The organism is Polynucleobacter sp. AP-Melu-500A-A1, assembly GCF_018882125.1.
Classification (GTDB): Bacteria; Pseudomonadota; Gammaproteobacteria; order Burkholderiales; family Burkholderiaceae; genus Polynucleobacter.
In genome coordinates this window covers 113,159-224,077 of sequence record NZ_JACVOZ010000001.1, presented here as the reverse complement: position 1 = coordinate 224,077, position 110,919 = coordinate 113,159, and the positions used below count along the sequence as shown (strand labels likewise).

The 110,919-nt window shown below is 44.2% G+C and carries 125 protein-coding genes, 1 tRNA gene, 1 pseudogene and 2 riboswitches (1 of these 129 running past the window's edge); of the genes and pseudogenes, 86 read left to right on the top strand and 41 right to left on the bottom strand.

All coding sequences use genetic code 11. From position 1 onward, the window contains the following. Nucleotides 1-118 precede the first annotated feature (118 nt). Nucleotides 119-194 (top strand) — tRNA-Phe (locus ICN38_RS01225). A 71-nt stretch (nt 195-265) separates the two neighbouring features. On the opposite strand, the gene ICN38_RS01220 is transcribed toward ICN38_RS01225, so the two are convergent. Next, entirely contained in the window at nt 266-1,444 is a 1,179-nt protein-coding gene (locus tag ICN38_RS01220; RefSeq protein WP_216254100.1) for an integrase core domain-containing protein, read from the bottom strand. 182 nt (nt 1,445-1,626) lie between these two features. Between ICN38_RS01220 and ICN38_RS01215 the strand changes: the two genes are divergently transcribed. The 5 genes from ICN38_RS01215 to ICN38_RS01195 all read left to right on the top strand — a co-directional run bounded on the left by ICN38_RS01215 (nt 1,627) and on the right by ICN38_RS01195 (nt 3,842). Next, nucleotides 1,627-1,869, top strand: a complete 243-nt coding sequence (locus ICN38_RS01215; protein WP_216254097.1) for a type II toxin-antitoxin system Phd/YefM family antitoxin — start codon at nt 1,627-1,629, stop codon at nt 1,867-1,869. Next, a complete protein-coding gene (locus ICN38_RS01210; RefSeq protein WP_370624345.1) occupies nt 1,863-2,129 on the top strand; it encodes a Txe/YoeB family addiction module toxin in 267 nt (88 codons plus the stop codon). Before ICN38_RS01215 ends, ICN38_RS01210 begins: the two co-directional genes overlap by 7 nt. Nucleotides 2,130-2,392: 263 nt before the next feature. After that, complete coding sequence (locus ICN38_RS01205; protein ID WP_216254092.1) at nt 2,393-2,722, top strand: helix-turn-helix transcriptional regulator; 330 nt, start codon at nt 2,393-2,395, stop codon at nt 2,720-2,722. Next, nucleotides 2,719-3,198 (top strand): arsenate reductase ArsC, encoded by a 480-nt coding sequence (locus ICN38_RS01200; RefSeq protein ID WP_216254089.1) that lies wholly within the window; start codon nt 2,719-2,721, stop codon nt 3,196-3,198. The genes ICN38_RS01205 and ICN38_RS01200 overlap by 4 nt, the downstream gene beginning before the upstream one ends. Continuing rightward, a complete protein-coding gene (locus ICN38_RS01195) occupies nt 3,195-3,842 on the top strand; it encodes an MIP/aquaporin family protein (RefSeq protein WP_216254086.1) in 648 nt (215 codons plus the stop codon). The genes ICN38_RS01200 and ICN38_RS01195 overlap by 4 nt, the downstream gene beginning before the upstream one ends. A 126-nt stretch (nt 3,843-3,968) precedes the next feature. Here the strand turns inward: ICN38_RS01195 and ICN38_RS01190 are convergent, their stop codons facing one another. Beyond that, nucleotides 3,969-4,445, bottom strand: a complete 477-nt coding sequence (locus ICN38_RS01190) for a Dps family protein (protein WP_216254084.1) — start codon at nt 4,443-4,445, stop codon at nt 3,969-3,971. A gap of 303 nt (nt 4,446-4,748) precedes the next feature. Here ICN38_RS01190 and ICN38_RS01185 point away from each other — a divergent pair, with 303 nt between their 5' ends. From ICN38_RS01185 to ICN38_RS01175, 3 genes are all read left to right on the top strand, one after another. Continuing rightward, nucleotides 4,749-5,168 carry a CHRD domain-containing protein gene (locus ICN38_RS01185; protein WP_216254081.1) on the top strand — a complete coding sequence of 140 codons (420 nt, stop codon included), beginning with the start codon at nt 4,749-4,751 and terminating at the stop codon, nt 5,166-5,168. 193 nt (nt 5,169-5,361) lie between these two features. After that, on the top strand, nt 5,362-5,802 hold the full coding sequence (locus ICN38_RS01180; RefSeq protein WP_216254078.1) for a CBS domain-containing protein: 441 nt from the start codon (nt 5,362-5,364) through the stop codon (nt 5,800-5,802). A 404-nt stretch (nt 5,803-6,206) separates the two neighbouring features. Then, the gene (locus ICN38_RS01175; RefSeq protein ID WP_216254077.1) at nt 6,207-7,061 is read left to right on the top strand and encodes a delta-class carbonic anhydrase; all 855 of its coding nucleotides are present in this window, start codon (nt 6,207-6,209) and stop codon (nt 7,059-7,061) included. Between the two features lie 97 nt (nt 7,062-7,158). Here ICN38_RS01175 and ICN38_RS01170 read toward each other — a convergent pair whose 3' ends face one another. Next, nucleotides 7,159-7,824: a cupin domain-containing protein gene (locus tag ICN38_RS01170; protein WP_216254074.1), complete on the bottom strand. Its 666-nt coding sequence runs from the start codon at nt 7,822-7,824 to the stop codon at nt 7,159-7,161. Between the two features lie 180 nt (nt 7,825-8,004). On the opposite strand from ICN38_RS01170, the gene ICN38_RS01165 reads away from it, so the two are divergent. The 3 genes from ICN38_RS01165 to ICN38_RS01155 all read left to right on the top strand — a co-directional run bounded on the left by ICN38_RS01165 (nt 8,005) and on the right by ICN38_RS01155 (nt 10,405). After that, nucleotides 8,005-8,961: a sodium-dependent bicarbonate transport family permease gene (locus tag ICN38_RS01165; RefSeq protein WP_216254072.1), complete on the top strand. Its 957-nt coding sequence runs from the start codon at nt 8,005-8,007 to the stop codon at nt 8,959-8,961. A gap of 149 nt (nt 8,962-9,110) precedes the next feature. Further along, a complete protein-coding gene (locus ICN38_RS01160; protein ID WP_255562660.1) occupies nt 9,111-9,509 on the top strand; it encodes a BLUF domain-containing protein in 399 nt (132 codons plus the stop codon). Nucleotides 9,510-9,916: 407 nt separating this feature from the next. Next, entirely contained in the window at nt 9,917-10,405 is a 489-nt protein-coding gene (locus ICN38_RS01155) for a RidA family protein (RefSeq protein WP_216254067.1), read from the top strand. Nucleotides 10,406-10,455: 50 nt separating this feature from the next. On the opposite strand, the gene ICN38_RS01150 is transcribed toward ICN38_RS01155, so the two are convergent. After that, nucleotides 10,456-11,220: a hypothetical protein gene (locus tag ICN38_RS01150; protein ID WP_216254065.1), complete on the bottom strand. Its 765-nt coding sequence runs from the start codon at nt 11,218-11,220 to the stop codon at nt 10,456-10,458. Nucleotides 11,221-11,348: 128 nt separating this feature from the next. Beyond that, nucleotides 11,349-13,502: a catalase/peroxidase HPI gene (katG, locus tag ICN38_RS01145; RefSeq protein WP_216254063.1), complete on the bottom strand. Its 2,154-nt coding sequence runs from the start codon at nt 13,500-13,502 to the stop codon at nt 11,349-11,351. 266 nt (nt 13,503-13,768) lie between these two features. On the opposite strand from katG, the gene ICN38_RS01140 reads away from it, so the two are divergent. The 15 genes from ICN38_RS01140 to ICN38_RS01070 all read left to right on the top strand — a co-directional run bounded on the left by ICN38_RS01140 (nt 13,769) and on the right by ICN38_RS01070 (nt 24,313). After that, nucleotides 13,769-14,449 (top strand): glycosyltransferase family A protein, encoded by a 681-nt coding sequence (locus ICN38_RS01140; RefSeq protein WP_216254060.1) that lies wholly within the window; start codon nt 13,769-13,771, stop codon nt 14,447-14,449. A 23-nt stretch (nt 14,450-14,472) separates the two neighbouring features. Continuing rightward, nucleotides 14,473-15,057 carry a histidine phosphatase family protein gene (locus tag ICN38_RS01135; RefSeq protein ID WP_216254056.1) on the top strand — a complete coding sequence of 195 codons (585 nt, stop codon included), beginning with the start codon at nt 14,473-14,475 and terminating at the stop codon, nt 15,055-15,057. Nucleotides 15,058-15,084: 27 nt separating this feature from the next. Continuing rightward, nucleotides 15,085-15,585, top strand: a complete 501-nt coding sequence (locus ICN38_RS01130; protein WP_216254053.1) for a DUF2165 family protein — start codon at nt 15,085-15,087, stop codon at nt 15,583-15,585. 504 nt (nt 15,586-16,089) lie between these two features. Beyond that, a complete protein-coding gene (locus ICN38_RS01125; protein ID WP_216254050.1) occupies nt 16,090-16,773 on the top strand; it encodes a haloacid dehalogenase type II in 684 nt (227 codons plus the stop codon). A 25-nt stretch (nt 16,774-16,798) separates the two neighbouring features. Next, nucleotides 16,799-17,374 (top strand): SRPBCC family protein, encoded by a 576-nt coding sequence (locus ICN38_RS01120; RefSeq protein ID WP_216254047.1) that lies wholly within the window; start codon nt 16,799-16,801, stop codon nt 17,372-17,374. 47 nt (nt 17,375-17,421) lie between these two features. Beyond that, nucleotides 17,422-18,204 carry a glutathione S-transferase family protein gene (locus tag ICN38_RS01115; RefSeq protein WP_216254045.1) on the top strand — a complete coding sequence of 261 codons (783 nt, stop codon included), beginning with the start codon at nt 17,422-17,424 and terminating at the stop codon, nt 18,202-18,204. Nucleotides 18,205-18,250: 46 nt separating this feature from the next. Next, nucleotides 18,251-18,805: a peroxiredoxin gene (locus ICN38_RS01110; RefSeq protein WP_216254042.1), complete on the top strand. Its 555-nt coding sequence runs from the start codon at nt 18,251-18,253 to the stop codon at nt 18,803-18,805. Between the two features lie 73 nt (nt 18,806-18,878). Then, on the top strand, nt 18,879-19,325 hold the full coding sequence (locus tag ICN38_RS01105; RefSeq protein ID WP_216254039.1) for a tetratricopeptide repeat protein: 447 nt from the start codon (nt 18,879-18,881) through the stop codon (nt 19,323-19,325). 8 nt (nt 19,326-19,333) lie between these two features. Further along, nucleotides 19,334-20,278: a lipid A biosynthesis acyltransferase gene (locus tag ICN38_RS01100; protein ID WP_370624357.1), complete on the top strand. Its 945-nt coding sequence runs from the start codon at nt 19,334-19,336 to the stop codon at nt 20,276-20,278. A 496-nt stretch (nt 20,279-20,774) separates the two neighbouring features. Further along, nucleotides 20,775-21,299, top strand: coding sequence for a superoxide dismutase family protein (locus ICN38_RS01095; protein ID WP_216254037.1), 525 nt, complete (start codon nt 20,775-20,777; stop codon nt 21,297-21,299). A gap of 176 nt (nt 21,300-21,475) precedes the next feature. After that, complete coding sequence (locus ICN38_RS01090) at nt 21,476-21,907, top strand: nuclear transport factor 2 family protein (RefSeq protein ID WP_216254036.1); 432 nt, start codon at nt 21,476-21,478, stop codon at nt 21,905-21,907. A gap of 84 nt (nt 21,908-21,991) precedes the next feature. Beyond that, nucleotides 21,992-22,249: an EF-hand domain-containing protein gene (locus tag ICN38_RS01085; RefSeq protein WP_216254034.1), complete on the top strand. Its 258-nt coding sequence runs from the start codon at nt 21,992-21,994 to the stop codon at nt 22,247-22,249. A gap of 430 nt (nt 22,250-22,679) precedes the next feature. After that, a complete protein-coding gene (locus ICN38_RS01080) occupies nt 22,680-22,985 on the top strand; it encodes an EF-hand domain-containing protein (RefSeq protein WP_216254032.1) in 306 nt (101 codons plus the stop codon). A gap of 94 nt (nt 22,986-23,079) precedes the next feature. Beyond that, entirely contained in the window at nt 23,080-23,463 is a 384-nt protein-coding gene (locus ICN38_RS01075) for a nuclear transport factor 2 family protein (protein ID WP_216254030.1), read from the top strand. 19 nt (nt 23,464-23,482) lie between these two features. Then, nucleotides 23,483-24,313, top strand: coding sequence for a DUF5522 domain-containing protein (locus ICN38_RS01070; protein ID WP_216254028.1), 831 nt, complete (start codon nt 23,483-23,485; stop codon nt 24,311-24,313). Between the two features lie 37 nt (nt 24,314-24,350). Here ICN38_RS01070 and ICN38_RS01065 read toward each other — a convergent pair whose 3' ends face one another. Further along, nucleotides 24,351-25,052: an outer membrane beta-barrel protein gene (locus ICN38_RS01065; protein WP_216254027.1), complete on the bottom strand. Its 702-nt coding sequence runs from the start codon at nt 25,050-25,052 to the stop codon at nt 24,351-24,353. Between the two features lie 137 nt (nt 25,053-25,189). Between ICN38_RS01065 and ICN38_RS01060 the strand changes: the two genes are divergently transcribed. Further along, nucleotides 25,190-26,467: a glutamate carboxypeptidase gene (locus ICN38_RS01060; protein WP_216254024.1), complete on the top strand. Its 1,278-nt coding sequence runs from the start codon at nt 25,190-25,192 to the stop codon at nt 26,465-26,467. A gap of 37 nt (nt 26,468-26,504) precedes the next feature. Here ICN38_RS01060 and ICN38_RS01055 read toward each other — a convergent pair whose 3' ends face one another. Beyond that, nucleotides 26,505-27,278, bottom strand: a complete 774-nt coding sequence (locus ICN38_RS01055; RefSeq protein WP_216254021.1) for an amidohydrolase — start codon at nt 27,276-27,278, stop codon at nt 26,505-26,507. Nucleotides 27,279-27,330: 52 nt separating this feature from the next. Here ICN38_RS01055 and ICN38_RS01050 point away from each other — a divergent pair, with 52 nt between their 5' ends. From ICN38_RS01050 to ICN38_RS01035, 4 genes are all read left to right on the top strand, one after another. After that, nucleotides 27,331-28,293, top strand: a complete 963-nt coding sequence (locus ICN38_RS01050; protein ID WP_216254018.1) for a tripartite tricarboxylate transporter substrate binding protein — start codon at nt 27,331-27,333, stop codon at nt 28,291-28,293. 27 nt (nt 28,294-28,320) lie between these two features. Further along, a complete protein-coding gene (locus ICN38_RS01045) occupies nt 28,321-29,115 on the top strand; it encodes a substrate-binding domain-containing protein (RefSeq protein ID WP_216254014.1) in 795 nt (264 codons plus the stop codon). A 22-nt stretch (nt 29,116-29,137) separates the two neighbouring features. Next, nucleotides 29,138-29,533 carry a VOC family protein gene (locus ICN38_RS01040; RefSeq protein ID WP_216254011.1) on the top strand — a complete coding sequence of 132 codons (396 nt, stop codon included), beginning with the start codon at nt 29,138-29,140 and terminating at the stop codon, nt 29,531-29,533. A gap of 149 nt (nt 29,534-29,682) precedes the next feature. Beyond that, a riboswitch (glycine riboswitch) is annotated at nt 29,683-29,786 on the top strand. 173 nt (nt 29,787-29,959) lie between these two features. Further along, on the top strand, nt 29,960-30,151 hold the full coding sequence (locus ICN38_RS01035; RefSeq protein WP_216254009.1) for a hypothetical protein: 192 nt from the start codon (nt 29,960-29,962) through the stop codon (nt 30,149-30,151). A 61-nt stretch (nt 30,152-30,212) separates the two neighbouring features. Here the strand turns inward: ICN38_RS01035 and ICN38_RS01030 are convergent, their stop codons facing one another. The 3 genes from ICN38_RS01030 to ICN38_RS01020 are packed head-to-tail and all read right to left on the bottom strand — an operon-like array spanning nt 30,213 to nt 31,780. Beyond that, entirely contained in the window at nt 30,213-30,857 is a 645-nt protein-coding gene (locus tag ICN38_RS01030) for a histidine phosphatase family protein (protein ID WP_216254006.1), read from the bottom strand. Nucleotides 30,858-30,878: 21 nt separating this feature from the next. After that, nucleotides 30,879-31,274 carry a GNAT family N-acetyltransferase gene (locus ICN38_RS01025; protein ID WP_216254003.1) on the bottom strand — a complete coding sequence of 132 codons (396 nt, stop codon included), beginning with the start codon at nt 31,272-31,274 and terminating at the stop codon, nt 30,879-30,881. Beyond that, nucleotides 31,271-31,780 carry an MOSC domain-containing protein gene (locus ICN38_RS01020; RefSeq protein ID WP_255562659.1) on the bottom strand — a complete coding sequence of 170 codons (510 nt, stop codon included), beginning with the start codon at nt 31,778-31,780 and terminating at the stop codon, nt 31,271-31,273. Before ICN38_RS01020 ends, ICN38_RS01025 begins: the two co-directional genes overlap by 4 nt. Before the next feature lie 77 nt (nt 31,781-31,857). Here ICN38_RS01020 and ICN38_RS01015 point away from each other — a divergent pair, with 77 nt between their 5' ends. Further along, the gene (locus ICN38_RS01015) at nt 31,858-32,730 is read left to right on the top strand and encodes a DMT family transporter (protein WP_216253999.1); all 873 of its coding nucleotides are present in this window, start codon (nt 31,858-31,860) and stop codon (nt 32,728-32,730) included. 60 nt (nt 32,731-32,790) lie between these two features. On the opposite strand, the gene ICN38_RS01010 is transcribed toward ICN38_RS01015, so the two are convergent. Continuing rightward, nucleotides 32,791-32,973, bottom strand: a complete 183-nt coding sequence (locus ICN38_RS01010; protein ID WP_216253995.1) for a hypothetical protein — start codon at nt 32,971-32,973, stop codon at nt 32,791-32,793. Nucleotides 32,974-33,104: 131 nt separating this feature from the next. On the opposite strand from ICN38_RS01010, the gene ICN38_RS01005 reads away from it, so the two are divergent. From ICN38_RS01005 to ICN38_RS00995, 3 genes are read left to right on the top strand one after another with little or no spacing between them, the layout of a single operon-like run. Continuing rightward, the gene (locus ICN38_RS01005; protein ID WP_216253992.1) at nt 33,105-33,461 is read left to right on the top strand and encodes a DMT family protein; all 357 of its coding nucleotides are present in this window, start codon (nt 33,105-33,107) and stop codon (nt 33,459-33,461) included. Further along, complete coding sequence (locus tag ICN38_RS01000; protein WP_216253989.1) at nt 33,458-33,682, top strand: DUF2798 domain-containing protein; 225 nt, start codon at nt 33,458-33,460, stop codon at nt 33,680-33,682. Before ICN38_RS01005 ends, ICN38_RS01000 begins: the two co-directional genes overlap by 4 nt. After that, nucleotides 33,679-33,918 (top strand): hypothetical protein, encoded by a 240-nt coding sequence (locus ICN38_RS00995; RefSeq protein ID WP_216253987.1) that lies wholly within the window; start codon nt 33,679-33,681, stop codon nt 33,916-33,918. The genes ICN38_RS01000 and ICN38_RS00995 overlap by 4 nt, the downstream gene beginning before the upstream one ends. Here ICN38_RS00995 and ICN38_RS00990 read toward each other — a convergent pair. Continuing rightward, a complete protein-coding gene (locus tag ICN38_RS00990; RefSeq protein ID WP_216255136.1) occupies nt 33,915-35,543 on the bottom strand; it encodes a peptide chain release factor 3 in 1,629 nt (542 codons plus the stop codon). The two genes, ICN38_RS00995 and ICN38_RS00990, sit on opposite strands and share 4 nt — an antisense overlap. Before the next feature lie 57 nt (nt 35,544-35,600). Then, a complete protein-coding gene (locus tag ICN38_RS00985) occupies nt 35,601-36,338 on the bottom strand; it encodes a pseudouridine synthase (RefSeq protein ID WP_216255132.1) in 738 nt (245 codons plus the stop codon). A 100-nt stretch (nt 36,339-36,438) separates the two neighbouring features. On the opposite strand from ICN38_RS00985, the gene ICN38_RS00980 reads away from it, so the two are divergent. Both ICN38_RS00980 and ICN38_RS00975 read left to right on the top strand, forming a co-directional pair. Further along, complete coding sequence (locus ICN38_RS00980; RefSeq protein WP_216253985.1) at nt 36,439-37,767, top strand: dicarboxylate/amino acid:cation symporter; 1,329 nt, start codon at nt 36,439-36,441, stop codon at nt 37,765-37,767. Nucleotides 37,768-37,787: 20 nt separating this feature from the next. Continuing rightward, entirely contained in the window at nt 37,788-38,411 is a 624-nt protein-coding gene (locus ICN38_RS00975) for a carboxymuconolactone decarboxylase family protein (protein ID WP_216253984.1), read from the top strand. A 5-nt stretch (nt 38,412-38,416) separates the two neighbouring features. Here ICN38_RS00975 and ICN38_RS00970 read toward each other — a convergent pair whose 3' ends face one another. The 4 genes from ICN38_RS00970 to can are packed head-to-tail and all read right to left on the bottom strand — an operon-like array spanning nt 38,417 to nt 42,201. After that, nucleotides 38,417-39,835 carry a protein kinase gene (locus ICN38_RS00970; RefSeq protein ID WP_216253982.1) on the bottom strand — a complete coding sequence of 473 codons (1,419 nt, stop codon included), beginning with the start codon at nt 39,833-39,835 and terminating at the stop codon, nt 38,417-38,419. Nucleotides 39,836-39,849: 14 nt separating this feature from the next. After that, nucleotides 39,850-40,602 carry a metallophosphoesterase gene (locus ICN38_RS00965; RefSeq protein ID WP_216253979.1) on the bottom strand — a complete coding sequence of 251 codons (753 nt, stop codon included), beginning with the start codon at nt 40,600-40,602 and terminating at the stop codon, nt 39,850-39,852. 38 nt (nt 40,603-40,640) lie between these two features. Beyond that, nucleotides 40,641-41,504 carry a lipid A biosynthesis acyltransferase gene (locus ICN38_RS00960; RefSeq protein ID WP_255562685.1) on the bottom strand — a complete coding sequence of 288 codons (864 nt, stop codon included), beginning with the start codon at nt 41,502-41,504 and terminating at the stop codon, nt 40,641-40,643. Between the two features lie 31 nt (nt 41,505-41,535). Next, nucleotides 41,536-42,201 carry a carbonate dehydratase gene (gene can / locus ICN38_RS00955; RefSeq protein WP_216253973.1) on the bottom strand — a complete coding sequence of 222 codons (666 nt, stop codon included), beginning with the start codon at nt 42,199-42,201 and terminating at the stop codon, nt 41,536-41,538. 22 nt (nt 42,202-42,223) lie between these two features. Here can and ICN38_RS00950 point away from each other — a divergent pair, with 22 nt between their 5' ends. The 3 genes from ICN38_RS00950 to ICN38_RS00940 all read left to right on the top strand — a co-directional run bounded on the left by ICN38_RS00950 (nt 42,224) and on the right by ICN38_RS00940 (nt 43,425). Beyond that, nucleotides 42,224-42,520 carry a DUF167 domain-containing protein gene (locus ICN38_RS00950; protein ID WP_216253970.1) on the top strand — a complete coding sequence of 99 codons (297 nt, stop codon included), beginning with the start codon at nt 42,224-42,226 and terminating at the stop codon, nt 42,518-42,520. Nucleotides 42,521-42,662: 142 nt separating this feature from the next. Continuing rightward, nucleotides 42,663-43,028 carry a hypothetical protein gene (locus ICN38_RS00945; protein ID WP_216253968.1) on the top strand — a complete coding sequence of 122 codons (366 nt, stop codon included), beginning with the start codon at nt 42,663-42,665 and terminating at the stop codon, nt 43,026-43,028. A gap of 112 nt (nt 43,029-43,140) precedes the next feature. Next, on the top strand, nt 43,141-43,425 hold the full coding sequence (locus ICN38_RS00940) for an HU family DNA-binding protein (protein ID WP_216253964.1): 285 nt from the start codon (nt 43,141-43,143) through the stop codon (nt 43,423-43,425). 66 nt (nt 43,426-43,491) lie between these two features. Here ICN38_RS00940 and rodA read toward each other — a convergent pair whose 3' ends face one another. Genes rodA through ICN38_RS00915 form a run of 5 tightly spaced genes read right to left on the bottom strand, consistent with a single transcriptional unit; the run spans nt 43,492 to nt 49,056 of the window. Next, nucleotides 43,492-44,643 (bottom strand): rod shape-determining protein RodA, encoded by a 1,152-nt coding sequence (gene rodA, locus ICN38_RS00935; protein WP_216253961.1) that lies wholly within the window; start codon nt 44,641-44,643, stop codon nt 43,492-43,494. After that, nucleotides 44,625-46,532 (bottom strand): penicillin-binding protein 2, encoded by a 1,908-nt coding sequence (gene mrdA / locus ICN38_RS00930; RefSeq protein ID WP_216253957.1) that lies wholly within the window; start codon nt 46,530-46,532, stop codon nt 44,625-44,627. The genes rodA and mrdA overlap by 19 nt, the downstream gene beginning before the upstream one ends. Before the next feature lie 8 nt (nt 46,533-46,540). Next, nucleotides 46,541-47,065, bottom strand: coding sequence for a rod shape-determining protein MreD (mreD, locus tag ICN38_RS00925; RefSeq protein WP_216253955.1), 525 nt, complete (start codon nt 47,063-47,065; stop codon nt 46,541-46,543). Continuing rightward, the gene (gene mreC / locus ICN38_RS00920; protein ID WP_216253953.1) at nt 47,062-47,988 is read right to left on the bottom strand and encodes a rod shape-determining protein MreC; all 927 of its coding nucleotides are present in this window, start codon (nt 47,986-47,988) and stop codon (nt 47,062-47,064) included. The genes mreD and mreC overlap by 4 nt, the downstream gene beginning before the upstream one ends. Before the next feature lie 24 nt (nt 47,989-48,012). After that, nucleotides 48,013-49,056: a rod shape-determining protein gene (locus tag ICN38_RS00915; RefSeq protein ID WP_216253951.1), complete on the bottom strand. Its 1,044-nt coding sequence runs from the start codon at nt 49,054-49,056 to the stop codon at nt 48,013-48,015. A gap of 61 nt (nt 49,057-49,117) precedes the next feature. Between ICN38_RS00915 and gatC the strand changes: the two genes are divergently transcribed. The 12 genes from gatC (at nt 49,118) to ICN38_RS00855 (ending at nt 60,432) form a co-directional block, all read left to right on the top strand. After that, the gene (gene gatC, locus ICN38_RS00910) at nt 49,118-49,411 is read left to right on the top strand and encodes an Asp-tRNA(Asn)/Glu-tRNA(Gln) amidotransferase subunit GatC (protein ID WP_216253950.1); all 294 of its coding nucleotides are present in this window, start codon (nt 49,118-49,120) and stop codon (nt 49,409-49,411) included. Continuing rightward, the gene (gatA, locus tag ICN38_RS00905) at nt 49,408-50,925 is read left to right on the top strand and encodes an Asp-tRNA(Asn)/Glu-tRNA(Gln) amidotransferase subunit GatA (protein ID WP_216253948.1); all 1,518 of its coding nucleotides are present in this window, start codon (nt 49,408-49,410) and stop codon (nt 50,923-50,925) included. Before gatC ends, gatA begins: the two co-directional genes overlap by 4 nt. Beyond that, the gene (gatB, locus tag ICN38_RS00900; RefSeq protein WP_216255130.1) at nt 50,922-52,394 is read left to right on the top strand and encodes an Asp-tRNA(Asn)/Glu-tRNA(Gln) amidotransferase subunit GatB; all 1,473 of its coding nucleotides are present in this window, start codon (nt 50,922-50,924) and stop codon (nt 52,392-52,394) included. The genes gatA and gatB overlap by 4 nt, the downstream gene beginning before the upstream one ends. 33 nt (nt 52,395-52,427) lie before the next feature. Beyond that, nucleotides 52,428-53,102, top strand: coding sequence for a DUF484 family protein (locus ICN38_RS00895; RefSeq protein ID WP_216253946.1), 675 nt, complete (start codon nt 52,428-52,430; stop codon nt 53,100-53,102). Then, nucleotides 53,083-54,084 (top strand): tyrosine recombinase XerC, encoded by a 1,002-nt coding sequence (locus ICN38_RS00890; RefSeq protein WP_216253944.1) that lies wholly within the window; start codon nt 53,083-53,085, stop codon nt 54,082-54,084. The genes ICN38_RS00895 and ICN38_RS00890 overlap by 20 nt, the downstream gene beginning before the upstream one ends. A 66-nt stretch (nt 54,085-54,150) precedes the next feature. Further along, nucleotides 54,151-55,206: a GTP-binding protein gene (locus ICN38_RS00885; RefSeq protein ID WP_216255127.1), complete on the top strand. Its 1,056-nt coding sequence runs from the start codon at nt 54,151-54,153 to the stop codon at nt 55,204-55,206. Nucleotides 55,207-55,436: 230 nt separating this feature from the next. Beyond that, nucleotides 55,437-55,814 (top strand): RNA polymerase-binding protein DksA, encoded by a 378-nt coding sequence (gene dksA / locus ICN38_RS00880; RefSeq protein ID WP_216255123.1) that lies wholly within the window; start codon nt 55,437-55,439, stop codon nt 55,812-55,814. 14 nt (nt 55,815-55,828) lie between these two features. Continuing rightward, nucleotides 55,829-56,731, top strand: a complete 903-nt coding sequence (gene argB, locus ICN38_RS00875) for an acetylglutamate kinase (RefSeq protein ID WP_216253941.1) — start codon at nt 55,829-55,831, stop codon at nt 56,729-56,731. A 9-nt stretch (nt 56,732-56,740) separates the two neighbouring features. Next, a complete protein-coding gene (gene slmA, locus ICN38_RS00870) occupies nt 56,741-57,391 on the top strand; it encodes a nucleoid occlusion factor SlmA (RefSeq protein ID WP_216253938.1) in 651 nt (216 codons plus the stop codon). Next, a complete protein-coding gene (locus tag ICN38_RS00865) occupies nt 57,388-58,527 on the top strand; it encodes a homoserine O-acetyltransferase (RefSeq protein WP_216253936.1) in 1,140 nt (379 codons plus the stop codon). Before slmA ends, ICN38_RS00865 begins: the two co-directional genes overlap by 4 nt. Next, nucleotides 58,524-59,117 carry a methionine biosynthesis protein MetW gene (gene metW, locus ICN38_RS00860; protein WP_216253933.1) on the top strand — a complete coding sequence of 198 codons (594 nt, stop codon included), beginning with the start codon at nt 58,524-58,526 and terminating at the stop codon, nt 59,115-59,117. Before ICN38_RS00865 ends, metW begins: the two co-directional genes overlap by 4 nt. Further along, complete coding sequence (locus ICN38_RS00855) at nt 59,110-60,432, top strand: AmpG family muropeptide MFS transporter (RefSeq protein ID WP_370624344.1); 1,323 nt, start codon at nt 59,110-59,112, stop codon at nt 60,430-60,432. The genes metW and ICN38_RS00855 overlap by 8 nt, the downstream gene beginning before the upstream one ends. Before the next feature lie 4 nt (nt 60,433-60,436). Here ICN38_RS00855 and ICN38_RS00850 read toward each other — a convergent pair whose 3' ends face one another. Next, nucleotides 60,437-61,225 (bottom strand): exodeoxyribonuclease III, encoded by a 789-nt coding sequence (locus ICN38_RS00850; protein ID WP_216253930.1) that lies wholly within the window; start codon nt 61,223-61,225, stop codon nt 60,437-60,439. Between the two features lie 8 nt (nt 61,226-61,233). On the opposite strand from ICN38_RS00850, the gene pyrE reads away from it, so the two are divergent. Continuing rightward, on the top strand, nt 61,234-61,902 hold the full coding sequence (pyrE, locus tag ICN38_RS00845) for an orotate phosphoribosyltransferase (protein ID WP_216253928.1): 669 nt from the start codon (nt 61,234-61,236) through the stop codon (nt 61,900-61,902). Here the strand turns inward: pyrE and dapF are convergent. From dapF to ICN38_RS00830, 3 genes are read right to left on the bottom strand one after another with little or no spacing between them, the layout of a single operon-like run. Next, nucleotides 61,899-62,753: a diaminopimelate epimerase gene (gene dapF, locus ICN38_RS00840; RefSeq protein ID WP_216255117.1), complete on the bottom strand. Its 855-nt coding sequence runs from the start codon at nt 62,751-62,753 to the stop codon at nt 61,899-61,901. The two genes, pyrE and dapF, sit on opposite strands and share 4 nt — an antisense overlap. Nucleotides 62,754-62,809: 56 nt before the next feature. Then, a complete protein-coding gene (locus ICN38_RS00835; RefSeq protein WP_216253926.1) occupies nt 62,810-63,709 on the bottom strand; it encodes a lipid A biosynthesis acyltransferase in 900 nt (299 codons plus the stop codon). A gap of 21 nt (nt 63,710-63,730) precedes the next feature. After that, the gene (locus tag ICN38_RS00830; RefSeq protein ID WP_370624343.1) at nt 63,731-64,591 is read right to left on the bottom strand and encodes a lysophospholipid acyltransferase family protein; all 861 of its coding nucleotides are present in this window, start codon (nt 64,589-64,591) and stop codon (nt 63,731-63,733) included. Between the two features lie 202 nt (nt 64,592-64,793). Here ICN38_RS00830 and metK point away from each other — a divergent pair, with 202 nt between their 5' ends. The 3 genes from metK (at nt 64,794) to metF (ending at nt 68,504) form a co-directional block, all read left to right on the top strand. Beyond that, nucleotides 64,794-65,960 carry a methionine adenosyltransferase gene (gene metK, locus ICN38_RS00825; RefSeq protein WP_216253922.1) on the top strand — a complete coding sequence of 389 codons (1,167 nt, stop codon included), beginning with the start codon at nt 64,794-64,796 and terminating at the stop codon, nt 65,958-65,960. 67 nt (nt 65,961-66,027) lie between these two features. After that, nucleotides 66,028-66,133: riboswitch (S-adenosyl-L-homocysteine riboswitch) on the top strand. Nucleotides 66,134-66,194: 61 nt separating this feature from the next. Beyond that, a complete protein-coding gene (gene ahcY / locus ICN38_RS00820) occupies nt 66,195-67,640 on the top strand; it encodes an adenosylhomocysteinase (RefSeq protein WP_216253918.1) in 1,446 nt (481 codons plus the stop codon). Between the two features lie 27 nt (nt 67,641-67,667). Then, nucleotides 67,668-68,504 carry a methylenetetrahydrofolate reductase [NAD(P)H] gene (gene metF / locus ICN38_RS00815; RefSeq protein ID WP_216253916.1) on the top strand — a complete coding sequence of 279 codons (837 nt, stop codon included), beginning with the start codon at nt 67,668-67,670 and terminating at the stop codon, nt 68,502-68,504. Here metF and ICN38_RS00810 read toward each other — a convergent pair. After that, nucleotides 68,487-69,110: a 5-formyltetrahydrofolate cyclo-ligase gene (locus tag ICN38_RS00810; RefSeq protein WP_216862678.1), complete on the bottom strand. Its 624-nt coding sequence runs from the start codon at nt 69,108-69,110 to the stop codon at nt 68,487-68,489. The two genes, metF and ICN38_RS00810, sit on opposite strands and share 18 nt — an antisense overlap. A 139-nt stretch (nt 69,111-69,249) precedes the next feature. Here ICN38_RS00810 and ICN38_RS00805 point away from each other — a divergent pair, with 139 nt between their 5' ends. From ICN38_RS00805 to ICN38_RS00795, 3 genes are read left to right on the top strand one after another with little or no spacing between them, the layout of a single operon-like run. Continuing rightward, nucleotides 69,250-71,154, top strand: a complete 1,905-nt coding sequence (locus ICN38_RS00805; protein WP_255562657.1) for a lytic transglycosylase domain-containing protein — start codon at nt 69,250-69,252, stop codon at nt 71,152-71,154. Between the two features lie 27 nt (nt 71,155-71,181). Next, on the top strand, nt 71,182-72,090 hold the full coding sequence (locus tag ICN38_RS00800; protein WP_216253910.1) for a complex I NDUFA9 subunit family protein: 909 nt from the start codon (nt 71,182-71,184) through the stop codon (nt 72,088-72,090). After that, nucleotides 72,090-73,226, top strand: a complete 1,137-nt coding sequence (locus ICN38_RS00795; RefSeq protein WP_216253906.1) for a polynucleotide adenylyltransferase — start codon at nt 72,090-72,092, stop codon at nt 73,224-73,226. Before ICN38_RS00800 ends, ICN38_RS00795 begins: the two co-directional genes overlap by 1 nt. Here the strand turns inward: ICN38_RS00795 and ICN38_RS00790 are convergent. Further along, nucleotides 73,223-74,410 (bottom strand): class I SAM-dependent methyltransferase, encoded by a 1,188-nt coding sequence (locus ICN38_RS00790; protein WP_216253902.1) that lies wholly within the window; start codon nt 74,408-74,410, stop codon nt 73,223-73,225. The genes ICN38_RS00795 and ICN38_RS00790 overlap by 4 nt on opposite strands. Nucleotides 74,411-74,435: 25 nt before the next feature. Here ICN38_RS00790 and ICN38_RS00785 point away from each other — a divergent pair, with 25 nt between their 5' ends. From ICN38_RS00785 to ICN38_RS00750, 8 genes are all read left to right on the top strand, one after another. After that, nucleotides 74,436-75,254: an SDR family oxidoreductase gene (locus ICN38_RS00785; protein ID WP_216253898.1), complete on the top strand. Its 819-nt coding sequence runs from the start codon at nt 74,436-74,438 to the stop codon at nt 75,252-75,254. Between the two features lie 20 nt (nt 75,255-75,274). Continuing rightward, on the top strand, nt 75,275-75,670 hold the full coding sequence (locus ICN38_RS00780; RefSeq protein ID WP_216253894.1) for a dihydroneopterin aldolase: 396 nt from the start codon (nt 75,275-75,277) through the stop codon (nt 75,668-75,670). Nucleotides 75,671-75,699: 29 nt separating this feature from the next. After that, complete coding sequence (gene ttcA / locus ICN38_RS00775; protein ID WP_216253892.1) at nt 75,700-76,608, top strand: tRNA 2-thiocytidine(32) synthetase TtcA; 909 nt, start codon at nt 75,700-75,702, stop codon at nt 76,606-76,608. Further along, nucleotides 76,605-78,092: a bifunctional UDP-N-acetylglucosamine diphosphorylase/glucosamine-1-phosphate N-acetyltransferase GlmU gene (gene glmU, locus ICN38_RS00770; protein WP_216253889.1), complete on the top strand. Its 1,488-nt coding sequence runs from the start codon at nt 76,605-76,607 to the stop codon at nt 78,090-78,092. Before ttcA ends, glmU begins: the two co-directional genes overlap by 4 nt. Continuing rightward, nucleotides 78,092-79,924, top strand: coding sequence for a glutamine--fructose-6-phosphate transaminase (isomerizing) (glmS, locus tag ICN38_RS00765; RefSeq protein WP_216253886.1), 1,833 nt, complete (start codon nt 78,092-78,094; stop codon nt 79,922-79,924). The genes glmU and glmS overlap by 1 nt, the downstream gene beginning before the upstream one ends. A gap of 129 nt (nt 79,925-80,053) precedes the next feature. Further along, nucleotides 80,054-81,595, top strand: coding sequence for an efflux transporter outer membrane subunit (locus ICN38_RS00760; protein ID WP_216253884.1), 1,542 nt, complete (start codon nt 80,054-80,056; stop codon nt 81,593-81,595). A 169-nt stretch (nt 81,596-81,764) separates the two neighbouring features. Next, entirely contained in the window at nt 81,765-82,904 is a 1,140-nt protein-coding gene (locus tag ICN38_RS00755; RefSeq protein ID WP_216255110.1) for an efflux RND transporter periplasmic adaptor subunit, read from the top strand. 7 nt (nt 82,905-82,911) lie between these two features. Continuing rightward, on the top strand, nt 82,912-85,947 hold the full coding sequence (locus ICN38_RS00750; RefSeq protein ID WP_216253881.1) for an efflux RND transporter permease subunit: 3,036 nt from the start codon (nt 82,912-82,914) through the stop codon (nt 85,945-85,947). A gap of 5 nt (nt 85,948-85,952) precedes the next feature. On the opposite strand, the gene ICN38_RS00745 is transcribed toward ICN38_RS00750, so the two are convergent. From ICN38_RS00745 to ICN38_RS00735, 3 genes are read right to left on the bottom strand one after another with little or no spacing between them, the layout of a single operon-like run. Further along, nucleotides 85,953-86,615 carry a glutathione S-transferase family protein gene (locus ICN38_RS00745; protein ID WP_216253879.1) on the bottom strand — a complete coding sequence of 221 codons (663 nt, stop codon included), beginning with the start codon at nt 86,613-86,615 and terminating at the stop codon, nt 85,953-85,955. 28 nt (nt 86,616-86,643) lie between these two features. Next, on the bottom strand, nt 86,644-87,144 hold the full coding sequence (locus ICN38_RS00740) for a flavin reductase family protein (RefSeq protein WP_216253877.1): 501 nt from the start codon (nt 87,142-87,144) through the stop codon (nt 86,644-86,646). Between the two features lie 7 nt (nt 87,145-87,151). Further along, a complete protein-coding gene (locus ICN38_RS00735) occupies nt 87,152-87,436 on the bottom strand; it encodes a hypothetical protein (RefSeq protein WP_216253875.1) in 285 nt (94 codons plus the stop codon). A gap of 87 nt (nt 87,437-87,523) precedes the next feature. Between ICN38_RS00735 and ICN38_RS00730 the strand changes: the two genes are divergently transcribed. Both ICN38_RS00730 and ICN38_RS00725 read left to right on the top strand, forming a co-directional pair. Continuing rightward, on the top strand, nt 87,524-88,507 hold the full coding sequence (locus tag ICN38_RS00730) for an MDR family oxidoreductase (protein ID WP_216253872.1): 984 nt from the start codon (nt 87,524-87,526) through the stop codon (nt 88,505-88,507). 22 nt (nt 88,508-88,529) lie between these two features. Beyond that, nucleotides 88,530-89,615, top strand: coding sequence for an MBL fold metallo-hydrolase (locus ICN38_RS00725; protein ID WP_216253868.1), 1,086 nt, complete (start codon nt 88,530-88,532; stop codon nt 89,613-89,615). Here the strand turns inward: ICN38_RS00725 and ICN38_RS00720 are convergent. Further along, on the bottom strand, nt 89,527-89,973 hold the full coding sequence (locus ICN38_RS00720; RefSeq protein WP_216253865.1) for a PhaM family polyhydroxyalkanoate granule multifunctional regulatory protein: 447 nt from the start codon (nt 89,971-89,973) through the stop codon (nt 89,527-89,529). The two genes, ICN38_RS00725 and ICN38_RS00720, sit on opposite strands and share 89 nt — an antisense overlap. A gap of 76 nt (nt 89,974-90,049) precedes the next feature. Between ICN38_RS00720 and ICN38_RS00715 the strand changes: the two genes are divergently transcribed. Together ICN38_RS00715 and metH are read left to right on the top strand one after the other, a co-directional pair. Continuing rightward, entirely contained in the window at nt 90,050-91,114 is a 1,065-nt protein-coding gene (locus ICN38_RS00715; protein ID WP_216253862.1) for a homocysteine S-methyltransferase family protein, read from the top strand. Further along, entirely contained in the window at nt 91,111-93,864 is a 2,754-nt protein-coding gene (metH, locus tag ICN38_RS00710; protein ID WP_216253857.1) for a methionine synthase, read from the top strand. The genes ICN38_RS00715 and metH overlap by 4 nt, the downstream gene beginning before the upstream one ends. On the opposite strand, the gene ICN38_RS00705 is transcribed toward metH, so the two are convergent. After that, entirely contained in the window at nt 93,861-94,178 is a 318-nt protein-coding gene (locus ICN38_RS00705; RefSeq protein ID WP_216253855.1) for a DUF1840 domain-containing protein, read from the bottom strand. The genes metH and ICN38_RS00705 overlap by 4 nt on opposite strands. Nucleotides 94,179-94,213: 35 nt before the next feature. On the opposite strand from ICN38_RS00705, the gene argS reads away from it, so the two are divergent. From argS to ICN38_RS00690, 3 genes are read left to right on the top strand one after another with little or no spacing between them, the layout of a single operon-like run. Beyond that, entirely contained in the window at nt 94,214-95,941 is a 1,728-nt protein-coding gene (gene argS, locus ICN38_RS00700) for an arginine--tRNA ligase (protein WP_216253853.1), read from the top strand. 35 nt (nt 95,942-95,976) lie between these two features. Beyond that, a complete protein-coding gene (locus ICN38_RS00695; protein ID WP_216253851.1) occupies nt 95,977-96,582 on the top strand; it encodes an SPOR domain-containing protein in 606 nt (201 codons plus the stop codon). Further along, nucleotides 96,579-97,223 (top strand): thiol:disulfide interchange protein DsbA/DsbL, encoded by a 645-nt coding sequence (locus tag ICN38_RS00690; RefSeq protein WP_216253848.1) that lies wholly within the window; start codon nt 96,579-96,581, stop codon nt 97,221-97,223. The genes ICN38_RS00695 and ICN38_RS00690 overlap by 4 nt, the downstream gene beginning before the upstream one ends. A 3-nt stretch (nt 97,224-97,226) precedes the next feature. On the opposite strand, the gene ICN38_RS00685 is transcribed toward ICN38_RS00690, so the two are convergent. From ICN38_RS00685 to ICN38_RS00665, 5 genes are read right to left on the bottom strand one after another with little or no spacing between them, the layout of a single operon-like run. Then, on the bottom strand, nt 97,227-98,003 hold the full coding sequence (locus tag ICN38_RS00685; RefSeq protein ID WP_216253846.1) for an SDR family oxidoreductase: 777 nt from the start codon (nt 98,001-98,003) through the stop codon (nt 97,227-97,229). Then, nucleotides 98,000-99,289 (bottom strand): cyclopropane-fatty-acyl-phospholipid synthase family protein, encoded by a 1,290-nt coding sequence (locus ICN38_RS00680; protein WP_216253844.1) that lies wholly within the window; start codon nt 99,287-99,289, stop codon nt 98,000-98,002. The genes ICN38_RS00685 and ICN38_RS00680 overlap by 4 nt, the downstream gene beginning before the upstream one ends. After that, nucleotides 99,286-100,071 carry a DUF1365 domain-containing protein gene (locus ICN38_RS00675; RefSeq protein WP_216253842.1) on the bottom strand — a complete coding sequence of 262 codons (786 nt, stop codon included), beginning with the start codon at nt 100,069-100,071 and terminating at the stop codon, nt 99,286-99,288. The genes ICN38_RS00680 and ICN38_RS00675 overlap by 4 nt, the downstream gene beginning before the upstream one ends. Next, complete coding sequence (locus tag ICN38_RS00670; protein WP_216253841.1) at nt 100,072-101,460, bottom strand: FAD-dependent oxidoreductase; 1,389 nt, start codon at nt 101,458-101,460, stop codon at nt 100,072-100,074. Then, nucleotides 101,457-102,023, bottom strand: coding sequence for a glutathione peroxidase (locus tag ICN38_RS00665; RefSeq protein WP_216253838.1), 567 nt, complete (start codon nt 102,021-102,023; stop codon nt 101,457-101,459). Before ICN38_RS00665 ends, ICN38_RS00670 begins: the two co-directional genes overlap by 4 nt. Nucleotides 102,024-102,120: 97 nt before the next feature. On the opposite strand from ICN38_RS00665, the gene rfaE2 reads away from it, so the two are divergent. Then, nucleotides 102,121-102,609 (top strand): D-glycero-beta-D-manno-heptose 1-phosphate adenylyltransferase, encoded by a 489-nt coding sequence (gene rfaE2 / locus ICN38_RS00660; RefSeq protein ID WP_216253835.1) that lies wholly within the window; start codon nt 102,121-102,123, stop codon nt 102,607-102,609. Here the strand turns inward: rfaE2 and ICN38_RS00655 are convergent. Both ICN38_RS00655 and ICN38_RS00650 read right to left on the bottom strand, forming a co-directional pair. Further along, the gene (locus ICN38_RS00655) at nt 102,606-103,418 is read right to left on the bottom strand and encodes a type III pantothenate kinase (protein WP_216253831.1); all 813 of its coding nucleotides are present in this window, start codon (nt 103,416-103,418) and stop codon (nt 102,606-102,608) included. The genes rfaE2 and ICN38_RS00655 overlap by 4 nt on opposite strands. Beyond that, the gene (locus tag ICN38_RS00650; RefSeq protein WP_216253827.1) at nt 103,415-104,215 is read right to left on the bottom strand and encodes a biotin--[acetyl-CoA-carboxylase] ligase; all 801 of its coding nucleotides are present in this window, start codon (nt 104,213-104,215) and stop codon (nt 103,415-103,417) included. Before ICN38_RS00650 ends, ICN38_RS00655 begins: the two co-directional genes overlap by 4 nt. A 37-nt stretch (nt 104,216-104,252) precedes the next feature. Here ICN38_RS00650 and ICN38_RS00645 point away from each other — a divergent pair, with 37 nt between their 5' ends. The 7 genes and pseudogenes from ICN38_RS00645 to ICN38_RS00615 all read left to right on the top strand — a co-directional run bounded on the left by ICN38_RS00645 (nt 104,253) and on the right by ICN38_RS00615 (nt 108,940). Beyond that, nucleotides 104,253-105,347 carry a VanZ family protein gene (locus ICN38_RS00645; RefSeq protein ID WP_216253825.1) on the top strand — a complete coding sequence of 365 codons (1,095 nt, stop codon included), beginning with the start codon at nt 104,253-104,255 and terminating at the stop codon, nt 105,345-105,347. Between the two features lie 16 nt (nt 105,348-105,363). Next, nucleotides 105,364-105,672, top strand: coding sequence for a ferredoxin (locus ICN38_RS00640; RefSeq protein WP_216253822.1), 309 nt, complete (start codon nt 105,364-105,366; stop codon nt 105,670-105,672). A 22-nt stretch (nt 105,673-105,694) separates the two neighbouring features. Beyond that, on the top strand, nt 105,695-106,411 hold the full coding sequence (locus ICN38_RS00635) for an alpha/beta hydrolase (protein WP_216253819.1): 717 nt from the start codon (nt 105,695-105,697) through the stop codon (nt 106,409-106,411). Nucleotides 106,412-106,431: 20 nt separating this feature from the next. Next, nucleotides 106,432-106,698, top strand: coding sequence for a YbeD family protein (locus ICN38_RS00630; RefSeq protein WP_216253817.1), 267 nt, complete (start codon nt 106,432-106,434; stop codon nt 106,696-106,698). A gap of 10 nt (nt 106,699-106,708) precedes the next feature. Then, a complete protein-coding gene (gene lipB, locus ICN38_RS00625) occupies nt 106,709-107,353 on the top strand; it encodes a lipoyl(octanoyl) transferase LipB (RefSeq protein ID WP_216253815.1) in 645 nt (214 codons plus the stop codon). Between the two features lie 53 nt (nt 107,354-107,406). Beyond that, nucleotides 107,407-108,360 (top strand): annotated as a pseudogene (gene lipA / locus ICN38_RS00620) (lipoyl synthase); the annotation flags it as partial. Beyond that, nucleotides 108,323-108,940, top strand: a complete 618-nt coding sequence (locus ICN38_RS00615) for a hypothetical protein (protein WP_255562656.1) — start codon at nt 108,323-108,325, stop codon at nt 108,938-108,940. The pseudogene lipA and the gene ICN38_RS00615, both read left to right, overlap by 38 nt. Before the next feature lie 12 nt (nt 108,941-108,952). On the opposite strand, the gene ICN38_RS00610 is transcribed toward ICN38_RS00615, so the two are convergent. Beyond that, nucleotides 108,953-109,210: an accessory factor UbiK family protein gene (locus ICN38_RS00610; protein WP_216253811.1), complete on the bottom strand. Its 258-nt coding sequence runs from the start codon at nt 109,208-109,210 to the stop codon at nt 108,953-108,955. A gap of 264 nt (nt 109,211-109,474) precedes the next feature. Between ICN38_RS00610 and ICN38_RS00605 the strand changes: the two genes are divergently transcribed. The 3 genes in view from ICN38_RS00605 to ICN38_RS00595 are tightly spaced (at most 25 nt apart) and all read left to right on the top strand, a layout consistent with a single transcriptional unit that may run on beyond the window. Further along, complete coding sequence (locus ICN38_RS00605; RefSeq protein WP_370624342.1) at nt 109,475-110,338, top strand: TorF family putative porin; 864 nt, start codon at nt 109,475-109,477, stop codon at nt 110,336-110,338. A gap of 25 nt (nt 110,339-110,363) precedes the next feature. Beyond that, entirely contained in the window at nt 110,364-110,702 is a 339-nt protein-coding gene (locus tag ICN38_RS00600; RefSeq protein WP_011903792.1) for a P-II family nitrogen regulator, read from the top strand. Between the two features lie 13 nt (nt 110,703-110,715). Further along, a protein-coding gene (locus tag ICN38_RS00595; protein ID WP_216253807.1) for an ammonium transporter crosses the window boundary here: on the top strand, nt 110,716-110,919 show its 5' end (the start). Its footprint extends 1,260 nt past the window's final position; the window shows 204 of its 1,464 coding nt (coding positions 1-204); its start codon is at nt 110,716-110,718; its stop codon lies off the right edge, out of view.

The following is a 110,919-nucleotide window of genomic DNA, read 5'->3' as shown; positions in this document are numbered from 1 at the left end:
TTAAGCCGGCGTATCCCGCTTCAATCTTCAGAGGACCTCTAAGACTTGAGGTACAGCAAACTTAGTCTCAAGCGATTTTCCAGCCTAAAACACAGTTTCATTTATAATTCCCAGTCTTGGCCTGGTAGCTCAGTCGGTAGAGCAGAGGATTGAAAATCCTTGTGTCGGTGGTTCGATTCCGCCCCGGGCCACCAAGAATCACAAGGTACGTACCGGACACATGCTTTACGTCCGGTACCGACCACATGGTTTACACATTTACCAATCACATCCCCAATACTTTGGGACCAAATGGGTTTTCTAGGGCTTGTACCCTTGAAGACTCCATATCAAAGTAAGCCATATCGTAATCCATAAAGCTCACTAACCACACGTCTTCTTCGACTTGTCGCAGGCCCACGTCATGACCAGCGAACACAGTACTAAAGTGAATCTTCTTGCCATCAAGACAGATGCGCCCACAGTTGGTCACGGTCACTGTTTTGTCGTGGAAGGGGTAACTGACATCTGGCAACCCTTCATATTTTCGACTTGATGGGGTATAGAGCTGCGCAGGTTTTTTCATCTCCAAGGCTTGATGGGGTCGCTCAAAGTTGTACTCATAGATAAAGTCTTCGAACTTATCTTGTTGTTGCAACATCGTTTTGGCTGGGGGTTTAGTAGTCGCTTGCTTGAGTGTTAAATGCATGCGTTCATGCCGACCATTTTGCTGGGGATTACCGGGCTTAATGCGCTCAATGCCAATACCTAAGCGTAACCACCACACTGACAAACTGCTCAGGCCATAAAGCGCATTAGCGCAGGCAAACGGCACCCCATTGTCTGAGCGGATACTGCCCGGCAGCCCATACTCCTTAAAGAGTTGCTCAAAGACCGTAAAGGCTCCGGCTTCTTTGGTACTCTCTAAGCCCTCACAACAAATCAAAAAGCGCGAGGCATAGTCGGTGACCGTTAAAGGATAACAATACTGCTTATTGCCGAGCATAAACTCCCCTTTGTAATCCACGCACCATAGGGCATTAGGGGATTGCGTATTGCTTAATGCGGTACCTTCAAGCTTGCCATACCGGCGCCGTTTCTTTTTGACTAAACCATGGCGATCCAGAACTGCGTGCACCGTACTCTTAGCGGGCAGTGCCAACTCAGGATAGTGGGTGTGGATGCGGTCGCGCAGTTTAGGAGCACCCCAGGTGGGGAACTCTTTTTTCAGATTCACGATCAATTGCTCGACCTGGAAGGGCAAGCGGTTGGCTTGCCGAAAGGGTCGTCTACTGCGATCCGTAAAGGCTTCTAAACCACTGTCTTTATAGCGATCAATGATCTTATGGCCAGTGACTCTGGAGATTCCGAACTCCTGGCACAGGGTAGTAATTTTCTCGCCATCGAGGTAACGAGACACAAAACGTAGCTTTTCATCCATCTTCGTACTTTCATTCCACGGCATAGAGTGGTCCCTCCTATGCCAAAAACTGTAAAGTATGTGTCCGGTATAAAGTGTTAACTATGTGTCGAGTCGTACAAATAATGCCCTGCTTCGTGCGGGGCATTTTCTTTTAGTCGGGTGGATGAGATGGTCACTTGACAAAGCGTACGCTTTTGCGTACTCTATTGAAAAGGAGTGAAATCATGACCACATTAACCGCAAGTGAAGCTCGAGCAGGTCTCTACCGTTTAATTGATCAAGCGGCAGAGTCACACAAGCCAGTAGTCATTTCTGGTAAGCGAGCAAATGCTGTTTTAGTTTCTGAAGAAGACTGGAGCGCTATCCAAGAAACCTTATATCTATTAGCAGTTCCAGGAATGCGTGAGTCAATTAAAGAGTCAATGGCTGAGCCTATTACTAAAAGTAAAAGGGCATTGAAGTGGTGACTTGGAATTTAGCTTATTCCAAATATGCCATTAAGGATGCTAAAAAACTATCTGCCGCAGGCCTTAAAGATAAAGCTCAGGCTTTACTGGATATTTTAGAAGTAGACCCTCTCCAAAATCCGCCGCCTTATGAGAAGTTAGTTGGTGATCTAAAGGGGGCTTACTCACGCAGAATTAATATCCAACATCGCTTAGTTTATGAAATTTTGCGCAAGGAGAAGACGGTTCGAGTCTTAAGAATGTGGACTCACTACGAATGAAGTGGGCATTAGCCTAAAGCAGAGTCAAGCACCCCCAGGCCCTGGTTCGATTCCGCCCCGGGCCATCTAGCAACTGAATAGCTCACTTGTTGGGCTATTTTCTTTTTGGGCATTGCAGGGTTAGGCACCATCGGCCTCGGATATCCTGATTAAGAATCGTCCTTTAAAAGGACATATTCATTAGACATCTTTGTACTGGCCATGTCGTTTTAAACGACATCATTTGTCACAATTGTGAAATATATTTCCATATAATTGGAAATATGAAAAACACTCAAGCCATTTCGGCATTCCTCGCTCTGGGGCAAGAAACCCGCTTAAATGTATTTCGCCTCATTGTTCAGCGCGGAGATATTGGCTTAACGCCAAGTGAAATTATTGAAAAACTGGGCATTCCTAATGCCACACTGAGCTTTCACTTAAAAGATTTAGTTGATGCCGAACTCTTATTGGTGGAGCGCCAAAGTCGTCATTTGATCTATCGCCCTAATGCTGAACAAGTTCAAAAATTAAGTGAATTTTTATTAGAAAACTGCTGTGATGGCAAGTCTTGTATTTCCATTAAATCTGTGAAGAAGGTAAAAGCCAAATGAAGCAATACAACATTCTCTTTTTGTGTACTCACAACTCAGCCCGATCAGTATTGGGTGAGGCGTTAGCTTCTACCCATCCTAGCGGATTATTTGTTGGGTATTCAGCAGGCTCTAGTCCTGGCACTTTAGTTAATCCATTTGCGGCAGAGTTGACCAAAGAAATAGGCTACGATCAAAGTAAGTTGAGAAGTAAAAGCTGGGACGAATACGGCTTGCCCGATGCGCCTAAGATGGATTTCATTATTACCGTTTGTGACAATGCGGCTGGTGAGGTATGCCCATTCTGGCCTGGTAATCCAGCAACAGCACATTGGGGATTTCCTGACCCATCACAAGTTCAGGGCTCTGACGAAGACAAGAGAAGAGCATTTAAAGATGTGATGATTGGGCTTAAAAAGCGTATTGATCTTTTAGCGGACATGCCTTTAGAAACTTTAGATTCAATGAGCTTAAAAGAAATTCATACAAAAGCATGAGAAGTTATGTAAGTGAGTTTGTAGGCACAGCTTTGCTATTAGCAATAGTGGCAGGCTCAGGCTTTATGGGTGAATCATTGGGTGCTGGTAATGCCGCAGTCGCTTTATTGGGAAACAGCATTGCTACAGGAGCAGGTTTATATGCCTTGATTACTTTGTTGGGGCCTATCTCAGGGGCTCATTTCAATCCCGTAGTTACTTTGATGTTTTGGAAGTTAGGGCATCTAGATCTCAAGAAGATGTGGGGTTATTGGGCATGCCAATTTGCGGGAGCTATTTGTGGAATATGGCTTACACACTTGATGTTTAGCTTACCAATTATTCAAGAATCAACTAAGGTCAGAACTGGTTTGGGAATTTGGGCGAGTGAATTCATATCAACTCTCGTATTGCTCGCAGTAATTCATATTGGCGATAAAGAAGCTAAAGATCGAGTGCCAATGCTTGTAGCCTTGACCGTTACGGCTGGCTATTGGTTTACCTCTTCCACCTTCTTTGCTAATCCTGCCGTTGCTTTAGCAAGAAGCTTCACAAACACATTTGTAGGTATCGCTCCTGGGGATGTATTGGGTTTCGTAATAGCTGAAGTATTAGCAGCCATAGTAATGGTTGGATTATTTTGTCGCTCTAAAAAATTACCCTGAAATAGAGTCAGGCATCCTAGGCCCTGGTCGATTCTGTCCCGTCCACTAAACTTTAAGGAGCCTTGCTTTATCTGGGGAATTTTTTATATTGATGCTGACTTATCGTTTAAAACAACATCAACAGATTTACTCTTCTAATAAACTTCTTAGCATCCAAGCAGTTTTCTCATGAATGTCTTGTCGTTGAGTGAGTAGGTCAGCAGTGGGTTGGTCATTTGCTTTTTCAACCAATGGGAAAAGTTTGCGAGCAGTTTTTGCTGTTGCTTCTTGTGCTTTAACCAGATGCTTAACCATATCCATTGCCTTTGGCACCCCCTCAACCTCTTTTATCGAGGCGAGCTTAGCAAATTCTTTATAAGTCCCTGGAGCTGGCTCCCCGAGCGCCCTGATACGCTCAGCTATCAGATCAAGCGCCGCCCATTGCTCGGTATATTGAGTCATGAACATGGTGTGAAGCGTATTAAACATGGGACCCTTCACATTCCAATGAAAGTTATGAGTCATCAAATATAGGGAGTAGCTGTCAGCCAGAAGTTCTGATAATCCTTTGGTAATGGCTTTTCGATCTTTTTCGCTAATCCCAATATCTATTTTTGTGCTCATATCATGCCCTTGCTTTTTAGATGAATTTATCCAACTATTATGTACCATTCTATAGCTAAAAGATGTGTTGTTGTTGGCTTGCTTGTAGAGCTATTTTCATTCATGGCTTTGCAAAGTTAGGCGCCATTGGTCTCGGATATCCACATCAAGAATTGTATTTAGTCCAAATGTCTGGCTATCAATGGCTATCAAGAATCCAAATAGCTCAGTTATTCGGCTATTTTTCCAATTTCACTACTCGACATATCTTAGCAACGTAGTTGTGATAGTCTTAATTTAGTAGTTAACTTAAGGGAGATATAGATGAAGATAAAGCTTGCTTTAGCTAAAGTTATTTTGGGATTAAGTATTGCTGTCGGCCCATTAGCCGCTTCAGCTCAATCAATCAAGGTAACCCTCACTGGAGCTCAAGAAGTTCCTCCAGTAATGACTTCTGCCTCAGGGCAAGGGTCAATTATGGTTAGTCCAGATGGTTCAGTATCAGGAACAATTACCACTACTGGTATTGAAGGAACCATGGCTCATATTCATGAAGCGCCAATGGGACAAAATGGTCCCGTCATCGTGCCATTTACCAAGACTTCAGATAATGTTTGGTCAGCTCCCGCTGGTGCCAAATTAACAGATGCTCAGCTCCAGAGCTTGAAGAGCGGTAATCTTTATCTCAATGTTCATAGCGCTGGCAATAAGCCTGGCGAAATTAGGGCTCAACTTAAACCTTAAGGATTGGGTATTCTGGGTTCTGATCGATTCTGCCTAGAGCCACCAAGAAACTCTAAAACCACCTCCGGGTGGTTTTTATTTATCCATCACTCAATTTAGTTTTGGCGAGAATAGCGACTCAGAATACAATTATTTTTATTCAAGTTAAAAAACCAAAAGTAAAGATTTCATTTAATTTTTATAGGCTATTTTTATGACAATAGTTAAACAAGTTATTGAACAAAAAAATAACACTATCCACTCTGTATGCTCAAAGGATTCTGTTGAAAAAGTTTTGACGCTGATGCGTGATCATCGAGTAAGAGCTATTCTAGTTATTGATGATGGTAATTTGGTAGGCATTGTTTCGCAAGGAGATTGCGCGATAAAAGTACTGTTGCCGCACAATAATCCGAAACAAGTGACTGTTTCAAAAATAATGACCATGAACCCGCTAACTGTAAAACCGTCTAATTCATTAGAGGAGTGTATGGCAATCATGGTTCACAAACATATCAGGCACCTTCCCGTAGTAGTAGAAGAAAATAAAGTGGTTGGAGTTATCTCTGTTGGAGATCTGGTAAAAAGTATCATTGAGCTTCAAGGCAGTCAAATCAAGTTTTTAGAAACTTATATTAATGGTCATGGTGTTTAGGGTTTAGAAGAGAGAATTCTTCTACCTTGGTCGATTTCGCCAAGAAGCACCAAAACCACCTTCGGGTGGTTTTTCCATTTTCTGATTAAGATCTAGAAAATATCTTTAGGATCAGCAAATGAGCCAGTAAAACATCACTGCTTCACTTAAGGCCGCGGTAATTGCTTGGGCGTTTATGGGTTTGCTAGGGATCCCCTTGGCCGTGTACTTTGATTTGCTGGAAGGCTGGCGTTGACCTCCTTATAACGCCATTTACGATCAGATGATTAGGAGCACTAAAACCACCTTCGGGTGGTTTTTAATTTGGGCTTGGGTTATTCTAATCTGGGTCAAATAAAAGGGTAATTAATTTATTGGCCTTCGTCGTTATTGGCAACCAATCTAACTTATATGGAAACTCAAAAATGGGTACAAAATTTTTAGCATTTGTTATTTCATTATCAGCTGTTAGCTTTTCAGCATTCGCACTAGAAGCTAGTGTGGCGGCTACCGAGGCCACCCTTGCATCTCAAAATTCCGCCTTAAGTACCAATACAAATGGAAAAGGTTACGGCCCACAATCGCCTCGCGACTTAAGCTCTAAAACTGGCTCAAATAAGCGCCTTTTTAATCCCGCTCCTGCTCACAACAATTTAAATCTATGCAATATTCATACACATAAAAATGCGGAGCACAAGGGTGGGCAATTTACCCAATTTGCCGGATACGGCGATGGTAAAGGTTTTGAATCTGGATATAAATTTTCTGGAAAACTTTCTGCTGCTGAATCAAAGCCTTTAGCTCAACAAGTTTGCAAAAGTGAGCATGGAGGCTTAGAAGTTGGTGACACAATTGAGGTTCATTATGTGCATAGCTCTGCACAGGTAAAGCCTGGCCCAACTTTAGGTTCTTGCTTGAGCGAGTCAATTATTAATCCTCAACTACGAGTTGAGGCGCAGGTTTATGTATTGGTAAATGACCCTGCGGCACTGGACTTTGTAAAGCTTACAAAAATAGGCGAGCTCAATGGATACCAACAGGCACCAAATATCCCCAAAAATGCTGGCGCACCTATTAACTATGCTGGCTCAACTACAGGCCCTACGTACAATGAAAAAGGATCTCCAATACAAGTTTCATGGAGCGTTCATCCAAAAGTTTTGAAGGTGAATGCAGAATCTGTTGGCAAATGGTGCGAGGGGAATGAATTCAAGGAAGACCATGCTCATGGAGTAAGAAATCTTGTTAAGGATCCAGAGCTTCTCTCTAAAATTAAATAAATTACTCCACTATGCGTCAGGCATCCTGGGCAATAGTTTGGTTCCGCCTCGGGCCACTAAGAAACACTAAACCACCTTCGGGTGGTTTTTTATTAAATCAAAGTGGATTATTGAGATGGCCAGTTTTTACATAGATAAGTGCGCCCTCTGATTTGGTGAAGGGTGCGTGTTTGCTATAGCGAGGACTTCTTATCCAAGTTCCAGCGGGATATGAACCATGCTCATCATGAAATACCCCTTTGAGAACAAATATTTCTTCTCCACCTGGATGAACATGTGGATTAAAAATTGTATTTGGTGCCCAATGAACTAAAGCTGTTCCAACACCATCAAATTCATGAAGTGGCATTACAGATAGTCCCGGAACTAGGCCAGGATGCCATGTGGCTGTAGTTGTATCTATTCTGACGATTGAATCATCTTGGGCATTAAATTGCCGTAGTTTTACAAATAAGATGCAACCTTCTTTTGAGTATGGAGCATGTTTACTATTGGGTGGATTGCGAATGTAGGTGCCGGTCGGATAGTCGCCATGCTCATCAGAAAATGTACCCTCAAGAACTAGAATTTCTTCTCCGCCACCATGAATATGTTCAGCGAAAGACGATTCTGGACTGTATTTAACCAGTGAGCTGGCTCGCGCAATTTCATCGCCAATTCGATCAAGGTATTTTCTTTCAATGCCTGGTAAGGGCGACAGGCTCCAGCCTAGGTCCAAGGTATTAATTACCGCCTTTTGGGAAAAGTCCGAATTCATGTTCACTAATGCATTCACATAGAAAGTTACCAGCTTACTGGAAATAGCGTTAGGTATCCTAGACTTTGGTCAATTCCGTCTCGTGCCTAAGAAATACCGAAACTACCTACTTGGCTTTTTTCATTTACTCCTCGGCCTATGTGGGGCTAATACAAGAATTCCCAAAAAATCACCTAAGATGTAGGTATGGGTAATTTCTTAGATCCCGCAATTCTCTTTTTTGTCTTTGGCGCTTTTGCTGGGGCTGTGAAATCTAATCTAGAAATTCCTCAGCCCATTTCTAGATTTTTATCTTTATATCTCTTGATGGCTTTGGGTTTAAAAGGTGGCTTTGCGCTTCATAAATCAGGTTTTACTTTTGAGATTGGTTTAGCACTTGGGTTAGCAGTATTTCTGGCAATCATCATTCCTCTGATCGGATATTTGGTTCTCAGAACAAAACTCAATAGTTACGATGCTGCCGCAATTGCTGCCACTTATGGTTCAGTAAGTGCCGTTACATTCATAACCGCAACACAAGCGCTCAATCAATATGGCATTGCATTTGGCGGACATATGGCCGCTGCAATGGCTTTGATGGAGTCACCCGCAATTATTCTCGCTATTTTGTTAGCAAATAGAGCCAGAGCATCTGCCACCAATTCAAAACAGTCAGTAGGTATGTCAAAGATTCTTCACGAATCATTTACTGATGGTGCGCAGCTTCTTTTGTTGGGCTCCATGGTAGTTGGATTAGTGAGCGGTGATGCTGGCCAAAAAATAATGGCCCCTTTTTCAATTGATTTATTCAAGGGAATGCTCGCTTTCTTTTTGCTTGATATGGGTTTGATGGCTGCCAAGAACTTTGAGGGATTAAAAGGCAAACCCCCAATCACTATAATTTACGCAATTGGGGCACCTTTGGTTCATGCCGCGATCGCATTGGGCTTGTGTAAGTTGCTAGGCTTACCACTAGGCGATACAGTCTTATTGATGGTGCTCGCTGCCAGCGCTTCTTACATTGCTGTGCCAGCAGTATTAAGACACGCACTACCAGAAGTAAATCCGGCTTTATATATGGGGATGTCATTAGGAATTACCTTCCCTTTCAATATCATCTTGGGGATTCCGCTTTATACCTATATTGCTGAACTCACTTATTAGATAGGTTCTGCATCCTGGCCCGCTTCTGCCCCGGGCTACCAAGAAACACCAACACCATATTCTGGCGGTTTTTCATTTGGCACTACCTGCGGTGAGGGATTATTAGTGCTGCCGGTATTGATGGAGATACTTCTATATATTATGAGGATATGACCCAGTTAATCGAATTAACTTACGTGAGCGAACCTTCCCAAGAGATGTCTTTTCTAGGTCTGATGCGCTTGCTTTACCACTCCTATTTGAGGAATGCGAGCATGGGGATTACGGGCGCTTTGATTTTTGAAAATAATCGTTTTGGTCAAGTGATTGAAGGACCAAGGAGCCAAATTGAAGATTTATGGGCAAAAATTCAAAAAGATACTAGGCATAAAAATATTCGTCTTGTAGAGTCAAGGCCAATCGAGCATAGAAGCTTTAGTAAGTGGACTATGGTTTTTCAGGGTAGTGAAGAAGTGGCTAAAAAATTACCTGAAATAGCGGTAGCTGTTGAGAATGCGAATTTTCCTGTTGGGCACCCACTCCTAATTGCCTTGAGGGATCTGAAATAATCTATAGGCTCCATTTGTTGAGCCCTTTTCTTTTAAGGTTTGATCTCAATTGCTCAGAATCATCGTTTCACGCAATGTCTTTCTAAACGATATTTAATTCTTTGGGCCAATGAACCGACTATTCACCCTTACAGGTAAAAAATACGGTTACGGCTACTCCTTGATAGTGATGCCCAAGTTTAGTCAAGGCAAGGTTTGAAGATAAGATTATTCTTGGATAAGACATCCTTAGCCCTGAGTATTTCTGCCTTGGACCATCAAGAAATACCAAAACCACTTTCGGAAGATTTTTTTCTTTAATCCAGTGGGATGCATTTCCGAAGGGAATTGCCATACTTTGAACTGCAAAGTAGTAAGCTAGAACATAGATTCAAATCAAGCTAACAAATCTTACTTATGGGGATGATATGAAAATTTTAATAATTGCTTTTTCTGCCCTGACATTATTTTGCTTAAACGCTTCAGCTCAGCCTATTGCACTATCGCCAAATGGGGTTAAAACATTAGTCCCTGATGGAGCAATTAAAAGCACTGGAACATGGAGCTTGGGTACAAGGGCGGGAGACTTTGTTTTTGTCGCTGGAATGAGGGGCATAGACCCAAAAACCAATGCTTTAGTTGCCGGCGATGAAGCGAGAATCATGCAGGCCTTTGTGAACATGAAGCTAATAGCTGAATCGGAAGGTGCGACCCTTAAAGACGCGGTAAGATTGGTTGTTTACGTAACCGATATGTATCGCTTTAGGCCACTGGTTAATAAAGTCCAAGAACAACTCTGGGGTGCAGGCCCTTATCCCCCTAGAACTATTATTGAGGTTGATCGTTTAAATCAAGATGATATTTTAGAGGTAGAAGGCACTTTTTTTGCCCCGGTAAAAAATAGAAAACCTTTTTAGCCGTCTTTTGATTTGGCCTCTAGGCGCCAAGTAGCATGACGTTTAAGAACTTAGTATTTTGTAATTGACCTAGCAATAAACTGAACGATGACTTGCATAACAATTGCTATGAAAACTGAGCATAGAGCAGCTATCAAAATAGAGGTCTTAGGCAGCAAGAGCGTTAGGGTTAAAAAGAATGCCGCAAATGAATATAGGCCCTTGACCATTCCACGATAAACCTGTGTGACATGAGTGGGCCCTAAAGTATTGTGAGTAAAAACAGCGAGAACTAGTCCGATGACCGGAAAAACCGCAAGGATCCCGCTCCAAACTTCACCTAAAGCTGCAGCTAAGGTAGTTACAGAGAAAGTCAACAAAGCGCCAACTAACATGCGCCAGGGAAGATCATGTAATTTAGTCTTTGGAGGAGACGTCGGTTTTGTACGAGGAAGTAGAAACGGTGTAATGATAAGTGAGCAAATGGCAATCAGCAATGCAATACCAAGACTTGGTGTAGTCATGGCCAAAGTAAGCGCCAAAATGAACCATGCTACCAATGCAGAAAGTAATGCTAAGAACCAACCTAAGCGAATACAGGCCCAAGAGTAGACTAGTCCAAAAATAAGTAGACAGGCTGTGGCGGAGATTGCAGATATGGAAGTTAATACAGCAAACTCAGAACCCTGTTCAAGCGTAATGAAAATAATAATAGGGCCTGCCACAACTGGAAAAGCACCCATTAATCCTGCAACGCCAGAACCCCACTTACGACCAGCCAAGGTAATGAGGCCAATAAAGAGTGGAACTATAGTGAGCTTAAGAATGAGTAGCACTGATTAATTATAAGTAGTAATGCTTTTGATTTGACATCCCTGTATCGGTCGATGTCATTGATAACAAAAATTGTATTCAATAAAAAAGAGGTGGCATTGCCACCTCTAATGAGTACGTTCTGGCTTATTTAAATGAACATATCTGCGTTCATCACTTTAGTCCATGCTGCTACAAAATCTTCCACAAACTTTTCTTTATTGTCGTTTTGAGCATAAACCTCAGCGTAAGCACGAAGTACGGAGTTAGAGCCCAATACTAAATCAACCCTAGTTGCTGTCCATTGAGGTTTTCCAGTGCCTCGATGAACAATATCGTAGCTATTGCGCCCCGTTGGTTTCCATGTGTAATTCATGTCAGTCAAATTGACAAAAAAATCATTGCTCAAGACGCCTACCTTATTTGTAAGTACTCCTTCTTTAGTTCCGCCATGATTTGTTCCTAGCACTCTCATGCCGCCAATCAAAGCAGTCATCTCTTGGGCGGTGAGCCCCATCAATTGAGTGCGATCGAGTAACAATTCTTCAGGAGCTACCGCATAGTTTTCTTTTAACCAATTGCGATACCCATCTGCTAGGGGTTCTAATACCTTAAATGATTCCACATCAGTCATGGATTGTTTGGCATCACCGCGACCTGGAGTAAATGGCACCTTAATATTGAAACCACCATTTTTAGCAGCTTGTTCAACGCCAATATTTCCAGCCAGAACAATGATATCGGCAATGCTCGCGCCGGTTTTTTTAGCAATTGCCTCATAGATACTTAGTACCTTAGATAAACGCTTTGGCTCATTACCAATCCAATCTTTTTGTGGAGCCAGACGTATGCGAGCACCATTAGCGCCGCCTCGCTTATCCGATCCGCGGAAGGTGCGGGCGCTATCCCAGGCAGTAGCAATCATCTCGCTATTGGATAAGCCGCTAGATTTGATCTTGGCTTTTACTGACTTGGCATCATATTTTTTTGAACCTTTTGGTATTGGGTCCTGCCAGATCAAATTTTCTTTAGGCACATCTGGACCAAAGTACCTTGCTTTAGGGCCCATGTCGCGGTGAGTGAGTTTGAACCAAGCTCTGGCAAATGTTTCAGAAAAGAAGGCTTGATCTTTACTGAACTTCTCTAAGATTTTGCGATATTCAGGATCCATTTTCATGGCCATATCAGCATCAGTCATCATGGGCATAGTGGTAATCGAAGCATCTTCTACATCAACTGGCTTGTCTTTTTCTTGGATGTTGATAGGCTGATATTGCCAAGCGCCAGCTGGGCTTTTGGTTAACTCCCAGTCGTAATTGAGTAGTAATTTGAAGTAGCCGTTATCCCACTGCGTTGGGTTTGTTGTCCAAGCACCCTCAATGCCACTAGTTACCGTATCGCGACCAATACCGCGAGTCTTGTGATTTATCCAGCCAAGACCTTGTTCTTCAATTGGTGCAGCCTCCGGTGCTGGCCCCAAGTTTGCTGCATCACCATTACCATGAGCTTTACCAACGGTATGTCCACCAGCAGTTAGTGCAACCGTTTCTTCATCGTTCATGGCCATACGAGCAAATGTCACTCGAATATCATGTGCCGTTTTTAGTGGGTCAGGCGTGCCATCCACGCCTTCTGGATTGACATAAATTAATCCCATCATGACCGCGGCTAAGGGATTGGCTAAATCACGCTCACCTGAATAGCGACTACCCTCGCCCCCGCTTTTTTGGAGCCACTCTTTTTCTGAGCCCCAGTAAATATCTTTTTCCGGATGCCAAATATCTTCACGCCCAAATGAGAAGCCAAAGGTTTTGAGGCCCATGGACTCATAGGCGACGGTGCCAGCCAGAATCATGAGATCTGCCCAACTGATCTTGTTGCCATACTTCTTTTTGATTGGCCATAAGAGACGACGAGCTTTATCTAAGTTCGTATTATCTGGCCAAGAGTTGAGTGGTGCAAAACGTTGATTGCCTGTGCCTGCACCGCCCCTTCCATCGGCAATACGGTAAGTTCCGGCAGAGTGCCAAGCCATTCGAATCATCAGACCACCATAATGGCCCCAATCAGCCGGCCACCAATCCTGACTCACAGTCAGTAATTTTTTGACATCTTTTTTGAGTGCCTTGACATCGAGTTTTTTTAACTCTTTTCGATAACTAAAGGATGGCCCTAATGGATTTGTCTTCGTATCTTGCTGGTGAAGAATATCAAGATTAAGCGACTTAGGCCACCAAGCCATTGGGCTATTACCAAGCTCTGTATTTGCCCCATTGGCAACTGGGCATGTCCCGTTTGTTGTCATTTGAATCTCCTTTGAAGTAAGTCATTTCTTTCGCTGTTTCAGCTTAACTGATCTAGCCGAAATTGGTTAATTCTGATGCTAACCTTATTTTGTTACATCTATACGCCCTGCCACGAAGCTGTTTATTATGTTGATTATTGAGGATCTTGATTGGCTTTGGTCAATCACACTCTAGCCCACCAAGAAACAACAAAATCACCCTTGGGGAGCTATTTTTTTGGTCTGGCCTAGTTTTATGGGGATCAATGTCATAGATTCATGCTCTAATGCCACTCACTATGATTACTGTCGTTATTGCTTCCTATAGGTATGGACACCTTGCAGCCCATTGCATTGAGTCACTGCTATCCCAAACTGTTCCTCCAACAAGGATTTTATTTGTTGATGATGGCGGCTTAGATTGCAATCATTTACCAGCCCTGTATCCTGAAATTGAATATATTTTGAGGCAGAAAAATTTAGGAGTGGTGGATAACTTTCAAGACATACTTTCTCAGATCAACACAGAATATGTACTATTTATAGGTGCTGACAATTGGTTGCGCTCAGATGCAATTGAGTTGCTTTCAAATGCGAGCGCCGATATTGTTACCTATGATATTGTTGTTACGGGCGAATTAAAAGAAGAAATCTTAGATCGAGTACCTGGCGAGACTATCTCTTATCAGGGTGACTTGTATTGGGATCGTCAAGACCAGCACCATGGGTCAATGATGTATCGCACTGCTCTCGGCCAAAAAATAGGCTATAAGAAAAGATACAAAGATGGTATTCATCCCCAAGAAGATTGGAATCTATGGGATAAGATGCTTGAACAAGGCGCAACAGTTACGAGCCTCAAAGAGGGACTTTTATTCTACAGAAGACATCGGGAAAATTTTTTGAAATATTCCCATGAAACTTCGCAGCCATATAAATTTGAGGCAAGCTCAGTTCTTCAAGAGTGAGTAAGTTATAGAATTACATTCAAATGAATCGATTAATTCAAACAATCTTTACCTTAAGTCTTGCGTTTAGCGGTTTAATATTTTCGCAACAAGCAAATGCTGTTTTAGTAGATGATCTAAAAGATGGTCAGCATGTATTGTTGATGAGGCATGCTGATGCTCCTGGAATTGGAGACCCCCCTGGGTATGTCATTAGTCAATGTTCCAGTCAGCGCAACTTGGGTGAGTACGGTAAAAAGCAAGCTAAGGCTATAGGGATATGGTTAACTAGCCAAGGTATTCAAAAGGCAGACGTGTTTAGTAGTCCGTGGTGTAGATGTTTGGATACGGCGAATCTACTCAATAAAGGCACGGTAAAAATTGAGCCCTCACTCGCGTCATTTTTTGACAATATGAGTCTAGAAAAGAGGCAAACCAAAGAATTGGAGCGGTTTATTAAAAGTGAGCTGGCCAAGCAATCGAAGCAGCCACTTATTTTGGTAACACATCATGTCAATATTGAGGCCTACACCGGGAAAGTGCTTGGGGTAGGCGACATGATTTTAGTGAAGATAAATAAAGACGGCGAACACCTTTCCCACACAATTTATCCAAGCCCCAAAGCTTAAGATTAGTTTTATAAAGGATTTGCTGAGATGAATATTCTGCGGGTAAGTAAATCCATTGTTTGTTTAGCACTAGCCATTTTTGCTCTGTTAGTTTGCTTGAATAATTTGCTGGATTACGAATCTAATTACGCTTTTGTTCAGCATACTCTTTCTATGGATACGGTTTTTCCAGACAATACTTTGAAGTACCGCGCCATTCTTGACCCCTTTGTTTGGAGTCTTGCTTATGGGCTAATCATATTTGCCGAATTTTTAACTGGCCTTCTCTTGCTCATAGGCTCAATTAGCCTACTCAAAAATATTCACTCCCCTTTGAAATTTAATAAAGCTAAGAATTGGATTTATCTTGGCTGTTTAACTGGTTTTTTATTGTGGTTTTTTGGCTTTATTGTTGTTGGTGGTGAATGGTTTTGTATGTGGCAATCTGAGAAGTGGAATGGTATAGAGGCAGCCTTTCGTTTCGTTGTACTGATTATGTTTACATTTCTATTTACCGCAATGTCTGAATCTGTAGACAATAATAAATAGAGTTGAGTACCTTGGCCCTAGGTTACCAAGAAACAACAAAACCACCCATGGGTGGTTTTGTTATGGTCTGGCCGATAAAGCGCCTCAAGACTTAGGGTTGCTTAATAAGATGCGTGGCGAAAATATTTACTCGTGAGATATGCCTTGCGATACTCGCGATAAGCCTCTAGAAAGATCTCAAGTGTTCTTAATATTGATTTCATTATTTTCCCAGCCATGTGATTTACTATTCACTTATTCTCGTAAATGAATATGTCATCCTGAAGAAGCTTTTATGACAATAGGGTAAGAAGTAAATACTTCAGTTGAGGCCTTGCTAGAGTTATATCAACCCCTGAGCCTCTCGCTGATTTGTTTTTAGGCTTGGCTTGGGTAGATGGCCATTAGCCTCGAATGCCCCTATCAATCACCGTCCTTTTAAGGACCGAATCGATTAGATATCTTTATGTCAATCAATATTGTTTTAAACGACAATAGATGCTCATATAAAAGATTGGAGACAGTATGTATAAACTAATTGCTTTTGATGCTTATGGCACATTGTTTGATGTGTATTCCATGGGTCAATTAGCAGAAGAAATATTTCCAGGGCATGGTCAAGCATTTGCTCTCATGTGGCGTGATCGGCAAATTGAATACACCCGCTTGGTGACGATGAGCGATCCAACCCCAAGCGGAAGCAAATACTACCTTCCATTTTGGGAGCTAACTATTCTCTCATTGCGCTATGTTTGTAAACGCATGGGATTAAATCTCACTCCTCAATATGAAAAGCAGCTGATGGATCAATACTCCAAGCTCACCGGTTTTGAAGACAGCCTCAGTGTTCTTAAAACCATTAAAGAAAAAGGCCTCTCTACAGCGATACTGTCTAACGGTAGCAAAGAGATGCTTTCTACCGTAGTCGATAGCAATGGCTTAAAACCTTATCTAGATAAGGTCGTAACTGTTGAGGATGTGCGTTTATTTAAAACTGCCCCACAGGCCTATGAACTCTTGCTAAAAGCATTTCCTGTTACAAAAGCGGAGATCCTCTTTATATCAAGCAATGCTTGGGATGCTTTGGCAGCAAAGTGGTATGGCTTTGATGTGTTTTGGGTTAATCGCCTTGGGCACCCATTTGAAGAGATTGGTGAAAAACCAAACTACGAGGGCGCTTCATTAACCCATGTTTTAGATGTTATTTAATTTAGCCACCACTTTCAATTTTTGAATGAAGCGGCTTGTTCCCCTCATTCTGGTTTTGCTCGTATCTTTGAGTCATGCCCAAGAAAGACCAAACCCTTTTAATGTTCAGGTTAGCGTAATCCCAGTCAATGGTCGTTTTCAAATCAATGCTAGTTATGTTGTTCCCATCAATATTTGTAGCGCCTATACCTTTATTACAGACTATGAGAGCTCAAAAAATATCCCTGGAATAATCGAGGCAACCGTGATTTCAAGGGTTGGCAACAAAGTTCATGTGAGAAGAGTCATTCAGGAAGAGGTTCTTTTTTTCCCCATCACTATGAAATCTCTTATCGAATATACCGAGACACCTAATGAACTAGTTAGCTTTGAGCAAATTAATGGAGATGCAAAGTTATATAAGGGCACTTGGAGATTAATACCAAATGGCGATCAAACAACTTTTAAGTACGATGGATTGATTGAGCTAGATTTAGCTATACCTTCTATGATCGTTGAGTACTTTATGAAAAATAATCTTCGCGGACGTTTGGGTGCGATGGCGCTCAAAGCATCCCAACAAGCAGTTTTAGAAATGCGGGCTTGCAAAGAACGACCTTGACATATGCAATCTGATTTTTTGTATCAATTCTCAAGGTGAGTAAAGTCATGATCCTCTATAGCGCGCCCTCATCTTATTATTCAATGATTAGTCGTTTGGCGCTAAATACAGCGCAGGTATCATTTGAAAATCATTACATGGATATTCATGTGCGCAAAGACCAGCTTGCTCCTTGGTACATAGCGCTTAACCCCCACATGACGGTCCCCACTTTAGTAGATGGCAAAATAATCTTGATTGATAGTCAAGATATTTTGCATCTTGCAGCATCCTTGGCAGGCAACCAGTGGCTTGATGTCGATGTCAATTTAGCCTCTCCAATTGAGTCCATAGTGAAAGCACACTATGCAATTCCGATTGAGCGCTTGACCTTTTGTAAGGCGATGATGCATTTGCCAATCTTGAAGTATATTTTTCCACATGCATTGGGTTCTATCATGAAGGGGCTTGAGGCTCGGCTTGCAAGCGCAAAGGATTCTGCTGCGTTGCAAGCAAAGATTGATTTGAACCAATCGCGCATTACTTACTTTACTCAAGGCGCTAGCTTGCAAGCGAAGATGGCAGTAGAGCGTAAGCGAGTAAGCGCCTACTTAAATCAATTACCAACCCCAAATCATTTTTTATTTGGCGATAAGCCTAGCTCGGCTGATATTGTTACAGCGGTTTTACTTGGGCGCCTAAAAATGATTGGTGAGTATGCTTTGGTGACCAATAATGCTCGAGGGGCTGTTTTAGATCAGTGGTTTAGCCGCATGCAACAGGAGACAGCTTTTCAGCAATCTGATATTTGGCTGCGCTTTCAATGGTGGCGGATTTTGCTTAAAAGATAAAAAAGACGAGATAAGACAAGCGGAACTTTTTGTGTAGAATTAATTGATGACAAATCTAAAACAACTCCCTACAGACCTGCCCATTCCTCAAGACGATGGTTCAACCAATCATCTGAAGGGATTGCTATTGCCGAATATTTCTTTAAATGCCACTAATGGTAAGACTATTCATTTTGGTGAAATTAAAAGTAAATTAGTTATTTATTGTTATCCAATGACAGGTCAGCCCAATGTTGCTCTGCCCGATGGCTGGGATCAAATTCCTGGGGCAAGAGGTTGTACGCCACAAAGCTGTTCATTTAGAGATCACTATCAAGAGCTCCAAGCATTGGGTGCTGAGGTTATTGGCTTAAGTGTTCAAACTACGGAGTATCAAAAAGAAATGACCGATAGACTTCATCTGCCATTTCCAGTCGTTAGTGATGAGCGCTATCAATTTCAAAAGACATTAAATATGCCAACCTTTGAAGCGGCTGGGATGATTTTATTAAAGCGAGTTACATTAATTGCTAATCATGGTGTGATTGAGGCTGTTCACTATCCCATTTTCCCAAGCGATAGTGACCCAGCTTGGGTAATTGATTATTTGAAGAGTCATTAGAGTTCAGTATTCTTTAAGCAAGAATTCAATAACCAGTATATAAAAGACAAGTTATCAAACCAAAGGTTTATAAATGAAAAAAATACTTCTAGCCGCTCTATTATTTCTTTTAACGGTTGGCTTATCTCAAGCAGCAGATACTGGACCTGCCAAGCAAGATCCAGCATGGCTGACTGAGGCAAGGGCAAGTATTAAGGCCGAAAAATATAATCAGGCAATACAGCAATTACAGACTGCCAATGAAACAAGTTCTGCCGATTGGAATAATTTGCTGGGCTACAGTCTTCGTAAGAAACAACCGCCCGATTTAGCTGGAGCAGAAAAATATTATCAAGCCGCATTAAAAATAGATCCTTCTCATCGTGGAGCGCTTGAGTATTACGGCATGCTAAAGTTAATTAATAATGACCTGCCAGGCGCTGAGGCATTATTGGCTCGATTAGATAAGGCCTGTACTTTTGGTTGTGAGGAATACTCTGATTTAAAAGAGGCAATAAAAAAATATAAGGCTAAAAAGTAGCGTCAGCCATTCTAGGCTCAGGTCGATGCCACCCTAGGCCCTCAAGAAACACCAAAACCACCTTCGGGTGGTCTTTTCTTTATTTGCGTCTAGAATGGCCAATGTTGTATTTCATACTAAGGCTCTTTAGCTCACTTCCCTTAGCGGTTCTTCAGATCATTGGCGCTGGCATAGGGCTTTTAATTTATTTGGGCTCTCCCCGGTATCGTGCTCGCTTAAATAAAAATCATCAAAGTGCTGCTAATTATTCTGGATTTAAATTAACCCGCTGGAGGGTCGCAGCGGAATCGGGAATGATATTTGCCGATACTTTATGGATTTGGCGATATCCTAAAGCCTCTATCAATAAAGCAAGTATAGAAAATTTAGATCAAATTATTGAGCTATCCAAAAATGGCAAGGGCTTGATTATTCTTGCTTCACATTTGGGGGGTTTTGAAATAGTGCCCCGTATTTTTGCCGAGCACATGAGGGCAACAGTCATGTACAGGCCGGCTCGAAAACAGTTGGTAAATGACCTGATGCTTAAATCTCGAAAACATCCGCAAATGGATTTTGTTGAGGCAAATATTGGGGGCGTCCGCAAGATTAAGCGAGCCCTTGTAAGAGGAGAGGTCGTTGGCATTTTGGCAGATCAAGTCCCGAGTGTAGGCGATGGGGTTTGGGCAAAATTTTTTAATCAATATGCTTATACGACTTCATTTCCAATCAAATTATCGCGTCAAGCTAATGTGGCAATCCTTTTTGTTGGAGCGGAACGTTTGGGGCTTGGTAAGGGTTGGGTGATTAAGAGTCAGTTAATGTTGCGGCCATTCTCAGAGTCTCTGATTGAGGCCTGCACAGAAATGAATGAACATTTTGAGGAAATGATTATTTCTAAGCCAAACCAATATTTATGGTCCTACAACCGCTACAAAAGACCGGCCGGTGCTGAAGTAGCACCTGTAGAGTGAGCCTATTTAGCTTGCGCTAGTAAAAATTCCAAAACTACCTTCGGGTGTTTATTCATTTGTGAGTTTGCTATTTTTAGGTTAATGTAAGTCTAAATAGGTTCATAAGGCTTCTAGACTCAGGACAGCGATAGAAAATGAGGCTTGTGACTCTATGGGAAAATAATGGGTATACATTCATTAATGGTGATATATGAAAAGACTATTGAAAGCGGTATCTGGGATTATTTTGACGATGTTTTTGTGGGGCTGTTTAGCCAGTACCACCTCACCAATCGGAGTTAATTGCGATTACAGCACGGGCAAGCCTATATGGGACTTGCCTCTGGTTTGTCAGGGTAAGTAATGCAAGTATCTGTGGCTTGATTCTGTCCGGACCACCATTAAAAAATATACTAATAAGACTACTTGGAACGAGGTCTTTGTTCTACTTGATGAGTGTTTTGTAAGAATCAGGCAAGATCTGTTAAGTTGTAATAAAACTAATGGGAGACGAGCGATGATTAAAGGGATTTCTTTAACAATGGGTGCTTTTGCAGTTGTGTCTTTGGTAGCCTGTCAATCAATGGAGCATGGAACGGGACAAAAAGCATCTGCTACCCTAGATTCACGCTCAGGATCAAATGCAAAAGGTACGGTGAATTTTGTATGGCAAGGGCATGATGTTTTAGTAACCGGAAACTTTTCTGGTTTGAAGCCGAATGCTGAACAAGGATTTCATGTTCATGAAAAAGGAGATTGTTCAGCTCCTGACGCAACAAGTGCAGGCGGACACTTTAATCCGGATACAAAATCACATGGTATGCCAGGAAGTGGTTCAAATCATGCGGGAGATATGCCAAACATTAAATCAGATGCTAATGGCAATGCAATGTATTCAGCAAAGTTAAGTGGGTTTGCTGTTAACGCTGGGCCTACTGGAATATTGGGAAAATCAGTTGTTGTTCACCGTGACCCAGATGACTACAAGTCACAACCAGCCGGTAATTCAGGTCCAAGAATTGCGTGCGGCCTTATTAAGTAAGGTTCAACGTAGTCAGCCCAAGCCGATTCAGCCTCAGGGCCATCATGAAACACCAAAACCACCTTCGGGTGGTTTTTCATTTGCTACCTTCAAAAGGCAGTGTTAGCTTGCTCACCGAATGTCATCACAATAGGATAAGATCAAATTGAAATATCAATCCTTATTGGGAGACTGAAATGAAAAAGATAATGTATCTAATGTTGGGTATGTGTATCTCAATGACCGTTTTTTCGCAAACACCCACAGTAAATATGTCCGAGGGTGAAAAATTAGAGCGGCAACATTGGGTAGACGATGCCGATAAAAATTTTGCAAATTGGATGTCTATAACCTCCCCTCAAATACAAGTGGTAGATACGCAGGGCGTAATTGATTACACACAATATTTAAGCCAAGTAAAAAATCTTAATCTTGGCAAATATGTTTTAAAAGATTTTAAAACTACTCAGGTTGGCGATACCTTAATTATTACTTTTTGGGCTGCTGCCAAAGAGCAAATTAACGACAAGAGCCTGTCTACCAATTTCAAGCCGCGCTTAAGCATCTGGCAAAAAACGAAGGATGGCTGGAAAAAAATTGCGTTCGCAAATTTAAATACTGTCAAATAAGGTATCTTTCTAGGGCCTTCTTGGGCCTTTTAGTTAGGCCGCGACTGATACTATCTTGATTATCAATAGCAAACTAGGAAGCAAATGAAAAATTTCAATGTAATCATGGCGGCCATTTTGTTGACGCCTTTAGTCGGTACGGCTCAAACAGCAACCCCTTCTGATGCAAGCAAGGTAAATCAAGCGCCTCGTTCATTTGTGGTGATTGATAAAAACAAGGATGGCCATATTTCTAGAGAAGAAGCAAAGCAAGCCGGCATCTCTACTTTAAATTTTGATGCCGCTGATAAAGATAAGGATGGAAGATTAAATCTCAGCGAATGGACCTTGATCAAGTTTTAGATCGAACGGTATTCATCACCCGCCTTCCATCATTGCCTCAAGAGCGGTTAATCTATAAAGTCTAAATTTATTGCGATTACCCTCTTGATGATTCTAGTTGCTTGCAGTGCAATATCTACAGAAACCTTTTATGAGGGAACTCGTTCACAAGATAAGGCAAAAGGCATCGTTAAGGAGTCAGGCCCCACCGCTCTGCCAAATTTTCAGCAATATCAGCAGGGCTTAAGGGTCCCAGCCCCCTAACTGGCGCAGCAGGCCATTTTTATCCTATATTGTCTATCTAATACACTTTTTGTTAATGTTGCTTAGAATCGCCAAAGGGGGTAAATTAGCTTCACCCTTGTTTTGGGCTTGAAGCAGCTTTTCTAATTAAGTGCTGACATTAAACGCGGCAATTAGTGTTTAATTATTAAAAAATACAGGAGAACACATGAAGGCCTCAAAAATAGTGATAGCTGTAATTGTTATCGCGATCGCTGGATATATTGCAAGCAAGTATTTCGGTGCTCGTGCGAGCGCAGTAGATAAGAAAGCGCAGTGGTACATTAAATTAGATAAAAACGGTGATGGTAGTTTGAGTATTGAGGAATTAAAAATAATGGATGCTAACGGAGACGGGGTGCTGACCGTTGAAGAGGCAAACATGTACCAAATCCCGGCAGAAGTTTTAAAGGAGTGGGACCAGAACGGGGATGGTTCTATCTCATTAATAGAGCTTAATGCTTGTGGTTGTTAATAAAAGCCACCTTCGGGTGGTTTTTATTTGAGCCGTTTTGTCCAAGGCCAATGAATGGACTCTTGTATGATAAGTTCAATCACTTGGGGAAATTATGGGCAATCAAACTGTTCAAAACAGCATTGCAACTGAAGCTGAGGAACTAGAGCGCCTTTCAATCAAGCTCATTCAAGATAAAAATTGGAGTGCTCTCGAAGCAATGCTGGATCCTGCTTGTCAATTCGTTGGCATGAACGGAGCCTGTGACCGCGCAAGTGCGATGTCACTAATGAAAGAAATGAATCTAGGTCCAGTCAAATTAAAAGACTTTAAGGTAACGCAGGCTGGCGATAATCTCATAGTCAGCTTTTGGCTTGCTGCTCTTGAGTTTCGTGATGGCAAAGAACTCTCCCCTAATTATTCTCCGCGTTTAAGTATTTGGAAAAAAGTCAGCAATCAGTGGCTATGTATTGCATATGCTGATCTCATTGCCAAATAAGTCATCAGTAAAATAGCGCATGTCTAATATTGAAGAGCTACATCGTGCTACCTGTGATGCTGGGCGCGATACCTATATAGATCCAGTATCGGGATATCAAGTGCTAACAAGCAAAGCCTTGCTTAAGCAGGGCGCTTGTTGTGGAAATTCATGTAGGCACTGCCCTTATGGACACATTAATGTCAGTGATCCTGAGCGAGTGAAGCAAAAACTGTTAGCACCTGTACTCATGAATTGGGCTGATAAAGCAAAGACGATCGACATATTGTTTTGGTCAGGCGGCAAAGATAGTTTCTTGGCGTTAGCAAGCTTGTTACAAGAAAAAAGAGAAGTTGTTTTGTTAACCAGTTTTGGGGCCTTAACAAGTCGAGTATCGATCCAAAACATTCATATTAAAAATATCGCTAAGCAATCCGAGTTTCTGAAGCTACCGCTTTGCTTGGTTCCTTTATTTCCGAATACTGATTACAAGGCCAGTATTCAAGATGCTCTGGCTTTAATCAGTGCTCAAACCGGTGCCACAATTGAGCGCTTGGTATTTGGCGATTTGCATCTTCAGAGCATTCGTCAATGGCGCATAGATACATGGCCTGAATACGAAATCTATACTCCCCTTTTTAATGTTTCCTACGAAATACTCTTGGATAGATTGTGGCAATTGCAAAAAGAAATGCATTTGTCCATTACGCTTTCAACAGATTTGATCTTACCTAAGAAAACTTTGGAAGTGGGCACTGCGTATACAGAATTATTAGTAGAGCAACTAAAGAGTAATAACATAGATGCCATGCTTGAAAACGGGGAAGCACATACCTTGGTATTTCCAATAACTTGGAAGATGGCTTATTAAATAGCAGGCGCTAATTTTGGGTTAATCAAACTCCAAATTAGAACTGATAGCCAAGACCAAAAAGTACAGTTGAAGTGTTTGCAGTAACTGTTGAGCTCAGGGTGGCTGGAACGCTTATATTGCTCGGTGTTTTTAGGGTGCCGTTCAATGTGCGATTTAGGCTTCCGTAATTTACATAGTTGTATTCAGCAAAGCCATATAGGCCTGTGCTAATAATTTGCTTATAGCCAAATCCCCAGCTTGTACCGCCCATATAAAAATCAGTATTAACGCCATTGGCGCTTGAGCCTGTATAGCCTACTTTTGCATATAAAAGTTTGGTTTGATCCAGCGCCAAACCTGGAGCTAGAAATATATTCAAAGAATTATTAATATGAACAGAGGCGGAGTTTTGATAAGTCCCGTAACTTCCGCTATAGCTGGCTGAAGCGCTGGCATCAGAGGTTGGAAACGGGGTGTATTCGATTCCTAGGCCCAGTAATAAGGGTGTCCCTGATAGAAAGTTATAGCCAGCAGCGAAGGTGCCCGTAAAGCTGCTTGCGTTAGAAACCGAAATATTCGGAGATAGGTTTTGACCAGCTGCACTTAAGCTTGTATTTGAAAATGAGGGTGATGCGGTTTGATAGCCAACCCCAAATTGGGCATAAGGACCAGCAAACTTGGAGTTCTGGGAGTTCTGCGCTAGTGCCACTGAAGAAAAGCAGCTGACTAAAAGAAAAACATGAGTCCGAATTTGCATTTGGGTTCTCCCTTGGGGTTATTCATTGTGCTGTTAACTTTCAATATACATCATTCACTTTTTTAGAAAACTGGATGAAGAGGATATTTTTATTTGGGCGTAATATATCCAAAATAATAAACATAAAAAGGCAAATAATGAAAAAACAAATCTTATTATTGAGCATGCTATTTGCAGGCATATCCTTGGTTTTTGCGGCGCCTCAGGAGCCAGTATTTACAGTAGTAGAAAAAGAGCAAACACCCTATTTGGCCACATTAAAAGAATTGGTGTCGATTGAATCCGGAAGTAGGGACCGCGAAGGATTGGATAAGATCTCTGCGCTCATTTTCAATAGGTTGAAGGCTTTGGGTGGCCAGGTCGAGTTCATCGAGCCAGGGGCTGATATGTATCGGATGCACGATACCCCAGACAAACCAGGACGCATGGTTAAAGCAGAATTTAAAGGAGCTGGTACTAAAAAGATCTTATTGATTGCCCACATGGATACCGTGTATTTAAAAGGCATGTTACTTAAGCAGCCTTTTAGGATTGATGGGGATCGTGCCTATGGCCTAGGCATATCGGATGATAAGCAAGGCATCGCTTTAATATTGCATACCTTAGATGTTTTAAAGAAGACCAAATTTAATGAGTATGGAAAGATCACTGTTTTAATTAACGGGGATGAAGAGATTAGCTCTCCTGCGGCTAGAGCATTGCTTTCAAAGTTGGGCGCTGAGAATGATGTTACGTTCTCCTGCGAGGCCTCACAGGCTAAATCCGATCGTATTGCCTTGACCACTGCTGGTATTGCTGCAGTGAATTTAAATATTACGGGTAAAGCATCTCATGCTGGTGCTGCGCCTGAATTGGGTCGCAACGCTTTAGATGAGTTGTCATTTCAGATTCAGCAAATGCGCGACTTATCAGATCCTAAAGAAGGGATCAAAATGAATTGGACTTTGGCTACTGCTGGAACCAATCGTAATGTGATCCCTTCAGTTGCATTTGCGACAGCCGATGTGCGTGTGATGAAAAAAGACGATTTTGATGTGGTGGAGAAAAAAGTTTTAGAGCGCACGAAGACTCAGCAGATTCCGGATACTAAAGTTGCAGTAAGTTTTGAGCGCCGCCGTCCGCCATTGCTTACGAGTCCACAGTCTTTGCAAATGGCTGAGTATGCAAAAAAAGTATACGCAGAGTTAGGCAAGGATTTAGTCTTGGGGACGGTAGCTGCTGGCGGGGGAACAGATGCCGCATTTGCAGCATTCAATACTCAAAATGCAGTTATTGAGAGCATGGGAGTGCAAGGCTTTGGAGCACATTCAAATGATGATGAGTATATTTTGATTAACTCTATCACTCCCAGAATGTATTTGCTTTCTCGCATGATCATGGATGTTTCTCGAAATAAGGTGGGAGCCCAGAATTAAATTGAGAAGTCCTAATAGCCCATTCTTTGGGCTTTTTTTATGTCCAGTAAAGCTCTTTTGGATTGACTATCAATATTTTATCGAGCAGTCGCTCATCAGTAATTAAGTTTTTGAGATTGTTAATTTGCTGTGAATAGTTTTGAACAGATTCAAAACGGGTATGTGGCCAATCACTTCCCCACAATAATTTTTGATCGCCAATGCTATTGCGCCAATAATCCAAGACTTTGGAATGCTTTAGCTGAGACGTTCTGTATTGGGCGCTGAGCTTGACCCAAAGTTTATTGGCATGCTTTTGAACCCCACTATCTTCACGGATAAAATCCATCTCCGTTTTAGGTCTGCCAAAGTGATCCACCACAATCTTGGTATCTGTTGGCACTTCTAATAGTATGCTATTTAGAAAGCGATCATCATGATGTATCTCAAGGTGCATTTCACATTCATTTAATAGCTCAATGAGCTTCCAGTTTTTACGAATAAAGCTTGATGGGTTCGGCTCGCCATAAAGGTTAAGGCGAACACCAACAATTCCCTGCTCTTGAAGTTCAAGAACTTGCCCTCTTGGCGTGTTTGCTTCGAGTACAGCGATTCCCCTGAGCTCTTTTGGGCTTTGTTGCAGAGCGCCTAGTAAGAATGAATTATCAAACCCTAGGAAGCTAGGCTGTACCAGTACGCCACCTTGAATCCCCTCTTTATCCGCTAGGATTTTCCATTGATCGATCAAAGCATCGTATTGAACGGGGTAACGACTTTTGGACTGATCGACAGCGTGGGCTAAAAAAACATGGAAATGGGAATCAATTTTCATTTTGAGTATGCTACTTTATATTCCATATAAAAATCAGATCCTAGGGGACACAATGAAGATATTTATAAAAGTACTATGGTTACTTCTATTGACCGCTGCAGGCCAGGCGTATTCACAAGAATGGCCAAATCGACCCATTAACTTAATCGTAAGTTATCCGCCGGGCGGAACTGCAGATCTCATGGCGAGAACGATTGCAGGACCTCTAGGAAAGGCTTTGGGTACCTCGGTCGTGGTCGAGAATAAGCCAGGGGCAAGTGGTCAAATTGCAGCCGCGTATGTGGCAAAGGCAAGTGCAGACGGATACACCTTGATGCTTGATGCCTCCTCGTATTCAGTGAATCCTTCCTTATTTCCAAAATTACCTTATGACCCCAATCGTGATTTCAAAACACTTGGGATTTTGGCCCAATACCCCAATGTACTTTTAGTAAATCCCAACTTTCCTGCAAAGTCAGTTAAAGAGATGGTGGTCCTAGCAAAAGCAAAGCCTAATGGGATAGCGTATGCATCCTCAGGCAATGGCTCGGCTCAACATTTGGCTGGCGCATTGTTCGAGGTAAAGGCTGGGGTTGAAATGCAACATGTGCCCTATAAAGGGGGTGGTCCAGCGTTAAATGATGTGGTTGGCGGACAGGTTCCTGTATTTTTTGGCAGCGTAGCATCAACCAAACAATATGTAGATACTGGTAAATTAAATGCCTTGGCAGTAACTGGAAAAAAACGGGCTTCGTCTATGCCTAACGTGCCAACCATGGCAGAAGCAGGCATAGCGGGTTATGAGGTTTATGAATGGAATGGCATTTTTGCTCCGGCTGCAACCCCTGCAGTGATACTAGTAAAAATTTCAGATGCGATCGTAAAAGTGATGCAGTCAACTGAAGTGAAGGAAAAAGTAAGCACCTTAGGAGGTGAAATATTTCAAGGGAATGCTGATAGTGCAGATAAGTTTATTAAAGCGCAGATGGTGGAGTGGTCAAAGTTAGTCAAGAGTGGAAAAATTACGATTGATTAATCTTCGCAAAAAAGGTTATGTACAAATATGAAAATTCAAAATTTATTCCAACAAGCCGCCCTTGTTTTTCTAGTAAGTCTGCTTTTAACAAGTGCCGCATTTGCAGCCGATATTCATGTGATTACCTCGGGCGCGTTTGCTGAGGCATTAAAGACTTTAGTGCCAGAGTACGAGAAGCAATCACCCAATAAGGTTCTCATTTCTTATGGTTCGTCTATGGGCGCAGCACATGATTCCATTCCTACTAGGCTAGGACGAGGTGAAAAATTTGATGTGCTAATCCTGGCAGGGCCAGCTTTGGACGATTTTATTAAAAGTGGAGAAATACAGCCAGGAACCCGTGTTGATCTAGTGGCCTCAGTGATGGGTGCGGTGGTGAGGGCGGGGGCTCCTAGGCCCGATATCAGCACGATGGCAGCTTTAAAGCAAGCATTACTCAATGCCAGGTCAGTCGCCCATTCTGCCAGTGCGAGTGGAGTGTATTTGTCTACTGAGCTATTTCCGAAGATGGGAATTAGTGAATCGATGGATAAAACTGCCAAAAAGATTCATAGTGAACGTGTTGCATCAGTTGTTGCCAGAGGCGAAGCAGAATTAGGCTTTCAGCAAGTGAGTGAATTGCTCCCAATTCCTGGTGTGGACTTTATTGGTGAGTTGCCACCAGAAGCACAAAAGACAGTGTTGTTTTCGGCTGGCATTACTAAGAATGTTAGCAACCTTGGCGCATCACGCGATTTGATTGCCTTCTTGGCATCCCCTAAGGCGGCGCCTACCATTCAAAAGGCTGGCCTTAAGCCAGTATTACCAACTTTGCCTTGGTAAGCTTTGTTAAGGACTTATTCAGATGATTGATCATTTGGACCACTTGGTTTTAACAACGGCAAGAGAGTCAGAGTGCATCGACTTTTATACGCGTGTATTGGGCATGCATCTGGAATCCTTTATTGGCGGGACACCACCAGTAGAGAGAAAAGCGTTTAAGTTTGGCAATCAAAAAATCAATTTGCATATCAAGGGTAAAGAATTCGAACCAAAGGCAGATATTCCAACTCCGGGCTCGTTAGACCTTTGTTTTATTGCTGATCGACCCTTAGTAGGGGTGATTGCCCATTTAGAAAAAGAAAAATGGCGTATCCTGGAAGGCCCCGTAATGCGTACTGGAGCTGTAGCAAAAATTATGTCAGTGTACGTACGTGATCCTGATCAAAATTTGATCGAAATTAGCGAGTTAATTTCATAATTTCTTAGTTTTTCTTGGCTATTTTTAGTGCAATACTAAAAATGCCAGGATATAATTTATTCAAGCAGGAGAGTGAGGGGTATCCCTCCACCGAAGGCGCAAACTCCCATGAACGCTCAGGTATCCACCAGGAAGGTACTGCTTATCCTAAATAGCCGTCTGGAGAGTCACCATCTTTATGGTGCACCGAAGGAGCAAGCACTAAGCTAGGCTTAGTGTGAATCTCTCAGGTATCAGGGACAGGGGGAGCGGCAACCATCTACATGAATTTCATGTGCCTGATGGGCTGCTATTGGGAGAATCTTGAATGCAAATCCTTTGTAGGTAACTCAGTAATAACTTTTGCTTTTTGCAAAGCCATTTTTATTTTCTTAATTTGCTCCATTGCCTTCTAGCATTGGAGTTTTACTGATTAAAGGTATCTGTATGACAAACAAACTTGTTGAAGAAGCGCCATATCATCCGGGCTATGAAGATGCTAGCTTTAAAGGCCAGGCCTCCCCAATTACTACAGAGTTAGATAGCTTTCGAAAAAGCAATTCTCGCTATTTAAATTTTGCAGACGTTATTGTAGAGTTCTGTGCATCAAGTCAGAATAAGCTTCATCTGGCTAAGTGATCTTCTTGATGAATAAGCCACCTATTGGGGTTCATTTCAATGGGCGGCTTATATTTATCCGCTAAAGATCTAAGTTATCCAATGCCAAACCATCGAGATGGGTAGTATCTGCCCAACGCTCGACCTTCCAGGCATTGCCATCGTGGCTAATCCAGTTAAGTGAGGCGTTAGGCACAGACACTGCCTTTGGGGCATCCAAGGCTTGATTACTAGCTAGTCTGTACATCATGTCTAGAGCGCCCCCATGGCTTACTAGCAGGACAGTTTTACCACCATGCTCTTGGCGGATTTGTTCTAGTGCCACGTGAATGCGCTCTGCAAATTTGGTAATACTTTCGCCGCCGCGTAGATCTTGATGAATATCTCTATTAATATGTCTTTCCCAGAGCTCTGGCTCGAGTACTGGTACCTCATCCGTTCTCATTCCCTGCAACACGCCAAGATGACGCTCTCTTAAAGACGCATTCACAATCGCTTTAGTATTAAATAGTTTTTCGATAGCAGCTGCAGTCTTAGCTGCGCGTTGGAGATCGCTGGTGTAAAGCACATCAAATTGGAGATCAATTGCTTTAATCGCTCTTGCCATTTGCGCTGCTTGCGCTTCACCATGTTGATTTAAATCAATGTCGGTATGGCCTTGCAGGCGCCCCTCAACATTCCAATTGGTTTCACCATGACGGACTAAGCAAAAGCGAGTTGATTTCATGCCGTCATCATAAAGCTTAAATTATTTTTTCAGCATCCAAGCACGTGGATTGTGCTCAAAACCAATATGTTGATAGTAGTCCTTGGCCTTAGGGGCAGCCAGTAGCACAATCATGCAATTTGAACCAAGACGCATTTTCGTCTCTTCTATCAATTGTTTACCGATCCCCTGGCGTTGGTATTCTTCGTCTACTGCTAAGTCAGCGAGATAGGCAACATAAGCAAAATCAGTGAGTGAGCGTGAGATGCCCACTAGTTTTTCTCCATCCCATGCACTTACTGAGAGGTTGGCATGCTTTAGCATCGCTTCGAATGTTTCAGGGCTATCGATGGGTCTACGCTCACCCAGGGTAGAGCGAACATAAAGATTAATGGCCTGCTCCACTGAAATGTTTGCATCATCTTTATAGGTAATCATGTGGATTGCTCTGCCGCATAAGTCAGTGCATCGCCAATGCTAATCACCCCAGCATCGAGTATCTCAGCGCGAAGGCCGCCACGACCTTCAAAGGCATCCATAAAATTGGATTTGTTAGCAAGCTTGGTGGGTCTTTGACAGGGAATGCAAAGTTCAGTTCCTTTAAAGGCAATGCCACCCAAAAAGAAGATTTTTCCCACCAATTGATTAAGCTCGGGAGGGGTAATATTACTCAACACAATATTGCGCCGAGTTTCAGAATCAGAAAAGCCAGGCTTTTCGGCCGCCTCTAACCATTCATTTGCAATTGCAATGCCAGTTTGTGTGATTAAGCTAATGTGACGAATTTTGGGAGGCAGGTTTTGTGAAAAAGCGCCTATTCCTATTGCATACCGATCACCCTCAATACCTTCGCCTGGAATTAATTTGGCTTGTACTAATGCCTGCATAGGAGCACCGGCAGTAGGCGCTATATAGATGGCAGAGATTTGAGGGCTTGTTGTCATGACGGATCATCACATATTACATCGCATACTACGGGGTTTGTTAATACAATCCATTGAATAAGACTAAAAGGGTAATAGTGAATAAAGAGACTAAGGGAATGCTGATCGGTTTTGTTGGCATTCTGATTTTTAGTCTGACATTGCCAGTAACCAAGATTGCTATTCTTAGTTTTAATCCTTATTTCATTGCATTTGGAAGGGCAACCCTTGCAGGAGCAGTTGCTTTGGCATACCTTGCCTTCAAGCATGAGCCAATGTTGGCTAAGGAAGATTTCGGTAAATTTGTAGTGATTGCACTGGGGGTGGTATTTGGATTTCCCATTCTGACTACTGTTGCCATGACGCAGGGATCATCTTCCCATGGCGCAGTCATTCTAGGCATGATGCCCTTAGCGACAACAGTAATAGGCGTGATCCGCTTTGGCGAGCGCCCTTCGCTAGGATTTTGGCTAGTTTCCCTATTGGGGGCGGCGCTAGTAGTAATTTATGCACTCTTAAAGAGTTCGGGTAGCTTTACTCTCGTGGATGGTTTATTGGTTTTGGGGGGTATCTGTGCCTGTGTTGGGTATGTCGAGGGCGGAGAGCTTTCTAGAAAGATGAATCCTCGCGCAGTAATATCTTGGGCCTTAGTGATTTCATTGCCTATAAACATAGTCTTAAGCTATTTCACTTTTGAGTCTACCTATGTTGATGCTGGCACCTTTCCTTGGATTATTTTTATCTACCTCAGTTTGTTTCCCATGTTCTTAGGATTCTTTTTTTGGTACGAAGGTTTAGCGATTGGCGGTATCGCGAGAGTTAGTCAGGTGCAATTGATGCAGCCTTTTTGTACCTTAGTAGCTGCCAGTATTCTGTTGGGCGATTCACTTACATGGATGAATATAGTATTTGCAATCTTGGTAGTCTCCACCGTTATTCTTGGAAAGCAGATGCTGATTAAAAGAGTGTGAGAGAAATGTAGGCGAAAAAAAGCCCCGGTAAAGCGGGGCTTTGCTTTTGCTACCCAAACTTTAGGCCGCAGTGATATTCAGCTTATTTAGCGCTCGCTGGATCTTATCTTTTTCCTTTGGCTTGGTGCTCGTGCCTAATAATTTAGTCAGTTGAGCAGCATTCAGAGGGCCTAAACGTGTCTTTCCCGTTTTGGTGAGCATGGAATTACTTTTTCTATTCTTTTGGTTTTGATTAACTGCCATTTGATTTTCCTAGATGAATGGAATGATGAATCAGAGAGACATGCTCAGCAGATCCCCCTATCTAGGGCGCACAATAGTGATCACCATTCAGAATAACAGTTAAAGCAATCAGACGCTATGATTGAAGAACTATGAATTTATCTATCTTTAATAATCAATACGGGTTCGTGGCATTGCTGACCCTTTCTAATATCTTTATGACATTTGCGTGGTATGCACATTTAAAGAATTTGTCCGCTAAGCCCTGGTGGATTGCTGTTTTGGCAAGTTGGGCTATTGCTCTATTTGAATATGCGCTACAAGTCCCAGCCAATCGCATTGGCTACCAGTACTTCAATCTTGGGCAGCTTAAGATTGCCCAAGAGGTGATTACCTTAAGCGTATTTGTACCGTTTGCCGTGTTTTATATGGGCGAGCCTTTTAAAACTGACTATATCTGGGCGGGCCTCTGTCTGCTTGGTGCGGTCTATTTTATGTTCAGATCATGATTAATCTTCCCGACTTCTTTTTTTCCCTCATCATGGGATGCTTAATGTCATTAAGCATTACGCTCGCAACGACTTTTGTGCGTATAGGGGCGGCTGGCAATTTTTTTGTAATCTGGTTTGAGGTTTGGATTGTTGCCTATCCCGTTGCATTCATTTGTATTTTGCTTTACAAGCCAATTGCTATGAAACTCACCGCTAAGATTGTTAAGAAACTTAAATGAAAATCAAGACTTATATATTAGGAGTATTTTTTTCTCTTGGCCTCGTAGGATGTGCTGCTGTATTAACTGATGCATCTGATGCAAATCAGGTGACTTACATTAATAGTAATGGCGAATCTATAGAGCAGCTAACAGGTAACGCGAATGCCTACTGCGCACAGTATGGCAAGACTGCTTCATACAGAAATAGCAATACTCAATTTGTGGTGGTCTTTGATTGCAATATGAAGCCTTAACCGGCTAAGTTAGATTGGTAGATTAATCCAGCATGCTCTCTCAGAGCATGGAACTGAATGGATTCCCAGCGTTGTTGGGCGACATCTAGTTCTGATTTGTGGGTCGCCAAGAATACTGCTGCACCAACTACGTCTTCAGCCATGCGATGAATGTTTTCCTGAGTAAATTTCTTCAAAGCAACAGGATCGTCTGAGCTTACCCAGCGAGCAAGGCTATAGCGCGATGGTAGCAAGCGAACTTCAGCGCCATACTCTGTTTGCAGGCGATGACTGACTACCTCAAATTGCAGCTGTCCAAAGGCTCCTAAAAGCATAGTGCCTCCGGCCATCGGTCGGAATACCTGAATGGCACCTTCTTCCCCTAGTTGCATTAGGCCAGTTCGTAATTGTTTCGAGCGTAATGGATCTGCTGACTCCACCATGCGAAAGATCTCTGGTGCAAAAAATGGGAGCCCAGTAAATTGAAGTTGCTCACCTTCCGTTAAGGTGTCTCCCAAACGTAATAGGCCGTGATTAGGCAATCCAATGATGTCGCCTGGAAATGCCTCATCCAAAATATCACGTCTTTGTGACAAGAAAGACAAAGCGTTATTGGTTCTAATTTCTTTTCCATTGCGACAAATTTTTAATTTCATGCCACGTTGAAAATGGCCAGAACAGATGCGTAAAAATGCGACACGGTCACGGTGAGCTGGATCCATATTGGCTTGAATCTTGAAAACGACTGCTGAAAATTTGTTTTCAGCAGGGCTGACTTCCCGTTGTAGTGCTTTACGTGATCCTGGCGAAGGGGCTAGTTCTACTAGGGTATTCAGAATTTCACGAACGCCGAAGTTATTGATGGCAGAACCAAAAAATACAGGCGATTGGTGACCTGCTAAGAAAGCTTCTTGGTCAAATGCTGGCATAGCATTCTTAATTAAATCTACTTCTGCTAAAGCATTTTCGAGGTCAGTTCCCAAGCGCTTTTTCAAAGCCGGATCCTCGACATCAACAATAGTATGAGAGTCTTCGGTGACACGATCTTCGCCTGCTTTGAACATACGCATTTGTGACTTGGCAATATCAATTACACCGGCAAAAGATTTACCCATGCCCACTGGCCAAGTGAAGGGAACTACTTCAATACCAAGCGCAGTTTCGATTTCATCCATTAACTCCATTGGCGGCTTTACTTCACGATCCATCTTGTTGATGAAGGTGACAATCGGGGTATTGCGGGCACGGCATACTTCAAGCAAGCGTAAGGTTTGTGACTCAACGCCATTAGCAGCATCAATCACCATCAGGGCTGAGTCTACTGCAGTCAACACTCGATAGGTATCTTCTGAAAAATCTTGGTGGCCCGGGGTATCTAGAAGATTAATAATGCAATCGCGATATTCCATTTGCATCACAGAGCTGGCAACTGAAATGCCTCGTTGCTTTTCAATTTCCATCCAGTCAGAAGTGGCATGTCGACTTGCTTTGCGGGCTTTAACGCTACCAGCGATTTGAATAGCGCCGGCATAGAGGAGAAGCTTCTCAGTGAGTGTTGTTTTACCTGCATCTGGGTGAGAGATGATGGCAAAGCTACGACGTCTTAAGACTTCTGCGCCGGGAGTGCTGGGAGTGAGGGTATCGATGGTAATTCTGCGCTTATTAATCTAGGTTTGGTCAGGATTATAAGCGGGTGGGCTTGCTTAGAACTGCTCGCCAGGCTTTAAAAAACGCCATTGCCCAGGCGGTAGTGGTCCCAAAGAGATGCGACCCATCCGAACGCGTTTGAGTCCGATCAGTTTTAGGCCAACCATTTCACACATGCGTCTGATTTGACGCTTGCGTCCTTCGCGTAATACAAAGCGCAGTTGATCCTCATTTTGCCAACTTACTTGTGCAGGTTTTAAAGCTACGCCATCAAGAGAAAGGCCATGTTTAAGGCGATCTAAATCTTCAAATGACAGCATCCCCTCTACCCGTACTAAATATTCTTTTTCTATAGGACTGTTTTCGCCAATCAGCAGCTTCGCTACTCGACCATCTTGCGTGAGAACTAGCATCCCACTAGAGTCAATATCCAAGCGGCCTGCAGGCGCTAAGCCCTTAGTATTAAAACGTGAATTTTTACCTTTATCCAAAGGGCTCGCGAAGTAATTGTCGGGCGTAATTAAGGATGCTGCTGGTTGGTACTCTTGTTCATCGTCATAGTGAGAAATAAATCCTACTGGTTTATTTAAGATGACAGTGATGCGCGAAGCTTGTTGAGCTTTTGCTACAGATTGCAATTCAATTTTTTGATGCCTAAATGCACGTACACCAAGTTCATTAACAAGCTCACCATCCACAGTGACTAAGCCCTGCTCAATATAAGAGTCAGCCTCACGGCGTGAGCAAAGACCTAATTCAGATAGCAGTTTTGAAACGCGCACTTTTTCTTCCATGCCCCCATTATCCGACAAAGCTTGGTTTTATATGGTGCGAGGCAGCATGCCTAAGTAGTTAAACTACAAGATTGAATAATGCTAACTAAGCAAAAACAAAATGAAACCCATTCTAAAAAAGCCACCATTCTATAAAATTCTTTATATACAGGTACTTACGGCCGTAGTCCTGGGGGTTTTATTAGGTCATTTCTATCCTTCCTTGGGTGTGGATATGAAACCATTTGGAGATGCATTTATTAAAGGCATCAAGATGTTGATTGCCCCAATTATTTTCTGTACCGTAGTTATTGGGATTGCCGGCATGGAAGATATGAAAAAAGTAGGCAAAACCGGTGGCATCGCTCTTTTATATTTTGAGGTTGTCAGCAGCATTGCATTGATTGTTGGACTGGTCGTTGTAAACGTATTGCAACCCGGCGTTGGCATGAATATTGACCCAGCTAGCTTAGATACCAAGGGAATCGCTGCTTATACGGGCCCCGGAAAAATGGCCACCACTACAGAATTTTTGCTCAATATTATTCCGAATACCGTAGTGGATGCATTTGCAAAAGGTGAAATTTTACAAGTGTTGTTTATTGCAGTGCTATTTGGATTTGCTTTGCATAAGTTTGGCGGCCGTGGAACGATGGTGTTTGATTTAATCGAAAAGTTATCCCATGTGCTGTTCGACATTATTGGTGTCATTATGAAATTTGCACCCATCGGCGCATTTGGTGCAATGGCCTTCACTATTGGTAAGTATGGAGTTGGATCTTTATTTTCTTTGGGCAAGTTGATGGGCGCTTTCTATCTCACCTGCCTACTCTTTGTATTTGTTGTGCTGGGGACTATTGCACGTCTAAATGGATTCAGTATTTTTAAATTTGTTCGCTTTATTAAAGAAGAGCTCTTAATTGTTTTGGGAACATCTTCATCAGAATCAGTTTTGCCACGCATGATGGAAAAAATGGAGCTATTGGGCGCCAAGAAAAGTTGTGTGGGCTTAGTCATTCCAACTGGCTATTCATTTAATCTGGACGGCACCTCAATTTATTTGACAATGGCAGCAGTATTTATAGCGCAGGCCACTGATACTCCAATGACGATTACTCAGCAAGTAACACTATTGCTGGTCTTATTATTGACATCCAAGGGGGCCGCAGGGATTACGGGTAGCGGTTTTATTGTGCTGGCAGCAACACTCTCAGCAGTTGGTAATGTCCCTGTAGCAGGCTTAGCAATCATTTTGGGCATTGATCGATTTATGTCTGAGGCGCGAGCTTTGACAAACTTGGTTGGTAATGGCGTTGCCACAATCGTCGTAGCCAAATGGACTGGTGAATTAGATCAAAAGCAACTTACTATAGCGCTTAATAATGACAGCTGGATTGAGGCACAAGATCCAGAATTAATATTAGATGAAAAACAAGAGAAGATGAAATAGACCGTTTATTAGGAGACCTCATGAAACAAAAATATATTTGGTTGGCATTGCCTACATTGATATTGGCCAGTAATTTACTATTTGCACAAACTCGCCTTCCAGAAATTCCTATTGATCAATACAGTGCTGAGCAAAAAGCAGCTGCTCAAGAATTTGAGGCGGCGCGCAAAAAGGCGCCCTGGGGTCCTTTTGCAATGTTGATGTACAGTCCGCAAATGATGAACAATGCACGCTCAATGGGCGACTACTTACGTTATAAAACGGCATTTGATAGTCACCTTAGCGAGTTTGCTATTTTGATTACTGCTCGTGAATGGCATCAAGACTATGAGTGGCACATCCATTACCCTATTGCCATTCAGTCAGGACTCAATCCTGAAATTGCCAAAGCCATTAAAGAGGGTAGAAGACCAGAAGGTATGAGTAGCGATGAAGCTATCGTCTATGACTTCACGATGGAATTACAGCGAAATAAGCGAGTCTCGGATGCTACTTTTGCAAAAATAGAAAAGCGCTTTGGAAAAAAAGGTGCCGTGGATTTAGCTGGCATCGCCGGCTATTACACCTTCTTGGCGATGGAAATGAATATGGCGCGCCACCCTGTGCCTGGCGGCGGTGAGCGCTTGCCCCGCTTCCCAGACTAAAAAGCTTAAGTTCGAACAATGTGCACGCTGCAAGGAGCTTCCTCAACGATTTTAGTCATTGAGGTTCTCCAAGGCGTCACCTTGTTGGGCAGCTTATGAGATGCGCCAATGAGGATTAAAGAAGCATCATTGTCTTTGGCAAACTCCACAATACGTGAAGCAGGATCAAGCGCTTCGAGTACGTGATAGGAGATTCTTTCAGGCGGAAGCTTAAGAGGTTTTGCCCACTCCATCAATTGCACTAAGTGCCCTCGCACAATGCCGCTAGCAGTTTCATTTTCTTGGTTGCCCTCAAAAGTCGGCGTACTACTAATGGTACTTAAGCAAACTAGACGACTCTCGGGATAGGCCTGCAATAAATTTTTTGTAGTCGTTTGCATCCGCTCTCGTAAATCTTCATCGGATTGCCGTGTATCAATTGCTGCAATCATTAAAGGCGCATCTTGATTGCCCATGCTGGGGCGCGGGCTAGGCGATGGTTCATAGCCCGCTGCTTTAAACATACGCTTGAGATTTTCCCAAAAGCTCAGTGGTTCAACCCTGTCAGCCCGTTCGGTAAGTTTGACGCTTTCTGGGTCACGTAATACTTGACGCAAACGGGTGGCACTTTGGTAGCGATCAGCAGCTCGCGGCTCTAGACATCTCAACACCACTTCTTGTAGCCAGCGTGGAATTTCTTTACGGATTGCACGCGGTGGAAAAGCCTGTGCCCACATTCTTTTGCGAAGGCTACTCATGGACTGGGGGTTGCCAAATGGTAATTCTCCAGTGAGCAGCTCATACATAATCACGCCGATAGAAAAAATATCGCTGCGCGAATCCGACCGGATTCCAGCAACTTGCTCTGGGGAAATATATGGTGCAGAACCCACGCCCTTACGCATCTCTTCAGCAAGTAAATCTGGATAACGAGCATGATGAGAGAGACCAAAATCAATCAGCGTTAATTTGCCTTTGTCATCAATCAAAATATTGTCTGGTTTGATATCCAAATGAATAGCATCTTGGGCATGGAGTGATTGCACTGCCTGTGCTAGATCTGCGCCAATACGCACAACCTCATCAATCGAAAATACCTTACCCTCTTTAATCAGATCTTCAAGCGGACGACCTTCAACTCGTTCCATAGCAATATACGGGCGAGTAGCCATATTGCCTGAGCCTAGGTACTTGGGGACGTATGGGCTTTTTAAAGAGCGCAAAATTGTGAGCTCTGTTTCATAACCAATCAAGCTCTCAACCGGCTGATCTTTGCCTACGCGCGGAATCTTGAGCAAGATGGGAATATCAATGCCTTCTTTTGTGGCGGAGAAAAGACTTGCCATTCCGCCACGATGAACTTCCTTGCCCAAGACAAAACCATCAACCACTTTACCTTCTTGAAAGATGTCGTCTACAGCTTCAATTTCGGTATTAATGGGCATCAAGTATGTAGTGTTTAATGACCAGTAATTAAACGATTGGCTAAGTCATCTGGTAATCCTGCGCGCCGAACTTTATCTGCTGCCCTGAAGTGATCGTAGGGGACCCGATGAAAGGTAAGCATTTCTGATTCAGGTTCAAAGACCGCAAAACACGCTTCTGGATTGCCATCACGAGGCTGCCCTAGCGATCCCACAACACCAACCCATTGGCGATGCTGAAGCACTGGAATTTCATCACCAGGATGCGGTGCAAACCGAATGAGTTTGCCAACAGCACTTTGATAAAAAAGTGCTTGCTCATGAGCATGCCCAACAAAGGTGTAGGTCTTCCCAGAATTCTGAACACATCGCCAAGCACTCATACTGTCAGTAATGTAGTTCCAGTCGGAGGGATTGTGTGCGGAAGCATGTACATAACAAATCTTTTCTTCCTGAATTATCAGTGGCAATCCTTTTAAAAATTGCACATGACTCTCTTGCAGCTGAGTTTTAGTCCACTCAATCGCTGCGTTAGCGCTAGCATTCATTTGATTTCGATAGTCTCTAAAGACTGCTTCATCATGATTGCCCACTACAGCAATGGCTTTTTTGCTCTCTATTAATGCGGCAATGTTTTCGATGATAGCAACAGGGTCGGCGTTGTATCCCACGATGTCGCCCAAGAAAACCATGCGAGTAACCCCAAGCTCTTCGGCTCTGGCCATACATGCCTCGAAGGCCTCTAAATTGCTATGAAGATCGGCAAATAGCCCAATACGCTCGCTCATCCCTTAATGATAGGACATAAGTCCTCAATTCAGAAGAGTTAATAGGGATTTGCTTCCCCAGCTGGCCGGTTTTTAAAGCGTTTGTGAACCCAATAATATTCAGCTGGTCGAAGACGGATAGCCTTTTCAAAATATTGGTTCAAGCGAGCCGTATCCGCTTTAGTATCCGCGCCTGGAAAATTTTCTAAAGGCTCATAAATTTCACAAAGATAACCAGATTCATCTTTTTTCAGAGTGGTAGTCATGAGGCAGACCTCGGCACCCGTAATTTTTGCGAGCCGTGAAATGGCAGTAATCGTATTTGTTTGAATTCCAAAAAAAGGAACAAATTCGGAATCCTTCAAACCTAAATCAATATCCGGAGCAATGATGATAAAGCTGCCCTTGCGAATTTCACGAATAATTTCTATAGAGTTGCCTTGGCGGTCAATAGAATTTCCACCAAAGCGATTGCGCCAATCAATAATCTTTTGGTTGAAGAATGGATTTTTCATTCTCTGAAAGAATCCTGAAGTACGCGGCCAATTATTTCCTTTAGCTAGGGCACTTAAGATGATGCTACCCTCAATGCCTGTGAAATGCATATTTACCAAAATACGGGGTTTTCTGCTCGAAAGATCTACTGCGGATTTCACCTCAATCATTTCGCTGAGTTTTTTAATGCTGCCATGCCAGATGATGCTTTTCTCGGCAATACTGCGGCCCAGTAAGCGCCAGTGCCGTTTGGCTAGTCGATCAATCTCATGATTGCTGAGATCAGGAAAGCAAAGGCGAAGGTTGGTTTTAACAACTTTATTACGATCGCCAGGAGCATGAGAGGCGATATAGCCAAGGCCATGACCAAAAGAAACTACCACGCTGTAGGGTAAAAGTGACACGAGCTTTAAAAAGCTCAGTCCCATGTAATTGGAGAGGGATTTAAGCAAGCGAACTTTATTCTGCGTCGTAACGTGTCAGCGTTTTTGTGTAACGGGTTTTCATTTCTTCGATTGAGCTAGAGGACATGCCCAAGTCTTTGATGAGGCCTGTATCAAGACGATATACCCATCCATGAACGGTGAGTTCCTGGCCGTTCGCCCAGGCATCTTGCACGATTGTGGTTTCGCATACATTGATAACTTGCTCAATGACATTAAGTTCGCATAAACGGTCTTGGCGTTTTGGAGTTGGCAGGACTTCTCCAAGATAACGCTCGTGTTTTTGGTGAACATCTTTTACATGGCGTAACCAGTTATCGGCTAAACCAACGCGACGATCACTTAGGGCGGCATGGACACCCGCACAACCATAGTGCCCAACCACCACAATATGTTTTACCTTGAGTAATTCGATGGCAAACTGAATAACCGATAAACAGTTCAGGTCAGTATGCACAACCACATTGGCAACATTACGATGAACAAATAGCTCACCAGGCAGGAGGTTCACAATATCATTGGCAGGAACACGACTGTCAGCGCAGCCAATCCAAAGATATTCGGGGGCCTGTTGATTAACAAGGCGCTTAAAGAAATCGGCATCTTTAGCGATCATCTCATCGGCCCATTCGCGATTATTTACAAATAGGTGATCTAATGTCTTGGAGTTCTTCATAATCATGCTTCAAGTTTAAAGTACTTTGATGACGCCTATTTGGTTAAAGCAAACCCCTGCTGGAATTACCTTAAGCCTGCACTGTCAGCCGGGCGCGAAGCAAACCAAAGTGGTGGGCCTTCATGATGGCTGCCTCAAGATTTCACTACAAGCCCCAGCCCTAGAAAACAAGGCAAATGCGTATTTATTGGCATGGCTTTCAAAACAACTGAAAGTGCCACAAAAGCAGATCCAGTTTGTTTCAGGTCAAAATAGTCGAAAAAAGCAGATAGAAATTTGGGGCTCAATCAGTCCGGAGCAAATTGTGCAGATTTTGAAGCCTTAAATTTAGCCAAGGCAACAAGAGCAAGAAGCTTCATATGCCTATCAATGAAGCGGAGTAACAAGATGCGAATATACTCAATTTATATGCTTAAAACGCCGCATTAGGGTTAATGTGGATAATTCATTTGGAGAGGAAATATCGCATGAATGGCTTTACAAAGGGGCTCTTAAGCCTTGTTTTAATTGGCTTAGCTGGTATTTCAGCTTACACCTGGGTGATGCTCACATGGAGCTATGGCAGCGGAGAGCGTGCAGGTTACGTGCAGAAATTCTCCAATCGCGGTTTCATATGTAAAACCTGGGAGGGTGAACTGGCGATGGTTTCAATGCCCGGGACGATGTCAGAAAAATTCCTCTTTACGGTGCGTGAAGACTCTGTTGCGGAAAAAATAAATGCTAATTTAGGTAAAAAAGTAGCACTAAAATACGAACAGCATATTGGCTTACCAACAAGCTGCTTTGGAGACACAGAATATTTTGTTTCCGGAATAGTAGTTTTGGATGAATAAAATGTAGTTGTAGTAAAAAATGCTGTAACGCAGCTTTATTTTTGTAATTTTTTGTGGTTAAAATAACGTAAGCGCAATGTGCGCCGACATCAATATTTATAAGGAGCTTCACTTGAATAAAGCCGAACTAATCGCAGCGATTGCTGACGACGCGGAGATCTCTAAAGCTAAAGCTGAATTTGCATTGAATTCAGCAATTGAGCAAATTATTAAAACCGTCACTAAAGGCGACACTGTACAGCTGATCGGTTTCGGTACTTTTGCTTCTGGCAAACGTGCTGCACGTATGGGCCGCAATCCAAAAACTGGCGAGCCGCTCAAAATTGCTGCCGCTAAAACTGTTAAGTTTTCTGCTGGTAAGGCATTTAAAGATTCAGTTAACAAGCGTAAGAAGTAATTCTTACTTTGTTGATAAAAAGCCCGGTACGCCGGGTTTTTTTATTGTCTACCTATTTGCAGATACTTAACTCTGAACTAAGCGGCGGTGTCGATGAATACTCATTAAGATGCCTGCACCAAACCCTAGTGTTACTAAGGCAGTGCCACCATAACTAATGAAAGGGAGTGGTACGCCAACCACCGGCAAAAATCCACTCACCATACCAATGTTAACAAAGGCATAAGTAAAAAAGATCAGCGTAACGGAGGCACCCAATAAGCGCGTGAATAAATTAGGGGCACTTGCAGAGATAGCCAAACCCCTTTTAATTAAAGCAAAAAATAAGGCTAACAAAATAAGGTTGCCAATAAAACCAAACTCTTCTGAGAAGACAGCAAATACAAAGTCAGTGTGCTTTTCTGGAATAAATTCCAAATGTGCTTGCGTACCTTGAAACCAGCCCTTCCCAAAAAAGCCACCCGATCCAATTGCTATCATGGACTGAATGGTATGAAATCCCTTTCCAAGAGGATCACTGCTTGGATCAAGTAATGTACAAATTCGATGCTTCTGATAGTTGTGTACAAAAGGCCACACAATATCTTGCGCGCAGATTGTGCTGCCAAAAATAATAATGAGGAGGATACCAATCACGCCAAGTGCAACAAAAGGCAGAATCCATTTCCATGGCAGGCCAGCTAAGATGATGACGTATAAACCGGCAGCAAAAACTAGTAAAGCGGTGCCGAGGTCTGGTTGGCGTGCAATTAAGAAAACGGGAATTGCCAGAATGATTGCAGCAATAGCATAGTCCCAAGTTTTTTGAAGGCCTTCACGCTTTTGAAAGTACCACGCTAGCATCAGAGGCATTGCAATTTTCATCAGCTCAGATGGCTGAATAACGATGCCAAGATTAAGCCAGCGACGTGCACCTTTTTTAATTAATCCAAATACAGCAACAGCAACGAGTAGTGCAACTCCAATGCCATAGATCCATATGGCACCCATCTCTAGCCACTTTGGTGGTATGCGAGAAACTATCCACATCACGGCAAATGAAAGTGCTAGGTTACGTAACTCGTCTGTAATTTGAACGGGAGTATTTTGACTTGAGGATAAAAAAGTAAAAAAGCCAATAGCAGCCAAACCAAGCAAAATAAGGCCTAGCTGGCGATCAAGCCCAGAAAATAAACCATAAAAAAGGTCCTTGAATTTTTTTATGGAGCTCTTGTCCATTCAGGAACCTCCTTAGGCCACTTACCTTCAATATAAAAATCTAATGCTTTGCGAGCAATGGGTGCGGCGTATTGAGCTCCAAAGCCAGCGTTCTCTACAACCATTGCAATCACGATAGTCGGTTTTTCTGCGGGAGCGAATGCAATATATAAAGCATGATCACGTAAAAATTCTGCTGTTGAACTATGTTTATATTCTTTGGAATTTAAGCTAAAGACTTGCGCTGTACCTGTCTTACCGCCAACAACATAGCCTGTGCCTTTAAATGCTGCTGCAGAGGTGCCTGAATTATTTACTTCAACCATGGCTTTCTTAATGACTTCAATGTTTTCTTGTTTAAGATCAATTCGATAACTTTCTTTCGGCGTGGTCAATGATCTTTTGCGAGTAAATGGATCTTCGATTGCTTTAACTAAGTGAGGCTTCATCACAACACCATTATTAACAACGTTTGCCATAGCATGGGCCAATTGCAGAATGGTAAAAGAGTTATAGCCCTGACCAATGCCCAGAGAAATAGTTTCACCTTCATACCATTTTTGTTGCTCGGGTTTTTTAAAGGTGCTCTTCTTCCAATCGGTTGATGGGAGCACTCCTTTTGATTCGCCTTTTAAATCGATGTCAGTGATTTGTCCAAAACCCAACGGCTTCATGAAGTCATGCATCATGTTTACACCCATGTCTCTAGCTAACATGTAGTAGTAGGTATCGCAGGATTCAACGATGGACTTTTGCATATCTACTAAACCATGCCCTCCTTTTTTATCATCACGAAAAGTGTTATTTCCAAAATCAAAGTAGCCTGGATCAGAAATGGTTTGTGATGGCGTACGCTTTTTATTTTCTAAAGCAGCTAATGCCATGAATGGTTTATAGGTTGAACCTGGTGGGTAGATTCCTTTGAGTGGGCGGTTATACAAAGGTTTTTGCGGTGAATCATTTAACTCTTTCCAGGTGATCGAATCAATTCCTTCAACGAAATCATTTGGATTGAAATTTGGTTTAGAAACAAATGCCAATACATCACCCGTTTCGGGTTCAATCGCTACGAAGGCGCCCCGAAAATTACCATACAGCTGCTCAACCAAATATTGCAATTTGATATCCACGGAGAGCACTATATTCTTGCCTGGTACTGATGGTGCACTCGCTAAAGTGCGCACGGGCTTTCCGCCAGCAGTAATTTCAACTTGATCGTATCCGGGCACGCCACGCAACACGGTTTCATAACTTTGCTCTAGACCAATCTTTCCCACGTATTGAATACCTGGAAGAAAGGATGCTTGCAATGCATCTGGATCATCGGTTTTGGCGCCTTCGATTTCGACCTGCATGCGCTCTTTATCCCGCTGTGAGACTCGGCCGATATATCCAACCAGATGGGATGCAAGCTCGTTATAGGGGTACTCTCTGAAGCTCCTGGCGCGGATTTCTACCCCTGGAAAGCGGTAGCGATTAGCCATAAAGCGGGCGGTTTCTACCTCGGTCAGCATGGAACGCAAGGGAAACGTGCCCATGTTTCGGGAATCTTCTAAGGATCGCTTGAAATTCCGACGGTCTCGCGCTGAAATCAGCACAATTTGAGAAAGATCATCGATGAGCTGATCTATATTGCCTTTGACCTCTTCAGCATTCACATCTAAGGTGAGGGCTGAATAATTTCTGCCGATTACAACCCCATTCCGGTCAATGATAAGACCACGATTTGCTGGAGCAGGAACCAGGGCAATTCGATTACTCTCTGCTAGTAGATGATATTTGTTATGACTAACAAGTTGTAACCATGCTAAGCGAGTGACTAAAAGCAAAAAGCAAACCGTCACAAATATAGTTGCAATATTGATGCGTTCTTGAAACGTATTGAGGTTAGGCCTTTTAAAAGAAACCATACTGCTTCTTAGAGTGGTCGATTATGATCAACATCGATTGGGCGACGTTGTGGAGCCAGCAATATGCGTGTGGCCATCGGCCACAGTAGCGCCTCAATGATTCCTTGAATACCGCCCGTTAAGCCCGACCAGTAAAGGGATCCGCTGAGTAGCCAGTGCACCAATACCGGAAATAAAGAGACTAATAAAAAGATGGGCAGTAGATGAAGCGCTTGGGATGGCACTCTTAGCGCAATGATTCTTCGATGCCAAGAAACGGCAATAAATGCGACTAATGCATAACAAAAAGCATGCAGACCTAGCAAGTCTGAATTGTGCACATCTATTACCAGGCCCAAGATGAATGCCGTAAAGACGTTGACATAGCGATGTTGGTGGATATTCCAAAAGACAATGCACAAAATCAACCAATCGGGTACCCAACCATAATTTCCAATCGGCAGCAGATTGAGTAGTAAGGCACAAAATAGACTGAAGTAAATAAAGACCGGATTGACCGGGCGCAGAATATAGCCGCTCTCAAAATCGATCATTGCATTCCTCGAGCACGGGTTTGGCGACGACCAGGAGCATTAGTCACTACCCCTGATTTGTCGGACGCACTTGGCGCTTTAGCATCAAATTTCGGATCATATAAAAAAGCCAATGCCTGACGATAGCGATTAACGGGGGCAATCGGAGTGCAAAATACATTTGAGGAGTTTTTATCTAGATTGCGCTCAATTTTGCTGATGACTGCAACCGCAAAGCCTGGGGGATATACCCCATCAATTCCTGATGTCAGCAAAATATCGCCGACTTCTAAGTCACTCGCAACTGGCAAATAGCGTAATTCCAAGGGATTTCCCCGCCCGGCACCAAATACTGCAGCCCGCAGGCCATTACGGGCAACTTGGACGGGTACAGCGAAGTCTCGATCTTCTAGTAAAGACACTTCGGCAGAATGATCATAAATACGCACCACTTGACCTAGGATGCCAGCATCATTTGCGATCGGATTACCCAACTTAAGGCCATCTTCGCTACCGCGATTGACCACGATGCGTTGTGAAATGGGATTAATGGGATTAAACAGAATTTCTACCGGTAGTGTTTTAAATGGCACCTGCTTTTGCAATGTCATGAGTTGACGCAAATTTTGGTTTTCTACCATCAAGAATTCAGATTGATTTGCAAGCAAGGAGAGTTCAGCTTGGCGTACTTTTAAGGTTTGGTTTTCTTGATCAAGCGTACCGCGCGTGGTGAAATATTCTGAGCTCGATTCATAAATATTGCGAGGCATCATCATCACGTACTCAAGTGGACGCAATATCCAGTTGACGTTATTACGAATAGGATCAAGCGCTTTGAAGCGAAAATCGATCAGCATTAGAGCAATGCTGATCGACAGACAGACAATCAGTTTAAGTAAGGCTGGAATGCCCTGTCTGAAAAGTGGTGGAGCGCTATGTCGCAATGCCCTGATCGACGTGTATGTCGCTTACTCGTGCGAGAACACTCCGCCTAACTTATCCATGCGCTCAAGCGCAATGCCGCAACCCCGAGCGACACAAGTTAAGGGATCTTCTGCCACATGAATTGGCAGACCAGTTTCTTCCAGTAAAAGGCGATCAAGGTCGCGCAATAAGGCGCCGCCGCCTGTGAGCATCATGCCGCGCTCGGCAATATCAGATGCCAACTCTGGTGGAATTTGCTCGAGTGCTGCTTTTACAGCAGTAACTATTTGATTCAGTGGATCTGTCAATGCTTCCAGGATTTCATTGCTGGTCACAGTGAAGCTGCGTGGAATACCTTCTGAAAGATTACGACCTTTCACTTCCATCTCCAATACCGCTGCGCCAGGGAATGCAGAGCCAATCGTCTTTTTGATTAACTCAGCAGTTTGTTCGCCAATCAACATTCCGTAGTTACGGCGAATGTAATTGGTGATCGCTTCATCAAACTTATCTCCACCAACCCGGACTGAGCCTTTGTAAACCATGCCACCTAATGACATCACGCCAACTTCAGTTGTGCCACCACCAATATCTACCACCATTGAGCCAGCAGCTTCAGAAACTGGTAAGCCAGAACCAATTGCAGCTGCCATGGGTTCTTCAATCAAAAATACTTGTGATGCGCCAGCACCTAACGCAGACTCACGAATCGCACGACGTTCAACTTGAGTTGATCCGCAAGGAACGCAAATGATGATGCGAGGACTAGGTTTTAAAAGTTTGCTTTCATGCACAAGCTTGATAAATTGCTTGAGCATTTGTTCAGTAATGGTGAAGTCGGCAATAACACCATCCTTCATAGGGCGAATTGCCTCAATATTTCCAGGAACGCGACCCAACATCGCTTTTGCCTCTTTTCCGACGGCCAAAATGGTTTTTTTGCCATTTGGTCCACCTTCTTGGCGAATTGCCACAACAGATGGCTCATCGAGGACAATACCCCGCTCACGCATGTAAATTAAGGTGTTGGCGGTTCCTAGGTCAATGGCTAGGTCATTAGAAAAGTAGCTGCGGAAAAAACCAAACATGATGTAGTGGGAAAATAGTAGATGTTAATAAAAATATATAGGAATGATACTCCAGCCCCCTATGAAACTTGATGATGTCCAGCGCATTGCGCACCTATCCATGCTTGAGTTAGATCAGGCAGAAGCCGAAGCGGTTTTGCCGCAATTGCAGGCCGTTTTTTCTTTGGTAGAAGAAATGCAGGCAGTTGATACCAGCGGCTTAGAGCCCCTTGCACATCCAATTCTATTTTTACGTGAGTTAGCCCAGCCATTGCGGTTAGACCAAGTTACTGAGTCAGATCATCGCTCTGAAAATATGCAATCTGCCCCTGCACAGCATGGCGGATACTTCCTAGTGCCAAAGGTGATTGAATGAGTTGGCACAACACTTCCGTCGCCTTAATGGCAAAAGCCTTAGCCGCAAAAGAGGTTTCAAGCACTGAGCTCACCCAGTACTTTTTAGACCGAATTGAGGCTGGAAAACACTGGAATGCCTTTCTTGATGTAAATGCTCACTTAAGCTTAGATCAAGCAGCTAAAGCAGACTCTCTGATTGCTGCTGGTAAAGCGGGCAAATTAACTGGTATCCCATTAGCCCATAAGGATGTCTTTGTAACGCGCGGCTGGAAGTCTACTGCCGCCTCCAAAATATTGGCAGGCTATCAGAGTCCTTTTGATGCAACGGTCGTTGCCAATCTGGGTATTCCGAATGAGTCTAATCCCCATGGTGTGGGCATGGTTTGTCTTGGAAAGACCAATATGGATGAGTTTGCAATGGGCTCTTCCAATGAAAATTCCGCCTATGGGCCAGTTTTAAATCCCTGGAATCCTGACCATGTGTCTGGTGGATCATCTGGTGGATCAGCGGCTGCGGTTGCTGCCGGGCTGGCACCCATTGCTACTGGCACTGATACTGGCGGCTCGATTCGTCAGCCTTCCGCTTTTTGTAGCTTGACTGGTATTAAGCCGAGTTACGGGCGCGTTTCTCGTTACGGCATGATTGCTTATGCATCATCGCTCGATCAAGCAGGTCCTATGGGGAAGACTGCGGAAGATTGCGCGCTCTTACTCTCAGCCATGTCATCGCATGATCCACGCGATTCCACCTCTTTGGCCGACTCGGGTGAAGACTATGGTCGATATCTCAATCAGGATTGGCAAGAAGGTAATGTAAATGCAGCAAAGCCTTTGGCGGGTTTGCGTGTTGGTTTACCCAAAGAGTTTTTTGCTGAAGGTTTAGCTAATGATGTTGCTAAGTCAGTGAATGAGGCCGCTAAGCTTTTAGAAAACCTAGGCGCCACATTAGTTGAAGTGAGTTTGCCAAAAACGAAGTTATCTATTCCGGTGTATTACGTTTTAGCACCAGCAGAAGCATCTAGTAATTTGAGTCGCTTTGATGGCGTGCGTTATGGGCTGCGTGCGAACGAGTACAAAGATCTTGGTGATATGTACCAGAAGTCTCGCACCGAAGGTTTTGGTGCTGAAGTAAGGCGCCGTATTTTGATTGGCACCTATGTGCTCTGTCATGGTTACTATGACGCTTACTATTTACAAGCGCAAAAAATTCGTCGCATTATTGCTGCAGATTTTCAAGCGGCATTTAAAGAATGTGATGTCATCCTTGGCCCAGTAGCCCCAGATGTAGCCTGGCGCTTGGGGGAGAAGTCAAAAGACCCGGTACAAATGTATTTAGAAGATATTTATACATTGTCGACCAATTTGGCAGGGCTGCCTGCGATGAGTGTGCCGTGTGGATTTAGTTCAAATAATTTGCCAATCGGTATGCAATTAATCGGCAATTATTTTTCTGAAGCACGCTTGTTGCAAGTGGCGCATCAATATCAGCAAGCCTGTGATTGGCATTTGCGACAAGCTGGCGGGGTGGCATGATGGAATGGGAAGTCGTTATTGGTCTAGAGACCCACGCACAGTTACAAACACAATCTAAGATATTCAGTGGTGCAAGTACTCGTTTTGGTGCTGAGCCAAATACCCAAGCATGCCCGGTTGATTTGGCATTACCCGGTGTCTTACCTGTGCTAAATCGTCAAGCCGTTGAGCATGCAATTCGCTTTGGTTTAGCAGTAGGCGCCAAAATTACCCCAGCGAGTATTTTTGCCCGCAAAAATTATTTCTATCCTGATCTACCTAAGGGCTATCAAATTAGCCAGTTTGAAATTCCGGTAGTAGTCGGGGGTCAACTAGAAATTCTGGTTGGCGATGAAGTTAAAGTTGTGCAGCTCACTCGCGCCCACATGGAAGAAGATGCCGGTAAGTCGGTTCATGAAGAGGGTTTTATTGGCCCTCACGGTGAAGCTTCAAGTGGCATCGATTTAAATCGTGCTGGCACACCTTTACTTGAAATTGTGACTGAACCTGTCATGCGCAGCGCTGCTGAAGCAGTTGCTTATGCAAAAGCCTTGCACAGTCTGGTTGTATGGTTGGGAGTATGTGATGGCAATATGCAAGAAGGTTCTTTCCGCTGTGATGCAAACGTGTCCGTTCGACCAAAAGGACAGACAGCATTTGGTACACGTTGCGAGATTAAGAATCTGAACTCATTCCGCTTTCTGGAAGAAGCCATTCAATATGAGGTGCGCCGCCAAATTGAATTGATTGAAGACGGCGGTACCGTCGTGCAAGAGACGCGCTTATATGACCCCGATCGCGGAGAGACGCGTAGCATGCGCAGCAAAGAGGATGCTAACGACTATCGCTATTTCCCTGATCCAGACTTGTTGCCAGTGGTCATTGATGATGCCTGGATTGCCCTGGTGCGCAGCCAGATGCCAGCACTACCAGCGCAACTAAGGAGCCAGTGGCAAAGCGAATATGGTTTAAGTGCCTACGATGCACAGTTATTGACGCAAGATCGTGATATTGCCCAAGTCTTCGAAGCCTTGTTAGCCATTGTCGGCAAATCCCTAGCAAAGGCTGCTGCCAATCTCATCGCAGGTGAATTTGCTTCCGCTGTAAATCGTGCTGGTATTTCTACTGCAGATGCGCCCTTAACAGCAGAGCATTTAGCACCATTATTAACGCGCGTTGCTGACGGTACTATTTCCAACAAGATTGCTAAAGATATCTTTGCCATTCTTTGGGATGAAGCGCTAGCTGGCAAAGTGTTGAGTACAGTGGATCAAATTATTGATGCTAAGGGACTCAAGCAGATTAGTGATAGCGGCGCTTTGGAAGTCATCATTGACCAAGTACTTGCTGCTAACCAGAAATCAGTAGAAGAGTTCCGCTCGGGCAAAGAAAAGGCGTTTAATGCCTTGGTAGGTCAGATAATGAAAGCCTCACAAGGCAAAGCTAACCCTGGTCAAGTGAACGAGCTATTACGTAAGAAATTGAGCTGATGAAGTGCAATACTAAATTTAAGAAAGAAATTGATGAGCGCAATTGATCCAAAGCAGGCCGAGCAAGAAGAATTAGTAGCAGAGTGGTTGCGTTCAACCCCTGGATTCTTTGAGCGCTATGCTGATCTGTTTAATGAAATTCGGATTAAGCATCCCCATGAAGATCGTGCAATTTCTCTGCAAGAGCGTCAGATGACAGTATTGCGTACTCAAAACCAAGAACTCAATCGTCGTTTGAGTGAGATGTTGCATTTTGGTAGTCGCAACGATAAGACTCAGCAAAGTTTGGTTGCTTGGTTAATGTGTCTTATGAAGGCAAATAACAAGGCAGAGGTTGAGGCGGCGATTACTGCTGGTTTAGCCGAAGTATTTGAAGTCGAAGCATCTTTACTGCTGGCGCCTAATTCTGCTTTTGGCCCATGGATTGATACGCCTTTGTGCGGCTCAGCAAAAGAATTAGCCGCCGCGAGCGTTGATTTGTTGGCTAGTCAAACTACCATTGATCCCGAGTGGCAAAGCATGGTGGCGATTGGTTTGCCCTTGGGCAAAAGTATTGGCGTCAATCAATCTCCTGCACTTCTATTGCTAGCTAGCAAAGATGAAACCCGCTTTACTGACGATATGGGGGCTTTCTACTTGCGTCAGATTGCTGAACTCACCGCTGCAGCTTTGGATCGTATCCAAGCTTATGACATTACAGCTGACTGATTTACACCCCCTCGTGCAAGAGTATTTGCATGAGTTGCACGTATTGCGTCAACTATCAAAGCATACGTTGACAGCTTATCAATTGGATTTAAGCGAACTGCAAAATTTTGCCCTGGAAGACTCAATTGATTTATTAAAGGTGAGTAATGGTCATGTGCGCCGTTGGGCGGGCCGCTTACATTCCCAGGGAAAATCCTCGAGAAGTATTGCCCGAGCGCTATCAGCATGGCGTGGTTGGTATGCGTGGCTTACAGAAAAAGATGCCCGTAGAGATGCCCGCGCTGGTAAGGTGGCGAGCAATCTGATCGCTAACCCAGTTGATGATGTAAAGGCTCCTAAGCGCCTCAAGTCATTACCCAAAGCACTTTCTGTAGAGCAGGCTCTAGCTTTGGTTAATCAGGCTATTCAAGAGGCAAATGAGAAAAAAGATTTGGAGTCTATTCGCGATGCCGCAATTATTGATTTGTTGTATTCCTCTGGACTGCGTTTATCTGAGCTTTTAGGAATTGACGTGATGCAAAGTAAAGATCGACAGAATGAGTCTGCTGGCTGGTTAGATTGGGATGCAGCTGAAGTCACTGTTTTAGGCAAGGGTGGTAAAAGACGTTCTGTTCCCGTTGGGGGGCCAGCCATGAGATCTCTTTTGGCTTGGCGAGAGCTGCGAGATGCAGGCACCTACTCTGAGCACTCTATGGGCTTATTTCTGTCTGCAACGGGCAAGCGGCTATCACCACGGACCGTTCAGGCTAGGTTGCGCACCTTGGCCATGCGTGCGGGCCTACCTACGCATGTTCATCCCCACATGATGCGCCATAGCTTTGCCAGCCATGTTCTGCAGTCTTCCCAAGATTTGCGGGCAGTCCAGGAAATGCTCGGACATGCCAGCATTGCCAGCACCCAGATTTATACCTCCTTAGATTTTCAGCATCTCGCTCAGGCATACGATAAAGCGCATCCTCGCGCAAAGGCTAGCAAAGGCTGAGGAACTCGGTAAGATACTAGGTTTCCCGCTGTGGGATCGCATTACTTCTAGATTTTGATTGGATCATTGATGGCATTAATTCCGGTAACTATTTTGACGGGCTTTTTAGGAAGCGGCAAAACTACTTTGTTAAAGCACATTCTTACCGAAGAGCATGGTAAAAAAATTGCTGTGATTGAAAACGAATTCGGTGAAGAAAATATTGATAACGATATTTTGGTCCAAGACAACCAAGAGAATATTGTGCAGATGAGCAATGGCTGCATTTGTTGCACGATTCGGGGCGATCTTGTAGAGGCGCTAAATGAACTGTGGGAGCAGCGCAAAAACAAAAAGATTAGTTTTGATCGGGTTGTGATTGAGACGACCGGAGTAGCCAATCCTGGGCCAGTCGCACAAACTTTCTTTATGGATGATGATGTTGCAGATCACTATGTCTTAGATGCAGTGGTTACTTTGGTAGATGCTAAACATGGCCCACAGCAACTAACTGAACATGAAGAAGCCCAACGCCAAGTGGGCTTTGCTGATCAGATCTTCATCACTAAGACTGATCTTGTGACACCCACAGAAGTAGAAGCCTTGCGTAACCGTCTAATGCATATGAACCCTAGAGCCCCTATTACTGGAATTTCTAAAGGTGTAGTGCCTTTAAATGCAGTGCTAGATTTGAAGGGATTTAATCTCAATGCCAAGTTAGATATTGACCCCCATTTCTTGGAGCAAGATAACCACGACCATGGTCACGATCACGCTCATGACCACGATCACAGCACTTGTGGGCATGACCATAGCCATGACCAGCACCATGGTCATGCGGGGCATACTGACCGTATTCAATCCTTTGTTTTTCGTAGTGATAAACCCTTTGATCATAAAAAATTGGAAGATTTTTTGGGCGGCATTTTGGAGGTCTTCGGGGAGAAGATGTTGCGCTACAAAGGGGTGTTATTTGTAAAGGGCAGTAACCGAAAAGTAGTCTTCCAGGGGGTTCACCAGATGATGGGCAGCGATTTAGCTGGTCCATGGGGTACTGAGCCCAAGCAAACCCGGATGGTCTTTATTGGTATTGATTTGCCTAAGGACACCCTACTGGCAGGGCTTGAGGGATGTTTGGTCTAGCAAGATTCGGGTACAATCCGCCGCCACGGTCAATATTACTAAATCTTGAAGAATATTGATTAAAGGACTGTAAAACTTTGGCAGAATGAGGCAATAATGCTTCAAACCCAGGAAAGAATGAGATGACGGTAAAAACAGCAACAAAACCAGCAGCAGCAAAAGCTAGCAGCAAAGCAGCGAGTACTAAGGCTCCAAAAGGCGCGCCTTTAACTGAAGCTGAATTATTGAAGATGTCCGACAAGGACTACATGAATGCTGCGCAGTTAGATTTTTTCCGTCAAAAATTATTAACGCTTAAAGAAGATATTCTGAAAAATGCATCAGAAACTACTGAGCATTTGCGTGAAAATATTTTAGTTCCGGATCCAGCTGATCGTGCAACGATTGAAGAAGAGCATGCATTGGAATTGCGTACTCGTGACCGTGAGCGCAAGTTGCTGAAAAAGGTAGAGCAAGCTTTGGCGCGTATTGAGTCTAGTGACTATGGCTGGTGCGAAGAAACGGGCGAGCCGATTGGCCTCAATCGTTTAATTGCAAGGCCCACAGCCAATTTATCTCTTGAGGCTCAAGAGCGTCGCGAACTACGCCAAAAATTATTTGGCGAATAAATTTTTAAGCTGCAATGACTAAGCATTTACCTACTATTAGTGATATCCCGCCTTTATTAAAGGCGGAGATTCTTGCTGAGGCTTTGCCTTACATTCGCTCCTATCACGGCAAGACAATCGTGATTAAGTACGGCGGCAATGCCATGATCGAAGACCGTCTGAAAGAAAGCTTTGCGCGCGATGTAATTTTGCTTAAGCTCGTTGGTATGAATCCAGTAGTGGTTCATGGCGGCGGCCCACAAATTGATGAAGCGCTAAAAAAGATTGGTAAAACCGGAACCTTCATTCAGGGCATGCGCGTCACGGATGAAGAAACAATGGAAGTGGTGGAGTGGGTTCTGGGTGGTGAAGTCCAGCAAGATATTGTGATGTTGATTAATCACTTTGGTGGTCAAGCTGTAGGCTTGACTGGTAAAGATGGTGGCTTGATTCGTGCCAAGAAAATGTTGGTTCCTGACGACAAGCAGCCAGGCAAAATGATTGACTTAGGTTTTGTTGGTGAAATTGAGGCAATCAATCCTGCGGTTGTTAAGGCCTTGCAAGACGATGCTTTTATTCCGGTGATCTCTCCAATTGGCTTTAGCGAAGAAGGACAGGCATATAACATCAATGCTGATTTAGTTGCCGGTAAGATGGCTGAAATTCTGCATGCAGAGAAATTGGTCATGATGACCAATATTCCCGGTGTGATGGATAAAAATGGCACGCTTTTAACGGACCTTACAGCACGGGAGATTGACGGGCTATTTGCTGATGGCACGATTTCTGGTGGCATGCTGCCCAAGATCTCCTCTGCCTTAGACGCTGCAAAAAGCGGGGTCAATTCAGTGCACATCATTGATGGCCGGATTGAACATTCCCTGTTGTTAGAGATTTTGACCGAACAAGCATTCGGAACCATGATCCGCTCAAGATAACCAGAGACTATGCGCAATCCTTCAGAGACTACAGATATTGATGGCAGCAGCGCTGATGCCGGTAAGGTACGTAAGCGTCCTCGGCCTGGTGAGCGTCGCCTACAAATTCTGCAGGTCCTTGCTGAGATGTTGCAAAACCCTAAGGGTGAGCGCATTACCACTGCAGCTTTAGCAGCAAAAATTCAAGTATCAGAAGCAGCGCTTTATCGACATTTTGCAAGTAAGGCGCAAATGTTTGAAGGCCTCATTTCTTTTATTGAACAAACTGTTTTTGGCTTGATTAATCAAATCAATCAAAAAGAAGAATCAGGGCTTGCACAAGCTCGTGGCATTTTGCAGATGCTCTTATTCTTTGCTGAAAAAAATCCGGGTATGACACGTGTTCTCTTAGGCGATGCTTTGCTACAAGAGGATGATCGCTTACAAGAGCGTATTACTCAGGTCTTAGATCGTGTAGAGGCCTCCCTTAAACAATCGCTCCGTATTGCTCAGACCCAAGGCGGTGTATGGGCGCAGCTAGGTCAAGAAGAAGTCAGTATTCGTGCTGCCATGTTGATGAGTTTTGTTTTGGGACGCTGGCATCGCTTTGCTCGCAGCGGTTTCAAAAAGCTGCCAACGGAAGCCTCTGATATTAGTTTGCGCATCCTTCTCTCAGAATGAGTGAGCTGCATCTCTCTAGAAATACTATCCATTTTGCCGAGCCACTGCCTTTGCAAAGTGGCGCCATGTTATCTGGCTACGATTTGGTCATCGAAACCTACGGCAAGTTAAATGCTGATAAAAGTAACGCTGTATTAATTTGCCACGCATTAAATGCGTCACATCATGTTGCTGGACCTAGTCCGGCGGATCCTGAAGACATTGGTTGGTGGGATAACATGATTGGTCCTGGTAAACCAGTCGATACAAATCGTTTCTTTGTGATTGGTGTAAATAATCTAGGTTCTTGTTTTGGATCTACCGGTCCAATGAGCATTAATCCTGCCACAAGCAAACCTTATGGCGCCGACTTTCCGGTAGTGACAGTGGAAGATTGGGTAAATACTCAAGCTCGGCTAGCAGATAAATTGGGTATTCGTAAATTTGCCGCAGTCATGGGCGGAAGCTTGGGCGGTATGCAAGCAATGGCTTGGGCTATTCAATTTCCAAAGCGCTTAGACCATTGCATAGTCGTAGCTTCAACTCCCAGATTGAGCGCACAGAATATTGCCTTTAATGAAGTAGCGCGTAACGCTATTTTGTCTGATCCAGATTTTCATGGCGGCAATTACTACGAACATGGGGTAGTGCCAAAACGCGGCCTACGACTAGCGCGGATGGTGGGCCATATCACCTACTTATCGGATGATGATATGGCTGAAAAATTTGGGCGCGAGTTACAACGTCCTAATGGCGAGTCTCATGATTACCGATTTAGCTTTGATGTGGAATTTGAAGTAGAAAGCTATTTGCGTCATCAAGGTGATAAGTTTTCAACCTACTTTGATGCCAATACTTACCTGCTCATTACTCGTGCCCTTGACTATTTTGATCCGGCACGTCGTTATGAAGGTAGCCTGAATCGCGCTTTGGCTGAGGTCCATGCAAAATTTTTAGTAGTGAGCTTTTCAACCGATTGGCGTTTTCCACCGAACCGCAGTCGCGAGATAGTGCAATCTTTGCTGAGCAATAAGAGTGAAGTGAGCTATGCAGAAATCGATGCGCCACATGGACATGATGCATTCTTATTAGATGATTCGCGATACCACAATCTGATTCGTGCTTATTTTGAAAAAATGCTTGAGGTTCAATCATGACCGTGATTACTCAGCGTGCAGACTTTGCAGCAATAGCCAATTGGATTTCACCGGATTACCAGGTCTTAGATTTGGGTTGCGGCGATGGTAGCTTTTTGGAGTTCTTACAAAAACAAAAACCAGTGCATGCCTATGGAGTTGAGATTGACGATGAGCGTGTCTTATCTTGTGTGCAAAAAGGCATCAATGTTATTCAGCAAGACTTAGAGGGTGGCCTGGCGCTGTTTGAGGACAATAGTTTTGATACGGTCGTTCTTTCTCAGACTTTGCAGACTATCCATCAAACTGAAAAGATCTTGCGCGAAGTTGTGCGCGTAGGAAAAGAGTCGATTGTGTCTTTTCCAAACTTCGGCCATTGGTCGCATCGTTTAGCCGTGGGTCTAGGGCGTATGCCAGTCTCAAAGAGTCTGCCTTACCAGTGGTACAACACACCAAACGTTCGCGTGCTCACTGTAGCTGATTTTGAAAAGCTGGCTTCTAGCATCGGATTAAAAATCGTAGATCAATGCATCTTGCATGAGGGTCGACAAGTGACCTTGCTACCGAATTTCTTTGGTAGTTTGGCCTTATTCCGCGTACGCCGTGCCTAAAGGGTTTCACTCTTGGTTAAATGATTTTCGGGTTTACCTCGAATGGCCTTGTCTGCGAATGTTATTTCTGGGTTTTTCTGCAGGTCTGCCACTTTTACTCATATTAGGAACCCTGAGCTTTTGGTTGCGTGAAGCGGGGATTGATCGCAGCGCTATTGGTTATCTCACCTGGGTAGGCTTGATCTACGCCTTCAAGTGGATGTGGGCACCCTTAGTAGATCGATTACAAATCCCCTTCTTAACTAAGTTATTAGGACGCAGGCGGAGTTGGCTGCTCTTCGCTCAGGCGCTCATCATCATTGGCCTCGTGGGAATGGCAAGCGTTGATCCAAAGCTAGCCTTAAATGCAGTCGTATGGTGTGCACTATTGGTGGCGTTTGGGTCAGCTACGCAAGATATTGCATTAGATGCATTTCGAATTGAATCAGCCAATAGCGATCATCAAGCCGCCCTGGCAGCAACCTATCAAACGGGATATCGCTTAGCTTTAATCTGGGCTGGTGCCGGCGTTCTATGGCTGGCTGCTCGCGCAGAAACTGGCTCAGGATCTTACGATCCGAGTGCTTGGCAGTTTGCTTATCTTTGTATGGCGGCCTCTATTGGCGTTGGCGTACTAACCACTTTATTGAGTAAAGAACCTATTCGAGTTGAGCTTCCCAAGGCTCGTAATGCTAGGGCTTGGCTTCATCAAACTCTGATTGAGCCTTTCGCAGAATTTATTGGGCGCTATCGTTGGCATGCCGTTTTGATTTTGTCTTTGATTGCGGTCTATCGCATTAGCGATGTGGTGATGGGCATTATGGCCAACCCCTTCTATGTTGATATGGGCTATACCAAAGACGAAGTGGCGGCAGTGAGTAAAGTGTTTGGCGTTGTCATGACTTTAGTAGGCGCCTTTATTGGAGGCGTTTTAACACTGCGATTTGGTGTCTTACGAATTTTGTTCTTAGGGGCAATCCTCTCGGCTGTAAGCAATGTATTGTTTGCTTGGTTGGCAACTCAAGGGCATGATTTACATGGCTTGATTTGGGTGATCTCTGCCGATAACCTCAGCTCAGGTATTGCAAGCGCGGCGTTCATTGCCTTCTTATCTGCGCTGACCAACATTCGTTACTCGGCAACGCAATACGCATTATTTAGCTCCATGATGTTGTTGCTACCGAAGTGGTTAGCTGGGTTCTCAGGAGTCTTTGTAGATTCATTTGGCTATCCAGCATTCTTCTATGGGACTGCCATCATTGGCGCCCCTGTACTCTTGTTGATTTGGGCGACGATTCATTTCAAAATCGTACAGATTAAAAACGAACCTGTTTAATTTTTTAAGATTGCATCTTCCAGTCGTAATCAACTGTAAGTGGCGCGTGGTCTGAAAAGCGCTCATCTTTGTAGACAGCAGTTTTCTTGGCTGTATTGCCTATACCAGGGGTACTAATGTGATAGTCAATACGCCATCCGACATTCTTTGCATAGGCCTGACCACGATTGCTCCACCAGGTATAGCAAGAGTCGGTTGTCTTGGGCTCTAGCTTGCGATAGACATCTACGTAACCCACCTTCTCAAATAAGTTGGTGAGCCAAGCACGCTCCTCTGGAAGAAAGCCTGAATTCTTGAGATTGCCCTTCCAGTTCTTGAGATCGATTTCTTGATGGGCGATATTAACGTCACCACAAAGAACAATCTCGCGACCAGATTTTTTGAGCTTCACTAGGTGAGGTAAAAAACTATCGAGGTAGCGATATTTTGCTTCTTGCCTTTCAGGTGAGCTTGACCCCGATGGCATGTATACCGAAATGACTGAAAGCCCTTTAAAGCGTGCTTCAACATAACGACCCTCAGCATCAAACTCCTCATTTCCATAGCCATAAAGCACCTCATCTGGCTTATGTGGGGTGTAAATGCCACAGCCGCTATATCCTTTTTTCTGCGCATGATGAAAAAAGGCATGGAGACCATCGGGGTTCAGAATGGCATCATCTAAGTCATCCCGGTGAGCTTTGAGCTCTTGCATACAGATGAAGTCTGCTTTTTGCTTGACAGCCCAGGGCAGAAAGCCTTTTTTAACTGCAGAACGGATACCGTTGAGGTTCGCGGAAATGATGCGTAACATGGAGGCCTATGAGCTCAAAAAATTCTAATCAAGATAACTTTATTCGTTTTGCCCTAGAGGCAAAGGTTTTGTCGTTTGGGGAGTTTAAAACTAAAGCTGGACGACTTTCACCTTATTTCTTTAATGCCGGCGGCTTTAATGATGGGGCACGATTAAGTGCCTTAGGTCGTTATTACGCCAATGCCTTAATAGACTCCAAGATTCATTTCGACATGCTTTATGGCCCTGCCTACAAGGGTATTACTTTAGCTGCTGCTACGGCTATTGCGTTAGCTGATGGTGGCACGAACGTCCCTTATGCCTATAACCGCAAAGAAGCCAAAGACCATGGCGAAGGTGGATTGCTTGTTGGGGCGCCCGTAAAGGGCAAAGTGGTGATTATTGATGATGTAATTTCGGCTGGAACCTCCGTGCGTGAATCGGTCGATTTAATTCGGGGCGCAGGGGCAGAACCTGCGGCTGTTCTCATTGCCTTAGATCGTATGGAAAGATCTGGTAATGCTACTGAAGTCGGTGATCAGTCAGCAGTTCAAGCCGTAGAGCAAGAGTTTGGTTTACCAGTGATTGCGATTGCGAACTTGGCTGACTTGATGTCTTTCTTAACCGCATCTAGTGATACAGAGTTAACGGCTTATTTGCCTGCAGTTAAAGTCTATCGCGAGAAATACGGTATTTAAATTTCCGTTTCGCCTTCAAAAACAGTCATTGCAGGACCGGTCATGATGACGGGTTGCGCTATGTCATCGATCATTCCAGCCCAGGCAATTTGAAGATCGCCACCACGAGTATGCACCGTTACAGGTGAATCCAGTAAGGCACGACGAATACCCGAGACTACTGCTGCACAAGCACCCGTGCCACAAGCCAAGGTTTCTCCAGCACCACGCTCAAATACCCGCAACTTAATTTCATTGCGATTGAGTACTTCCATATAACCAGCATTCACTTTGTTTGGAAAGGCTGGATGATTTTCGATGGCAGGACCCTCTTCTAGAACGGGCGCGCTATCTACGTCGACGACTACTTGAACGGCATGGGGGTTACCCATGGAAAGAACGCCAACCCAGTCATCATGATCTGCAGGGGCATTGAGTACCAGGGCATAGAGCATTTCATGGAATTCTTGTAGGCTAGCCAAGCCATCAGGATTAAATGGAATCAGAGCGGGCTCAAAAATAGGGGCGCCCATATTCACCTCTACCTGACCATCTGCTTGAGAAGTCAGGGTGAGTACGGTATGGGCCACTTCCACGCGCAGTGGATTTTTATTGGATAGGCCATGATCCAAAACATAGCGCACAAAACAACGTGACCCATTGCCGCATTGTTCTACTTCTCCGCCATCGGCATTAAAGATGCGATAACGAAAATCGGCATCTGGACGAGTGGTCTTCTCAACCAATAAAATTTGATCAGCTCCAACGCCCAATTGACGGTGGGCTAAGGCTTGCCATTGCTCACGCGTGATACTGCTGAGGTCTTGATCGATCCCATTAAGCACAATGAAATCATTTCCAGCACCATGCATTTTGGTGAAGCGAATTTTGCGTGCCGTTGCTGTAGTTGTGCTCAAAGAATTTCCGTTTACTTATAAAAACTGGGTTCGCCAGGTGGCCGATGTTTAAAGCGCTTATGTACCCAATAGTACTCTGCTGGTCTTTGGCGAACAAGTTCTTCAATATGGCCATTTAAGCGCGCCGTATCATGCTCGACGTCATCGCTTGGAAAATTCGGTAAGGGCGCACCAATATTACAGTTATAAGCCTTGCCGTCTTCGTTAAGAGTGGTTGTCATCAAACAGACCTCGGCGCCGCTGAGTCTGGCTAGGCGCGAGACTGATGTGATGGTGTTTGTTTGAATGCCAAAGAAGGGGACAAAAATAGAGTCTCGTGGACCTAAATCAATATCGGGCGCAATAAAAATAAAATTTCCGGTTTGTATTTCTCGAATGAGATCGCGTAAGCGACTTTGTCTTTCAATGGATTTGCCACCAAAACGATTGCGCCATTCAATCATTTTTTGATTGAAGAAGGGATTCTTCATATTCTGATACAAGCCCGCCCCACGCGGCCAGTCATGCTGGCTAGCTAATACTGAAAGTGCCATCAAACCCCCCTCAAGCCCAACAAAGTGAGGGTTGATGAGCAAGCGTGGTTTGCGATCTCCCAAAGTGATGGCTGAATTAATTGACACGATATCCGTAATTTGTTTGCCACTACCGAGCCAAATGCGACTTCTTTCAATCACACTGCGACCAAACAATTTCCAATGCTCTAGAGCAAGTGCATTGATTTCTTTTTCGCTTAGTGTGGGAAAGCACAAACGTAAATTGGTTTTAACGACTTTGGCGCGATCGGTGGGAATGTGCGCAGCAAACCATCCAAGTCCATACCCTACGCGAACGGTTAAGCCATACGGCAGAAAAGCAAAAAGGCGCAGTAGGCTGAGCGCTAAAAAGTTGAAGAGGTTTTGTAACCAGGCCATTTAAAAATGATAATGAGTTGATTAGTTCTTGGGCGGCAATTCTGCACCAGCTGGATGCTTATAGCGGTTATAGGACCAGATAAATTGTTCAGGTGCAACTAATACTGCATTCTCAATGGCGACATTCAGTTCGGCAGCGCTAACGGTCGCATCTTCGGATAGTGGTGAGAGCCGTGTAGCTTGCATTAACCATCCCTTACCAAGACCTTTACGTTTGGCAGTAAACATAACCACTGGTGTGTTGTTACGGTTCGCTAGCCTTGCCGGTAGTGGCGTGGTGTACGCAGGACGACCAAAGAATGGCACCCATACCCCTTCACCACCACTTGGTACTTGATCTGGAAGAATGCCAATGGCTTCACCACGAGTTAGCGCGCGCGTCATTTGACGAACACCATTTAAGTTTGTGGGTACGAAATGCATATTGGGGTAGGCGCGCCCCTCTTCTACAACTTCATTGAGCCAGGCTTGGCGTGAGGGTCTGTAGAGAATAGTTGCAGGAAAATGTTGCGCTAAGACACGGGGAATAATTTCAAAGCCGCCTAGGTGAGGAGTCAACATGACAAGGCCATGGCCTTCGTTGATAGCAGACTCCACGACATCCCAGTTTTGCACTTCAACTAAATGCAGGGATTTTTGAGGGTTGCGCCAAATCCATAAACTATCTGAAAACAGCATTCCTGAAGCCCTTACTGCCTCCCATAATTTAAAAGGAAGATTTCTCGCTGTGACCACAGCTTCATATTGTGGGCGAAAAAGGCTGCGGTATTGCTTAGAACTGATATAGGCCAAAAAGCCTAATGAAGCCCCAAAAAGCTGAACAAGCGCCAGGGGAAGCATGGCAATCATATTGAGGCTAAGTTTTAGAAGGAGTTTTCGCACCCCCCAATGATATTCAATGCTGCCGTAAGGGCCAAATTTGATTTGGACTTGGTGGATTTGATGTTTTTCAGATAAAATAGGTCTATCGCTGAGTTAAGACAACTTGCAGGGCGATTCATAAATTCTGCTAAAGCGTCGCCGTTGTGGTTCCTGGCACGTCGAGTTGTCCCATAGATCGTGTTAATTTTTTAAGGAATATGCAATGGCAAATGATTACTTCTTTACCTCAGAATCCGTTTCTGAAGGTCACCCCGATAAAGTAGCAGACCAAATTTCTGATTCCATCTTGGACGCCATCTTGGCTCAAGATCCAACAGCACGTGTTGCTGCAGAAACTTTATGTAATACCGGCCTCGTAGTGTTAGCTGGTGAAATTACGACTAACGCTAACGTTGATTACATTCAAGTAGCCCGCAACACGCTGCGTGAAATTGGTTACGACAACACCGCATACGGTATTGATTACAAAGGCTGCGCAGTATTGGTAGCTTATGACAAGCAAAGTCCTGATATTGCACAAGGCGTTAATAATGCACATGATGATGGACTTGACCAGGGAGCTGGTGATCAAGGTTTGATGTTTGGTTACGCTTGTGATGAGACAGCAGAGCTGATGCCATTACCAATTCACCTCTCACACCGTTTGGTGGAGCGCCAATCTCAGCTGCGCCGCGATGGCCGCCTGAACTGGTTAGGGCCTGATGCGAAATCTCAAGTAACCATTCGCTATGTCGATGGTAAGCCAGACTCAATCGATACCGTTGTGTTGTCAACCCAACACGATGAAGACATTGAGCTTGAGAAATTGCGCGAAGCAGTGATCGAAGAAATTATCAAACCGGTATTACCTAAGCATCTCATTAAGGGTGCGATTAACTTCTTGGTTAATCCAACAGGTCGTTTTGTCATAGGTGGCCCACAAGGCGATTGCGGATTAACTGGGCGCAAAATTATTGTGGATACCTACGGCGGTGCTGCTCCTCACGGTGGTGGTGCTTTCTCAGGTAAGGATCCCTCTAAGGTAGACCGTTCTGCTGCATACGCAGGTCGCTACGTTGCCAAGAACATCGTTGCTGCAGGTTTGGCAAGTAAGTGCTTGATTCAGATTTCTTATGCGATTGGAGTTGCTAAGCCAACCTCTGTGATGGTGAGCACCTTTGGTACTGGCAAGATCTCTGATGAGAAGATTGCGCAATTGGTATCCGAACACTTTGACTTGCGTCCAAAAGGCATTGTGAAGATGCTCAATCTTTTGCGCCCGATTTATCGTAAAACTGCTGCTTATGGCCACTTTGGTCGTGAGGAGCCAGAATTTACTTGGGAACAAACTGATAAGGCGCCAGCATTACGTGCCGCGGCAGGGCTTTAAGCATCAAATAAGCACGATTGAGTTGTACTGAAGCCAAATATGGCGAAATTGATTACAATTTCGCCATACCTTCAAGGAGCGTTGCAAGGAATGCTGAAACCCAGCATTTCCCCAGGCTTGAAGGGAGTGAACTCTTAAATGGAGTTTACTAATTGCAACCGCGCTCGCTAACCCATGATTCAATGGCTAGCGAGTTTCTACTCCAGCATTGGATCGTATTTAGCTGGAGCATGAATGAATACCGTTACTGACTTAAATAACTTTGTGGCAACACGTTGCGCCATTGCTGATATTTCCTTGGCTGACTTTGGCCGTAAAGAAATCGCCATTGCTGAAACTGAGATGCCTGGCTTGATTGCTATTCGTGATGAGTTTGCAGCACAACAACCATTGCGTGGCGCTCGCATTACTGGTTCATTGCATATGACCATCCAAACTGCTGTATTGATTGAGACCCTTGAGGCGCTGGGCGCTGAAGTCCAGTGGGCTTCATGCAATATTTTCTCAACCCAAGATCATGCAGCCGCTGCCATTGCTGCTAACGGTACGCCTGTGTTTGCGATTAAGGGCGAGACCCTTGAGCAGTATTGGGACTTTACCCATCGTATTTTTGAGTGGGCCGATGGTGGTTACACCAATATGATTTTGGATGACGGTGGCGATGCGACTTTGTTATTGCATCTAGGTGCGCGCGCAGAAAAAGATCAAGCTTGCTTGAATCATCCTACTAGTGAAGAAGAAACCATTTTATTTGCTGCCATTAAGAAAAAATTGGCACAAGATCCAACTTGGTATTCCACTCGCTTAGAAAAAGTAAAAGGCGTTACAGAAGAAACTACTACTGGCGTACATCGTTTGTATCAGATGTTTGCTAAAGGTGAATTGAAGTTCCCTGCAATTAACGTGAACGACTCAGTAACCAAGAGTAAGTTTGATAATCTTTACGGCTGCCGTGAGTCTTTAGTGGATGCGATTAAGCGCGCTACAGACGTGATGGTTGCTGGTAAGGTTGCTGTGGTTTGTGGCTACGGCGACGTAGGTAAGGGTTCCGCACAAGCCCTGCGCGCCTTATCTGCTCAGGTATGGGTAACAGAAGTAGACCCAATCTGCGCCTTACAAGCAGCCATGGAAGGCTACCGTGTTGTAACGATGGATTACGCAGCGGATAAAGCTGATATTTTTGTATCTGCAACAGGAAATTACCATGTCATTACGCATGACCATATGGCGAAGATGAAAAATCAAGCCATCGTTTGTAATATCGGTCACTTTGATAATGAGATCGATGTTGCTGGTATTGAAAAATACAAGTGGGAAGAGATCAAGCCACAAGTTGACCATGTGATTTTCCCAGCAGTAAATGGTAAGCCTGAGAAGCGCATCATCATTTTGGCTAAGGGGCGTTTAGTCAACTTAGGTTGCGGTACTGGACATCCTTCTTATGTGATGAGTTCTTCATTTGCAAACCAAGTGATTGCACAAATTGAATTGTGGAATGCAGTTGGCACCAATACATATCCAATCGGTGTTTACACATTGCCTAAGCACTTGGATGAAAAAGTAGCTCGTTTGCAGCTAAAGACTTTGAACGCCGAGTTAACAGTCTTATCTGATCAGCAGGCTTCTTACATTGGTGTAACGAAGGAAGGCCCTTATAAGACCGACCACTATCGTTATTAATTCACCAGAATAGACAGGCACAAGATCATGGAATTAAGCGTCGAATTTTTTCCGCCTAAGACACCCGAAGGTGAGAAGAAGTTGCATCTCGTACGCGAGCGTTTGAGTGCAACGCTCAAGCCCGCGTTTTATTCCGTGACCTTTGGTGCTGGTGGTTCTACACAGTCAGGCACATTAAAAGTAGTGAGCGATATTCATGCGGCTGGTGCATCAGTTGCCCCTCATTTATCTTGTGTCGGCAGCTCTCGTGAGAGCGTACGTGAAATGTTGCATCAGTACAAAGCATTGGGCATAAAACGCATTGTTGCTCTGCGTGGTGATCTGCCATCTGGCATGGGTCAATATGGTGAATTTCAGCATGCCAACGAGTTGGTGGAATTTATTCGTACAGAAACAGGTGACTGGTTTCATATTGATGTTGCCGCCTATCCAGAGATGCATCCTCAGGCTAAGTCGCCAGCCAGTGATGTGGGCTTCTTTGTGGAAAAAATGAAGGCTGGTGCAAATTCTGCTATCACACAGTATTTTTTTAACAGTGATGCTTATTTTCGTTTTGTAGATGAAGCTTATAGCTTAGGTGTCACACAGCCTGTCATTGCCGGCATCATGCCCATTACCAATAGCACACAGCTGTTGCGTTTCTCAGATGCGTGTGGTGCTGAGATTCCGCGCTGGATTCGATTGCGTTTGCAGTCTTATGGTGATGACATTGCTTCTATTCGTGCTTTTGGTGAAGAAGTGGTAACGGATTTATGTGATCAGCTTTTATGTACAGGCGCACCTGGCCTACACTTTTATTCCTTAAACCAGGCTGATGCTGTTTTAGCCATTGCCGATAACTTGGATTTAACGAAAAACGCCTGATTCCGTGATGAGAATATCTAATGGCTCATCATGTGTTTGTGCTGACCACTGAGCATCATCTAGTTTTTGCCAATCAAAGCCAATCCCGATGCAAATCAGGCTTGGCTTATTTTTTCTCAATTGAGCTAAGGTGCGATCAAAGTATCCACCGCCATAGCCTAGGCGCCAGTAACGAGTATTAGAGCCATCGCTCGTACTAGACCAGCCTACGCAGGGGATCAAAATACAGTCTGGAGTGATAGCAAGTCTTTGGGAGTTCTTAGGATCAGGCTCTGGCACGCCATGTTGACTAGGGGTAAGGTGATCACCCTCTTGCCATTGAAAAAATTCTAGGTGCTTATCTGGGCGCGCAAATGGCAGAGCCAACTGTCGCCCAGTATCTGATTTAGCCCAGGCTAATAAGCTGAGTCGAAGATCCACTTCATCCTGAATGGGCCAGTAGAGGGCGATAGACTGCAGCGAACTGCCTGCCTCGGCTAAGAATTCATTGAGCTTTGCAATCAGGTGCTCGCTTGTGGGTGCGTGAGTTTTCTCAGCCGTAAATTCCTTGCGCCGTCTTAATAAATCCTGCCTAAGTGTTTTTAGCGAATTACCGTGCATATCCATGATTATCAGGCGAAAATTAAAAGATATAGTAAGTACCTTAACATCAAATAAATACGCATAGGGTTGAATAGAGAATATGAAGTCTGCTGTTTGGAAAAGTAACCGTCATCAGCTTATGGGGCTAATAGGAATCTTCATTATGGGATTTGCTTTAAATATCCCCAATACCTTTGCTGAAAAAACAAAAAAAACTACGCTGCCGAAGTCCTATGAGAGCAAGGTAGCGCCACCAGAAATTACCGATGCCGATCGCATGTTCGTCGATTTGCGCGAAGCCGCCAAAAAGAATGATGTGTTTCGAACCCAGCAATTAGCTGGAAATCTAGTGAACTATCCGTTTGATGATTATGTGGCGTATTTTAGGATTAAGCCCCAGCTATTTGATAGCGCTGGAGCTCCACGAGGGGATTATAGCGCTGATGCGCAGATAGTGGCTTTCTTGAACCAATACCAAGGAACAGCTTTGGCTGACCGCATGCGTAATGATTGGTTATTGGTATTGGGTAAACGTAAAGACTGGTCACGCTTTGATGTTGAATACGCCAAGTTTGTTTTAGATGACGACACTCAAGTGAAGTGTTATGCATTACTTTCTAAATTATCCCAAGGTGAAAATCCCACAAAATTAGCAATGGACTCGCGAGCGGTTTTATTGGACCCCAGTTATTTTGGTCAAGCCTGTCAAGAATTAGTTCCTTCCTTAGTAGCTGCTGGTGGTATGACGCCTAGTGAGGCCAAAGCGATTGGCCGCGCTGCAAATGAAAGGGGTTACGACAGCATGGCTAAGCGTCTTGGTGGGGAAGATCCTATTGCAGAAATTGTAAAAGCGGCTAAAGCTGATCCCGCTAAGGCATATAAGGATTTCTCTCAAAATGCTTCCCGTTACAGCAAAGAGAATCAAGCTGTAGCTTGGGGTGTTATTGGGCAATTTCTGGCTAAGAAATTAGATCCGAATGCAGACGACGCTTATCGTTTTCAGCAAGAGCTTGGATATAACGAATTGCTCTCAGCTGAGAGTCAGGAGTGGAAGGTACGCGCAGGCTTGCGTGCGAAAGATTGGGTCTTGGTAAAGAATGCGATTGAGGGCATGAACCCAGCAGTACGAAGTCGTGACCCAGCGTGGACCTATTGGTATGGACGTGCGCTCAAGGTAGAAGGTCAAGATGCAAAGGCCAAAGAAACTTACGAGTTGATTGATGAGCAATATAACTTTTATGGTCAGCTGGCCCGCGAGGAGCTTGGAAAATCCAATCATGCACCAGCGCGTACCAAAGTAAGTGATGCAGAAATCGATGCCATGGCAAGTCGTAAAGGTTTTGTCAGGGGCGATAGACTCTATGCAATGAACTTACGTTTTGAAGGCAATCGCGAGTGGAATTGGGAACTTCGCAATATGACTGACAAGCAATTACTCGCGGCAGCAGAGTATGCCAAGCGTATTAATTTATATGATCGTGTTGTCAATACAGCTGATCGTACCAAGCAAGAGCATGATTTTAGCTTACGTTATCCAACCCCATTTCGGGATGAGCTATCTCCTATTGCGAGACAGATTGATTTAAATCTAGCTTGGGCTTATGGGCTTATTCGCCAAGAATCTCGTTTTATTATGAATGCTTCCTCCTCTGTTGGAGCGTCTGGACTAATGCAGGTGATGCCAAATACCGCCAAGTACGTTGCAAAAAAAATTGGGATGACAAACTACACTAACGATAAGTTAAGTGATACCAATACTAATTTGACCTTAGGTAGTAATTACCTCAATATGGTGCTGATTGATTTGGATGGTTCATGGGTATTGGCATCGGCCGCCTACAATGCTGGCCCCTCACGCTCAAAACTCTGGCGTGAAAAATTAACTAGCCCTACTGAAGGTGCCATTTTTGCTGAAACGATTCCTTTTACTGAAACACGCGTTTATGTAAAGAATGTTTTATCGAATGCCAATTACTATTCATCAGTAATGAATGGACAAACACAATCCTTGAAACAGCGCCTGGGGGTAATTTCTCCAAAGGCTGCTACTCAAACTGAATTACCATAAGCATTCAGCCTTACTAAGGGGTCTTAAATGAAATACGACATTCTTCTCATTGGCGGTAACGGTTTTGTCGGTCGTGTTTTGGCTGCTCAATTGCAAGCTGCAGGCTATTCGGTATTGATACCCACAGGACATTTAGCAGCTGGCCGTGATTTACGAATGCTTCCAAAAGTTTATCTAGAGAATGCAGATGTTCATGAGTTTGATCAGCTACAAGATCTATGTTCACGCATTAAACCTCAGGGCGCGGTCATTAACTTAGTTGGAGTGCTCCATGACAAGCCTGCGCAGCCTTATGGAAACGTATTTAAAGCTGCGCATGTTGATTTACCAAAAAATATTATTACTGCAATGCAAATGCACGGACTGAAACGCTATTTGCATATGAGTGCTTTGGGTGCTGATTCTCATGGATCTTCGATGTATCAGCGCAGCAAGGGCGATGGTGAAGCTGCTGTCAAAGCGAGCAATTTAGACTGGACGATTTTTAGATCTTCGGTCATTTTTGGTGCGCAAGATCAATTCATTAATTTGTTTGCTAAGCTAGTAAAATTATTTCCAGTGATGCCATTGGCTAATCACACTGCCAAATTTCAGCCCGTCAGTGTTGATGATGTGGCAACTGCTTTTGTAATGTCTCTATCGATGCCACAAACGAATCATCAGTCCTACGATTTAGTGGGTGCTACTGTGTACACCATGAAAGAGATTGTGGAGTTAGCAAAACGCAAAGTACATGCTTCATGCGCAATTATTCCGGTGCCAGCATTTGTAGGTTATATACAGGCACTCGCTTTTGAATTTCTGCCAGGCCCTACCTTGATGTCGCGTGACAATATTGCATCGATGCAAAGCCCAAATATTTTGCCTGTTGGTTCTCATGACGCGCTTACAGAAACTTTTAAGATCAGTCGCCGTAGCCTTGAGGGCATGCAGTAATGAAGGTGTATGCAGTCGGCGGTGCCATTCGGGATACCCTGATGGGTTTACCTGTAAATGACGTTGACTATGTGGTGGTGGGTTCGAGCATTGAAGAGATGGTAGCCCAAGGTTTTCGCCCTGTCGGCAAGGATTTCCCAGTATTTCTGCATCCAGAAACCCAAGCTGAATATGCACTTGCTCGAACCGAGCGAAAAACAGGTAAGGGTTATAAAGGCTTTCACTTCTATGCTGACCCAACGGTAAGCTTAGAAGAAGACTTAGAGCGTCGTGACTTAACGATCAATGCAATGGCACAAGAGGTCGACCCTGATGGGAAGTGGTTCGGCCCTATTATCGATCCTTATAACGGACAAGAAGATTTGGCTGCTAAGGTCTTTCGTCACGTGTCAGATGCTTTTGCTGAAGACCCATTGCGTTTATTGCGCATTGCCCGCTTTGCCGCACGCTTCCCCGAATTTTCAGTTGCTGATGAGACGCTCTCTGCCCTAAAAGCCATTGTGCAATCAGGCGAGTTAAGCGCACTATCTGCGGAACGTATTTGGCAAGAACTTGCCAGAGGTTTGCTTGCTCAAAAACCGATGCATATGTTTCAAGTCTTACTCAATACGGGTGCGGCTAAAACTATCTTGCCTCCTACATTGAGCACCCTGTTAGCAGAGGAGCCCTTTAGAGAAGGCTTGATGAAGTCTTTAGAGGAAGTGGGCAAGACTTTGGATGAGCGCTGCGCCATTGTTTTGATGGATTTGCCAGCGAGTGAAATTCGTTTCTGGGCTGACACTGTTCGTATGCCTATTGAAGTGCGTGACTTTAGCGAAATCTACAGTGATCTGAACTTACTGATTCATCAATATCCCGATGGATCTTATCAGGCGGTAGATGTATTAGCTTGGTTCAATCGCGCCGATCTTTGGCGCAAGCCTGATAGGGTTCAAGTTCTACTAAATCTAGCCCAAAAACTAGGACATCCAGTTACCATATTGATGACGGCAATGCGAAATACGCAAGCACTCAATACTGCTGACATTATTTTGGGTGTTGCTGCGCAAGACCGCTCTAATGGTGAACGTATTGGTAGTGCTTTTGAGTCTGCAAGATTGATGGCAATTACTGCTGCATTGAGCTTAGATCTTTAGAGTCTATTTCTGCCACGCAGTCCGGGTAGATCTTCTAAGGTGCAACCAGGCAGCACAGTATCAATATTTTTAGTGAATGCAAAGACCTTAAATAATTCACCCATCTCTGCCTCAGACAATAATTTTTGTAATGCATTTGAAAGCGGCAGGAAGGTTTCTGGATTACTCGGATCGCCAATCTCCAGCGCAATATCTCCAATGCCTGCATCCAGTAAATAGCCAGCTTGGTTCGAGAGATAAACATCATCCACATTCCCAGTAAGTGCACTGCGAGCAATTTGTGACCACTCTACATGGGTAGTTAAGTCAGATAAGCCAGGAAGATAAAAAGGATCCTGAATGGCGTGGTGACGATGATGCGCCATCAACGTGCCCTCAAGCCTTTGTGGATGGTAGTACTCGCTTTCGGGAAAGCCGTAATCGAAGCTTAAAAATAAACCCGTCTGTAAATGCTGTGCAATTTGACGCATCCAAGCATTTGCAGGGGCATGTAGCTCGGTAACGTAGCCTTCAGAAAAATTTCCACTCAATAAGCTTTCTGGCAACAAATGATGTTCTACAGGTTTGCCCGCTTTCCATGAAAATTTTCCATCGATAACAGTGACGCCATACCAGTACCAAAACCCATTTTGAAAAATGATGGCATCACAAGGAATAGCATCAATTACTTCGTTAGCCAAAATAACGCCCTGGTAATTTTCGGGTATGGTGCTTAGCCACTGACATTGAGTAGCAGAGTTAGAGCGAGCAAGAGTTATGTTTAAAAGTTCTTTTTGACGCTCTGCTAAGTCTGGAGAAATTTCAATAATGTCGTAACGATCCAAGGCAAAGCCAAGATCATGTAGGCGCGTCAAAATCGATTGCGCCAGCTTGCCCGTCCCTGCACCAAACTCCAAAATTTGGGTAGGTAGACCCCGCGCTTGCAGCCCCTCTAATACGGGTAGGATGGTTGAGCAGACTGCAGCACCAAAGAGTGGACTCAGTTCTGGGGCCGTGGTGAAATCCCCGCCAGCTCCCAATTTATGAGCCCCAGCACTGTAATAGCCCATCCCGGGTTCATAGAGGGCTATCTCCATAAAGCGAGAAAAGCCTATCCAGCCGCCATCTGAGGTGATTTGGGCGGCTATTTTGTTGCTTAGAAGCTGGCTATGCTCCGTTTCTAGGCTGGTCAAGGTAATATCCATACCTCGCTAGTCTAAGAGAATTTAATTGAACCCTAGTTCAACAACCCCGTCCCAGCAAAATAAGGCCGTTTTAGTGACCGGTGCCGCAAAGCGCCTTGGTCGAGAAATTGCTATAGAGTTTGCACGTCAGGGCTGGGATGTTGCCGTTCACTATGGACAATCTGAGGTCGATGCCCAAGAAACTGTAGCCCACATTCAGGGACTTGGGCGCCATGCACATGCTTTTCAGGCAGACCTTGCCAATGAGTCAAATATTGCAGGTTTATTCAAGGATGTCACAAAACAATTCCAAGGTTTACATTGCTTAGTCAATAGTGCATCTATTTTTGAATTCGATCGCGCCAATTCTGAAAATCCGCTGAGCCCAAAAAGTTTGCAAGACCATATGCAGGTTAATTTGGCAGCCCCAATTTTGCTTTCCCAACTCATGTTTGAATTTCAGAAAACGAAGGCCATAACAATGGATGGAGATTCACTTCCGTCCGTCATTCAGTTGTTAGATCAAAAACTCATTAATCTGAATCCCGATTACTTGTCTTACACCTTATCTAAGGCAGCACTTTTAACCTCAGTAGAAATGCTAGCCTTAGACTTCGCCCCACATCTTCGTGTTGTGGGATTAGCACCGGGTATTTCCTTGCCTTCGGGCGATCAAACTCATGAAGGTTTTGCAAGCGCCCATCAAATGACACCGCTAGGCAGATCTTCCACACCTGTAGATATTGCTAAAGCCGCAGTCTTTTTAGCGCAAGCGAATGCCATTACGGGAACTACTTTATATGTAGATGGCGGGCAACATCTTTTGCCATCCACACGCGATGTGATGTTTAAAACCAATTCATAAAAACAATAAAGCCAAAAATCATGCACACCATTCTTTCGCATCCCGTCCTCATTGATTGCCGCCGTTTATTTTTGCGGGACTATGAGATTTTTATCAATATCGGTGTTCATGATTTTGAGAAAAAAGCTGAACAACGCGTTATTTTGAATGTGGACTTATATATCCCATTTGTAATGAATACGCCGACTAATGATCTGCTTGATGAAGTGGTAGATTATGACTTTATGCGCGAAACCATTAAGGCAATAGCCTCTCAGGGCCATATTGAACTTCAAGAAACTTTTTGCGACGATATTGTTACGACCATGTTGATGCATCCTAAAGTCTTGGCAGTATGTGTCAGTACTTCTAAGCCTGATGTATATCCAGACTGCTATTCGGTAGGTGTAGAAGTATTTCGTATCAAACCAGCTTAATTAAGAGTAAAGAAAAGATAGCCATCATCATGGGCGATATTCGTAAAGTTGTATTCGAGGAAAACAAGCTGGAGAAAAAACTTTGCCGCTTAGTAGGTCAAGCCATTGGCGACTTTGGCATGATTGAGGATGGCGATAAGGTTATGGTGTGCGTCTCAGGCGGCAAAGACAGCTATGCCATGCTCGACATTCTCTTAAAGTTGCGTGAGCGTGCGCCAATTAATTTCGAAGTGATAGCTGTCAACCTCGATCAAAAGCAGCCTAATTTTCCTGCAGAAATACTCCCGAATTACTTAAAGAGTTTGGGTGTGCAATATCACATTGAAGAGCAAGATACGTACAGTATCGTCAAGCGTGTTATTCCAGAAGGAAAGACAACTTGTGGATTATGTTCGCGTTTGCGTCGTGGAATTTTGTATCGCGTTGCTGATGAATTAGGCGCAACAAAAATTGCCTTGGGACATCATCGTGACGATATTCTTGAGACGCTGATGCTCAATATGTTTTATGCCGGTAAGTTAAAAGCTATGCCACCGAAGTTGCGCTCTGACGATGGTAAGCATATTGTGATTCGCCCATTGGCCTATGTCCCAGAAAAGTTGCTTGAGCGTTACTCAGTAGATATGAATTTCCCGATTATTCCGTGTGACCTTTGTGGCAGTCAGCCTAATCTTCAACGCCAGGCCATGAAAGAAATGCTGCGTGATTGGGAAAAGAAATATCCCGGCCGTGTAGAAAATCTATTCAGATCGATGCATCACATCGTCCCATCCCATTTGATGGATGGTGAAGCCTTTGATTTCCAAAATCTAGAGATTTCTACGCAGTTGTCTGGGATTGCCGCCAGATCTGCCGGTGATAAGGCAATTGATGAGTCGCAATTAGAGGAGCTGGCCTGCGGAACGCCCATTCAGGGGACTTATAATCCCCTCTTATGAATATCGTTATATTGGCTGCTGGGCAAGGAAAGCGGATGAAATCCGCATTGCCCAAGGTTCTGCAAACTTTGGCAGGAAAGCCCCTTCTTCAGCATGTATTGACGACTGCTTTAGCGCTCCAAGGAAAGTCATCTAAGCAAGGCCCGATTGTTGTCGTTGGGCATGGCGCTGCAGACGTAAAAGAATTTTTACTAACAGTCAGCAAGGCAGATCCTGCATTTAGTAAAGTCAGCACCGTATTACAGGCTGAGCAAAAGGGCACTGGCCATGCCCTACTTCAAGCCCTCTCTAAATTAGATGTGCAAGAACCCACTTTGGTTCTTTATGGAGACGTTCCCCTTACTAGCCAGAAAACACTGAGCAAATTAGCAAAGCTAGCTGATGGTGTGCGCGGTCACGATTGTGCTTTGGCTCTCCTTACTCAGAACCTAAGTAATCCCACTGGCTATGGCCGCATCGTGCGCGATGCTGACGGTTCAGTGCAAGCGATTGTTGAAGAGAAAGATGCAACGCTTGCTCAGAAGTCAATTGTGGAAATTAATACCGGCATCATGGTGCTGCCAACCAATTCCCTAAAGAAATGGTTAAAGGCATTGCGCTCAAGTAATGCGCAGGGTGAGTATTACTTAACCGATGTGATTGCGATGGCTGTTAAAGATGGGGTGCCGATTCGCACTACTGCGGCTGACGATGAATTTGAAACGATTGGTGTTAATAGTCGAGATCAGTTAGCTGCGCTTGAGCGTATACATCAATTAAATGTAGCTAATCAATTAATGGATGCGGGGGTATCGCTTGCTGATCCTGCGCGCATTGATGTGCGCGGTACTCTTGAATGCGGCACTGACGTGTTTATCGATGTCGGTTGTGTGTTTGAGGGTACTGTCACGCTGGCAGAAAGCACTAAGGTCGGCCCTTATTGCATAGTACGCAATAGTGCGATTGGCAAAGGCGTAGTAATACATGCATATAGCCATTTAGATGGCGCTAAGGTTGGCAATCAATCAGTCATCGGCCCTTATGCTCGTTTGCGCCCTGGGGCAGACCTAGCAAATGATGTTCATATCGGCAATTTTGTGGAAGTGAAGAACAGTAAGATCGCTGCAAATAGTAAAGCGAATCATTTGGCTTATGTAGGCGATGCACTGGTAGGCTCCAGAGTTAATATTGGTGCTGGAACTATTACCTGCAATTATGATGGTGTCAATAAACATCAAACTATTATTGAGGATGATGTCTTCATTGGATCAGACACTCAATTGGTTGCACCGGTTCGCGTAGGGCGAGGCGCAACGCTTGGTGCTGGCACTACACTCACGAAAGATGCGCCACCAAACCAATTAACGGTATCTCGAGCTAAGCAAATTTCACTGCAGTGGCAACGTCCTGTTAAAAAAGGTCAAAAGACTGTAGCAAAAAAAGTAGCGAGTAAAAAAGTGCCAGCGAAAAAATCTGCGCCTAAATCCGTAAAGGGTAAAAAATAATGTGTGGCATCGTTGGCGCAGCATCTCATCAAAATATTGTGGATGTATTAGTAGAGGGCTTACGCCGCCTCGAGTACCGTGGATATGATTCCTGCGGTTTTGCTGTGATTAATGCTGATGATGTAAAGCATCCTATAGAACGTGCTAGAACAACCGCAAGAGTTTCAGAATTGGCAGAGCAGGGCAAAGAATTTCATGGCACATTAGGTATTGCCCATACGCGTTGGGCTACTCATGGCAAGCCAGATACGCAAAATGCACATCCTCATATCTCCAATGGATTGATTGCCGTAGTGCATAACGGTATTGTTGAAAATTATGAAACACTTCGTATTGAATTAACGGCAGCAGGCTATGTGTTTACATCTGAAACAGATACAGAGGTCATTGCCCATTTAATACATCAAGCATATGTAGTACAAGGTAAGCAAGATTTACCCACTGCAGTGCGCTCTGTATTGCCGCAATTACATGGCGCCTTTGCTATTGGTGTAATTGCGCAAGACAGTCCAAAGACTTTAGTTGGAGCGCGCGTAGGTTCTCCTCTAGTGGTAGCACTGGGCGAGCATGAAAACTTTTTGGCATCAGATGCCCTTGCATTAGCAGGCCGCGCGCAGACCATGATGTATCTAGAAGAGGGTGACGTCGCTGTTTTGCAGGCTGATACCGTTCAAATTATTGATCAGAGTGGTAATGTTGCACAAAGAGATCGCAAGGCGATGCCTGCACAGGCAGATTCAGTAGATCTGGGGCCATATCAGCATTACATGCAAAAAGAAATCTTTGAGCAGCCAAGAGCTATTGGTGACACCTTAGCAAATATCGCATCCTTTGGCCCTGAATTATTTGGAGCCAATGCTGAGGATTGGAAGGCATTTGATCAAATTTTGATCTTGGCATGCGGAACTAGTTATTACTCTGCCTGCGTTGCCAAATACTGGTTAGAGGATATTGCTGGCATTCCGACTCAAGTGGAGATAGCGAGTGAGTATCGTTATCGTACAACCGTACCCAATCCTAAAACCTTGATTGTGGTGGTTTCTCAGTCTGGTGAGACAGCGGATACATTGGCGGCATTACGTCATGCAAAGGCCTTAGGCCACCCTTATACCTTAGCCATTTGTAATGTAGCTAGTAGCGCCATGGTGCGTGAAACCAACTGGCATTTTTTGACTAAGGCTGGCGCAGAAATAGGTGTGGCATCGACTAAAGCATTTACGACACAGCTTGTTGCTTTATATCTCTTGGCAGTTTCGATTGCGAAACGCGCTGGCAGAATTTCTGTCGAAAAAGAAAAAGAATTACTTCGTGAATTGCGTCATCTGCCTAAAGCGCTCCATGCTGTACTTGCGCTTGAGCCACAAATTATTGCTTGGAGTGAAGCTTTTTCTAAATGCGAGAACGCCTTGTTCTTGGGACGTGGTTTGCATTACCCGATCGCCCTAGAAGGCGCCCTAAAGCTAAAAGAGATTTCCTATATACACGCAGAAGCCTACCCAGCAGGGGAGCTGAAGCATGGACCATTGGCACTCGTAACCGACAAAATGCCGGTAGTGACGGTTGCTCCTAAAGACGAACTGTTGGAAAAGTTAAAATCTAATATGCAAGAGGTTAAGGCTCGGGGTGGCAAACTCTATGTCTTTGCGGATCACGACACGGAGATTGTGAATAGCGAAGGTATTAATGTCATCCGCTTACCTGAGCACTACGGCAATCTCTCACCGATTTTGCATGTGGTCCCCCTGCAGCTATTGGCGTACCACACCGCCTGCGCTCTTGGAACTGATGTGGACAAGCCTAGAAATTTAGCAAAGAGCGTCACAGTCGAATAATTTTTTATAGACTTGACTCTGACACAGAGTTGTGAACAAAATTAACTATAAAAATCAGAGTGTTAGAAAGCTAGCGCTTGTAATCTGTGTTCAAATAACTCTTGTTAAAGAGGATATTTGTTGTAAGTCATGATTTTTTCTAAAGTGCACCTTCTATCACGGCTTCATTTTTTTCTGCTGATTCTTGCGGGACTACTTTCTGCGTGTGCAGTAGGACCCAACTTTAAGCAACCAGATCCCCCTAAGACCTCAACCTATACAGAGTCTCCTCTCTCGCAAAAACTGACTACAGCCCCCAGTGTTCCTGGCGGCACCGAGCAAGAGTTTATTGTGGGTGCAGATATCGAGGCGCAATGGTGGGAGCTCTATAAATCACCCGAACTAGATGTGCTGATTAAAAAAGCGCTTCAACAAAATCCTACTCTAGGCGCAGCTGATGCCGCTCTGCGCTCTGCTCAAGAAAATGTCAACGCTCAAATTGGCGGTCAATATTTTCCGGCCATAGGCTTAAATGGAAATGCAATTAGGCAACTACAGCCCGCAGGAATCTATGGCTTACCTTACGGCTCTGACACCTATAACTTATTTAACACTACTGCAAACGTCTCTTATAAGTTAGATGTATTTGGCAGCGCACGACGTGCAGTGGAAAGCGCTGAAGCGCAGGCAGAGGTTGCCCAATTTCAGTTAGAGGGAGCATACCTTTCCTTAACATCCAACATTGTTACTGGCGCTGTGCGTGAGGCTGCATTGCGAGCTCAAATGCAGGCGACAGAAGAGATACTGAAGGCGCAGACGAATTTGGCAGAGTTGACTGAAAAGCAATTAGTAATCGGTACAGTCTCTAAGGTAGATGTCACATCACAAAGAACTTTAGTATCGAGCTCTCAAGTTGATTTATTTAATTATGAAAGAAATTTGTCCTTTGCCCGCAATCAATTGGCAGTCCTTGTGGGTGAATTACCAAGCAATGCGAACATCACTAAATTTGATTTAAGTACCCTTAACTTGCCAGAAAAATTACCCCTGTCCATTCCATCGAACTTGGTTCGGCAAAGGCCAGATGTTCGAGCAGCAGAGGCGCAACTAAAATCTACGAATGCCTTAGTGGGCGTTGCCACTGCCAACTTGTTGCCACAATTTACTATCACTGGTGCAATTGGTTCTGCAGCTTTAACCAGCACTGCCTTATTTGGTCCGAATGCAGCTTTGTGGTCTATTGCTGGCGGCATCTTCCAGCCACTCTTTCAGGGCGGTAAATTATTGGCGCAGCGTCGTGGTGCAATTGCAAATTACGAACAAGCTGTTTATCAATATCAGGCCACTGTGCTCAAAGCTTTTCAAGAGGTTGCTGACGCACTTCGCGCTCTAGAAACGGGCTCACAAGCATTAAAGGCTGCCTCTGATGCAGAGCGTTATGCCTACGAAACTTTAGACCTTGTACAGCAGCAATATAAATTAGGCACTGCAAGTTACTTAGCGGTTTTGTACTATCAAAATCAATATCAATTAGCCAAGGTGAAGTCTGTATCTGCGCAAGCAACCCGTTTTTCAGATACCGCAGCACTATTTGCAGCACTCGGCGGTGGCTGGTGGAATCGTAATGGCCCCGCCTTTCAACCAAAAGACATAGCGAACAAAGATCAAAATGAAATTTCTGGCAAAAATTAAAACCAAGATTCTCAGTCTCATTCTCGCGATATGGGCATGGATGAAGCTCAAGGCTACAGACTGGAAGCTGCGCGATAGAGCATTGGCTGTTTGGGCTAAAGCAAAAGCCTTTTGGGCTCGTATGGGTGAGAAATGGCGCAATACAAAAGCCCACCAAAAGCTGATGGCTATGAAGCCTTTACCACGTCGTATGACAGTGATGTTGTGCGGAGTATTGCTCCTACTTGGCTTAATCTTTGGCTTCAATCAGCTTAAGACCTTCATGATTAAGTATTTTATTTCTGGCATGGGTCTACCTCCAGCAACGGTTTCCACTATGGTGATAACAAGCTCAGAATGGCAGCCTAAGTTAAGTAGCGTTGGCAATGTTCGTGCATTTAGAGGGGTTGAGCTGAGCACTGAAGTGGCTGGCCTAGTAGCAACTGTACCTATTAAGTCTGGGCAAGATGTCAAAGAAGGTGAGTTACTCATTAAATTAAATGATGCTTCTGACGTTGCTCAATTAAATTCTTTAAAAGCCTTAGCTGATTTAGCGAAGGTGATTAACGAGCGAGATAGACAGCAGTTAGCAATTCAGGCAATTAGTAAAAATGTCTTTGATACAAGCGCAGCAGATGCAAAGTCAAAGCAAGCACAAGTAGAGCAACAAACAGCTTTAGTTGCAAAGAAAAATCTTAAAGCACCATTTTCTGGGCGCGTAGGTATTGTTTCTATAAATCCTGGTCAATACGTTAATTCAGGGGATAAGCTACTGACTTTACAAACCCTGGATCCGATATTTGTCGATTTCAATTTACCGCAAAATAATGCCGAGCAAATTCAGGTTGGCCAAGTAGTTGAAGTGACTACCGATGCCTTTAAAGACGCAAGTTTTACTGGCAAGATCACTGCGGTGAGTCCTAAGGTTGACACGAACACTCGCAATATCCTAGTAGAGGCTCAACTTGCTAATCCTGATAAGAAAATTCTTCCTGGAATGTTTGCTAATGTAAATATCAAGTTAGGTGACCAAGTCAAGTTGCTCACTTTGCCGCAAACAGCCGTTACCTATAATCCCTATGGTTCGACTGTCTTTTTAGCCAAGCCTACTGGTAAGAAAGATAAGCAAGGTAAAGATGCTCTAGAAGCTCAACAAGTATTTGTCACCACTGGTTTCACACGTGGCGATCAGGTGGCGATTCTAAAAGGTGTCGATGAAGGTGCAACAGTTGTCACCAGTGGACAACTTAAGTTGAAGAATGGCACTCCTTTGATTATTAACAATAAGGTGCAGCCAGCAAATTCACCTAATCCAAAGCCTCAGGAATAAGTAGCTAATGAATTGGACTGATATATTCATTCGCAGGCCAGTGCTCTCCCTAGTCGTGAGCGCGGTTATCTTGGTATTTGGATTGAAGGCGATTGGTTCGCTGCCCGTTAATCAATATCCGCAAACCCAAAATGCGGTTGTTACTATCAGCACCGCATACTACGGCGCCGATCCAGAAACCATTGCAGGATTTATTACGCAGCCGCTTGAAGCTTCAATTGCTCAGGCGCAGGGGATTGATTATTTGTCTTCTGCAAGTGTGAGCGGTGTTTCAACAATCACTGCTACATTGAAGTTGAATTACGACTCGAATGCAGCATTAACGCAAATCCAAACTCAAATTGGCGCCGTTAAAAACCAATTGCCGCCACAAGCCCAGCAACCAGTATTGACGGTCCAGGTAGGGCAATCAACCGCTGCTATGTATATGGGTTTCTATAGCGATGAGATTCCAAATAATGCGATTACGGATTATTTACTGCGAGTAGTCAAGCCAAAGCTAGATTCCATTCAAGGTGTACAAAACGCAGAAATTACTGGCGGCAGAAAGTTTGCTTTGCGCGCTTGGTTAGATCGTGAAAAGATGGCTGGGCTTGGCGTAGGCGCTGATGATGTCTATAGCGCTATGTCGGCAAATAACTATTTGTCTGCAGTAGGCAGCACCAAAGGAGACATGGTTGCGGTTGACTTGGTTGCGGGTACCGACCTGCATACTCTGGATGAGTTTCGTAAGCTGGTGGTTAAAAAAGATGGTATCAATATCGTGTATCTCGATCAGGTGGCTAATGTCACCCTTGGCTCTGAGGATTACAATACCAACGTCGCTTTTAGCGGTAAGAAATCAGTCTTTATCGCAATCAAGGTAGCACCTCAAGCAAATCTTTTGGATGTTGCACAGCGAGTTCGGGATATTGTTCCAGAGATACAGCGACAATTGCCGATTGGCATGACTGGTAAGGTGGTATATGACTCAACCATGTTTATTACAAGCTCAATCGATGAGGTCGTCTCTACTCTACTAGAAGCCCTTTTAATTGTGACTGTGGTGATTTACCTTTTCTTAGGTAGCTACCGCGCGGTTGCGGTACCTTTGATTGCGATGCCGCTCTCATTAATTGGCACTTTCTTCCTGATGCAAGTATTAGGCTACTCGATTAATTTATTAACCTTACTTGCTTTAGTACTGGCAATTGGTTTGGTGGTTGACGATGCCATCATTGTTGTGGAAAACGTGGATCGTCATATGAAAGAGGGTAAGTCTCCTTTAGAGGCTTCCTTAATTGCGGCACGAGAGCTGGGAAGTCCGATTTTGGCAATGACCATAGTATTAATTGCGGTCTATATTCCCATTGGCTTTCAGGGTGGTTTAACGGGTGCACTGTTTACAGAATTCGCCTTTACTTTAGCCAGTGCGGTGGCTGTCTCAGGGGTGATTGCTTTGACGCTTTCTCCAATGATGTGCTCACGTATCTTTACCGAGGAGCAAGAGGCCTCGCCATTTGTTCAAAAGATTGATCGGATCTTTGATAAGGTTCACCATAGCTATCAAAGCACCTTACGGGATTTATTGAGCACCTGGCAAGTGATCATTGTGATGGGCGTGATCTTGTTGGGTGGAGTTGCCTATCTCTATGCAACAGCACGAACAGAATTGGCTCCAACCGAAGACCAGGGTATTGTATTAATGCAAGCTTCTGGTCCACCAAACAGCACCGTGAATCAGATGCAGACTTATGCAGATCAGATTTATCAGATATCGAGTGCAGAGCCTGAGTATGAGCAAATGTTCCAAATCACCAGTCCTACTAGTAGCTTTGGCGGTGTCTTATTAAAAGACTGGGGCCAGCGCAGTCGGAACGCCACTAAGTTTCAACAAGATATGCAGCAGAAGTGGAACTCGATTGCAGGCGCACGGGTTGCTGCCTTCCAATTCCCAGCATTACCTGGAGCTCAGGGACTGCCTGTTCAGGTAGTCATTAATACTACCGAGTCGTACGATCAGTTAAATGAAGTTTCTCAGGCCGTTTTAGACAAAGCACGTCGCAGCGGCAATTTTTTCTTTGTTGATTCAGATTTAAAGATTGATAAACCACAAGATGTACTGGTGATCGATCGTGAAAAAGTCGCTGCCTTAGGAATGACGCAGCAGCAGGTAGGCTCTGCACTATCAGCTGCCTTGGGCGGTGGATATGTTAATTATTTTTCTGTCGCTGGCCGTTCCTATAAGGTGATCCCTCAGGTCAAGCAAGTCGATCGCTTAAATCCAGATCAGATTTTGGATTACTACATCCGTACTCCAAGTGGCGCGATGATTCAAGCGCGCACTATTGCCAGCATTAAGCAAAGAGTAGTTCCCCAATCCATTAATCACTTTCAGCAATTAAATTCAGCAACGATTTCAGGCGTGAGCACTCCATTTATTTCTCAGGCAGATTTACTGGAGTTCATGCGCCAGACTTTGAAAGAGGTCGCACCAAACGGCTATAGCATGGACTACGCAGGCCCTTCACGTCAGTTCATGGCTGAGTCTGGCGGCTTCTTAGTGACGATGTTCTTTGCCATTTTGATTGTGTTCTTAGTGCTCGCTGCTCAATTTAATAGTTTCCGAGATCCAATTGTGATTCTGGTTTCAGTCCCGTTAGCATTGTTTGGGGCTCTCATTTTTATTAATCTGGGCTTTACTACTCTGAACGTATATACCCAGGTAGGCTTAGTCACGCTGATGGGCTTGATTAGTAAGCATGGCATCTTGATTGTGCAATTTGCCAATGAACTACAAGAGGCAGGACGCAGCAAGTTAGATGCCATTATTGAAGCCAGTAGTGTTCGTTTAAGACCTATTTTGATGACCACCGCAGCGATGGTATTAGGTGTTTTACCTTTGGTGATTGCCTCAGGCGCTGGTGCAGCTGGCCGTCAATCTATGGGTATCGTGATCTTCACTGGATTGTCTATCGGCACCCTGTTTACTTTGTTTGTGGTGCCAGCGATGTATCTTTTTATGGGCGCTGATCACCACCAAAATAAATTTAAGCAACAGTAAAAAGACTACTTAACAATATTGAGTTTTTTCTCGGCAATATGATTAAAGTCTGTTTCTGTTTCCAAGCGCTTTAGCCAAGCATCTATATTTTTCAAGCTAGGACGTGGCCCAGTTTTTTCTGGAAAAGTTTCATTTAATAAAATCCAGCGGCCAACGCAAAGACCCAGAGCAATATCTCCAATATTAAAATGCTGACCAGAGCAATACGCTTGATTTGCAAGAGCGATATCAAGCAAGCCTAATAAATTGCTGGAATCTTCATAAGCTTTTTTAATTGCGGGATAGTTACGTTCATTTTCAGGAACACGAGTTAATCCTAAAAATGGCGCACGTAGCGCAGGCCACAAGCTTCCCACTTGCCAGTCCAACCATTTTTCTGAACCGTACTGACTAGCAACATCACTCGGAAAGCGCCCTTGCTTATCGTATTGTCGGATGAGATAGCGCATGATGGTATTAGATTCCCAAAGCACAATATCCCCATCCTCTAGGGTGGGCACTAATCCATTCGGATTGAGTTTTAAAAACTCAGGCGTACGATTGACGCCAAAGTGCAGACCGGCATCAATGCGTTCAAAGTCTTTACCCTCCTCAAGTCCTAGCTCAGCAAGGCACCAGAGTACTTTTTGTACATTAATCGAACTTTTTCGACCCCATAAACGCAACATTACTTTTCCTTCTTTTGATGAGCTGTAATTAATTGATTTTGATTTCGGCAATATCAAGGCCAACAAATTTACTACGTGCATAAATGAGTGGCTCTTTGTCAGGATCATTTTTTAAATGAAGTACTTTTGCAACAATGATATTGTGATCTCCGCCTGTATGAACTGAAACAGTTTCACATTCGTAATAGGCTACACATTCATCAATTTGGCTAAGGCCACTATTGACAACCTGATGTGGCACACCGTCAAACTGATGATGTTTTACAGTGGCAAAGTGCATTGCTAAGTCTTCTTGGGTCCGTTCAAGCACATGAATGAGATGTTTTTTCCCAAGCTCAACCCAGGGCATGAAGCGCGAGTGTTTCTTAAGGCTCCATAAAATTAGTGGGGGCTCTAGAGAAACGGTATTAAAGGAGCTAATGGTAATGCCATGATGATTTTGCTCTTCATCAAGACAGGTAATGACTGTGACCCCAGTTGCAAAAGAGCCGAAGCCTTTACGCAACTCCTGTGAAGTAAATGAGGCCATCAGTTTTTTACTTATTCGCGGGGGCGATAGTAGTTCCAGGGATCGGAATCAATACTTCATTCTCTTCCGCTTTTACGCACTTAAAGCGATATTCTTTGCCGGCCTTCGAGAGAAAACTAGCGCCTTGATAAAAATCACCCCTACAGGTGTTAGTTGCAAAGTCCATGACATCCTGTGGATCAGCGCTAGAGTTAATAAGGCGCATATTGCCCATAGACATATTTAGCTGGGTTGCAGCACAGCCAGCCAGTAGTGAGCCAGAAATCGCAGTTAATAGTAGAATTTTTTTCATGGAAACCTCCATAATCATCAATGCTCGTTAGGATAAACCTATTACGAATTTGTTGCGGGGAATCGCCCTGCTCTAAAAGGAAGAGACATGTTTAAGGCTATTTTGGTAAATAAGGATGATCAAGGCTATCGTGCTGAACTGGTCCAGGTCGATGAGGCTAGCCTGCCGGAGGGCGAGGTAAAGGTGAAAGTCCTTTATTCCACCCTCAATTACAAGGATGGTCTGGCGATTACTGGCAAAGGCCCAGTGGTACGTAGTTTTCCAATGATTCCAGGAATTGACTTTGCTGGAGAGGTATTGGAAAGCACTAGCCCTGACTTTAAGGCTGGCGATATGGTGCTGCTGAATGGATGGGGGGTTGGAGAGGGACATTGGGGTGGATTGGGGCAGTTAGCCCGCGTTAAAGCCGATTGGCTCATTCCTCTGCCAAAAGGCTTGACTGCCAAGCAAGCCCTTGCTATTGGTACTGCTGGCTACACCGCAATGCTGTGTGTCATGGCTTTGCAGTCCCACGGCCTAAAGCCAAGCGATGGCGAAGTGTTGGTAACGGGTGCTGCGGGTGGAGTAGGCAGTTTTGCGATTGCCTTACTGAGTAAATTGGGGTTCACGGTAGTAGCGAGCACAGGGCGGATGGCAGAAACCGATTACTTAAAGCAGTTAGGTGCTTCTGAAGTAATTGATCGGGCTACTTTATCTGCCCCAGGCAAACCCTTGGCAAAAGAGCGTTGGGCTGCTGTAGTCGATAGCGTTGGAAGTCATACCCTAGCCAATGCTTGTGCACAAACCAAGAGTGAGGGCGCCGTAGCTGCTTGTGGTCTTGCCCAGGGCATGGACTTTCCATCCTCGGTCGCGCCTTTTATTTTGCGCGGAGTAACTTTGTATGGCATCAATAGTGTCACGGTGCCAAGAGCAAAACGTATTGCTGCTTATGAGCAATTAAGCAAGTTGATAGATTTAAAAACACTAGATGAGATTTCTCATGAAATTAGCCTTGAAGATTCTTTAAAGTATGCAAAGGAATTAATGGCAGGTAATGTTCGTGGACGTCTGATTGTGAACGTCAACGCATAAAGCTCATTGCATAAATAAAAATATGAATAAAAAAGCACCACTAGCTTCTGAAAGCGCTCTTCATTACCCCCTGGGGGATCAGCTTCCTGAGTTAGGTAGCAGCATTGAGGTGGCACCGGGAGTGCGTTGGCTCAGGATGAAATTACCCTTTGCTTTAGACCACATTAATTTATGGCTCTTGCGCGATGAGATCAATGGTATTGCCGGATGGACTATTGTGGATTGTGGCATCGCCAATGATGAGACTAAATCTTCATGGGAGCAAATTTTTGCTACCCAGCTTGAAGGCTTGCCAGTATTGAGGGTGATTGTGACCCATATGCACCCAGACCATGTTGGCTTATCGCAATGGTTATGTGAAAAGTGGCAAGTGCCGCTCTGGATTTCTATGACTGACTACCTGACAGCACAGTGGTTAAGTCACAAAGAGGGTGGTGCTGCCATTGGTACGCGTGCCGGCGGTGGAGGCTCTGCAGACCATTTTCAAAAACACGGTTTATTGGCTGCAGAGGATTTAGAAAAAATTCGGGGCCGCTCAAATTACTACAGCAATATGGTGCCTGGTGTTCCAAGGCAATATCGCCGCATCATCGATAGTGAAATGATATCAATCGGTGGTCGAGAATGGCAAGTCATGATGGGATATGGTCATGCACCAGAGCATGCCTCTCTCTTTTGTAAAGATCTTAAAGTTCTCATTTCTGGTGACATGTTGCTACCCAGAATTTCTACCAATGTGAGTGTGTTTGATGCTGATCCGGATGCGGATCCCTTGGGTCTCTATCTTGCTTCTTTAGACGAATACTTGCCCTTACCAGATGATGCATTGGTGCTACCTTCGCATGGCAAGCCATTTACGGGTATGAAGCCCCGTATCGGACAGTTAAAAGCACATCATGATGAGCGCTTAGCCGAAACCCTTGATGCATGTAAAAAACCGGCAACTGCTCGAGAGATTGTGCCGGTTTTATTTAGAAGAGAATTAGATATTCACCAACTCACCTTTGCTATGGGTGAGGCTATTGCTCATTTGAATTACCTACTTCGTCGAGGAAAGTTGCATCGCCAGCTTTGCGACGACGGCGTGTTGCGGTTTTCCGTGGTTTAGCGCTTGCTTTAGTTGCAGTGCTTTCTGTGGGGTTAGTAGCAGCTGCCCCAGCTGCTGAGACTGCATCACCAAATGACTTGAGCGCCATCATGGTGGCATGCTGAACTTCAAGACCTTGAATTGTAGATTTCAGGATATTGAGGTTGAGGTTTAGCCAGGTTTCAACACTCTTGAGATCTTTGATCCGCTTTTCAAGTTCATCAACATCAAGTCCTGGAAACGCAGCGCCAAAGCCCCCTGCAGCCTTTGAGGCGTCGGTAGTAAAGGGAAATTGCCCAGTCTGTCCTGCCGCGCCTTGACCCCACATGGTTTTAAACATATCAAGACTTTGATTGAATTCTGGAATGGTTCCAAACATAGATGGGCTCCGGGTTAAATGAAATGTGGCTTTTCCAATAGAATAAGGGATTCTAGAGATTATTCCCGGTTAAATAATGCAATTTAATGGTTTATCCCAGCCTTATACGCGTGGCCAGCCACTCCCTGAGTTGCTGAAGCAGCGCATTCTCATTTTGGATGGGGCTATGGGCACCATGATTCAGCAGTACAAACTGTCTGAAGATGATTATCGTGGTTTGCCAGGCAACATACGCTTTGCTGATCACCCAGGTGATCTCAAGGGCAATAATGAATTATTGGTGTTAACTCAGCCTCAAATCATTAGCAAAATTCATGAGCAGTATTTGGATGCAGGTGCTGACATTATTGAAACCAATACCTTTGGTGCCACATCGGTTGCCCAAGAAGATTACAAAATGCCTGGCCTAGCACGTGAAATGAATGAGGTTTCAGCTAGATTAGCTCGCGCAGCTTGCGATAAATACAGCACCTCCGATAAGCCTCGCTTTGCCGCTGGTGCCATTGGGCCAACTCCCAAGACTGCAAGTATTTCTCCAGACGTGAATGATCCTGGTGCACGCAATGTCACCTTTGATACTTTGCGCGCCTCTTATCGTGAGCAGATTGAAGGCCTCTTTGCTGGTGGAGTGGATTTATTTTTAGTAGAAACCATTTTCGACACCCTGAATGCAAAAGCAGCATTGTTTGCTTTAGATGAATTTTTTGAAGAGACTGGTGAACGTTTACCTGTAATGATTTCTGGAACGGTAACGGATGCATCGGGTCGAATTCTTTCAGGTCAAACGGTTGAAGCATTTTGGAATAGTTTGCGTCACATTAAGCCACTCACATTTGGTTTGAATTGTGCTTTAGGTGCTGCCTTAATGCGCCCTTATGTTGCAGAACTTGCGCGTATTTGTGATGCTGCAGTATCTTGCTATCCTAATGCTGGCCTCCCTAATCCAATGAGTGATACAGGGTTTGATGAGACCCCAGAAATTACCTCAAGCTTAGTAGATGGCTTTGCCAAGGATGGCCTAGTGAATTTGGTGGGAGGTTGCTGCGGGACCACGCCCGACCATATCCGGGCAATTGCGAATGCAGTTGCCAAACGCAAGCCTCGCCCCTTTTATCGCGAGGGAGCAGAAGCTTCAGCATGAGTAAATTGGAAAATCCAAAAGCCATGCCAGCCATGAAGCTTTCTGGTCTAGAGCCATTTAATGTGACTACCGATGTTCGCTTTGTCAATATTGGTGAGCGTACCAACGTCACAGGCTCTAAAGCATTCTCCCGCATGATTTTGAATAATCAATTTGATGAAGCGCTTGTAGTGGCTCGTCAACAAGTTGAAAATGGTGCGCAGGTCATCGACATTAATATGGACGAGGCAATGTTAGATTCTGAAGCAGCGATGACGCGCTTCTTAAACTTGATTGCATCAGAGCCAGATATCGCTAGAGTACCTATCATGATCGACTCCTCTAAATGGAGCGTGATTGAGGCGGGTCTGAAATGTATTCAAGGTAAGCCGATTGTTAATTCAATTTCCTTAAAGGAAGGCGAAGAACCTTTCAGAAAACAAGCGCGCTTAATTCGTCGCTATGGTGCAGCTTCCGTCATCATGGCTTTTGATGAAGTGGGCCAAGCAGACACCTTCAAGCGCAAAACTGAAATTTGCCAACGATGCTATGACATTCTTGTAAATGAGATTGGCTTTCCTGCAGAAGATATTATTTTTGATCCCAATATTTTTGCAATTGCGACCGGTATTGAAGAGCACGATAACTATGCAGTAGATTTTATTAATGCCACACGCTGGATTAAAGAAAATCTACCTGGCGCTAAAGTGAGCGGTGGCGTTTCTAATGTGAGCTTCTCATTCCGCGGTAATGATCGTGTTCGCGAGGCAATTCATACTGTATTTCTGTACCATGCTATCAAGGCGGGTATGGATATGGGCATCGTGAATGCCGGCCAATTGGGTGTTTACGCTGATTTAGATTCAGAGCTCAGGGAGCGAGTCGAGGATGTGGTTCTTAATCGCTTTAAAGAAAAAGACGGAAAGACGCCAACAGAGCGTTTGCTCGATATTGCCGACCAATTTAAGGGCGGTGGTGCCAAGCAAGTTGAAAACTTAGTCTGGCGTGAAGATCCAGTCCGTGAGCGCTTAACACATGCCCTGGTGCATGGCATCACCACCTTTATTGAAGCAGATACCGAAGAATTGCGGGCGCAAATCATGGGCGATGGTGGTCGCCCCATTGAGGTGATTGAAGGCCCACTCATGGATGGCATGAATGTCGTAGGTGATTTATTTGGCGAGGGCAAGATGTTCTTGCCGCAAGTGGTAAAAAGTGCTCGAGTAATGAAACAGGCTGTTGCGATACTGATTCCATATATTGAGGAAGAGAAGCGACTACATATTGCTGGTGGTGGTGAGGCTAAAGCCAAAGGCAAGATTGTGATGGCTACCGTGAAAGGTGATGTGCACGATATTGGTAAGAATATCGTGACAGTGGTGTTGCAATGTAATAACTTTGAAGTTGCCAATATGGGCGTGATGGTGCCTTGTGCTGAAATTTTGAAGCGTGCCAAGGAAGAGAAAGCCGATATTGTCGGCCTTTCCGGCTTAATTACGCCCTCGCTTGAAGAGATGACTTATGTTGCACAAGAAATGCAGCGCGACGATTATTTCCGGGAGCGACAAATCCCACTCATGATTGGTGGCGCTACTACCTCTCGTGTTCATACAGCAGTCAAGATTGCGCCACACTATGACGGTCCAGTGGTTTATGTACCAGATGCATCACGCTCAGTGTCGGTTGCCTCTAGCTTACTTTCTGATGAGAGCGCTACCAAATTCATTCAAGATTTGCGTGATGACTATGTCCGCATTCGTGAGCAACATGCTAATAAAAAAGCTGCGCCTACTATTTCATTAGAGGCTGCCAGGAAAAATCGTGAACTCATTGATTGGGCTGCTTATGTTCCAGAAAAGCCTAAGTTTATTGGGCGTCGCGTCTTTAAAAACTTTGCCTTAAGTGATATTGCGAAATATATTGACTGGACACCATTCTTTCAGACATGGGATTTAGCAGGTAAGTACCCAGCGATTTTGGATGATGAAGTTGTGGGCGTTGAAGCACGTAAAGTGTTTGAAGACGCCAAGGCCTTATTGGAAAAATTGATTAAAGGCCAATGGTTACAAGCCGATGCAGTAGTCGCTTTTTATCCGGCCAATACCGTTGGCGATGACATTGTTTTATATAGCGATGAAGCCCGTGAGCACCCATTATTTGTGTGGCATAACTTACGTCAACAAGCTGAGCGTCCAGTCATTGACGGCATTCGCCGCCCAAATCGCTGTCTCGCAGATTACGTTGCCCCCAGGGATTCTGGTGTAGCTGATTACTTAGGATGCTTTGCTGTAACAACAGGTCATGGGGTTGAGAAAAAGGTCGCAGAATTTCAGGCGAAGCATGATGACTACAGTGCAATCATGTTAAAGGCTTTAGCAGATCGTTTAGCCGAGGCTTTTGCTGAGTTGATGCACCATCGTGTTAGAACGGATTTGTGGGGATATGCCACCGATGAGATTCTGACAAATGATCAAATGATTAATGAAGAGTATCGTGGCATTCGTCCAGCACCCGGATATCCTGCGTGCCCTGCGCACGAGGTCAAAAAAGATTTACTGCGAGTGATTGGCTCTGAAGATATTGGCATGACATTGACCGAATCGATGGCCATGAATCCTGCATCTAGTGTGAGTGGATTCTATTTGGCACATCCTGATGCCCGCTACTTTAATGTCGGCAAGCTATCTACTGATCAGATTGAAGACTTGGCTATACGCCGCGGTGAATCTATTGAGGATGTGCGTCGTCAACTTTCTAGTTCTTTAGATTAAACACCCCACATTACTGGCTCGCCTTTGGCATTACTTTGCTTCATCAGCTCAAGGAATGGATAGGCTCTTTGGCCAAGACGGTCGGCTGATTTGGAATGGCCCTGGTGTTCATTGGCCCCATTCTTGGTTTGTGAGCGCTCTTCCAAGTCTTTCAGAATAGCGGTTTCTAGGGCGGTAATGTAAGCAGGTAGCTTCTCTACTGTCAAAATTCCTCTGGGCTCAATAGGGTGCCCCAAGATATCAAAAATTTGCTGAGTCAGATCAGCCAGCATGATGACGTCTGGAGCGGCTTTTGAGCGAAATTGATAGATCATTTCGATAGCTTACCACCTGATAAACTCACTGTTCTATGTTGTTGACCAATAAAAATCGATTAATTGAGATGCTCGGCGGAGCACTACAAGAACTGGCGCAAGAGCGAGGCCTGGGCGACGTTCCACAACCCCGATTAGAGCGTCCAAAAGCAGTAGATCACGGTGACGTTGCCTGCAATATTGCCCTGCAGCTTTCTAAAGCCTGGAAACTGAACCCAAGGGATTTAGCGCAGACGCTTGTAGAGCGTTTGCAAAAGCAACCAGACTTTGAACAGCTGATTACTTCTTGCGAAATTGCTGGCCCTGGGTTTATCAACTTTCGCCTTAGTAATGCAGCGAAAATCGCAGTAGTTAAAGAAATTTTGTCAGCCGGCCCTCGGTTTGGGGAGCTTCCTAGTGGTAAGGGGCCAGTCGCTAGCGCCATGATTGAGTTTGTTTCAGCAAATCCCACAGGTCCATTACACGTTGGCCATGGTAGGCAAGCTGCACTAGGAGATGCCTTGGCTAATCTCTTAGCGACCCAAGGTATTAAAGTGCACCGTGAGTTTTATTACAACGATGCTGGCGTACAAATTGCCAATCTTGCTTTATCTGTCCAGGCGCGTTTAAAGGGCTTGAAGCCCGGTGATGCAGCTTGGCCCGAACAAGCTTATAACGGTGAATATATTGCAGAGATTGCTGCTGCCTTTAAAGCCTCTGAAAAATATCAAGATGATCTTGAGGCAATACGTCAATTTGCAGTTGCGTATTTACGTAATGAACAAGATCTCGATTTGAAAACCTTTGGTGTGAAATTTGACTGCTATTACCTAGAGTCTTCTTTATATACCGATGGTAGTGTTGCTCAAATCGTAGAGGATTTACAAAGTATTGGTAAAACCTATGAAGGCGAAGGGGCCCTTTGGTTAAAAACGACTGATGACGGTGATGACAAAGATCGTGTCATGCGTAAATCAGATGGTAGCTTTACCTACTTTGTTCCTGATGTGGCATATCACGCCAGTAAATGGAAGCGTGGCTTCAAAAAAGTGATTAATGTGCAGGGTAGTGATCATCATGGCACGATTGCCCGTGTCCGCTCAGGTATACAGGGCGTGGCACAGAAGCGAGGTTGGGAAATTCCGAAGACCTTTCCAGATTATGTTTTACACAAGATGGTGACGGTGATGCGCGGCGGTGAAGAAGTCAAAATTTCTAAGCGTGCAGGTTCTTACGTCACCGTTCGTGACTTGGTTGAGTGGTCAGGCGGCCTTACTGCTGAAATGACTCCCGAAGAGAAAGATTTGGCACTTGCGCGTGGACGCGACGCAGTGCGATTCTTTTTAATTTCACGGAAAGCAGATACTGAGTTTGTATTTGATATTGATTTAGCACTTGCGCAAAATGATGAGAATCCCGTGTTCTATGTTCAATATGCACATGCACGGATTAGTTCAATCTTGCAGCATTGGGGTGGGCAAACGGCAGACTTAGTAAATGCAGACTTATCACTTCTCAATAGCAAAGCTTCTGATCACTTATTAAGACGTCTAGCTGAATATCCAGAGGTTTTGACAGATGCTGCCGCTGATTTGGCACCCCATGCCTTGGCATTCTATTTGCGTGACCTAGCGGGTGATTTTCATACCTTCTATAACGCCGATCGGGTGTTGGTAGATGATCCGAATTTGAAATTAGCCCGTCTAGCGCTTTTGTCAGCCACCCGCCAGGTATTACAAAATGGTTTGAAGGTATTAGGGGTATCCGCTCCAGCAAAGATGTAGCGGCAAATGAAGTGAAAATGTAAGATGAGGGAATCATGAAAAAACCGAATCAACAAACTGGCCTCATCAAAGTTCCAAGAGCTAATGCTCAATACGGAGGCACGATTCTTGGCTTTATTTTAGGCCTGGGCGCTGGCTTGGGTATCGCCTTTGCAGTTGCTTTTTATCTTTCTAAAAATACTCCTCAAGAACGGCCTGGCGTTCGTGCACCTAATTTACCTCTCAGTATTCTTAAGCCAGCAGCTCCACCTGCTGAGGGTGAGACTGTCAGCCCTGCCGAACCAGTGGACCTGAATAAACCCCTGCAGAGTAAATCTAGTGCAAGTCCTGTCGCTGACCCTATTGGAGATTTGCTCAATAGTAAAAAGTCGGCAGATAACTCTTCTGCAGCCGCAAAATCAGATGCTCAGTACTATTTGCAAGTCGGAGCATTTGCGAAGCGCGCAGATGCTGATGCTCAGAAAGCAAGCTTGGCTATTCAAGGTATTCAGGCTTCGTTAAGCGAAGTGACTAGCGAGGGCAACTCGTTGTGGCGAGTTCGCATTGGTCCTTATGCTAGCTCAGAAGAAAGCAATCCTGTGCGTGATAAGTTAAACGGCATGGGCATTAAACCAACCCTTATTAAAACTACTAAATCATGATTTCATTTAGCAAAAGACTCTTTACTGCATTGACCTTCCTGTGTTTAAGCGGGGTCGCCCTGGCTCAAAACCCAAAGTTTGAGGAAGGCTTTGATTACCGGGTGTTACCAATTCCGCAGCCTGTAGAAATCAAGGGCAAAGTTGAAGTCATTGAGTTCTTTTGGTACGGCTGCCCCCATTGTTATGACTTTGAGCCAGAGCTCAGCAGTTGGGTTAAACGTCAGCCAAAGGATGTGGTATTCAAACGTGTACCAGTTGCTTTTCGAGATGACTTTATACCGCATAGTCAGCTTTTTTATACGCTCGAATCCTTGGGTAAAGGGGATGCGCTCAATGAAAAAGTGATGTACGCAATGCATAAAGAAAATAAGCGCCTCTTAACGGAACCAGAAATTGCTGATTGGGCTGCTTCCCAAGGAATTGATCGCAATACTTTCTTGGCTACCTATCGTTCATTTGCAGTGACTTCAAAAGCCCGAGCGGCAAAGCAACTGGCAGAGGCTTATCGCATAGATGGTGTGCCAACCATTGTGATGCAGGGTAAGTATGTAACTTCACCTTCGATTGCTGGTACCAAGGCTAAAGCGATTGCTGTGATGGATTATCTCGAAGAAAAAATCCGTAAAGATAAATACAAGTAGGACTTAGATTTTTACAAAGCGCCGGACTATCCAAAAGTAGAGGGGATAAGGCAGGATTCTGAGAAATTTTAAGAATCCTGAAAACCGTTTTGGAAAGTGGATATCAAATTCTCCCTTTTGAATACCAGACAAAATTTCAGTAGCAGCTTGATCTGCGGTAATTAATGCGGGCATTTCAAAATCATTCTGGGCTGTCGCTTCGGTAGCAACAAAGCCCGGAGAAATCATATGAACGCTGACGCCCTGCGGTAGCAAGTCGTAATACAAGGTCTCGCAGAAATTAATAATTCCGGCTTTACTGGGGCCATAGGCTAATGCTTTTGGCAATCCGCTGTAGCCGGCAACACTGCCCACAATAGCGATATGTCCAGCATGCGCACTCAGCATATTGGGTAGAACAGCTGCTACAGCTCTCATTGGCCCTAATAGATTGGCGTCAATTGTCTGCTCTGCAGTATTGATATCAAAATTATCTGCACGCAAAGGCACATACATGCCCGATACAAAAAGGAGTAAATCAATGCCACCCCATGCCTGCACAATGCTTTGATAAGCAGTTTGAATTTGCTGCTGCTGAGTCACATCCACGGGCAAAATGAGCGTTTGTTCTGGTTTGACAGCTCGCGCAATTTGCTCTAGACGCTCTATCCGGCGGCTTGAGAGCGCCACTTTAGCGCCCTTACTGAGTAATGCCTGAGCGCATGCTGCGCCGATGCCACTTGAGGCGCCAATGATCCAAACGCGTTTGCCAGAGAAGCTATCGATACCTAGTTGCTTCATGCGCTTAGACTATCAGCAGAAGGCGTAGAAGTTTCATGGCTCAAGGTAAATTGCACTACATCGATATTATGTTCAGAGAATCCTGCAGAGCAATACATGAGGTAGAAATTCCAGAGGCGAATGAATGCCTCATCAAAACCCAGTTGCCGTACTTCTTGAAGTCTGTGATTGAAGCTATCTCTCCAAATACACAGCGTTTTTGCATAATCGGATCCAAAGGCAAATTCAGCTTCAACTTTTAAGCCAGCTTGCGCAGCGCTTGCCCGAAAGCTGGTGAGTGAAGGCAACATCCCACCAGGAAATACATATTGCTGAATAAAGTCGGTGTTATGTCGATAGCGCTCAAAAAGGTCTTCAGCAATCACAATGGTTTGAATACATGCTTTGCGACCTGTCTTTAGGCGCTTAGCAATAGTATGAAAATATTCAGGCCAATGCTTTGCTCCAACAGCCTCAAACATTTCTACTGAGACGATGCCATCAAATTGCTCTGGGCAATCACGGTAGTCTTGCAGGCGCACTTCAAATGCTGGGGCTTTCTCTTGAGACATTTGAATATTTTTTAAGCGCTCATCAGCAAACGCTTTTTGTTCAGTGGAAAGCGTAAGGCCTGTGATGGCAATATTGCTTTGGAGAGCCTCTTCCATCACGCCACCCCAACCACAGCCTATTTCTAGAATATGGTCAGATGCTTTGGAGTCAATAGAGTCTAGGATGCGCCTAATTTTTGCACGTTGCGCCTCTGCAAGTGACTGCTTGTCGCCTTCTGAAAACCAGGCGCTTGAATAACTCATCGTGGGATCAAGCCATAAGCTGTAAAAGGCGTTCCCTAAGTCATAGTGTGCGTGAATATTTTTGCGGCTGCCAGATTTAGTGTTATCTCGCAACCAATGTCTAAAGCGATAGAAAATTGAACCATACCAGCTTCCAAAAATAGCTTTATCAAGAATGTTTCGATTGCGAATCACTAACTCTAGTAAGGCTTTCAGGTCAGGTGTGTTCCACTGTCCGCGAATATAACTCTCTGCAAAGCCAATGTCCCCATGAGACATCACTTGTTTAAATACCGACCAATCCAAAATATGAATTTCTGCATGAAGGGCATCTGAAGGATTGCCAAACTCTTTTCTTTCGTTATTAGGCAGGGTTATTTTTAGATAGCCGCTACCCAGCTGCGGTAGTAGCTTCATAAGGGCATCGACACTAAAACGATATTGCTTAGATGACCGTACTTGCGGTCTTGCAAAATTTAGGCGAGAAAGTAAGGATTGTCCAGGACGATTCATCTGCTAACTTCGAACTCAGGTGGTTTTGGTTTTGAGTTAAAGGGTACACCTTTTATCCATAATTTCAATGCCTGCCAATGGATTCTGAAAATAACGCCCAAGCTCATTAAAGGATAGCTAATAAATGCCAAATATAGATTGGCGCGACTGAGGGGGCGACTTTGACCACTAATGCTGGTATTAATCAAAGGACGTCCATCTTCATGGAGCTCAATACGATAAACGGAGTGGCGCCCAGAATGGCTCTCGTTGGGAAATAAGAAGCGGAAATGATATTCCCCCCGAATCTCGCAGAAAGGAGAGACATGAAATACTTTTTTACTAGTTAGCGTCTCTCCAGAGTGCAAGATATCTCCAGAGTCTTTGTGGAGTAAATAACAATGCCGCTCCCCAAAGGTATTGTTGACTTCTGCTAATACCGCCTGTACTTGCCCACCTGCACGAGTGCAGATCCAAAAGCTAACGGGGTTAAAAACATAACCTAATACTCTTGGAAAAGTTTGTAACCAGATTTCCCCATCAATATTGGAAACCTGGTTTTCATGTAGCAGTTTTTCAATCCACGCCAGACTATTCGCTTCTCCTTGCCCATGATCCTTGTCAAAGAAGGAAATAAGGCCAGCGCTATTGTCTTTGAGCCCACAATCTCTAAGTAGATCGGGATTGGTATTTCTAGAGCGCATGGGAATTGAGACGGTGAATACACCATACCCAAAGGCATTTTTCGCTGGTCGAAAGCGAGAATGCTTTACTACTCCAAAATTAATCTTTGGTTGATTCATTTATTGAGCATCTTGTTTGGGGCTATTTTTCAGTGGCGAGCGCAGACTTTCTAATAAAGCCTCAGCCACTAATTCACCCGAACGCAATCCATCTTCATGAAATCCAAATCCGGTCCAAGCGCCGCAATACCAGATAGATGAGTTGCCTTGTATTAGCGGGAGTTCTTTTTGCGCTTGAATAGCACCCATATCAAATACAGGGTGAGCGTAATGAATTTCTTGGTGCACTAGTGTTGGATCAGGATCCGTTAATGGATTGAGGCTCACAATAATTTGCAAATCATTAAATTCTGGTGGTAAGGGCTGTAAACGGTTAATGAGGTAGTTAACACTGACATGTTGCTTGGCTGATGGCATAGCACCTGATTTTGCAGTGTAATTCCAGGCCGCCCAACAGCGCTTAACCGTAGGTAAAAAACGGATATCAGTATGGAGAATCGCGCGATTTTGTTGATAAGGAATGGCGGCAAGAATATTTCTGGCGTGCTGATCGATGCCATGCACTAACTCAAGAGATTGATCGCTATGACAAGCCATGACCACCTCATCAAACCAGGCTGATCCGGACTCTGTAATGACTTCAGATTGCGACATGCTCTCATTGCTAGCATTGACTCGTAGAACAGATTCACGTTTAAAAGTAACGTGATTTTTTTCTAGGGCTGCCACTAGACGTTTTACATACTCACGGGATCCGCCCTGAACAGTAAGCCATTGAGGGCGATTTTGGATTTGCAGTAGGCCATGATTATGGCAAAAACGTACCATTGTTTGAATGGGGAATTCCAACATCTGCTCTACAGAGCAAGACCAGATGGCACCAATCATGGGTAAAAAATAATTTTCTCTAAAGCTTTGGCTAAAGCGATTGCGGTCTAAAAAGCTAGCAATCGTTTCATCTGGTTCAGCGTAAAGATGACCTGCTTTAATCTGATGATTCGCCAATTGAGTAGCCAGACGATTGAAGCGCAGAATGTCGTATGCCATTCTCCAAAAAGAGGGTGATAAGAGGTTTGATCTTTGACCAAAGAAGGAGTTTAGGTCGTTGCCGGCCCATTCAATCGTTCTGGGTTTCTGAAATTTCTCAGCGGTATCAATTGAAACTGAGAATGACATTTCTGAGATTGCAATGGGTGCTTGAATTTCTTCAAAAAGTCTTACTAGTCGTGGGTAGGTTTTACGATTAAATACTAAGAAGCCTGTATCAATTCCATGCGTAATATCTTTATTACTATTCTTGAGAGTGAAATTGACAGTATTGCTATGTCCACCAATGTGGTCGCCGCCTTCATAAACAGTGATATCTAAATCGCGTTGTTGTCTTAGGGCATAGGCGCATCCTAGACCAGAAATGCCGGCACCAATAATGGCAATTCTTTTTTTACTCACTGCGCCTTCTCCTTCAGAAGCTTCTCAATCTCATTGCTGATGGTTGTGCTGGTGGGCTTAGTCATGCTGTTATATGAGTTCACAACATTACCGTTGCGGTCAATCATATATTTATAGAAATTCCATTTCGGAGTAGTTCCTGTTTTGGCAATCAACATCTTAAAGAAGGGATTAGCATTCCCACCAGAAACTACGCTCTTAGCAAACATTGGAAATTTGACGTCATAAGTATTTTTGCAAAATTCAGCAATTTCTTTATTACTTCCAGGCTCTTGCTGGCCAAAGTCATTTGAAGGAAAGCCTAAGACTACTAATCCCTGGTCTTTATATTTGGCATACACCTTTTCAAGACCATCATATTGGCTAGTAAATCCACAATAGCTGGCTGTATTGACTGCCAAAATAACTTTTCCTTGGTATTGGCATAGGCTTTGGGGCGCCTCGTCTTGAAGACGCGGAAAGGTCTGGGAAAGTAAAGGGCTGCAGCTAGCAGCATTTACAGTTTGAGCTCCTATTGCAAAAGCGAATAGGGTCAAAAGCCATGAAAACAACAAGCGGATCATCTTGCGCCTTATTTATTGCGGATGGTGAATAGTGCTCAAGTCTAAGACATTTTAGGCAATATCACAGGCTAAGGGGTAATGCTATTAATATTGAGCTATGACAACAATATCGTCACCTTCTTTTGAGTCTAAAGTTTGTCCACCCGAACAGTTGGATAGTTTGGTTGCTAATCTTCCGCGCCCACTCGTTTTTACCAATGGCGTTTTCGATATTCTTCATCGTGGTCATGCTAGTTATTTGGCGCAAGCCCGTGCTTTAGGCGCTAGTTTGGTTGTTGGTGTGAACTCAGATGCATCAGTCAGGATGTTAGGCAAAGGCGATGATCGGCCCATTAATTCTGAAGCTGATCGTCAAGCCTTGTTGGCTGCTCTTGAAAGTGTTGATATGACGATTCTGTTTACTGAGCAAACTCCAGTAAATTTAATTGAGAAAATTCGTCCCGATATTTATGTAAAAGGTGGTGATTACGACATAGATACCTTGGCAGAAACCAAAGCTGTCAAGAGTTGGGGTGGTAAGGCTGTGGCCATTCCCTTTATATATGAGCGCTCAACTACCAGCCTACTGGGAAAAATTCGCTCTTAAATCTGATGTAGTAACCATGCCCACGTACCTCGAAGTACTAAACCTTCAGTAGTTTCGATAGCCAGAGAATTCAGAACCCCAGATTTTGTAATCTCATTAGCTAATATTTTGGCGTTACCACCATCGAGCCAAATTTTTTCTACGGGATGGTTCATTTGCTTTGCGACTTCAGTGGCCAAGATGATGGCGCCGATTTGTGCAGCATCACAACCTCCAATAATCGCATCGTTTGTATTGATACCAAAACCTACAAGCCTATCTTTGCGCTGGGCTAATGGTAGTTGAGCAGTGTTGCTTTGCAAACTCTCTTGCATTAGGCTAAGACCTGGCAAAATCCAGCCGCCGTAATGTACGCCATTAGCTCCCAGTAAATCAATAGTCGTTGCCGTACCCGCGTTGATGATCAGGCTATTGATATTCGATAGGGCGCGTGCACCAATGACAGCGGCCCATCGATCAGCCCCTAATGTTTCGGGGTTCTGATACAGCGTACGCATCCCAACATATTGGCTATCCCCAGTAAGTTGCTGCCATGTGAGATCGTTCCATTGCGGGAAAAGAGATTGAATATTGCTAATGGCTTGTGGGCCAGCGACACAGGTAAAAGCAATCGCATCTGGTTTCGGTAAGGTTTTAGCGATGTAGTCTGCAATTTCTATTCGTGCCTCGGCAGATTGCAAGGCATTGCTAGTGATGGATCCAGAATAAGCCCATAATTTTTTTTGACGATCGGATGGATGTTGAGAAGATTCAACGGCAGCCCATTTGAGACGGGTATTGCCTACGTCAAATAGTAGGTAGAGACTCATGATTGAACTCTCAAAGAAACATCACCTGCATGAATGCTAATGATCTCATTATCTTGCTGCAATAGTAATGCACCATTGCAGTCAATGCCTTTGGCCACACCATAAATCGGCTCTTGATTAACTCCAGAAATGCAAACCTTTTGGTCCCTGAAGGCATCCCAATACTCCCATTGGTTTTGGCATTCACCAAAGCCTTGGTGATTAAAAAGATCAAGATAATGTTCTAATGATTCGATTAATTTCAGCCATAAAAATTCTATATCAGGAAGCGATGTTGTTTGAGGGATGAGTTGATCAAGAGAGCCAACTGCTTGCATTGCTTGATTAGCCAGACTAACTTCAAATTCTTTGGCATTACGTAAGTTGATACCAATACCAATAATCATCCAGGTAGGATCGTTAGTTTTGGCTTGACCACCTTCAATAAGAATACCGCCTAGCTTGGCGTCATTGAGTAGTAAGTCGTTAGGCCACTTTAGGCGAAACCCAGATTGGTGTAGTGCATTCTCATCAATCCTGCATGCTTTAGCAATTCCAGAAATGACTGCCAGACCAACCAATAAGCTTAGTCCACTTAATTCTGCAGGACTTCTTTGGAATGGGTAGGCTAAAGAAAAGCTAATGGAATCATTTGGCCTAGCAAGCCATGAGCGTCCAGCCCTGCCTTTGCCAGCCGTTTGATGATGGGCAATACGAGCTACTGGGTCAATGAGTTCACCAGACCGCCAGCGAGCCAGCAGATCATCATTGGTAGATTTAGTTTGGGCAACACGCTCGAGGATGCAATTGACAGTCATTTCGCCATTGTAGAAAGGTCTGACCTAGAATTGTGGAATGCATCCGGAAGAACAGCGCCCACGAAAATTGATTTTGCCGTTACAGGCCATGCCCTTGGCTAGAGCTCTTGGCTTGAGTTATGCCCTTCTGATTGTCTATGTCAGCCTTAATCCCTTTGATTTTGACTTTAGTAATGGGGTATCTGCCTTGGCCTGGTTAGATGCCCCAGCCCCGCGTTTTATTACCCTCTTTGATGTTTTGGTCAATATATTGGCCTATATCCCTTTTGGGTTTTTAATCGTATTTGCTGCCTTTCCGCGATGGCGTAACTTTGTGGCGCTAGGTATTGCATTTGCTTTGAGTGGTTTTTTGGCATTTAGTGTCGAGACTTTGCAAGCTTGGTTGCCAACCAGAATTCCGAGCCAGATGGACTGGTGGGCAAACGTATTTGGGGGTTTACTAGGCGGCCTCTTGGCGATTCCTCTTGGTCCCCAATGGCTTTCAGGGAGTGCCATTCATCGTCGCTTTGATCAGTGGTTTGGGTTGAATTGGGCTGCATGCGCCCTATTTATCCTATTTCCCTGGTCACAAATTTATCCGCAAAGTTCTTGGCTAGGGACTGGGGTATGGGGACATGCCATTTTTGGCTCGATTGATTGGGGCACTTTTGTCATGAACTATGTGGCGCAGGAAACCGTCATTACCGCGCTGTGTTGGCTTGGGGTTGCACTCTTGCTATCTCTAGGTATGAGAACTAAGGCGCCCCAATGGCGCATTCTGAACGGGCTCTTGGGTTTTACCGTACTAATTAAAACCCTTTTTACTGCACTTCAATTTGGCAGTGAACTAGGCTTTCTTTGGTTAACTGCGGGTGCATTTTGGGGAATGGTATTGGCGAGTGCTCTATTGAGATGGGCTCTTAGCCTGAGACAGGGTACCAAGTTTTGGTTGGCCTTATCTTGTTTGATCTGCGCCACTATTGCAATCAACGTATTGCCTGATAATCCTTATTTCATTCTGACTTTGAGGCATTGGTATCAGGGACGCTTGTTGCATTTTAACGAGCTTATGCAGTGGGTATCCGTAGTATGGTTGCCATTAGCATTAATCTGGATGATTCGTAGTGCTCTTGAAGTCAAACCAAAACCTTGATGAATATCATTTTTCTATGAGCTTTTCACACCACTTATTTTTTTGTTTAAACCAACGTAAAAATGGCGAAGATTGTTGCGACCGTCATAACGCATTTGCTTTATTTGAGTATGCGAAAAGTAGAGTTAAAGAACTTGGTCTATCTGGGCCTGGAAAAATTCGCGTCAATAAAGCAGGTTGTTTGGATCGTTGTGCTGATGGTCCTGTGATGGTGGTATACCCAGAAGGAATTTGGTATACCTTTATAGACACCGAAGATGTTGAAGAGATTATTCAGTCTCACTTAATTCAAGGCCTCCCCGTTGAGCGCTTGCAGTTAGCTTAGCAATAGTTGAAAGATTTTTTCCATGAATAGTCGTACCAAAGTAATTCATATTGAGGGCATCGTTGGCTTAATAGAAATGTCTATCGATCTTCCAGATGAATTAAAAAGCGATCCCGCATTTGTAATTCGTGGTCTAGCTTTAGTGGCACATCCCCATCCATTAATGGGCGGCACAATGGATAACAAAGTTGCTCAAACGATGGCACGCGCTTTTAATCAACTAGGTTATGTCAGTGTTCGTCCAAACTTTCGCGGTGTAGGTGGAACGGCGGGAGTGCATGATGATGGTGTTGGCGAGCTTGATGATTTATTACACGTGACCGATTGGATGCGGACTCCTTCAAGTTGGAGTCAACTTGAAGCTACCGCCCATCAAGCCTGGACAGCGAATGCGAACACCTTGCCATTAGTGATTTCTGGATTTTCTTTTGGTAGCTTTGTTGGCAGTCATTTAGTGCAAAAGCTTGCTGAACTTGGGCGTCCCGTCGAGCGATTAGTGATGGTAGGTAGCGCTGCAGGAAAGTGGAACTTGACTACTGTACCTGCAGATACTGTCGTGATACATGGTGAAGTCGATGAGACAATTCCATTAATTGATGTATTGGATTGGGCGCGTCCGCAAGAGCTGACAGTGCAGGTAGTTCCTGGAGCAGATCATTTTTTCCACCGCAGATTGCATTGCATTCGCAACATTATTACTGGCGCTTGGTTAGGCATGCCAGATCACCGACATTCTTAAATAAGGTCTTTAAAAACGCTATGACCGAAGAAAAATCCCTCATTGAATATCCATCCCAGTTTCCTATTAAGGTAATGGGAAAGGCAAACCCAGAATACTTACCAGCAATTATTCATATTGCAAAACAGTTTGATCCCACTTTTGATGAAAGTAAGGTTGAACAACGACCATCAAAAGATGGCAATTACTTGGGTATTACTTTGCCGATCACAGCTACGAGTCGTGAGCAATTAGACGAGCTATATCGCACCCTCTCTACACATCCTTTAGTTAGTGTTGTCCTTTGATGAAAAGCACATGCCATTCCTCATAAAGCATCTTGGTTTGGCTGATTACGCATCAACTTATGAGGCAATGCGTACTTTTACCAAAGAGCGTGATGTAAATACCCCCGATGAGATTTGGGTTCTACAGCACCCCCCAGTATTCACTTTAGGTCTTGCTGGCGATGCCGGAAATTTACATTCCCCGAGCGAGCAAATTCCACTAGTTCAGGTAGATCGGGGTGGTGAAATTACGTATCACGGCCCAGGTCAAATTGTGGTTTACCTTCTACTCGATCTCAAGCGCCAAGGTATATTTGTAAAAGAGCTAGTGTCACGCATCGAACAGGCACTCATTGATACTCTGGCTGATTACGGCATACAGGCGCAAAGACAGAAAGGGGCTCCAGGAATTTATATTGCTCAGCAAGCAAGCATTCCTGAAGAATGGTTTGGTGCTAAGGTAGCCGCGCTAGGCCTTAAAGTCTCTAAAAGCTGTTCTTATCATGGGCTGGCATTGAATGTTGCAACTGATTTGGATGCATTTAGCCGCATCCACCCATGTGGCTATGAGGGTTTAAGGACGGTAGATATGCAATCCCTTGGGATCAAGGACAATATAAACACTATAAGCAAAAAGCTTTTGGAGCATTTACAGAAGCAACTGATGTCAACATGACCATAAATAAGACCCATACCGAACAGCCAAACGAGCTTCGCCAAGACCTCAATTACGATGCGACTCGTAAGCAAAAGTCGAATGAAAAAACGGCCCGTATTCCAATTAAAATCGTTCCGCTAGCACAGGTTCTCAAAAAACCAGATTGGATTCGTGTCAAAGCAGCTTCTGGCAATTCACGTTTTGCAGAAATCAAAAAGATTTTGCGTGAAAACGAATTGGTTACTGTTTGTGAGGAAGCAAGCTGCCCAAATATTGGCGAGTGTTTTGGTAAGGGCACCGCTACTTTTATGATCATGGGCGATAAATGTACCCGTCGTTGTCCATTTTGTGATGTCGGTCACGGTAGGCCGGATCCCTTGGATACTAAGGAGCCCGCTAACTTAGCCCGTACAATTGCAGCGCTGAAATTAAATTATGTCGTGATTACTAGTGTGGATCGTGATGATCTTCGCGATGGTGGTGCTATGCATTATGTCGATTGCATTTCTCAATCTCGGACTGCATCGCCTAATACACGCATTGAGGTTTTGGTGCCAGATTTTCGTGGTCGTTTAGATAAAGCATTGGATATTTTTAGTGAGCATTCACCCCTTGGTTTGCCTGATGTGATGAACCACAATCTTGAAACAGTGCCACGTCTATATAAGCAAGCGCGACCTGGGGCTGACTATCTGCATTCACTGAAGTTATTAAAAGATTTTAAGGAACGCTTTCCACACATTCCAACTAAGAGCGGTTTGATGGTGGGTCTTGGTGAAACAGATGAAGAGATCTTAGAAGTCATGCGTGATATGCGTGAGCACAATATTGATATGCTTACCATCGGTCAATATCTTGCCCCCTCGGGCCATCACTTGCCAGTCCAGCGTTATGTTCATCCAGATGTGTTCATACGTTTCGAAGAAGAGGCATATGCCATGGGCTTCTCCCATGCGGCAGTAGGGGCGATGGTGCGCTCTAGCTATCATGCAGATCAGCAAGCATATGGTGCTGGCCTTTTATAACCAGACTCTAAGAAGTTGCTGTTTTTGTATTGCGGCAGCATTCTTTTTAGTTGCCTGTAGTCCTAAATTGGATTGGCGTGTTGTTCAGTCTCCACAAGAAAGATACACCGCATTATTTCCTGGTAAGCCAGACAAAATTCAAAGACGTGTGACATATCAAGATCAAGAGTTATTGCAATCTCTTGAGGCTCTCAAAATTGATGATGATATTTATTCCATTAGTGCAACTCAAATTCCTGTTGGCCAATCTTTATTGCTACCCACATTGATGGAGCAATTACAAGGTAATGTATTGGCTAGAGCAAAATCACTGGGAGGAGAAGTGATTGTTGAGGATGTTCTTTATCTAACTGCTGACAAACAAAAGCAAGCAAGTAAAGAATATTGGATTCAGTTAAAGTCAAAGGGAACTGCAGAGCAATGGATGCGTGTTCGGTGGATCACACGCGTTGCACCAGATGGCAGTATTTGGATTTATCAAGTCTCGGTATTACATGCAAAGGCAATACCGAGCGATGCAAAAACTTTTCTCTCTAAAGAGGAATACTCAAACTTTTTTGATGAGTTCTATCCCGAATAAAATTTGAAAAAATTATTGGGATTTTTCTAGGGCAGCTACTTTAGCTTCAAGAGCTTCTAATTTTTCACGGGTCTTTGCCAAAACCTTGGATTGCAATTCAAACTCTTCTCGTGTGACCAGATCCATCTTTTGAAATCCCTGGTTCATCATGGCGCGCACATTTTTTTCAATCTCTTGTGCGGGTGAGTTGCGAATGGCATCCCCCACTTTGCTTTGCATATCGCTAGCAATGCGTTGAAATTGCTCGAGGATTTCGCCTGGTTTTTGCATGATGGGGTTTCGCAGTTCTGTCTAAAGTTGCATAAAAGATACAACTCATATTTTATGTTGAGCGTGAAAAAAGGTGTCAAAGAGCCCAAAAACCCCTAAAAAGGCCCCAAATTCACCTATATTGGGCGATGTAAGGCACCAGATAAGTGCATCTGCATCATTACAGTGATTCAGATTGAATTCGCTTGTCACAGAAGCATCATGATCGCTCCATGCATTCGGTATTTATCCATTTTTTTTATATCAAACAGTGAGGAGTTACACGTGAAGACACTACATAAAACAGCAATCTCTGCAGCAGCAGTCGCATTGCTAGCGGGTTTGGCTAGCACATCTGCATTTGCAGCTGATACACCAGAGAACCCAGAAGACGCAGCAGCACCAAGCCCAATTGCTGCTAACGTGACCGTGGTGAGCGACTATCGTTACCGTGGTATTTCTCAAACAAACTTTAAGCCTGCAATTCAAGGCGGTTTTGATTACGCTCATGAGAGTGGCTTCTATATCGGTAACTGGAACAGCAACATTAGCTGGATCTCTGACGCTGCAAGTCAAGGCGGCGCCAATAATGTTTCCGCTCCAATCGAGATGGACTTCTATGCTGGTTTCAAGAAAGAGTTAATTGGCGAAGGTTTTGCGTCTGACCTTGGTGTTCTGCAGTACTTCTATCCAACTACTGGATTGCCAAGCAGTGCAACCAATCCAAATACAACTGAAATCTACGCAGCCCAAAACTTTACTTTCGGCCCTCTGACTGGCTTTGTTAAGTTTTCATATGCAGCATCTACGCTGTTCGGTTTCACAAACAGTTCTGGATCTTACTATCCTGATTTAACTATGAACTACGACACAGGTATTTGGGGCTTGTCTCTGAATGCTCACGTTGGTTACCAGTATGTTGCCGGAAACGTGCAAGGTAGTAAGACCAACCAAACAAATAGCTCTTTATATTCATATACAGACTACAAGTTGGGTGTAACTAAAGACTTTGGTGGTGGCTTATCTTTGGCTGCTGCTTATATCTCAACAAATGCTGGTATGAATAAAGGTTCTTACAACTATTCATCTCCATCAGGCAAAAACTTGGGCGGTTCCACAGGTATCGTTTCACTCACAAAAACTTTCTAATTTCCACCTCTGAACGGAGAAACACATGAAATTAATTACCGCAATCATCAAGCCATTCAAGCTTGACGAAGTGCGCGAAGCTCTCTCGGAAGTGGGAGTTTCGGGCATAACCGTCACTGAAGTTAAAGGCTTTGGTCGTCAAAAAGGTCACACTGAGTTGTATCGCGGTGCTGAGTATGTTGTCGACTTCTTACCTAAAGTAAAAATTGAAGCTGCTGTTGAAGATGGCATCTTGGAGCGTGCGATTGAAGCAATTGAAAAATCTGCACGTACTGGCAAGATTGGTGATGGCAAGATTTTTGTCTCACCAGTTGAGCACGTCATTCGTATTCGTACCGGTGAAACCGGTGCGTCAGCACTTTAAAGAGAGGCTCAAAATGTTAACTTGGATGAAAAAACTCCTTGCTGGTAGTGCGGTAGCTTTGGCTATCGGCGCTACTGGTGTTATGGCGACTTCAACAGCCTTTGCTGAAGAGGCTAAGCCAGCAGTTGCTGCGGCTGTTGCTGCAGTTGCTGCTGCTCCAGCTTTAGTCCCTAACAAAGCGGATACCGCTTGGATGATGGTATGTACAGCTTTAGTG

Bases quoted from the DNA above. Each gene is read 5' to 3' on its own strand.
- ICN38_RS01220 (WP_216254100.1), bottom strand. From the start codon at position 1,444: ATGCCGTGGAATGAAAGTACGAAGATGGATGAAAAGCTACGTTTTGTG.
- ICN38_RS01215 (WP_216254097.1), top strand. From the start codon at position 1,627: ATGACCACATTAACCGCAAGTGAAGCTCGAGCAGGTCTCTACCGTTTA.
- ICN38_RS01205 (WP_216254092.1), top strand. From the start codon at position 2,393: ATGAAAAACACTCAAGCCATTTCGGCATTCCTCGCTCTGGGGCAAGAA.
- ICN38_RS01200 (WP_216254089.1), top strand. From the start codon at position 2,719: ATGAAGCAATACAACATTCTCTTTTTGTGTACTCACAACTCAGCCCGA.
- ICN38_RS01195 (WP_216254086.1), top strand. From the start codon at position 3,195: ATGAGAAGTTATGTAAGTGAGTTTGTAGGCACAGCTTTGCTATTAGCA.
- ICN38_RS01190 (WP_216254084.1), bottom strand. From the start codon at position 4,445: ATGAGCACAAAAATAGATATTGGGATTAGCGAAAAAGATCGAAAAGCC.
- ICN38_RS01185 (WP_216254081.1), top strand. From the start codon at position 4,749: ATGAAGATAAAGCTTGCTTTAGCTAAAGTTATTTTGGGATTAAGTATT.
- ICN38_RS01180 (WP_216254078.1), top strand. From the start codon at position 5,362: ATGACAATAGTTAAACAAGTTATTGAACAAAAAAATAACACTATCCAC.
- ICN38_RS01175 (WP_216254077.1), top strand. From the start codon at position 6,207: ATGGGTACAAAATTTTTAGCATTTGTTATTTCATTATCAGCTGTTAGC.
- ICN38_RS01165 (WP_216254072.1), top strand. From the start codon at position 8,005: ATGGGTAATTTCTTAGATCCCGCAATTCTCTTTTTTGTCTTTGGCGCT.
- ICN38_RS01160 (WP_255562660.1), top strand. From the start codon at position 9,111: ATGACCCAGTTAATCGAATTAACTTACGTGAGCGAACCTTCCCAAGAG.
- ICN38_RS01155 (WP_216254067.1), top strand. From the start codon at position 9,917: ATGAAAATTTTAATAATTGCTTTTTCTGCCCTGACATTATTTTGCTTA.
- katG (WP_216254063.1), bottom strand. From the start codon at position 13,502: ATGACAACAAACGGGACATGCCCAGTTGCCAATGGGGCAAATACAGAG.
- ICN38_RS01140 (WP_216254060.1), top strand. From the start codon at position 13,769: ATGCCACTCACTATGATTACTGTCGTTATTGCTTCCTATAGGTATGGA.
- ICN38_RS01135 (WP_216254056.1), top strand. From the start codon at position 14,473: ATGAATCGATTAATTCAAACAATCTTTACCTTAAGTCTTGCGTTTAGC.
- ICN38_RS01130 (WP_216254053.1), top strand. From the start codon at position 15,085: ATGAATATTCTGCGGGTAAGTAAATCCATTGTTTGTTTAGCACTAGCC.
- ICN38_RS01125 (WP_216254050.1), top strand. From the start codon at position 16,090: ATGTATAAACTAATTGCTTTTGATGCTTATGGCACATTGTTTGATGTG.
- ICN38_RS01120 (WP_216254047.1), top strand. From the start codon at position 16,799: ATGAAGCGGCTTGTTCCCCTCATTCTGGTTTTGCTCGTATCTTTGAGT.
- ICN38_RS01115 (WP_216254045.1), top strand. From the start codon at position 17,422: ATGATCCTCTATAGCGCGCCCTCATCTTATTATTCAATGATTAGTCGT.
- ICN38_RS01110 (WP_216254042.1), top strand. From the start codon at position 18,251: ATGACAAATCTAAAACAACTCCCTACAGACCTGCCCATTCCTCAAGAC.
- ICN38_RS01105 (WP_216254039.1), top strand. From the start codon at position 18,879: ATGAAAAAAATACTTCTAGCCGCTCTATTATTTCTTTTAACGGTTGGC.
- ICN38_RS01095 (WP_216254037.1), top strand. From the start codon at position 20,775: ATGATTAAAGGGATTTCTTTAACAATGGGTGCTTTTGCAGTTGTGTCT.
- ICN38_RS01090 (WP_216254036.1), top strand. From the start codon at position 21,476: ATGAAAAAGATAATGTATCTAATGTTGGGTATGTGTATCTCAATGACC.
- ICN38_RS01085 (WP_216254034.1), top strand. From the start codon at position 21,992: ATGAAAAATTTCAATGTAATCATGGCGGCCATTTTGTTGACGCCTTTA.
- ICN38_RS01080 (WP_216254032.1), top strand. From the start codon at position 22,680: ATGAAGGCCTCAAAAATAGTGATAGCTGTAATTGTTATCGCGATCGCT.
- ICN38_RS01075 (WP_216254030.1), top strand. From the start codon at position 23,080: ATGGGCAATCAAACTGTTCAAAACAGCATTGCAACTGAAGCTGAGGAA.
- ICN38_RS01070 (WP_216254028.1), top strand. From the start codon at position 23,483: ATGTCTAATATTGAAGAGCTACATCGTGCTACCTGTGATGCTGGGCGC.
- ICN38_RS01065 (WP_216254027.1), bottom strand. From the start codon at position 25,052: ATGCAAATTCGGACTCATGTTTTTCTTTTAGTCAGCTGCTTTTCTTCA.
- ICN38_RS01060 (WP_216254024.1), top strand. From the start codon at position 25,190: ATGAAAAAACAAATCTTATTATTGAGCATGCTATTTGCAGGCATATCC.
- ICN38_RS01055 (WP_216254021.1), bottom strand. From the start codon at position 27,278: ATGAAAATTGATTCCCATTTCCATGTTTTTTTAGCCCACGCTGTCGAT.
- ICN38_RS01050 (WP_216254018.1), top strand. From the start codon at position 27,331: ATGAAGATATTTATAAAAGTACTATGGTTACTTCTATTGACCGCTGCA.
- ICN38_RS01045 (WP_216254014.1), top strand. From the start codon at position 28,321: ATGAAAATTCAAAATTTATTCCAACAAGCCGCCCTTGTTTTTCTAGTA.
- ICN38_RS01040 (WP_216254011.1), top strand. From the start codon at position 29,138: ATGATTGATCATTTGGACCACTTGGTTTTAACAACGGCAAGAGAGTCA.
- ICN38_RS01035 (WP_216254009.1), top strand. From the start codon at position 29,960: ATGACAAACAAACTTGTTGAAGAAGCGCCATATCATCCGGGCTATGAA.
- ICN38_RS01030 (WP_216254006.1), bottom strand. From the start codon at position 30,857: ATGAAATCAACTCGCTTTTGCTTAGTCCGTCATGGTGAAACCAATTGG.
- ICN38_RS01025 (WP_216254003.1), bottom strand. From the start codon at position 31,274: ATGATTACCTATAAAGATGATGCAAACATTTCAGTGGAGCAGGCCATT.
- ICN38_RS01020 (WP_255562659.1), bottom strand. From the start codon at position 31,780: ATGACAACAAGCCCTCAAATCTCTGCCATCTATATAGCGCCTACTGCC.
- ICN38_RS01010 (WP_216253995.1), bottom strand. From the start codon at position 32,973: ATGGCAGTTAATCAAAACCAAAAGAATAGAAAAAGTAATTCCATGCTC.
- ICN38_RS01005 (WP_216253992.1), top strand. From the start codon at position 33,105: ATGAATTTATCTATCTTTAATAATCAATACGGGTTCGTGGCATTGCTG.
- ICN38_RS01000 (WP_216253989.1), top strand. From the start codon at position 33,458: ATGATTAATCTTCCCGACTTCTTTTTTTCCCTCATCATGGGATGCTTA.
- ICN38_RS00995 (WP_216253987.1), top strand. From the start codon at position 33,679: ATGAAAATCAAGACTTATATATTAGGAGTATTTTTTTCTCTTGGCCTC.
- ICN38_RS00985 (WP_216255132.1), bottom strand. From the start codon at position 36,338: ATGGAAGAAAAAGTGCGCGTTTCAAAACTGCTATCTGAATTAGGTCTT.
- ICN38_RS00980 (WP_216253985.1), top strand. From the start codon at position 36,439: ATGAAACCCATTCTAAAAAAGCCACCATTCTATAAAATTCTTTATATA.
- ICN38_RS00975 (WP_216253984.1), top strand. From the start codon at position 37,788: ATGAAACAAAAATATATTTGGTTGGCATTGCCTACATTGATATTGGCC.
- ICN38_RS00970 (WP_216253982.1), bottom strand. From the start codon at position 39,835: ATGCCCATTAATACCGAAATTGAAGCTGTAGACGACATCTTTCAAGAA.
- ICN38_RS00965 (WP_216253979.1), bottom strand. From the start codon at position 40,602: ATGAGCGAGCGTATTGGGCTATTTGCCGATCTTCATAGCAATTTAGAG.
- ICN38_RS00960 (WP_255562685.1), bottom strand. From the start codon at position 41,504: ATGGGACTGAGCTTTTTAAAGCTCGTGTCACTTTTACCCTACAGCGTG.
- can (WP_216253973.1), bottom strand. From the start codon at position 42,201: ATGATTATGAAGAACTCCAAGACATTAGATCACCTATTTGTAAATAAT.
- ICN38_RS00950 (WP_216253970.1), top strand. From the start codon at position 42,224: ATGACGCCTATTTGGTTAAAGCAAACCCCTGCTGGAATTACCTTAAGC.
- ICN38_RS00945 (WP_216253968.1), top strand. From the start codon at position 42,663: ATGAATGGCTTTACAAAGGGGCTCTTAAGCCTTGTTTTAATTGGCTTA.
- rodA (WP_216253961.1), bottom strand. From the start codon at position 44,643: ATGGACAAGAGCTCCATAAAAAAATTCAAGGACCTTTTTTATGGTTTA.
- mrdA (WP_216253957.1), bottom strand. From the start codon at position 46,532: ATGGTTTCTTTTAAAAGGCCTAACCTCAATACGTTTCAAGAACGCATC.
- mreD (WP_216253955.1), bottom strand. From the start codon at position 47,065: ATGATCGATTTTGAGAGCGGCTATATTCTGCGCCCGGTCAATCCGGTC.
- ICN38_RS00915 (WP_216253951.1), bottom strand. From the start codon at position 49,056: ATGTTTGGTTTTTTCCGCAGCTACTTTTCTAATGACCTAGCCATTGAC.
- gatC (WP_216253950.1), top strand. From the start codon at position 49,118: ATGAAACTTGATGATGTCCAGCGCATTGCGCACCTATCCATGCTTGAG.
- gatA (WP_216253948.1), top strand. From the start codon at position 49,408: ATGAGTTGGCACAACACTTCCGTCGCCTTAATGGCAAAAGCCTTAGCC.
- gatB (WP_216255130.1), top strand. From the start codon at position 50,922: ATGATGGAATGGGAAGTCGTTATTGGTCTAGAGACCCACGCACAGTTA.
- ICN38_RS00895 (WP_216253946.1), top strand. From the start codon at position 52,428: ATGAGCGCAATTGATCCAAAGCAGGCCGAGCAAGAAGAATTAGTAGCA.
- ICN38_RS00890 (WP_216253944.1), top strand. From the start codon at position 53,083: ATGACATTACAGCTGACTGATTTACACCCCCTCGTGCAAGAGTATTTG.
- dksA (WP_216255123.1), top strand. From the start codon at position 55,437: ATGTCCGACAAGGACTACATGAATGCTGCGCAGTTAGATTTTTTCCGT.
- argB (WP_216253941.1), top strand. From the start codon at position 55,829: ATGACTAAGCATTTACCTACTATTAGTGATATCCCGCCTTTATTAAAG.
- slmA (WP_216253938.1), top strand. From the start codon at position 56,741: ATGCGCAATCCTTCAGAGACTACAGATATTGATGGCAGCAGCGCTGAT.
- ICN38_RS00865 (WP_216253936.1), top strand. From the start codon at position 57,388: ATGAGTGAGCTGCATCTCTCTAGAAATACTATCCATTTTGCCGAGCCA.
- metW (WP_216253933.1), top strand. From the start codon at position 58,524: ATGACCGTGATTACTCAGCGTGCAGACTTTGCAGCAATAGCCAATTGG.
- ICN38_RS00850 (WP_216253930.1), bottom strand. From the start codon at position 61,225: ATGTTACGCATCATTTCCGCGAACCTCAACGGTATCCGTTCTGCAGTT.
- pyrE (WP_216253928.1), top strand. From the start codon at position 61,234: ATGAGCTCAAAAAATTCTAATCAAGATAACTTTATTCGTTTTGCCCTA.
- dapF (WP_216255117.1), bottom strand. From the start codon at position 62,753: ATGCATGGTGCTGGAAATGATTTCATTGTGCTTAATGGGATCGATCAA.
- ICN38_RS00835 (WP_216253926.1), bottom strand. From the start codon at position 63,709: ATGGCCTGGTTACAAAACCTCTTCAACTTTTTAGCGCTCAGCCTACTG.
- metK (WP_216253922.1), top strand. From the start codon at position 64,794: ATGGCAAATGATTACTTCTTTACCTCAGAATCCGTTTCTGAAGGTCAC.
- ahcY (WP_216253918.1), top strand. From the start codon at position 66,195: ATGAATACCGTTACTGACTTAAATAACTTTGTGGCAACACGTTGCGCC.
- metF (WP_216253916.1), top strand. From the start codon at position 67,668: ATGGAATTAAGCGTCGAATTTTTTCCGCCTAAGACACCCGAAGGTGAG.
- ICN38_RS00810 (WP_216862678.1), bottom strand. From the start codon at position 69,110: ATGGATATGCACGGTAATTCGCTAAAAACACTTAGGCAGGATTTATTA.
- ICN38_RS00805 (WP_255562657.1), top strand. From the start codon at position 69,250: ATGGGATTTGCTTTAAATATCCCCAATACCTTTGCTGAAAAAACAAAA.
- ICN38_RS00800 (WP_216253910.1), top strand. From the start codon at position 71,182: ATGAAATACGACATTCTTCTCATTGGCGGTAACGGTTTTGTCGGTCGT.
- ICN38_RS00795 (WP_216253906.1), top strand. From the start codon at position 72,090: ATGAAGGTGTATGCAGTCGGCGGTGCCATTCGGGATACCCTGATGGGT.
- ICN38_RS00790 (WP_216253902.1), bottom strand. From the start codon at position 74,410: ATGGATATTACCTTGACCAGCCTAGAAACGGAGCATAGCCAGCTTCTA.
- ICN38_RS00780 (WP_216253894.1), top strand. From the start codon at position 75,275: ATGCACACCATTCTTTCGCATCCCGTCCTCATTGATTGCCGCCGTTTA.
- ttcA (WP_216253892.1), top strand. From the start codon at position 75,700: ATGGGCGATATTCGTAAAGTTGTATTCGAGGAAAACAAGCTGGAGAAA.
- glmU (WP_216253889.1), top strand. From the start codon at position 76,605: ATGAATATCGTTATATTGGCTGCTGGGCAAGGAAAGCGGATGAAATCC.
- glmS (WP_216253886.1), top strand. From the start codon at position 78,092: ATGTGTGGCATCGTTGGCGCAGCATCTCATCAAAATATTGTGGATGTA.
- ICN38_RS00760 (WP_216253884.1), top strand. From the start codon at position 80,054: ATGATTTTTTCTAAAGTGCACCTTCTATCACGGCTTCATTTTTTTCTG.
- ICN38_RS00755 (WP_216255110.1), top strand. From the start codon at position 81,765: ATGAAGCCTTTACCACGTCGTATGACAGTGATGTTGTGCGGAGTATTG.
- ICN38_RS00750 (WP_216253881.1), top strand. From the start codon at position 82,912: ATGAATTGGACTGATATATTCATTCGCAGGCCAGTGCTCTCCCTAGTC.
- ICN38_RS00745 (WP_216253879.1), bottom strand. From the start codon at position 86,615: ATGTTGCGTTTATGGGGTCGAAAAAGTTCGATTAATGTACAAAAAGTA.
- ICN38_RS00740 (WP_216253877.1), bottom strand. From the start codon at position 87,144: ATGGCCTCATTTACTTCACAGGAGTTGCGTAAAGGCTTCGGCTCTTTT.
- ICN38_RS00735 (WP_216253875.1), bottom strand. From the start codon at position 87,436: ATGAAAAAAATTCTACTATTAACTGCGATTTCTGGCTCACTACTGGCT.
- ICN38_RS00730 (WP_216253872.1), top strand. From the start codon at position 87,524: ATGTTTAAGGCTATTTTGGTAAATAAGGATGATCAAGGCTATCGTGCT.
- ICN38_RS00725 (WP_216253868.1), top strand. From the start codon at position 88,530: ATGAATAAAAAAGCACCACTAGCTTCTGAAAGCGCTCTTCATTACCCC.
- ICN38_RS00720 (WP_216253865.1), bottom strand. From the start codon at position 89,973: ATGTTTGGAACCATTCCAGAATTCAATCAAAGTCTTGATATGTTTAAA.
- ICN38_RS00715 (WP_216253862.1), top strand. From the start codon at position 90,050: ATGCAATTTAATGGTTTATCCCAGCCTTATACGCGTGGCCAGCCACTC.
- metH (WP_216253857.1), top strand. From the start codon at position 91,111: ATGAGTAAATTGGAAAATCCAAAAGCCATGCCAGCCATGAAGCTTTCT.
- ICN38_RS00705 (WP_216253855.1), bottom strand. From the start codon at position 94,178: ATGATCTATCAATTTCGCTCAAAAGCCGCTCCAGACGTCATCATGCTG.
- argS (WP_216253853.1), top strand. From the start codon at position 94,214: ATGTTGTTGACCAATAAAAATCGATTAATTGAGATGCTCGGCGGAGCA.
- ICN38_RS00695 (WP_216253851.1), top strand. From the start codon at position 95,977: ATGAAAAAACCGAATCAACAAACTGGCCTCATCAAAGTTCCAAGAGCT.
- ICN38_RS00690 (WP_216253848.1), top strand. From the start codon at position 96,579: ATGATTTCATTTAGCAAAAGACTCTTTACTGCATTGACCTTCCTGTGT.
- ICN38_RS00685 (WP_216253846.1), bottom strand. From the start codon at position 98,003: ATGAAGCAACTAGGTATCGATAGCTTCTCTGGCAAACGCGTTTGGATC.
- ICN38_RS00680 (WP_216253844.1), bottom strand. From the start codon at position 99,289: ATGAATCGTCCTGGACAATCCTTACTTTCTCGCCTAAATTTTGCAAGA.
- ICN38_RS00675 (WP_216253842.1), bottom strand. From the start codon at position 100,071: ATGAATCAACCAAAGATTAATTTTGGAGTAGTAAAGCATTCTCGCTTT.
- ICN38_RS00665 (WP_216253838.1), bottom strand. From the start codon at position 102,023: ATGATCCGCTTGTTGTTTTCATGGCTTTTGACCCTATTCGCTTTTGCA.
- rfaE2 (WP_216253835.1), top strand. From the start codon at position 102,121: ATGACAACAATATCGTCACCTTCTTTTGAGTCTAAAGTTTGTCCACCC.
- ICN38_RS00655 (WP_216253831.1), bottom strand. From the start codon at position 103,418: ATGAGTCTCTACCTACTATTTGACGTAGGCAATACCCGTCTCAAATGG.
- ICN38_RS00650 (WP_216253827.1), bottom strand. From the start codon at position 104,215: ATGACTGTCAATTGCATCCTCGAGCGTGTTGCCCAAACTAAATCTACC.
- ICN38_RS00645 (WP_216253825.1), top strand. From the start codon at position 104,253: ATGCATCCGGAAGAACAGCGCCCACGAAAATTGATTTTGCCGTTACAG.
- ICN38_RS00640 (WP_216253822.1), top strand. From the start codon at position 105,364: ATGAGCTTTTCACACCACTTATTTTTTTGTTTAAACCAACGTAAAAAT.
- ICN38_RS00635 (WP_216253819.1), top strand. From the start codon at position 105,695: ATGAATAGTCGTACCAAAGTAATTCATATTGAGGGCATCGTTGGCTTA.
- ICN38_RS00630 (WP_216253817.1), top strand. From the start codon at position 106,432: ATGACCGAAGAAAAATCCCTCATTGAATATCCATCCCAGTTTCCTATT.
- lipB (WP_216253815.1), top strand. From the start codon at position 106,709: ATGCCATTCCTCATAAAGCATCTTGGTTTGGCTGATTACGCATCAACT.
- ICN38_RS00615 (WP_255562656.1), top strand. From the start codon at position 108,323: ATGCAGATCAGCAAGCATATGGTGCTGGCCTTTTATAACCAGACTCTA.
- ICN38_RS00610 (WP_216253811.1), bottom strand. From the start codon at position 109,210: ATGCAAAAACCAGGCGAAATCCTCGAGCAATTTCAACGCATTGCTAGC.
- ICN38_RS00600 (WP_011903792.1), top strand. From the start codon at position 110,364: ATGAAATTAATTACCGCAATCATCAAGCCATTCAAGCTTGACGAAGTG.